This window comes from Streptomyces sp. NBC_01508, from assembly GCF_045040315.1.
GTDB lineage: Bacteria > Actinomycetota > Actinomycetes > Streptomycetales > Streptomycetaceae > Streptomyces.
The window spans coordinates 4,853,422-4,968,764 of record NZ_CP109419.1 but is presented as its reverse complement, the minus strand read 5'-3'; the positions used below and the strand labels follow the sequence as shown (position 1 = coordinate 4,968,764).

92 protein-coding genes and 4 pseudogenes (2 of these 96 only partly in view) are annotated in these 115,343 nt (G+C 71.2%); 53 read left to right on the top strand and 43 right to left on the bottom strand.

All coding sequences use genetic code 11. From position 1 onward, the window contains the following. On the bottom strand, positions 1 to 526 hold the 5' portion of the coding sequence (locus tag OG700_RS23165) for a trypsin-like serine peptidase (RefSeq protein ID WP_405616539.1). The gene continues 395 nt to the left of window position 1, outside the view; the window shows 526 of its 921 coding nt (coding positions 1-526); the start codon lies at positions 524 to 526; its stop codon lies off the left edge, out of view. A gap of 356 nt (positions 527 to 882) precedes the next feature. On the opposite strand from OG700_RS23165, the gene OG700_RS23160 reads away from it, so the two are divergent. From OG700_RS23160 to OG700_RS23145, 4 genes are all read left to right on the top strand, one after another. Continuing rightward, on the top strand, positions 883 to 1,341 hold the full coding sequence (locus OG700_RS23160) for a hypothetical protein (RefSeq protein ID WP_405616537.1): 459 nt from the start codon (positions 883 to 885) through the stop codon (positions 1,339 to 1,341). Then, positions 1,338 to 2,126, top strand: coding sequence for a hypothetical protein (locus OG700_RS23155; RefSeq protein ID WP_405616535.1), 789 nt, complete (start codon positions 1,338 to 1,340; stop codon positions 2,124 to 2,126). The genes OG700_RS23160 and OG700_RS23155 overlap by 4 nt, the downstream gene beginning before the upstream one ends. Beyond that, positions 2,123 to 5,785, top strand: coding sequence for a hypothetical protein (locus OG700_RS23150; RefSeq protein WP_405616533.1), 3,663 nt, complete (start codon positions 2,123 to 2,125; stop codon positions 5,783 to 5,785). Before OG700_RS23155 ends, OG700_RS23150 begins: the two co-directional genes overlap by 4 nt. A gap of 245 nt (positions 5,786 to 6,030) precedes the next feature. Continuing rightward, positions 6,031 to 8,049 (top strand): serine/threonine protein kinase, encoded by a 2,019-nt coding sequence (locus OG700_RS23145; RefSeq protein ID WP_405616531.1) that lies wholly within the window; start codon positions 6,031 to 6,033, stop codon positions 8,047 to 8,049. 39 nt (positions 8,050 to 8,088) lie between these two features. On the opposite strand, the gene OG700_RS23140 is transcribed toward OG700_RS23145, so the two are convergent. After that, a complete protein-coding gene (locus OG700_RS23140) occupies positions 8,089 to 9,462 on the bottom strand; it encodes a DUF2716 domain-containing protein (RefSeq protein ID WP_405616529.1) in 1,374 nt (457 codons plus the stop codon). Between the two features lie 357 nt (positions 9,463 to 9,819). Here OG700_RS23140 and OG700_RS23135 point away from each other — a divergent pair, with 357 nt between their 5' ends. The 3 genes from OG700_RS23135 (at position 9,820) to OG700_RS23125 (ending at position 12,934) form a co-directional block, all read left to right on the top strand. Beyond that, positions 9,820 to 10,329 (top strand): hypothetical protein, encoded by a 510-nt coding sequence (locus OG700_RS23135; RefSeq protein ID WP_405616527.1) that lies wholly within the window; start codon positions 9,820 to 9,822, stop codon positions 10,327 to 10,329. A gap of 168 nt (positions 10,330 to 10,497) precedes the next feature. After that, positions 10,498 to 11,409 (top strand): MerR family transcriptional regulator, encoded by a 912-nt coding sequence (locus OG700_RS23130; protein ID WP_405616525.1) that lies wholly within the window; start codon positions 10,498 to 10,500, stop codon positions 11,407 to 11,409. 319 nt (positions 11,410 to 11,728) lie between these two features. Then, the gene (locus OG700_RS23125; protein ID WP_405616523.1) at positions 11,729 to 12,934 is read left to right on the top strand and encodes a methyltransferase domain-containing protein; all 1,206 of its coding nucleotides are present in this window, start codon (positions 11,729 to 11,731) and stop codon (positions 12,932 to 12,934) included. Positions 12,935 to 13,158: 224 nt separating this feature from the next. On the opposite strand, the gene OG700_RS23120 is transcribed toward OG700_RS23125, so the two are convergent. The 3 genes from OG700_RS23120 to OG700_RS23110 form a co-directional block, all read right to left on the bottom strand. Beyond that, a complete protein-coding gene (locus tag OG700_RS23120; protein WP_405616521.1) occupies positions 13,159 to 13,548 on the bottom strand; it encodes a hypothetical protein in 390 nt (129 codons plus the stop codon). A gap of 198 nt (positions 13,549 to 13,746) precedes the next feature. Next, a complete protein-coding gene (locus OG700_RS23115; RefSeq protein ID WP_405616519.1) occupies positions 13,747 to 14,229 on the bottom strand; it encodes a DUF6415 family natural product biosynthesis protein in 483 nt (160 codons plus the stop codon). Further along, a complete protein-coding gene (locus tag OG700_RS23110; protein WP_405616517.1) occupies positions 14,226 to 14,669 on the bottom strand; it encodes an ATP-binding protein in 444 nt (147 codons plus the stop codon). The genes OG700_RS23115 and OG700_RS23110 overlap by 4 nt, the downstream gene beginning before the upstream one ends. Positions 14,670 to 14,932: 263 nt before the next feature. On the opposite strand from OG700_RS23110, the gene OG700_RS23105 reads away from it, so the two are divergent. The 5 genes from OG700_RS23105 to OG700_RS23085 all read left to right on the top strand — a co-directional run bounded on the left by OG700_RS23105 (position 14,933) and on the right by OG700_RS23085 (position 17,287). Continuing rightward, positions 14,933 to 15,811, top strand: a complete 879-nt coding sequence (locus tag OG700_RS23105) for a helix-turn-helix domain-containing protein (RefSeq protein ID WP_405616514.1) — start codon at positions 14,933 to 14,935, stop codon at positions 15,809 to 15,811. 5 nt (positions 15,812 to 15,816) lie between these two features. Then, entirely contained in the window at positions 15,817 to 16,029 is a 213-nt protein-coding gene (locus tag OG700_RS23100) for a DUF397 domain-containing protein (RefSeq protein ID WP_405616512.1), read from the top strand. After that, positions 16,026 to 16,196, top strand: coding sequence for a hypothetical protein (locus OG700_RS23095; protein WP_405616510.1), 171 nt, complete (start codon positions 16,026 to 16,028; stop codon positions 16,194 to 16,196). Before OG700_RS23100 ends, OG700_RS23095 begins: the two co-directional genes overlap by 4 nt. A 420-nt stretch (positions 16,197 to 16,616) precedes the next feature. Then, entirely contained in the window at positions 16,617 to 16,814 is a 198-nt protein-coding gene (locus OG700_RS23090; RefSeq protein ID WP_405616508.1) for a hypothetical protein, read from the top strand. Between the two features lie 95 nt (positions 16,815 to 16,909). Continuing rightward, the gene (locus tag OG700_RS23085) at positions 16,910 to 17,287 is read left to right on the top strand and encodes a hypothetical protein (protein ID WP_405616506.1); all 378 of its coding nucleotides are present in this window, start codon (positions 16,910 to 16,912) and stop codon (positions 17,285 to 17,287) included. Positions 17,288 to 17,694: 407 nt separating this feature from the next. On the opposite strand, the pseudogene OG700_RS23080 reads toward OG700_RS23085, so the two are convergent. From OG700_RS23080 to OG700_RS23070, 3 genes and pseudogenes are all read right to left on the bottom strand, one after another. Beyond that, positions 17,695 to 18,029: pseudogene (locus tag OG700_RS23080) on the bottom strand (DUF6879 family protein); the annotation flags it as partial. A gap of 107 nt (positions 18,030 to 18,136) precedes the next feature. Continuing rightward, on the bottom strand, positions 18,137 to 18,529 hold the full coding sequence (locus OG700_RS23075) for a VOC family protein (RefSeq protein WP_405616504.1): 393 nt from the start codon (positions 18,527 to 18,529) through the stop codon (positions 18,137 to 18,139). A gap of 38 nt (positions 18,530 to 18,567) precedes the next feature. Continuing rightward, positions 18,568 to 19,569, bottom strand: a complete 1,002-nt coding sequence (locus tag OG700_RS23070; protein ID WP_405616502.1) for a hypothetical protein — start codon at positions 19,567 to 19,569, stop codon at positions 18,568 to 18,570. Positions 19,570 to 19,631: 62 nt separating this feature from the next. Here OG700_RS23070 and OG700_RS23065 point away from each other — a divergent pair, with 62 nt between their 5' ends. From OG700_RS23065 to OG700_RS23045, 5 genes are all read left to right on the top strand, one after another. Next, positions 19,632 to 20,936, top strand: a complete 1,305-nt coding sequence (locus OG700_RS23065) for a CapA family protein (protein ID WP_405616500.1) — start codon at positions 19,632 to 19,634, stop codon at positions 20,934 to 20,936. 287 nt (positions 20,937 to 21,223) lie between these two features. Further along, complete coding sequence (locus OG700_RS23060; protein ID WP_405616498.1) at positions 21,224 to 23,647, top strand: HAMP domain-containing protein; 2,424 nt, start codon at positions 21,224 to 21,226, stop codon at positions 23,645 to 23,647. 6 nt (positions 23,648 to 23,653) lie between these two features. Continuing rightward, entirely contained in the window at positions 23,654 to 25,348 is a 1,695-nt protein-coding gene (pgsB, locus tag OG700_RS23055) for a poly-gamma-glutamate synthase PgsB (RefSeq protein ID WP_405616496.1), read from the top strand. Then, positions 25,345 to 25,827, top strand: coding sequence for a poly-gamma-glutamate biosynthesis protein PgsC/CapC (locus OG700_RS23050; protein ID WP_354607488.1), 483 nt, complete (start codon positions 25,345 to 25,347; stop codon positions 25,825 to 25,827). The genes pgsB and OG700_RS23050 overlap by 4 nt, the downstream gene beginning before the upstream one ends. Before the next feature lie 62 nt (positions 25,828 to 25,889). Then, on the top strand, positions 25,890 to 26,975 hold the full coding sequence (locus tag OG700_RS23045) for a C40 family peptidase (protein ID WP_405616493.1): 1,086 nt from the start codon (positions 25,890 to 25,892) through the stop codon (positions 26,973 to 26,975). Between the two features lie 89 nt (positions 26,976 to 27,064). Here the strand turns inward: OG700_RS23045 and OG700_RS23040 are convergent, their stop codons facing one another. Together OG700_RS23040 and OG700_RS23035 are read right to left on the bottom strand one after the other, a co-directional pair. Further along, positions 27,065 to 28,918 carry an MFS transporter gene (locus OG700_RS23040; RefSeq protein ID WP_405616491.1) on the bottom strand — a complete coding sequence of 618 codons (1,854 nt, stop codon included), beginning with the start codon at positions 28,916 to 28,918 and terminating at the stop codon, positions 27,065 to 27,067. Positions 28,919 to 29,096: 178 nt separating this feature from the next. Continuing rightward, on the bottom strand, positions 29,097 to 31,913 hold the full coding sequence (locus OG700_RS23035; RefSeq protein WP_405616489.1) for a hypothetical protein: 2,817 nt from the start codon (positions 31,911 to 31,913) through the stop codon (positions 29,097 to 29,099). Positions 31,914 to 32,114: 201 nt separating this feature from the next. Here OG700_RS23035 and OG700_RS23030 point away from each other — a divergent pair, with 201 nt between their 5' ends. The 4 genes and pseudogenes from OG700_RS23030 to OG700_RS23015 all read left to right on the top strand — a co-directional run. After that, the gene (locus OG700_RS23030) at positions 32,115 to 32,834 is read left to right on the top strand and encodes a GPP34 family phosphoprotein (RefSeq protein ID WP_384314319.1); all 720 of its coding nucleotides are present in this window, start codon (positions 32,115 to 32,117) and stop codon (positions 32,832 to 32,834) included. Between the two features lie 372 nt (positions 32,835 to 33,206). Further along, complete coding sequence (locus OG700_RS23025; protein ID WP_405616485.1) at positions 33,207 to 34,064, top strand: helix-turn-helix domain-containing protein; 858 nt, start codon at positions 33,207 to 33,209, stop codon at positions 34,062 to 34,064. A gap of 184 nt (positions 34,065 to 34,248) precedes the next feature. After that, complete coding sequence (locus OG700_RS23020) at positions 34,249 to 34,458, top strand: DUF397 domain-containing protein (RefSeq protein WP_405616483.1); 210 nt, start codon at positions 34,249 to 34,251, stop codon at positions 34,456 to 34,458. Positions 34,459 to 34,876: 418 nt separating this feature from the next. Continuing rightward, positions 34,877 to 35,752, top strand: a pseudogene (locus OG700_RS23015) (sodium:solute symporter family transporter); the annotation flags it as partial. 73 nt (positions 35,753 to 35,825) lie between these two features. Here the strand turns inward: OG700_RS23015 and OG700_RS23010 are convergent. Both OG700_RS23010 and OG700_RS23005 read right to left on the bottom strand, forming a co-directional pair. Further along, positions 35,826 to 36,962, bottom strand: a complete 1,137-nt coding sequence (locus OG700_RS23010) for an ADP-ribosylglycohydrolase family protein (RefSeq protein ID WP_405616481.1) — start codon at positions 36,960 to 36,962, stop codon at positions 35,826 to 35,828. Positions 36,963 to 37,173: 211 nt separating this feature from the next. After that, on the bottom strand, positions 37,174 to 39,777 hold the full coding sequence (locus tag OG700_RS23005; RefSeq protein ID WP_405616479.1) for a bifunctional FO biosynthesis protein CofGH: 2,604 nt from the start codon (positions 39,775 to 39,777) through the stop codon (positions 37,174 to 37,176). Positions 39,778 to 39,873: 96 nt separating this feature from the next. Between OG700_RS23005 and OG700_RS23000 the strand changes: the two genes are divergently transcribed. Then, positions 39,874 to 40,602 (top strand): hypothetical protein, encoded by a 729-nt coding sequence (locus OG700_RS23000; RefSeq protein ID WP_405616477.1) that lies wholly within the window; start codon positions 39,874 to 39,876, stop codon positions 40,600 to 40,602. Between the two features lie 193 nt (positions 40,603 to 40,795). Here the strand turns inward: OG700_RS23000 and OG700_RS22995 are convergent, their stop codons facing one another. Further along, positions 40,796 to 41,299 (bottom strand): GNAT family N-acetyltransferase, encoded by a 504-nt coding sequence (locus OG700_RS22995; RefSeq protein WP_405616475.1) that lies wholly within the window; start codon positions 41,297 to 41,299, stop codon positions 40,796 to 40,798. Continuing rightward, on the bottom strand, positions 41,299 to 42,546 hold the full coding sequence (locus OG700_RS22990; protein ID WP_405616474.1) for an XRE family transcriptional regulator: 1,248 nt from the start codon (positions 42,544 to 42,546) through the stop codon (positions 41,299 to 41,301). Before OG700_RS22990 ends, OG700_RS22995 begins: the two co-directional genes overlap by 1 nt. 239 nt (positions 42,547 to 42,785) lie before the next feature. Here OG700_RS22990 and OG700_RS22985 point away from each other — a divergent pair, with 239 nt between their 5' ends. The 5 genes from OG700_RS22985 (at position 42,786) to OG700_RS22965 (ending at position 50,224) form a co-directional block, all read left to right on the top strand. Then, positions 42,786 to 43,028: a DUF397 domain-containing protein gene (locus OG700_RS22985; protein ID WP_405616472.1), complete on the top strand. Its 243-nt coding sequence runs from the start codon at positions 42,786 to 42,788 to the stop codon at positions 43,026 to 43,028. Positions 43,029 to 43,222: 194 nt separating this feature from the next. Further along, positions 43,223 to 43,618 carry a hypothetical protein gene (locus tag OG700_RS22980; protein WP_405616470.1) on the top strand — a complete coding sequence of 132 codons (396 nt, stop codon included), beginning with the start codon at positions 43,223 to 43,225 and terminating at the stop codon, positions 43,616 to 43,618. Positions 43,619 to 43,638: 20 nt separating this feature from the next. Beyond that, positions 43,639 to 44,553, top strand: a complete 915-nt coding sequence (locus OG700_RS22975) for a JmjC domain-containing protein (protein WP_405616468.1) — start codon at positions 43,639 to 43,641, stop codon at positions 44,551 to 44,553. Positions 44,554 to 44,658: 105 nt separating this feature from the next. Next, positions 44,659 to 49,929: a DUF6531 domain-containing protein gene (locus tag OG700_RS22970; RefSeq protein WP_405616466.1), complete on the top strand. Its 5,271-nt coding sequence runs from the start codon at positions 44,659 to 44,661 to the stop codon at positions 49,927 to 49,929. Between the two features lie 109 nt (positions 49,930 to 50,038). Then, a complete protein-coding gene (locus OG700_RS22965) occupies positions 50,039 to 50,224 on the top strand; it encodes a hypothetical protein (protein WP_405616464.1) in 186 nt (61 codons plus the stop codon). Positions 50,225 to 51,526: 1,302 nt separating this feature from the next. Here the strand turns inward: OG700_RS22965 and OG700_RS22960 are convergent. Next, the gene (locus OG700_RS22960; protein ID WP_405616462.1) at positions 51,527 to 52,480 is read right to left on the bottom strand and encodes a hypothetical protein; all 954 of its coding nucleotides are present in this window, start codon (positions 52,478 to 52,480) and stop codon (positions 51,527 to 51,529) included. A gap of 173 nt (positions 52,481 to 52,653) precedes the next feature. Between OG700_RS22960 and OG700_RS22955 the strand changes: the two genes are divergently transcribed. After that, positions 52,654 to 55,764: a hypothetical protein gene (locus OG700_RS22955; protein ID WP_405616460.1), complete on the top strand. Its 3,111-nt coding sequence runs from the start codon at positions 52,654 to 52,656 to the stop codon at positions 55,762 to 55,764. 116 nt (positions 55,765 to 55,880) lie between these two features. After that, entirely contained in the window at positions 55,881 to 56,429 is a 549-nt protein-coding gene (locus OG700_RS22950; protein WP_405616458.1) for a DinB family protein, read from the top strand. 12 nt (positions 56,430 to 56,441) lie between these two features. Here OG700_RS22950 and murJ read toward each other — a convergent pair whose 3' ends face one another. Beyond that, positions 56,442 to 58,193 (bottom strand): murein biosynthesis integral membrane protein MurJ, encoded by a 1,752-nt coding sequence (gene murJ / locus OG700_RS22945; RefSeq protein WP_405616456.1) that lies wholly within the window; start codon positions 58,191 to 58,193, stop codon positions 56,442 to 56,444. 58 nt (positions 58,194 to 58,251) lie between these two features. On the opposite strand from murJ, the gene OG700_RS22940 reads away from it, so the two are divergent. After that, a complete protein-coding gene (locus OG700_RS22940) occupies positions 58,252 to 58,515 on the top strand; it encodes a hypothetical protein (RefSeq protein WP_405616454.1) in 264 nt (87 codons plus the stop codon). A gap of 44 nt (positions 58,516 to 58,559) precedes the next feature. Here OG700_RS22940 and OG700_RS22935 read toward each other — a convergent pair whose 3' ends face one another. After that, on the bottom strand, positions 58,560 to 59,387 hold the full coding sequence (locus OG700_RS22935) for an LLM class F420-dependent oxidoreductase (protein ID WP_405616452.1): 828 nt from the start codon (positions 59,385 to 59,387) through the stop codon (positions 58,560 to 58,562). 246 nt (positions 59,388 to 59,633) lie between these two features. Here OG700_RS22935 and OG700_RS22930 point away from each other — a divergent pair, with 246 nt between their 5' ends. The 3 genes from OG700_RS22930 (at position 59,634) to OG700_RS22920 (ending at position 65,080) form a co-directional block, all read left to right on the top strand. Next, a complete protein-coding gene (locus OG700_RS22930) occupies positions 59,634 to 61,187 on the top strand; it encodes a CehA/McbA family metallohydrolase (RefSeq protein WP_405616450.1) in 1,554 nt (517 codons plus the stop codon). Positions 61,188 to 61,523: 336 nt separating this feature from the next. Beyond that, positions 61,524 to 64,601, top strand: a complete 3,078-nt coding sequence (locus tag OG700_RS22925; protein ID WP_405616448.1) for an AfsR/SARP family transcriptional regulator — start codon at positions 61,524 to 61,526, stop codon at positions 64,599 to 64,601. 305 nt (positions 64,602 to 64,906) lie between these two features. Further along, positions 64,907 to 65,080 carry a sigma-like protein gene (locus OG700_RS22920; protein ID WP_405616445.1) on the top strand — a complete coding sequence of 58 codons (174 nt, stop codon included), beginning with the start codon at positions 64,907 to 64,909 and terminating at the stop codon, positions 65,078 to 65,080. 218 nt (positions 65,081 to 65,298) lie between these two features. On the opposite strand, the gene OG700_RS22915 is transcribed toward OG700_RS22920, so the two are convergent. Then, positions 65,299 to 65,781: a hypothetical protein gene (locus OG700_RS22915; RefSeq protein WP_405616443.1), complete on the bottom strand. Its 483-nt coding sequence runs from the start codon at positions 65,779 to 65,781 to the stop codon at positions 65,299 to 65,301. Between the two features lie 181 nt (positions 65,782 to 65,962). Here OG700_RS22915 and OG700_RS22910 point away from each other — a divergent pair, with 181 nt between their 5' ends. Continuing rightward, on the top strand, positions 65,963 to 66,652 hold the full coding sequence (locus OG700_RS22910; protein WP_405616441.1) for a hypothetical protein: 690 nt from the start codon (positions 65,963 to 65,965) through the stop codon (positions 66,650 to 66,652). 51 nt (positions 66,653 to 66,703) lie between these two features. Here OG700_RS22910 and OG700_RS22905 read toward each other — a convergent pair whose 3' ends face one another. Beyond that, on the bottom strand, positions 66,704 to 69,190 hold the full coding sequence (locus tag OG700_RS22905; RefSeq protein WP_405616439.1) for a serine/threonine-protein kinase: 2,487 nt from the start codon (positions 69,188 to 69,190) through the stop codon (positions 66,704 to 66,706). Positions 69,191 to 69,414: 224 nt separating this feature from the next. Beyond that, positions 69,415 to 70,200, bottom strand: coding sequence for a VOC family protein (locus tag OG700_RS22900; RefSeq protein ID WP_405616437.1), 786 nt, complete (start codon positions 70,198 to 70,200; stop codon positions 69,415 to 69,417). A gap of 343 nt (positions 70,201 to 70,543) precedes the next feature. On the opposite strand from OG700_RS22900, the gene OG700_RS22895 reads away from it, so the two are divergent. After that, positions 70,544 to 71,191 (top strand): TetR family transcriptional regulator, encoded by a 648-nt coding sequence (locus OG700_RS22895; protein ID WP_405616435.1) that lies wholly within the window; start codon positions 70,544 to 70,546, stop codon positions 71,189 to 71,191. Positions 71,192 to 71,317: 126 nt separating this feature from the next. On the opposite strand, the gene OG700_RS22890 is transcribed toward OG700_RS22895, so the two are convergent. Further along, complete coding sequence (locus tag OG700_RS22890; RefSeq protein ID WP_405616433.1) at positions 71,318 to 71,896, bottom strand: TetR/AcrR family transcriptional regulator; 579 nt, start codon at positions 71,894 to 71,896, stop codon at positions 71,318 to 71,320. A gap of 129 nt (positions 71,897 to 72,025) precedes the next feature. Here OG700_RS22890 and OG700_RS22885 point away from each other — a divergent pair, with 129 nt between their 5' ends. The 5 genes and pseudogenes from OG700_RS22885 to OG700_RS22865 all read left to right on the top strand — a co-directional run bounded on the left by OG700_RS22885 (position 72,026) and on the right by OG700_RS22865 (position 77,837). Continuing rightward, a complete protein-coding gene (locus tag OG700_RS22885; protein ID WP_405616431.1) occupies positions 72,026 to 73,099 on the top strand; it encodes a hypothetical protein in 1,074 nt (357 codons plus the stop codon). 40 nt (positions 73,100 to 73,139) lie between these two features. After that, positions 73,140 to 73,895, top strand: coding sequence for a pyridoxal 5'-phosphate synthase (locus OG700_RS22880; RefSeq protein ID WP_405616429.1), 756 nt, complete (start codon positions 73,140 to 73,142; stop codon positions 73,893 to 73,895). A gap of 66 nt (positions 73,896 to 73,961) precedes the next feature. After that, positions 73,962 to 74,087: pseudogene (locus tag OG700_RS22875) on the top strand (RidA family protein); the annotation flags it as partial. A gap of 25 nt (positions 74,088 to 74,112) precedes the next feature. Continuing rightward, entirely contained in the window at positions 74,113 to 74,394 is a 282-nt protein-coding gene (locus OG700_RS22870; RefSeq protein WP_405616427.1) for a hypothetical protein, read from the top strand. Next, entirely contained in the window at positions 74,391 to 77,837 is a 3,447-nt protein-coding gene (locus tag OG700_RS22865; RefSeq protein ID WP_405616424.1) for an ATP-binding protein, read from the top strand. The genes OG700_RS22870 and OG700_RS22865 overlap by 4 nt, the downstream gene beginning before the upstream one ends. Positions 77,838 to 77,998: 161 nt before the next feature. Here OG700_RS22865 and OG700_RS22860 read toward each other — a convergent pair whose 3' ends face one another. Both OG700_RS22860 and OG700_RS22855 read right to left on the bottom strand, forming a co-directional pair. Further along, on the bottom strand, positions 77,999 to 78,796 hold the full coding sequence (locus OG700_RS22860) for an ABC transporter permease (RefSeq protein WP_405616422.1): 798 nt from the start codon (positions 78,794 to 78,796) through the stop codon (positions 77,999 to 78,001). Next, positions 78,793 to 79,863, bottom strand: a complete 1,071-nt coding sequence (locus OG700_RS22855) for an ATP-binding cassette domain-containing protein (RefSeq protein ID WP_405616420.1) — start codon at positions 79,861 to 79,863, stop codon at positions 78,793 to 78,795. The genes OG700_RS22860 and OG700_RS22855 overlap by 4 nt, the downstream gene beginning before the upstream one ends. A 149-nt stretch (positions 79,864 to 80,012) precedes the next feature. On the opposite strand from OG700_RS22855, the gene OG700_RS22850 reads away from it, so the two are divergent. Then, the gene (locus OG700_RS22850) at positions 80,013 to 81,173 is read left to right on the top strand and encodes a flavin-containing monooxygenase (protein ID WP_405616418.1); all 1,161 of its coding nucleotides are present in this window, start codon (positions 80,013 to 80,015) and stop codon (positions 81,171 to 81,173) included. 7 nt (positions 81,174 to 81,180) lie between these two features. Here OG700_RS22850 and OG700_RS22845 read toward each other — a convergent pair whose 3' ends face one another. Then, a complete protein-coding gene (locus OG700_RS22845; protein ID WP_405616416.1) occupies positions 81,181 to 82,551 on the bottom strand; it encodes an MFS transporter in 1,371 nt (456 codons plus the stop codon). A gap of 46 nt (positions 82,552 to 82,597) precedes the next feature. Next, a complete protein-coding gene (locus tag OG700_RS22840; RefSeq protein WP_405616414.1) occupies positions 82,598 to 83,962 on the bottom strand; it encodes an MFS transporter in 1,365 nt (454 codons plus the stop codon). 85 nt (positions 83,963 to 84,047) lie between these two features. Between OG700_RS22840 and OG700_RS22835 the strand changes: the two genes are divergently transcribed. After that, positions 84,048 to 85,094, top strand: coding sequence for a GlxA family transcriptional regulator (locus tag OG700_RS22835; RefSeq protein WP_405621894.1), 1,047 nt, complete (start codon positions 84,048 to 84,050; stop codon positions 85,092 to 85,094). A gap of 217 nt (positions 85,095 to 85,311) precedes the next feature. Here the strand turns inward: OG700_RS22835 and OG700_RS22830 are convergent. From OG700_RS22830 to OG700_RS22820, 3 genes and pseudogenes are all read right to left on the bottom strand, one after another. Continuing rightward, positions 85,312 to 85,731, bottom strand: a pseudogene (locus OG700_RS22830) (ATP-binding protein); the annotation flags it as partial. Between the two features lie 487 nt (positions 85,732 to 86,218). Further along, complete coding sequence (locus OG700_RS22825; RefSeq protein ID WP_405616412.1) at positions 86,219 to 86,731, bottom strand: EF-hand domain-containing protein; 513 nt, start codon at positions 86,729 to 86,731, stop codon at positions 86,219 to 86,221. A gap of 90 nt (positions 86,732 to 86,821) precedes the next feature. Continuing rightward, entirely contained in the window at positions 86,822 to 87,196 is a 375-nt protein-coding gene (locus tag OG700_RS22820; protein ID WP_405616410.1) for an STAS domain-containing protein, read from the bottom strand. Between the two features lie 302 nt (positions 87,197 to 87,498). On the opposite strand from OG700_RS22820, the gene OG700_RS22815 reads away from it, so the two are divergent. Together OG700_RS22815 and OG700_RS22810 are read left to right on the top strand one after the other, a co-directional pair. Next, a complete protein-coding gene (locus tag OG700_RS22815; RefSeq protein ID WP_405616408.1) occupies positions 87,499 to 88,080 on the top strand; it encodes a sigma-70 family RNA polymerase sigma factor in 582 nt (193 codons plus the stop codon). After that, on the top strand, positions 88,077 to 89,558 hold the full coding sequence (locus OG700_RS22810; protein ID WP_405616406.1) for a maleylpyruvate isomerase N-terminal domain-containing protein: 1,482 nt from the start codon (positions 88,077 to 88,079) through the stop codon (positions 89,556 to 89,558). Before OG700_RS22815 ends, OG700_RS22810 begins: the two co-directional genes overlap by 4 nt. A gap of 71 nt (positions 89,559 to 89,629) precedes the next feature. On the opposite strand, the gene OG700_RS22805 is transcribed toward OG700_RS22810, so the two are convergent. The 3 genes from OG700_RS22805 to OG700_RS22795 all read right to left on the bottom strand — a co-directional run bounded on the left by OG700_RS22805 (position 89,630) and on the right by OG700_RS22795 (position 91,651). After that, positions 89,630 to 89,890 carry a hypothetical protein gene (locus OG700_RS22805; RefSeq protein ID WP_405616404.1) on the bottom strand — a complete coding sequence of 87 codons (261 nt, stop codon included), beginning with the start codon at positions 89,888 to 89,890 and terminating at the stop codon, positions 89,630 to 89,632. A gap of 226 nt (positions 89,891 to 90,116) precedes the next feature. Continuing rightward, positions 90,117 to 91,013 carry a formyltetrahydrofolate deformylase gene (gene purU / locus OG700_RS22800; RefSeq protein ID WP_405616402.1) on the bottom strand — a complete coding sequence of 299 codons (897 nt, stop codon included), beginning with the start codon at positions 91,011 to 91,013 and terminating at the stop codon, positions 90,117 to 90,119. Between the two features lie 104 nt (positions 91,014 to 91,117). After that, on the bottom strand, positions 91,118 to 91,651 hold the full coding sequence (locus OG700_RS22795) for a hypothetical protein (RefSeq protein ID WP_405616400.1): 534 nt from the start codon (positions 91,649 to 91,651) through the stop codon (positions 91,118 to 91,120). An 87-nt stretch (positions 91,652 to 91,738) separates the two neighbouring features. Here OG700_RS22795 and OG700_RS22790 point away from each other — a divergent pair, with 87 nt between their 5' ends. Then, a complete protein-coding gene (locus OG700_RS22790) occupies positions 91,739 to 93,043 on the top strand; it encodes an ABC transporter substrate-binding protein (RefSeq protein WP_405616398.1) in 1,305 nt (434 codons plus the stop codon). 86 nt (positions 93,044 to 93,129) lie between these two features. Here OG700_RS22790 and OG700_RS22785 read toward each other — a convergent pair whose 3' ends face one another. From OG700_RS22785 to OG700_RS22775, 3 genes are all read right to left on the bottom strand, one after another. Next, positions 93,130 to 94,101, bottom strand: coding sequence for a threonine/serine dehydratase (locus tag OG700_RS22785; protein WP_405616397.1), 972 nt, complete (start codon positions 94,099 to 94,101; stop codon positions 93,130 to 93,132). Positions 94,102 to 94,115: 14 nt separating this feature from the next. Beyond that, on the bottom strand, positions 94,116 to 95,852 hold the full coding sequence (locus tag OG700_RS22780; RefSeq protein ID WP_405616395.1) for a hypothetical protein: 1,737 nt from the start codon (positions 95,850 to 95,852) through the stop codon (positions 94,116 to 94,118). Positions 95,853 to 96,136: 284 nt separating this feature from the next. Continuing rightward, complete coding sequence (locus tag OG700_RS22775) at positions 96,137 to 97,519, bottom strand: transcriptional regulator (RefSeq protein WP_405616393.1); 1,383 nt, start codon at positions 97,517 to 97,519, stop codon at positions 96,137 to 96,139. Positions 97,520 to 97,835: 316 nt separating this feature from the next. Between OG700_RS22775 and OG700_RS22770 the strand changes: the two genes are divergently transcribed. The 3 genes from OG700_RS22770 (at position 97,836) to OG700_RS22760 (ending at position 101,171) form a co-directional block, all read left to right on the top strand. Beyond that, on the top strand, positions 97,836 to 98,534 hold the full coding sequence (locus tag OG700_RS22770; protein ID WP_405616391.1) for a bifunctional DNA primase/polymerase: 699 nt from the start codon (positions 97,836 to 97,838) through the stop codon (positions 98,532 to 98,534). Between the two features lie 73 nt (positions 98,535 to 98,607). Next, positions 98,608 to 99,507: an ABC transporter ATP-binding protein gene (locus OG700_RS22765; protein ID WP_405616389.1), complete on the top strand. Its 900-nt coding sequence runs from the start codon at positions 98,608 to 98,610 to the stop codon at positions 99,505 to 99,507. Continuing rightward, complete coding sequence (locus OG700_RS22760) at positions 99,504 to 101,171, top strand: transporter (protein WP_405616387.1); 1,668 nt, start codon at positions 99,504 to 99,506, stop codon at positions 101,169 to 101,171. The genes OG700_RS22765 and OG700_RS22760 overlap by 4 nt, the downstream gene beginning before the upstream one ends. A 57-nt stretch (positions 101,172 to 101,228) precedes the next feature. Here OG700_RS22760 and OG700_RS22755 read toward each other — a convergent pair whose 3' ends face one another. Further along, entirely contained in the window at positions 101,229 to 102,992 is a 1,764-nt protein-coding gene (locus OG700_RS22755; RefSeq protein ID WP_405616385.1) for a protein kinase domain-containing protein, read from the bottom strand. Positions 102,993 to 103,217: 225 nt separating this feature from the next. Between OG700_RS22755 and OG700_RS22750 the strand changes: the two genes are divergently transcribed. Then, entirely contained in the window at positions 103,218 to 103,835 is a 618-nt protein-coding gene (locus tag OG700_RS22750; RefSeq protein ID WP_405616383.1) for a hypothetical protein, read from the top strand. A gap of 91 nt (positions 103,836 to 103,926) precedes the next feature. On the opposite strand, the gene OG700_RS22745 is transcribed toward OG700_RS22750, so the two are convergent. The 4 genes from OG700_RS22745 to OG700_RS22730 are packed head-to-tail and all read right to left on the bottom strand — an operon-like array spanning position 103,927 to position 107,418. After that, positions 103,927 to 105,141 carry an ABC transporter permease gene (locus OG700_RS22745; RefSeq protein ID WP_405616381.1) on the bottom strand — a complete coding sequence of 405 codons (1,215 nt, stop codon included), beginning with the start codon at positions 105,139 to 105,141 and terminating at the stop codon, positions 103,927 to 103,929. Beyond that, positions 105,138 to 105,860 carry an ABC transporter ATP-binding protein gene (locus tag OG700_RS22740; protein ID WP_405616379.1) on the bottom strand — a complete coding sequence of 241 codons (723 nt, stop codon included), beginning with the start codon at positions 105,858 to 105,860 and terminating at the stop codon, positions 105,138 to 105,140. Before OG700_RS22740 ends, OG700_RS22745 begins: the two co-directional genes overlap by 4 nt. Continuing rightward, on the bottom strand, positions 105,857 to 106,915 hold the full coding sequence (locus OG700_RS22735) for a peptidoglycan-binding protein (RefSeq protein WP_405616377.1): 1,059 nt from the start codon (positions 106,913 to 106,915) through the stop codon (positions 105,857 to 105,859). Before OG700_RS22735 ends, OG700_RS22740 begins: the two co-directional genes overlap by 4 nt. After that, positions 106,912 to 107,418, bottom strand: a complete 507-nt coding sequence (locus tag OG700_RS22730; protein ID WP_405616375.1) for a hypothetical protein — start codon at positions 107,416 to 107,418, stop codon at positions 106,912 to 106,914. The genes OG700_RS22735 and OG700_RS22730 overlap by 4 nt, the downstream gene beginning before the upstream one ends. A gap of 130 nt (positions 107,419 to 107,548) precedes the next feature. Between OG700_RS22730 and OG700_RS22725 the strand changes: the two genes are divergently transcribed. Genes OG700_RS22725 through OG700_RS22715 form a run of 3 tightly spaced genes read left to right on the top strand, consistent with a single transcriptional unit; the run spans position 107,549 to position 109,948 of the window. Next, complete coding sequence (locus OG700_RS22725) at positions 107,549 to 108,319, top strand: response regulator transcription factor (RefSeq protein ID WP_405616373.1); 771 nt, start codon at positions 107,549 to 107,551, stop codon at positions 108,317 to 108,319. Beyond that, complete coding sequence (locus OG700_RS22720; protein WP_405616371.1) at positions 108,316 to 109,527, top strand: ATP-binding protein; 1,212 nt, start codon at positions 108,316 to 108,318, stop codon at positions 109,525 to 109,527. The genes OG700_RS22725 and OG700_RS22720 overlap by 4 nt, the downstream gene beginning before the upstream one ends. Before the next feature lie 10 nt (positions 109,528 to 109,537). Further along, complete coding sequence (locus OG700_RS22715) at positions 109,538 to 109,948, top strand: PPOX class F420-dependent oxidoreductase (RefSeq protein WP_405616369.1); 411 nt, start codon at positions 109,538 to 109,540, stop codon at positions 109,946 to 109,948. Positions 109,949 to 110,044: 96 nt separating this feature from the next. Here OG700_RS22715 and OG700_RS22710 read toward each other — a convergent pair whose 3' ends face one another. Further along, positions 110,045 to 110,908: an alpha/beta fold hydrolase gene (locus OG700_RS22710; protein ID WP_405616367.1), complete on the bottom strand. Its 864-nt coding sequence runs from the start codon at positions 110,906 to 110,908 to the stop codon at positions 110,045 to 110,047. A gap of 673 nt (positions 110,909 to 111,581) precedes the next feature. Continuing rightward, complete coding sequence (locus OG700_RS22705; RefSeq protein ID WP_405616365.1) at positions 111,582 to 112,277, bottom strand: metal-dependent transcriptional regulator; 696 nt, start codon at positions 112,275 to 112,277, stop codon at positions 111,582 to 111,584. A gap of 245 nt (positions 112,278 to 112,522) precedes the next feature. Between OG700_RS22705 and OG700_RS22700 the strand changes: the two genes are divergently transcribed. Then, the gene (locus OG700_RS22700) at positions 112,523 to 113,284 is read left to right on the top strand and encodes an SIS domain-containing protein (protein ID WP_405616363.1); all 762 of its coding nucleotides are present in this window, start codon (positions 112,523 to 112,525) and stop codon (positions 113,282 to 113,284) included. A gap of 33 nt (positions 113,285 to 113,317) precedes the next feature. Here the strand turns inward: OG700_RS22700 and OG700_RS22695 are convergent, their stop codons facing one another. Together OG700_RS22695 and pdxH are read right to left on the bottom strand one after the other, a co-directional pair. Continuing rightward, on the bottom strand, positions 113,318 to 114,763 hold the full coding sequence (locus OG700_RS22695) for a PAS domain-containing protein (RefSeq protein WP_405616361.1): 1,446 nt from the start codon (positions 114,761 to 114,763) through the stop codon (positions 113,318 to 113,320). Between the two features lie 356 nt (positions 114,764 to 115,119). Beyond that, on the bottom strand, positions 115,120 to 115,343 hold the 3' portion of the coding sequence (gene pdxH, locus OG700_RS22690) for a pyridoxamine 5'-phosphate oxidase (RefSeq protein ID WP_405616359.1). It continues 460 nt past the right edge of the window; only the last 224 of its 684 coding nucleotides appear in the window; its start codon lies off the right edge, out of view — the gene reads right to left on this strand; the stop codon is at positions 115,120 to 115,122.

Here is a 115,343-nt window from a genome sequence, read left to right as displayed (position 1 = left end):
CGTTCTCCCAGCTGCGCGGGGTGGCGGCGCTGCGGACCGCGAAGGCGCCGTGCGGCTGCTTGCCCTTGTGGTAGCCGGGGACGAACACCATGTCGGTGTTGGTGTTGTAGGGGGAGGAGCCCCGGCGCACGCAGTGGGCCGCGGTCGTCACGACGGACTTGTTGGCGCTCTTCACGGCGGTGCCCGTGCACCAGGTGTCGGCGCCGTCGGCGTTGACGAAGAAGAGCCTTCCCACGGTCTTGAGGGAGGTGCCTCGCCAGGGCTTGGCGTTCGGTCCGGTCGGGCCGAGGTCCACGGACTTGCCGGTGGCCTTGATGCGGGCGGGTGTCCAATAGGCGAGGGCCGTCTTACGCTCCTGGGCGGTGTACGACAGGACGGAGACCGGGTCGGCCGCCGCGACGGCGGCCCGGGCGGGCGTGGCCGTCGCCGCGGCCGGGGCGGCGAGGGCGAGGACCGTACCGGCCACGGCGAGTCCTGCGACCCGGCCACGGAGGCGCCGGATCACGGAAGTTGAGGTCTCGGGCATGGCAGATGTCTCCTCGGCTGATTCGGCTGATGCGGGTGAGGCGGCTGATGCGGCTGATGCGGTCGGCGGATGGGCGGTCCGTTCGTACTACGGGAGCGAGGAACCCGCCTGCCCGGTTGTCGCTGTCGACGTCCTGTGACACGCACGTGCGGATACGCGAACACACGCCCGCGAGAACCGCTCCCGGTCCGGGGCCTGTTCCTCGGTGACGCTGTCGGATTCCCCGAACAGACGGGGATGTTGTGGGCATCATGGAAGTGCGGAGACGCGGCGGCGGTCGGGTGCGGCGAGTACCGGCTTCGGCACGTCAGCGTGTGGGTCACGACGGAATCGCCCAACGACGGACAGGTGGGTCAATGCTGACGTGGATCGAGGCCGCGGCGTGTGGTGCGGGTGGCGGGCTGATCGCTGAGGCGGTCGTGACCCTCGGCCGTCTTCGTGAGTGGCAGCAGGCACGGCACGCGGCGCGGGCCGACGGCGAGGCGCTTCCCGACGTCGGCCGGTTCGTGGATCCACTCGCGGACTCCCTCGCGGCGCTCCTCCGCGTGGCGCTGGGAGGCGCGGCCGGATGGCTCCTCCATACGGAGGTGACCGGCATGTACGCGGCCGTCATGGTCGGCGCCTCCGCGCCCGCGCTCCTCGCCCAGGTGGGCAGGGCGGCCACCCCCGCCGAGGCCCTTCGCGGCCGGCCGGGGGGCGACGAGCCGAGGGGCGCCGCGTCCGAACCGGGTGCAGCGGCACCTACGGGACCTACGGGTGCCGCGAGTTCGCCGGGGCTCTCCGCGGTCGCCGGTGACGGTGAGGCGGCATCATGAGCGCGGCTGTGTTCGCCGGGCGCTGGTGGCGGTCGTTCACCGGCGGGCGGGCGCCTCAGCCGCCGCGCACGCCCGGGCGTGGCCGGGAGGGCAACAGCCTGCGGCTGCGGATCTGGGCCTCGTTCGTCGGCCGGGACCTCCCCCCGTCGCGGCGCGGTACGGAACCAGCGACGGAACCAGCGACGGAACCGGCGTACGAGACTCCGGCCGGCCTGTCGCGACCGGTTCCGCCGCGGGACGAGCCCCGGAACCGGCAGCACGCGAGCCCGCTCGCCCCTGGGTGGTTCGCGCTTCCCCCGCTCCTGACGGGGGGCGGTCTGACCGCCTCGGGATCGGACGCGGTGGTCCTCGAAACGTCGGCCCCGGACGGCCGGTCCAGGTTCCTGGTGCGCCGCCGCGACAGCCCGCCGTCCGACCTGCGGCCCGGTGTACGCGCCGAGTACAGCCTGGAGTTGGTGCTGCGCGGTGTCGACGCCCAACGGCCGATGGTGACCACCGTCGAGTACGCCACGGCGGACGGCGCCGGGCAGGTGCTGCTCGTGCCGGTGGCCCGGGGAAGGGTCGGCCCGCCCGCCTCCTACGTCCGCCTCCCGGGCTTCTCCGCCGGGACGGCGTGGACGGCGTGTGCTCCCGCTCCGGTGACGTCGGGCACCGCCTGGGATGCCGCGACGGTCGCGGGCTCGGTCCGCGCGGCGCTCAACGAGGCGACCCGCGACGCCTGGCGGCAGGTGGCGGAGCTCGTCGGTGACGACCTGCGCGGCGTCATCGAAGGCGAGTTGGCGTGACGGCCGTTGGCGGTCAGCACGGCCCCGAAGGGCCGGGCAGCGGGAGTGAGCCGGGCGCTTCGAGGGCGCGCCGGCTGTTACGGCGCCGACCGCTTCGGCGCCAACCGCTTCGGCGCCGGGCGCGTGCCGGGCCGGGCCTCCTCCCGGCGCGGGCGGCACTCGACGACGTACTCACAGGCGCGACGAGCCCTCAGGCCGCCGCCCAAGAGCTGCTCGGTGAGCGGCAGTTGTGGTGGAAGTGCTGCGGCGAGGCCTTCTGTGCCGATCCCTCCTGGCTGTTCGACGGACGCGGAGAGGATCTGCGCGCCTGGCTCGACGCAACCGCGCCGGACCACACCGCGCCGGACCACACCACGCCAGACCACACCACGCCGGATCTCTCGGCCGGCTCCGTCATCACACCCGCCGAGCACGCGTGGCTGCTGAGCCGGGCCCTGAGCGAGCCGCCGGACCGGCGCGGGAGACCCGACGGGGAACACGACGGGACGACGGCCCGGTTGTCCCAGGCGTGGGGGCACAGCGGACTGATCTCGACGGACGCCACCGCCGGGCTCGCGCACCCGTCCGGCCATGCGCTCGACGGACTCTCCCCGCGCGTCGCGGCCGGGCTGCGGGCCGTCGTGGATCGGATTCGGGAGCTGCCTCCCACCGAGGGGTCGAACGGCCCGAGGAACATGCTCGTGATCGCCGCCCTGCTGATGGCGGGTGCGGAACCGCGGCGGCGGCCCGTCATCCGCGTACCGGTGGTGTTCGGGCGCTCCGCCGAACCCGTGGGACAGACCGCCCCGGAGGGCGCCACCGGCGTTCTGGAACTACGCGAACTCCCCTCAGGACCAACCGGGTTGTACCCCGATCCACGCACGATGGCGGGAGTACGCAGCCCCAACGGACAGTTCGCCGCCTCGCTGGGCCACGCCTGGAAGGCGGCCGGACCCCGCCGCGAGGGGCGCTGCGTGTTGTGGCGCCTCGTCCTGTCCGACGAGCCCACACCCCCCGCGTGGATCGACGGCCCCTCACTCGGCGCGGCCTTCGCGCTCGGCCTGCGTGAGCTCGTACGCCGTCCGCCGTCCCACCGGCCCAGCCTGGCCGCGATCCGCGGTGTCTTCTACGGATTACGCCCGCGAACCGCGGTCACCGGCGCGCTCGACGGCGGCGAAGACCTGTTGAGGGTCGCCGACATGGAGGCCAAGCTGCTGGCCGCGCGCCGCAAGGGCTTACGGCTCGTCGCGCCGGACGAGAACCGGCTCGACGTCGCCGCGGCTCCCGAGCCCGGCGAGGTGAGATTCGCCGCGAACCTGAGACAGGCCGACCGGTACGCCCGAAGACTGCGCACCGGCCGCCTGGCCGTGGCCGCGCTCGTGATCGCGGCGTCCGCGACCGGGATGTTCGCCCTCCAGCAGCACGACTCGGCACGTGCCGAACAGCGGGCGGCCGAACGCCAGCGTGGCCTGGTCCTGTACAACCAGACCCTCGCCACCGCCGACCGGCTGCGCGGCACCGACGTGTCCACGGCGGCCCAACTCGCCCTGGCCGCGCACCGGATGAACCCGACCGGCGACACCTACTCGCGTCTGGCCACCGCCGCGAACAGCCCCCTGTCGACGCCCGCCGCCACCGCTCACCGTGACAGGATCTGCGCCCTGGCGGTCAGCGCGGACGGCCGCACCCTGGCCACCGGGAGCGTCGACAACACCGTGCGGCTGTGGGACATGTCGAATCCCTCCCGGCCGGTACCCCGGGGCGAGCCCCTCCGATTCGGCGGCGCGATGTGCTCGCTGGCGTTCAGCCCGGACAACCGCACCCTGGCCACCGGCGGCTACAACCGCGCGGTGCGGCTGTGGAACGTCGCGGACCCGGACCGGCCCAAGCCGTTCGGCCCGCCCCTGCCCGGCTACGCCAAGACCACGATGGCCGTGCGTGCCCTGGCCTTCAGCCCGGACGGCCGCACCCTGGCCACGGGGAGTTCCCCCAGCAGCGGGGTGGCGCCCATCACCGATCCGGGGCTCCGGCTGTGGGACGTCTCCGACCCCGCCAGACCCGGACTCCTGAGCCGGACCATGAACGGCGCCATGCACGTCGAACACCTGGCATTCAGCCCGGACGGGCGCACTTTGCTGACCGGTCCGTCGAGTACGTCCTACTTCCGGCTGTGGAACCTGTCGGACCCGAAGCGCCCCAGAGCCCTGGGCGCGGGCTCGACCGGCCACAACGGACAGGTGCGCGCGGTGGTGAGCAGCCCGGACGGCCGCACTGTGGTCACCGGCGGCGACGACCAGACGCTGCGGGTGTGGGACGCCTCGGACCCGAGCAGGGTCAAGCCCGTCGGCCGGCCCGTCTCCGGCCTGACGGGCGGCGTGAAGTCACTGGCGTTCAGTACGGACGGACACACCCTGGCCGTTGGCGGCGGTGACTCCATGATCCGGCTGTGGAACATGTCGGACCGCAGCGCTCCCGCGTCCCTCGGCTCGCCGTTGGCCGGCCATCCCTCCGTTGTCGACGCGCTCGCGTTCACCCCGGACGGCCGCACGCTGGTCGGCGCCGACCAGGGCACGGCGATACGGCTCTGGGACCTCCCCGCCCGTCTCCTCACCGGCCGCACCCTGGGCTACTCCGTGCCCAACATCGTCAACGCCCTCGCGTTCAGCCCCGACGGCCGTACGCTCGTCAGCGGCCACTTCGACAAGTCGATACGGTGGTGGAACGTCGGGGATCCGGCCCGGCCGACTTCGCTGCGCCCGCCCGTGACCCGGCACACGTACACCGTGTGCGCGCTGGCCTTCAGCCCCGACGGTCGTACGCTCGCCAGCGGCAGCCACGACCGGACGGTCCTGCTCTGGGACGTCTCGGACCCGAAACACCCCAAGGCTCTGAGAAAGCTGACCGGCCACGAAGGTGCCGCCTGCACGCTGGACTTCAGCCCGGACGGCCGCACACTGGCCACCGCCGGCGAGGGTGCCGTGTTCCTGTGGGACGTGTCGGACCCTGCCCGGACCAAGGTGCTGGGGCAGCCCCTGGGCGAGGCCACCGACGAGGTCGACGCGCTTGACTTCAGCCCGCCCGGAAGCCCGCCCGGAAGCCCCCTCGGACCCACCCTGGCCACGGCCGGCGACGACGGACGGACGCGGATGTGGGACGTCTCCGGACACGGCCGGGGTGGCCCCGGCCCCCCGGACGAACCGCTGAGTGAACGCGCCGCACGTGTCGGCTCGTTGGCCTTCAGTCCGGACGGACGCACCCTGGCCACCGCCGGCTCGGACGCGGTTCGGCTCTGGGAGGTCTCCGACCCGAAGCGGCCCAGGGCGCTGAAGACGCTGACCGGCCCCACGGACTCCGTCGGCGGGCTGGTCTTCAGCCCGGACGGGCGGACACTGGCGGCCCGCGAGGGCAGGACGGTGCGGCTGTGGGACGTCTTCGACCCGAAGCGGGCGGCACCCCGGGGCGAACCGCTGGAAGGCCACTCCAGCAGCCTCTACACCCTCGCGTTCAGCCCGGACGGCCGAACGCTGGCCAGCGGCGGCAACGACCAGATGATCCGGCTCTGGAACATGAACCTGAAGCAGGACATCGAACGGATCTGCGCCGTCACCAGAAACGCCCCGGCGGCCGACGCGTGGAGCCGCCACATCAGCGGCGGCAGACCCTTTCCCGAGCCTTGCTGACGGACCGTCAGGACGCGCTCGTGGCAGGCGCTTCTCCACGCGCGGTGCGCGCAGCCGGACGGCCATGGCCGCGCCGACGCCGCGCCGACGCCCGCGCCGCGCCCGCGCTCTCGCCCGCCACGTGGACTGCCCCAACTTCTCGTCTCGTAGGGCGGTTCCACCACATAATCGCTCAAGGCCCATACCACACAGGGCACTTGCGGACATCAGCACCGACGGGGGACGCACATGGGGAGTGACGCCGCATGTCCGGAATGAAGCTCTACTCACTCGAATCCAACGATCCGCGGCAGCTCGGCCCCTACCGATTGCTGCGGCGGATCGCCACGGGCGGGATGGGCCGCATCTATCTCGCGCGGCGGGAGGCGGAGGCGGCGAGTGCCGCCGGCCCCACCGGAACCGTGGTGCGCCATCCGCTGGTCGCGGTGAAGACGCTCCTCGCCGAGGGCTTCGTCAGCGGGCCGGACCGGGACCGGTTCGCCCGCGAGGTGGAGCTGGCCGGACGCGTCGAGAGCGCGTCCACGGCCAAGGTTCTGGACTCCGACGCGACGGCGAGGCGCCCGTGGCTGGCCATCGAGTTCATTCCGGCACCCAGCCTGGCCGAACTCGTCTACGAGGCAGGGACGTTGCCTGTTGACGCGGTGCGCTGGGTCGCGGCCGAGGCGGCCCGTTCGCTGGTCGAACTGCATGGCGTGGGCATCGTCCACCGGGACGTGAAACCCCAGAACGTCCTGCTCACCGGGGACGGCCCCCGCCTCATCGACTTCGGTATCTCGCACGCCCACGACCAGACCAGCTCCGCGACGACGATCGGCAGCTTCCCCTTCACGTCCCCGGAGCAGGCATCCGGCAGGAAGTCCACCACCGCGTCCGACATGTACTCGCTGGGCGCGACGCTCTTCTTCCTCGCGGTCGGCCGCCCTCCGTACGAGCAGACCGACCACTCCATCGGACTGCTGGCCCTCGTCCAGCGCGCCGAGCTGGACACGGAAGGGCTGCCTCCGGAACTGGAGCCGCTGATCCTCCCGTTACTGGGAGCCGAGCCCGGGGAGCGGCCCGCACCCGCCGACGTACTGCGGGACTGCCTGCGCGACCTCGGAGCGCCGGCCGCGACCCGGCAGTCCGCACGGTGGCTGCCGCCGGAATGGACCGCGCTCATCGAGGAGTACGCGGAGCAGGGGCGCCAACTCCAGGACGGCACGATCGACTTCGACGCGGCCGACGCCCGGACGCGGGTGGGGCGGAGCCCGGAAGAGGAGCGCGAGCTTCAGGAGCAGGCGCGCGAGGCGGCGGAACGGGCGGAGAAGGAACGGGCGGAGAAGGAACGGAGAAAACGGAAGGAGCAGAAGAAGCGGAAGGAGCGCAGGGAGCGGGAGGAACGCGAACGCGTATCGCGGGCGCGGCCTCAGCCCCCCACCCACGGCGCCACCTCGACGCCTAAGCCCACGAGGCCGACGACGTCCACCACCCCGGCCACGTCCTCCGCCTCGCAGGTGTCGAACGGCTCCGGTGGCTGGGGCGGCGGCCTGTTCGTGGCCGTGGCCATCATCGGGCTGCTGCTCTGGCAGCCCTGGGGCGACAAGGACGACAGCGGTCCGGAGAGCAGCCCCCGGCCGACATACAGCTCCGGTCTGGACACCACGTCCGGCTCCGACGGTGACGCCAACTCGTCGAGCGGCGCCTCGGACGACTACGAACCAGAACCCGCGCCCGAGCCGGAACCAGAACCGGAACCGGAACCGGAGCCCAGCTCGCCGGAGCCCGACCCCACCGAGGACGCCTTCAAGGCCGTCTCGGTCGGGGACTGCCTGGATGTCTTCGACACCGGGTACGGAGGCAAGGAGAACTACGACTGGAGCGAGGAAGAGCCCAACACGACCTCGTGCGGCAACGCACGCGTGCGCGTCTACGGCACCACCGGATCCTGCACCAACACCCAGGACCAGGCGACCTGGTCGTACTACTCCAGCAGCAGCGGGAAGCGGACCGCGCTCTGCCTCGAAGGCCAGTACGACAACGGCGACTGCCTGCTCGCCGACAACAGCGGGGGCTCCGCCACCATCGCGCTGCTGTCATCCGTGAACTGCACGGACAGGGAAGTCCCCAACGCGTACAACGACATCTTCGTCATCACGGCCATCTACCGGGCGACGGCGAGCACCACCACCGCCGACTGCCGCGCCGGGCAGTACGACACGAACACCTACTGGTCCCAGAAGGTCGACGACGGCGCCACGCTGCTGTGCATGAAGGCGTACGACTGAGCCGTGATGCCGACATCACGGCATCACGGCATGCCGGCATCACGGCTCGTGGCCGGTCGGCACGACGCGGGAATCGAAGGTCCAGACGTTGCCTTCGTTACGGCCGCCCCGGCGCATGACCGTGCCCAGCAGGTCGGTGAGTTCGTCCGCCACCTCGGCCAGCAGCTCGGCGCCGAAGACACAGAGGGATTCCTCCCAGGGGTGCCCGAATGTGCCCAGCCGCAGGTCGGATGTGAGGTAGAGCGCGTAGTCGCCCTCCCGGTAGGCGACGCCCGGCCACCGGGGGCGGCCCGGTCCGTCGACGCGGCGGGGGTCGAAGCGGTAGCCCTGGTGGTAGGGGTCGTCGTAGTAGAGCTGTTCGCCCGGCCGGGCGCAGGCGCGGAGGCCGCGGTGGATGATCCGGTCGAGTTCGGGGCGGTGCCGGGCGGCCGGGGTTCCGGTGGTGCTCCCGACGTGCCAGGTGACGGAGGCGGGTGGCTCGGTGATGCCCGGGTAGTGGCTGATGCTGGGCCTGAGGTCGAAGCGGGCGTCGAACCGGCCGTGTATGTCGTCGTACTCGGGACCGAGCAGCAGCATCCGCACCGGGCGGGTGGTGGCGGGGGTTCCCTCCGGTGTCCAGTGGAAGGACCGTACGGTGGTGATCTGCCGGAAGCCGATCGCGAGGAGCGCGTCGCGCAGGGCACCGTCCGCCTCGGCGACCAAGTAGCGCCGCTCGGCGCCGCGGCCCCCGAAGCCGCCGGAGCTGCCGGAGCGGTTCCTGGCCCAGGCCGCCCAGACCGGTACCAACTCCGTGTGCGTGCCGGTCATTCCGCCGATCGCGACGAACTCGGAGTCGTCGACGAGACAGGCCCATCCCGCGCCCAGGACCGCCCCGTCCCTTCTCAGGACATCGACGTTGAAGTCCCGGTGCGGCAGCAGGCCGTCCGCCTCCAGCTCCGTCAGCGGTGTGTGATGGGGTCCGGATACGGCCGCCGTGCGGCGTACCTCGTCCCAGAGCCGTTCGTCGCCGTACCCCAAGGTACGCACTCCGGTCCCGGGTGCCCCGTGCACCGGGCGGGGTATCGCTTCCAGCTCCGCGACCAGCACGGCGCGCTCCCAGCCCGCCGTGAAGCCCGCGGCCGTCAGCCTCTCGGCAAGGCTCGGCCCCGGATCGTGGGCGTAGACCTTCCACTCGACGGGCTCGAACCGCGCCGCGAATGAGGCCTGTTGGCGGTCGATCAGATCACTTGCCACATCTCCCGCCAGGGCATCGGGCCGGTGGCCGATCGTTCCGTGCGTGCCGTAGTGCGTCCGCACCAACCGGCCGTCGTGTTCGATCACGGCGCCGATCGGCGCTCGCGCGGGAGCCCTGCCTCTCAGTTGCTCATCGTGGATCACCAGCAACTCGTCCACACTTCTGGGCGCCTTGCCCACCCCCTTGTCCTCCGGTGAAACTCTAAGCCCTGTCCGGTGGCGGGGGCACAAATAGTGACGCGGTCGGTGCGGGCCGCCCCCGACGATCACGGACCCCGGTCTCGGGGTCCGCACGCGCCCCGCACAACTGACACCACGCCATGACACGACGGCACGAAAGTCGCCAAGCGACGTTTGCGGGCAATTCGGTCGCGCTCCGGGCACTCCGTGAATCCGGACGAGCACGGTACGGCGCGGCGTCGATCAGCTCCTCCGGGCCTACGAGCCGAGGACCCCGGGAGCTGGAGTCGGCGGTTTCCCCACGACGGTAGATTGACACGCCCGTTGACCCGGCACCGCACACCAGGGAAGGCCACATTGCCCAGGCTCCATGTCGTCACCGGTGCTCCCGCAGCCGGAAAGTCCACGCTCCTGCCACACCTGGCGGCATACCCGTTCGCCACTGTCGACTTCGATGAGCTGCCGGAGCGGGACGGCATGCTGCTGGGCATCGACATCACCTCGCCTTCGGCGAGCCCGGTGTGGCCCGCCTACAACAAGCTCTGGGTGAAGATCGCGACCATGCTGCTCCGGGCCGGCAGACCCGTCCTGATCCTGTGCCCGCTGACCCCGGCCGAATGGCTGGACGCGTCCGCGCACACCACGGGCGGCCCGCCGCACACCGCCTGGGCGCGCCTCGACTGCGCCGACACGGACAGACACGACCGCCTTGCCGCCCGCGGGTGGGAGCCCGGCCAGATCGAGGAAGCGATCGAGGACGCGGCAGAACTCCGGGGCGTGGTGGACAGGGAGTTCACCACCACCGGCCGCGGTCCCGCCGAGACCGCCGCGGCCCTGGCCCACTGGATCACCGGCGGCGCGCGATAGGGACGGCCCTGCGGTCATCGCGGAAGAAGGGCGTGTTTCCTGGCATTGGCGCGGGGCGGTGTGTGCGGGGTTGCACCTTCCGTAGCGGCATGTGGTCCGGTGGACTTACGTCCCGGTCCCTTGACCAGTGGACTTACGTCCCGGTCCCTTGAGGAGAGGTCCCCGCTCATGCATTCGTCCTTCATGCCACCCCGCCAGGTCAAGATCGGTGACGCGGCGGCCTTCGCCGGCAGCACGCCGCGGGCGATTCGCCATTACCACGAGATCGGCCTGCTCCCCGAGCCTGAGCGGGGCGGCGACGACCGCCGCCGCTACGGGTACGAGGACATGATCCGCCTGCTGTGGATTCGCAAGATGGCCGACGCCGGGATCGCCCTGGACGACATCCGTGACGCCTTCGCCACCGCCACGGCTCCCGCCGGTGCGGACAGCGGAGACGGTATGGCGGGCATCCTGGAGCGGTTGGAGGAAACCCTCGCCGAGCAGGAGGCGGAATCGCGGCGGCAGCGGACCGCCGTGCGGCGGATGCGCACCGAAGGCAGCCGGATGGGCCTGCTCTCCGACTTCGTCACCGACCGCCTCAAGAGCCTGCCCAAGGGCTCCCTGCGTCAGGCGGACCTGGACAGTCTGCTGGTCACCGAGCGGATCTTCGGCCCGCTCGGCGCGGCCGTCCAGGCCACCCGCTTCGTCGTCCTGGCCACGCATCCCACGCTGCGGGAGGACTCCGACCGCATCGATGACGCCGAGGAGGCACTCGATGACGGCGTCGCCGTCGATGATCCACGGGTGGCTCAAGTGGCCGTCGAGCGGCACGCCTTCGAAAGCGCCCTGCATGCCGTCATCGAGGAGTCCGGCCTGGACAAGGACGACGATGCCCTCTTCGACGCCTGGGACACTCTGCACCCCGCTACCGCCGATGACGACGAGGCCGAGGCCGACCTCAGCTCTGACAGTCGGGAGTCTGGCTCCATGAGCGCCTTCGAAGCCATCGGCAAGATGCCCTACGACTTCTCCCCGGCCCGCCTGCGCTGTATGGAACTGGCCGAAGAACTCTCCGCCCAGGACTCATCCGGTACCTGAAACACGGCCTGGCCCTCGGTGGCCTGGTGGAATCCCGGGCGGAGAGCGGTCGTTGAACGGTGCGGTGGCGAGAGGACGCCAATGCTTCATGGCGGCGGTCGCGGACTGTTTCACTGACAGAACGAGATGACATATCTGTCGGACATTCGGCACCGTTGGAAGCCGCGAGGGAGACGCCGATGAGAGTTGGGCCGATGTGCTTGGACAGGGACAACGGGGAGGACGAGAAGAAGGACAATCTGCCGGGTCAGCCCTGGGCGCCGCCACCCCCGCCGCCTCCAGATGGTGGATCGCCGGAGGGTGACGGGAAGCACCGCAAGTGACGCTCGGGTCTGACGGGGAAGGCCGCGCCGGCGATGAACTGGCGCGGTATCTCCTCGACATGGGAGTCCTGACGCCCGAGTGGGCGGAAGCGCTCAGGGCCGTACCGCGATCGCGGTTCCTGCCGGATCTCTTCTGGGCGTACGACATGGCGACCGGTCGCAGTCACTCCTTGTCCAGAAGCGACAACCCCGGCGGCTGGGAACGGGCCGCGTACAGGGATGTCCCGTTGGTCACCCAGTGGGACGACGGGCAGCACACCGGCACGGGGCCGGGGACCGTGGGGACCAGTTCCGCGAGCATGCCGTCGGTCGTCGTATCCATGCTGCGGGATCTGAACGTGAGCGACGGTACGCGGGTACTCGAAGTGGGCACCGGCACCGGCTGGAACGCCGGACTTCTCGCCCACCGGCTCGGCGGCGACAACGTGGTCAGCGTCGAGATCGACGCCGCGGTCGCGGCGCGGGCCTCGGACGCGTTGGCCAGTGCCGGGTTCAGCCCACGAGTGGTTGTGGGGGAGGGGGCCGACGGCTGGCCGACCGGGGCACAGTACGACCGTGTGATCGTCACGGCAGGTGTACGACGCCTGCCGGCCGCGTGGCTGGAGCAGACGCGGCCGGGCGGGATCATCCTCGCCCCCTGGGGCACCCACTACAGCAACCAGGACGCACTGGTTCGGCTGACCGTGGGCGAGGACGGCCGGGCCGTCGGGCCGTTCCTGCGCATGGTCGAATTCATGAAGCTGCGGGATCAACGCCTCGACTGGGACCTGTTCCGTGAGCACGTCCAGGAGTTCCCCGGCGATGCCCAGGTGTCCCGAACTTCGTTCACCTTGGCGGATCTTGGAGATCGCTACGACACGCCGTACTTCGTCACGGGCCTCTGCGTGCCCGACTGCGCCCATGTCGTCAACACAGGGGCATCGGACGAAGCGGGTGACGCCAAGGCATGGTTCTTCGACTTCCTCAGCCGCTCGTGGGCGGCCGTCGTCTTCAGCGCCGATACGCCGGACGCCACCGTGTACCAGTCGGGCCCGCGCCGCCTCTGGAACGAGGTGGAGCGAGCCCTCACTTGGTGGATCGAGTACGGAAGGCCCGACTTCGACCGGTTCGGCCTGACTGTGGACCGGGACGGGAGCACCCGCCCGTGGCTGGACGATCCGTCGGGCTTCCTGCCGTTCAGCAACGGCGCCACAGCGCCATGACGATCGAGCCGCCGACAGCGGTGATCGAGATGACAGGCTCTAGCCGGCGGGCATGTGCAGGAGTTTCGATGCCAGGTTTCGGACAGGTGCCACGAGTTCGGGGTGATCACCGAGTTCCGCACGGTGCAGCAGGCGGGCGGCGACGTAGAGCTGTGCGCGGCGTCCATCGGGAGTGTCGAGCACAGGGAAGCGGTGACGCACCTTCGCGGCGAGTTCGGGGGCGGTCAGGCTGTAGCAGTAGAGCGTGGCGGCGTCCGTACCGGCAGGGCCACAGCCCCATAGTTCCCAGTCCAGGATGGCCAGGGGGTAAGGAGATTGGCCCAGTGCAGATCGCCGTGCACGGTCTCCCAACGCTGAATCCCGGTTTCGGCATCAGTGCCGAAGGCGGCCTGGACGCGCCGGTCGACTTTGATCTGATCGATACTTACGCGCTCGGTGGGGGTGGCGGCGAGGACACGGAGAGCCTCGTTGAGGCCCTGCCACCAGTCCTCGGACGGGTCGAGGCCCGGCTGTGCGGTGTCGGTGGGCGAGCACGGTGTGCCGGGCACGAGCGTCATCACCTCGGCGCGCTGGCGGCGCCATTCACCTTCAGCCCACTCGTGCACGTCGAGCACGCGCGGTTTCGGCACCCCGTGTACGTCATTGGCGTCGACGTCTCCCGTCCAGCCGTGGCCCTGTGCCCACTGGGTGGCTCGATCGCGGAGCAATTGTGTTCGGCCGCAGCAGTCAGCAGCCGCGCCACAGCGCCATGACGATCGAACCGCCGACAGCGGTGACCGAAATGAGGTAGAGAGCTTGGGCCTTGGCGTTGCTCACTCGTCCGATTCCTTTGCGGCTTGGGCTTGTTGGCGCTCCTCGTGGAGGTCGGCGAACGAGCGGGTGGTCTCGGCCAGAGCGCGCATCAGCTCGTACGCGTGCAGGAACGGGGCCGTCGCGTCGAAGCTGTCGCACAGGGCGAGCAGCCGGTAGGCGTCCCCGTGGAGGGTGCGGGCCGGCGGGGCGTCGGCGTCCCCGTCGAACTCACTCAGCAGGAGTTGCAGATGGCCCCGGAGCTTGAGTGTGGTCATGTCCACCCAGGCGCGCTCGGGCAGCGGGAGTTGAAAGGCGAGAGCTTCGGTGACCGTGCGGGAGATGGCCGCGGAGTCGAGCGGGGCGGCGGGCACCTGTCGGCACGGCTCCTCGGCGTGGTGACGGTTGAGGGCGGCGAGGAGACGGCGCAGCGTCTCCGAGTCCTGGGCGAACCTCAGCGGCCGTTGCCGCCAATGGGTGCCGGGCGTACGGCGGTTGGCCGTCATGAGGCGGGCACCTCCCGCCTGTCGACCGTGCACCACGTGCAGGTACCGCGCCGCCCCCAGGTGTGCGCGAGCGCGGCGACGAGCAGCAGTCCCCGGCCGGTCTCGTCGTCGGCTGCCGGATTACGGACCTCGACCCGCGCGGGGCAGCCGTCATCCACCTCGATCAGCACATCGCCGCTCCGGTCGTACGAGAGCGAGAACCGGACACGGTCGGTGCGGCCGTGCACCACGGCGTTGCCGACGATCTCGCTGACGAGGAGCTGCGCGGTCTCGACCGCGTCCTGACCGATACCGCCCTCCAGCAGGAGCGCGCCGGCGATACGGCGCAGATTCGCGACGCGGCGGGTGTGGGGGCGGAACGAGATGCTGAGGCGGACGGCGTCGTGTATGTCGACTGCGGTGGGTGGGGCGGGAGTTGCGCTACGCGTGATGGGGGGCATCGGGAGTCCTTGTCGTCGAATCTCCATGCTCACGCAATGCGTTGAATTAACTGCGCTGAGTGAGCTGCGTGTATAGCCTCGCACCAGATGCATCACGGATGGGACTTCGCAGCCGAATTCTGCGTGCGGGAATCTCCGTGAATCAGCCGCCACGCAGGGGGTTTTCACGCCGGGGAGCAGCGGCTCCCGCTATTGCGCAGAAAGTTCCTTGCGGGGGTGGAAGCAACGTCGACACACTGGAAAACGCTCCGAGAGGACAGCAGATGATCACGGACATCGAGTCGGCAGCCCCGGCCCTGTGCCGCTTGCACCTGGGCAACGAACTACGGCACCTCAGGCAGAAGGCCGGGCTGACATCAACTCAGGTTGTCAGGCAGCTCTATTGGAGTCCGTCGAAGCTCACCCGGCTGGAGACGGGAGAGAACTCGGTCGTTGAACCGGTCGATGTCATGGCGCTCTGCCAGATCTTCGGGGCGGACGAGGAGACAAGGGAGCAGCTGAAAGGGTACGCGGCCGTCACCAAGCGAAAGCGCGACTGGTGGCAGTCGACGGAGTACCGACCGGTCATCTCCCCCGGATTCAGGGCGTTCTTGGGTCTGGAGGCCACGGCCGTCGCGCTGCACAACTACGAGTCCGAGTTCGTCCCCGGTCTGCTCCAGACCGAGGCGTACATGCGCGCGACCCATCAGAGCGCGCACCAAGGTCTCAGCGAAGAGGAGATCGCCCGCATGGTGGCCGTGCGAATGACACGGCAGGAGGCGCTACGCCGGGAGGCGCCGCTGAAATTCGCGGCGATCATGAGCGAGGCCGTGCTACACCGGCAGGTGGGAGGCCCGGAGGTCATGCGAGCGCAGCTCACGCATATTGTTGACGTGGCTGCGCTCCCCAATGTCAGGGTCCAGGTGGTGCCCTTCAAGGCAGGTGCCCACCCGGGGATGAACGGGGCTTTCCACACACTTCAGTTCCATGACCGTGACGCTCTCAAGCCAATCATCTACTTCGAGAACCTGGCCGATGCCTGGGTGTGTCGACGCCAGTCGGATGTAGAGCTGCACGAGGAAGCGTTCAGCGAGCTGCAAGCCATCGCTCTCGGGCCGCAGGAGTCCCTGAGCATGATCAAGAAGGCGATGAAGGAGCATTGATACCGATGACGACCACGGCTGGCATGCTGTCCGGCGCCGACTGGTTCAAGTCGAGCTACAGCAACGACCACGGCGGAGCCTGCGTCGAAGGCGCCCAACTCCCCGGCCCCGCCATGGCCGTACGCGACTCCAAGAACCCCCACGGCCCCGCCTTCGTCCTCACCGCCACCGCCTGGACCACCTTCGTCCACGCCCTCGCCGACGGCGAGTTCCCGTGACGGACGATGAGCTGGTGGCGTTCCTGCGGGCGCAGTGGGTGGAGGAACGGCGCGTCGCCCAGGAGAACGCGCTGCGCGCCCTTGCCGCCGTCTACACGAAGCCGGTACCGCCCGCCGAGGCGTATGCGGGCGAGCCACCGCCGGGCGCAGTTCGCCGATCGGTGTGAGCGGCGAGTCCGGCCGGAGTTGGGGGGCAACTGCGTCGGTGTTGGTTCCCGTGATGCTCAACGAGCGTGCTGGCGGCAGAGGTTTATGCCCAGGCCGAGCGCGGTGCGGCCGGCCCGCTGTTCGCGGGCTGTGCGGCTCATCTCGAAGGGCACATCCTCATTGGGCAGAACGAGAAGGAGCGAGCGAGCAAGGTACTCGCGTACGCGGACGGCGAGTCCCCATCCGGCCAGAGGCGGTGACAAGGGGCCGCACCCTTGGGTCGCCGTGCGGTTCGGCGAGTTGCTGGCGAGTGACCCATGGCTGGATCTCGTCTACGATCAGATAGAGAACAGCGGTGTGAGCGAGGGCGACGTGATCCGGCCCTTCGAGTCCGCCCGCACCAGCGGGAGGTCAGCACTCCCGCTCTCGCCGACATCTGCTTGTTCCTGTTCCCCGCGACGTTCGAACCCGTACACGCGGGTCTGGAGCGGCTGAAGGCCTGGAGCGACGAACGATACGAGCGCGGTCGCAGGCTGGTCCTCACGCTGCACGAACATGTCGAGGACACCCGCGACGACGAACGTACTCAGGGATTGGCGGACCTGCGGGCGAAGCTCGACCTGCCCAAGCCCAGGTAGCAGCGGAATGACACGCTGAGGAGGCCGGGAGCGCCGGGAGGGACCGGACAATAGTTCCTGGAATTGCCACGAGGCGAGTGGGCGGGAGAGAAGAAGTGAAGGCAGCGGACCTGACGGTGGAGCAGTGGTGGATCGTGGCCCTGGTCACTCCCGCGCTGTTCGTCGCAGCGGTCTATTTCTGCGTAAGGAACAAGAGAGCCGCACTGTATTCGCTGATCGCCCCCGCCCTCGGAGCCATATCCGTCATCGGGCACAGCCGTATACGAGGCCATGTGGAGACAGAGGCTCTCGTCATCTTCTCGACCTGCATGCTCTCCTTGGCTCTCCTGCTCGTCGCCATGAGGCCGGAGGTACGGAAGATCGCGGAGAAGGCCCGGCTCGGCGAGGAGTACGAGATCCCGAAGTGGAAGATCAACCTCTACGCGGTGCTGGTGTTGACCTTTGCGACCGTCGTTGTGTTCCTGCTCCTGTAGGTCCAACTCTGCGATGACGCCGCCTCGGGCATTAACGAGGAGTTCCAGCATCGGCCCTGTGGGCTGCTTCCCTCCCGGAAGCAGCCGACACCCATGTACCGCGAGAAGCCGTCTGCCGTTCCCGTGTGCGTGAACCCCGTCTTCAGCAGAACCCTGCCGGAGGCTCCGTTCTCCGCCCGGTGCTTGGCGCGCACGGTGGACGGGGACAGCGCGCCGAAGGTGCGCTGGAGGCGTGATTGGTCCGCCGGTCGGCCGCCGTCGCTGCGGCAATGTACGCCGCTGCCGCATCGGCGCCCATCGGGCCACGACTATGGGCGTCGGCTGCCGCTCTCGAAGCGGGAGCACTTCGATTCATGCCAGTCGGCTTGCCGGGCCAACCCCCGCGCGGTGAGTCCGGCGTTCTTGCCGGTCGCGTGACGACGTGAGAGCCAATGGACCTTCTCTCCGGCGGAGATGTTCAGTCCTTCCGTCACCTCGTACTCGAAGCGGATGTATTCGCTGACGGGTTCCGAAACGATGCGCGCCCGGCGTACCGCCACCCCCGGCCGGTCGCTTCGGACACCAACTCGTGCCACTCGGGCCAGCGTTCTGCCGGGTCGATGCGCCGGCCGGCGTGCCAGTCGATGAAGACGGGATCCGACTTCATGTATCCGTCGCGCATCTCCAGATGTACTGCCGAACTTCGGCAATTCCGGAACAGCTCGTCAAACGTCGGTGCCTTGCCGAGTCTGCGCAGGGCCATGATGTCCACCTCCGGTGCGAGTGACGTTCCGTACGGCCAGTGTTGCCGTGCGTCCGCAGCGGAGGCCAGGTGCTTGCCCGAACGTGCCAACCCGGCAGCCCCTCAGCTCAGCTCATCGCAGCCGCGGCCGCCGCGCGTTCGGCCTTGCTGCGCTCCACGCAGAACTCGTTGCCCTCGATGTCCGCCAGCGTCGCCCAGCCCCGGCCGTCGGGGACCCGGTGGTCCTCGACCAGGGTGGCGCCCAGGGCCAGGAGCCGTTCGACCTCTTCCTCGCGGGTGCCGTTCTGGGGTTCGAGGTCGACGTGGACGCGGTTCTTGATCGTTTTGGCCTCCGGGACCTCCACGAACAGGAGCGTGATGCCGTCGGCGACCACCAGCACCTCGTCGTCACCCGGTTTGTCGTCGTCCGCCACCGTCGTGCCGAGCACATCGGCCCAGAAGGTTCCGAGCCGGAAGGCGTCGGTGCTGTCGATGGTCACATGTCCTACGCGAGAAGTCATGGCGGTCACTCTGCATCAGGCGATGACGTGTCCGCAGCTCAATTCGCGCCGGGCGACGACTCGTCGGGCTCGCCCCACTCCCGTACCGCCGTCGCCATCGCCGCGACCGCCCGCGCGGTGCGTGCCGCGTCGTCGCGGACGGTGCGGCTGACCTCGACGTGCAGGAACGGCACGCCCTCGGCGGCGGCGAGCCTGCCCTGGGTGTTGTTACGGCCTTCGAGCGGGCACTCGTCCTCCCAGGCCCGGCAGACCCGGAACCCGTCGTCGCCCAACGCGCCCGCGAGCGTGCGCCCTTGGGGGCGGGCGCGGGTGCCCGCGCCGGTGGAGACCACGAGGTCGCGGCCGGGGACGCTGCGGTCGGCGTAGCCGTGGACCTGGATGGCGGGCAGGCCACGGGCGACGAGTTCGCCGGTGACCGCGTGGAAGACGGTGTCCCGGCGGTGGGCGACATCGGCCGCGTTCCCCTCGCCCGCCCGGCGGTGGGCGCCCGCGATGACCAGGACCCCGCCGGGAGCGGCGCGCAGGACGCCCGCGCCGAGCCGGTCGGTGTAGGCGTCGGCGACCGGGTGCGGGACCTGGACGCTGTAGCGCGGCGCGGTGTCCAGGTCGATGTAGACCCGGCCCCAGCCGCGCCGGGTCTCGTCCGTACGGTCGGCGATCTCCGCGTAACGGCGGCCGGGTCCGTCTCTGCCCCCGTCCACTTCGCGCGGCGCGTCCCGCACGATCCGTACGCCGAAGTCGACCTCGGCCAGCCGGCGCGCGGCCCGCGCGTGCTCGCCGTCCACGTACAGCGCGACGCCCTCGGCCAGGGTCTCGCGCTCGGCGCGGTCCGGGGGCCGGTAGCGGGCGTCGGCGACGACCTCGGTGGCGTACGTGGCGAGCCGGCGCTCCAGGCCGGCCAGGCCGGCCAGGCCGGACGGGGCGCCGTCGGTCGGGCCGGGGCCGGGGGCCGGGGCGTCGGTGCGGGGCCGGTCGAGCGCCGGGACGACCACGGCTACCGCCGCCACGAGGAGCGCGACGAACAGGGCGGTTCGCGCCACGTTTGTCGGCACCGTTATCTTTTTGGTCGGATCGGGGCTCATGTTCGAGAGAAAATATCAGGGTGACACCACACATACAGACCTCCTCCCGAGGCCGCCGCCTGCCCCGGAGCACCGTCGCACTCGTGCTCGCGCTCCTCGCGACGACCGCCGCCGGCTGCTCCCTCGTCGGCGGCGACAGCGACGCCGCGGAGCCGAAGGGGGACCCGGCGTTCACCGTCGCCGCGGCGGGCGACATCCTCATCCACCCCCAGCTGACCGAGCAGGCGTACCGGGACGCGGGTGTCACCGAGGTCCCCGAGGCGGTCGGCAAGAAGGTCGGCGCCGATGTCGCCGACCCCGACTTCGGGCCGATCATGGCGGGGGTGAAGCCCGTCGTCAGCAAGGCGGATCTGGCCATCTGCCATTTCGAGCCGGTGGTGGCAGGGCCGAAGGGCCCGTTCCGGAGCTTCCCCGACTTCCTGGTGCCGCCGCAGATCACCACCGCGATCAAGGAGACGGGGTACGACACCTGCTCGACCGCCTCCAACCACACGCTGGACGACGGCGTCGGCGGCGTGAACCGCACCCTGGGCGCCCTGGACGCGGCCGGGCTGAAGCACACCGGCTCCGCGCGCAGCGCGGCCGAGGGGGCGAAGCCGCTGATCGTGGACGTGAAGGGGGTACGGGTCGCGCAGCTGTCGTACGCCTTCGGGTTCAACGGGCGCGAGATACCGGCCGACAAGCCCTGGATCACCAACCCGAACTCCTTCGACGCGATCGCCTCCGCCGAGAAGGCCGCGCGGAAGGCGGGGGCGGAGGCGGTGATCCTGAGCATCCACTGGGGGCGCGAGCACCACCCCGACCCCAGCGCCTCGCAGCTCAAACTGGGCCGGCGGATCGCGAAGGAGACCGGGATCGACCTGGTCATCGGCCACCACGCGCATGTGGTGCAGCCGATGGAGAAGGTGGCCGGCACCTGGATCGCGTACGGCCTCGGGAACCAGCTCGCGCGGCACGACGTGCCGTCCGGGCTGACCGAGGAAGGCGTCATCGGCTGGTTCGAGTTCCACAAGAAGTCCGGGGGCGGGGGCGGCTGGGACGTGGAGGCGCGGTACGTGCCGACCTTCGTCACCATCCCGCCGGAGGACCAGGAGGACCAGGGCGGCGAGGGCGGTACGGGCGGTACGGGGAGCGACGCCGGTGACGCGGGCGCGGCGACGGACCACCGGCTGCTGGACATCGCGGGCGCGCTGCGCGCGGACAAGGATCTGTCGGTCGAGGAGCGCGCCCAGTACCGGCTCGCCTTCGAACGGACCCGGGGCACGATGCTGAACCGGGGCGCCTCGAAGGACGGGCTGCGGCCGTTGAACGACCTGCCGGACTGACGAGCGAACCGCCGGACCGAACGAGCGCCGGACCGAACGAGCGCCGGACCGAATGAGCGCCGGACGGAGCAGGCGCCGTTCGGCGGACCGGGTCCACCCGACCGCGCTTGCGCGCGTTGACGGAATCACCCGGTCCAAACGTCGCGTAGATCACACCCGTCACTCTTCGTGCAACCTTCCCCAAGGCATGCGAGTCGGACCCTTCCAGCTGGGGTTGTTCTCCGCGCGCCCCCACGCACGCACAGCGCCGGCCGAACACGAACACGAACACCCGAAAGGGAACGCTCATGGCCGCTTCGCCCGCGAAGCGACGGCACAAGGTCCGCAGGCGTGCCGACATGTCCCTCCTGGGCGGTATCCGCCCACCCATCGCGATCCTGTCCGCGCTGCTGCTCTCGCTCGCCGGAATCACCGCCCTCGGCTTCGGCCGCGCCGGCGAGGATTCCGTACCGAAGGCCGTCATGACCTCGCAGCGGCACTTCGCCGAGGACGGCGCGGTCGCCATGCGCGCCTCCATCGACGAGAGCGCCGCCGACCTGGCCAGAACCGCCGGACTCTTCAACGCGGGAGACCCGGCCCAGCCGGACGCCGTGGTCGACAAGATCGGCAGCGTCTACCAGAAGTGGGTGGGCACCGCCGTCGTCGAGATCTCCTCGGGCCGGATGCTCGCGGCACGCGGCGAGAACGTGCCCGTCGCCGCGATCGACACCGCCAAGCTCTCCGAGAAGGGCGGGCTCAGCCCCCGTATGGTGCGCCTCGCCAACGGCGAGACCCGGCTCCTCTCCCTCCAGCTGCTGTCCTGGGAAGGACAGCCCCAGCAACTGCTCATCGCCTCCAGCAGCCTGCGCTTCCCCGGCATCAGCCTCGGCAAGTTCCGCTCCATCGCCGTCATCGACAGCACGGGGCGCATCCTCAGCAGTGACGGCATCCCGGAGACGGAGCAGGTACTCACCGAGGACCAGCGCACCGGCGTCGAGCGCTCGAAGAAGCAGCTCAAGGCGTTCGCGAAGGTCGCCGCCAAGCGGGCCGACGAGCACCCCCTGAAGGCCAACGAGCCCGGCGCGGGCGGCTACTTGGGGGTCAGCGGCAGTCTGCGCGGCGACACCTTCCAGGGTGACCGCGCCATCGCCGGTTACGCGGCCCTCACCGGCCCGGAGCCCGGCAAGGGCACCGTCGCCACGTCCCTCGGACTGACCGTCGTGGCCATGGTGGACGTGGCCGAGGACCCGACCCGGGTGACCGACCCGCTGTTCGGGCTGCTCGCCGCCGGGGCGCTGCTGCTGATCGGCGCGCTCGCGGTCGGTGTCCTGCTCGGTACGGTCCAACGGCCGCTGCTGCGGCTGTTCCTGGAGAGCCGGCGGCTCACCCGGGGCGATCTCACCCGGCCGGTGCGGGTGCCGCGCCACGGCGAGGCCGCCCGGATCGGGCAGGCGCTGGAGCGGCTGCGCCGCCAGCTCCTCGGGGAGCGTTCCGACCCGGACGAGGCCGGGGCGGGCACGTCCGGCGGTGGTACGGCACCACGCACCGGCCGCCGGGGCCGGATCGGCGCCCGCGCCCTGCTCGCCGTCTGCGGCATCCTGCTGCTCGTCTGGTCGGCCCCGATGCTGCTCCTGGTCAACCGGGCCGACGCCACCGCCGTCGTACCGGAACAGATAACCAACGACCAGCGCGAACGCACCGACACCCTCTCCGACCGGGTGCGCCGCTCGCTCAACGAGGGCCACGCGGACCTGGTGTCCGTCGCCGGTCTGCTCGGCGAGCGCACCTCGCCCGAGGACATGACGAAGGTGCTCGACCGCACCCGTACCGACCACACGCGCTACCGCTCCCTGTACGTACGCGCCGCCGACGGGGAGATCCTGGCCCGGTCCGGCGAGTCCCCCCGACTCCCCGAGGACGAGCAGGGCGAGCAAGGCGCCGGCAAGGACGGCAGGCCGTTCACCGACGCCATCACCGTCCTCAACGACTCCGGCACGGAACCCGTCATCGCGAGCTACGCCGAGCTGCCCGGACGCGACGGCAGCACGGTCGTCGGCGAGTTCCGGATCGACTTCATCAACTCCCTCCTCAAGCGGCCGGGGCTCGGCGAGATCCGTGTCGTCGACGCCGAACGCCGTGTCCTCGGCGGCAATTCGGGCTATCTGGCCTTCGAGGACCTGCCCTCGGCACGGCTGACGGAGCTGGCCGCAGGCACCAGCCAGAAGACCGGCATCAGCGCCCGGGCCGGCGCGGTCGTCTACCGCGACGGCGGCGGCGTCCAGGTCGCGGGCGCGGCCCCGTTCGTCGGCGGCGGCGCGGCCAAGTCGCTCAACTGGATGGTGGTGAGCTGGCAGCCGGCCGCCGGACTCGCGATCCCCGAGTACAGCCTCCAGAACCGCACCATCCTGGCGGGCCTGCTCGGCGTCACCGCCGCCGCCGCGTGCCTGGGCTGGCTGCACATCGTCGTCGTACGGCCGCTGCGCGACGTCGCGAAGCAGGCCGAGTCGCTGGCGGGCGGCGACCGCCGCACCGTGCTCTACCCGCGCCACCACGACGAGGTCGGCGCCATCGCCCGCTCCCTGGAACTGCTGCGCCAGCAGGTGCTCGAACAACGCAAACGGGACGGTGCGGGGGCGACGGCCCCCACCGCCGCCCCCGCGCACACCTCTGAGCACACCTCTGCGCACACCTCAGCGCACACACCCGCGCACACACCCGCCGGAAGGAACTGACCGACCGTGCTCTTCCTCTACACCGTGCTGCTGGTGTGCTGCGCGTTCCTGCTGGTCGCCGGCGTCGTCGAGCAGCGCCGCCACTTCACCAACCTGAACCGCATCCCCACCCGCGTACTGGTCAACGGCATCCGCGGCAAGTCCTCCATCACCCGGCTCTGCGCGGGCGCGCTGCGCGGCGGCGACCTGACCACCGTCGCCAAGACCACCGGCACGGCCGCCCGCTTCATCCACCCCGACGCCACCGAGGAGCCGGTGTACCGGAAGTTCGGCATCGCCAACGTGGTGGAGCAGATCGGGATCGTCCGGCGCGCCGCGTCGTACAACCCGGACGCGCTGGTCATCGAGTGCATGGCCGTCATGCCGGCGCTCCAGGAGATCAACCAGTCCAAGCTGATCCGCTCCACGATCGGCGTGCTGTGCAACGTCCGTGAGGACCATCTGGCCGAGATGGGGCCGACGTTGGACGACGTGGCGCGCTCGCTGTCGCGCTCGATGCCGGAGGACGGCATCTGCGTCACGGCGGAGAAGGACCGCTTCGACATCCTCCAGGAGGAGGCGGACGCGCGGAACTGCCAGTTGATCTACGCCGATCCGGAGACGGTCAGCGACGAGGAGCTGCGCGGCTTCAGCTGGTTCACCTTCAAGGAGAACGTGTCCATCGCGCTGAAGGTGGCCGAACTGCTGGGCGTGGAGCGCGAGACGGCGCTCCAGGGCATGTACGACGCCCCGCCGGACCCGGGTGTGCTGTCGGTCGAGCGGTATCTCACGCCGGACGGGAAGCGGCTGCGGTTCGCGAACGTCTTCGCGGCGAACGACCCCGAGTCGACGCTGATGAACATCAACCAGCTGCTCGACCTGGGCGCGATCGCCCGCCCGCTGAACGTCGTCATCAACTGCCGTCCCGACCGCGTCGAGCGCAACGGCCAGATGGGCGAGATCGTCCCCGGCCTCCAGCCGGACCAGGTGTTCGTCATCGGCCACCCGGCGAAGAGCGCGATCGACGCGATTCCGGCGGAGTGGCGCTCGCGGGCGGTGGACCTGGGCGGTGACAAGCGCGATCCGGAGGAGTTCATGCGGGAGCTGCTGTCGCGGCTCGGGCCGGACTCGTCGCTGGTCGCGATCGGCAACATCCACGGTCAGGGAGAGCTGCTGCTGGAACAGCTGGCGGAGCTGCCGGCGGACGAGACGCCGGACCCCGACCCCGGCCCCGCCCCGGATCCGGACCTGAAGTCGGCTCCGTCGACGGCGGTCGCGGTGCCGGACGCGGCTGGTGAACGTGCCGCGACGGCGGCGATGACCGCGACGGCGGCGATTCCGGTGGTCGTAGCGGCGCAGCCCGCCCGGCGCGCGATCGAACCGGCCGCCGAACTGGTGGCCCGGCTGACCGCCCAACCACCGGCGCCGGCCTCACCGGCGTCGCCGGCCTCCCCCAACCCCGGTCAACACCCGCGCCACGAAGAGACGTTGACGCTCCACCGCTACTCGCCGCACATCGACCCCTACCAGCCCTACCCCGAGGCGTACGAGCAGCGTTACCAGCGCCCGGCGGGTGAGCAGCAGCAGCCGGGCCGGCCGCGCGGCCCCTTCGAGCCCGTACGGATGCCGACCACCGCCGGGGACGAGCCCACACCCGAACAGCAGCCCCACCACCCCCACCGGTACGGCCACTCCCCGCAGAATCCTGGAGAACCCCGTTGATCCCCGCAGTCCTCACGCCCGAGATCGCCGCGATAGGCATCGGCCTGGGCCTGATGTTCTCCCTGATCTGCTACCTGACGACCAACCTCTCCCCCGGCGGCATGATCACCCCGGGCTGGCTGGCGCTGACCCTCGTCGAAGATCTTCAGCGCGCCGCCATGGTCGTCGGCGTGACCGTGCTGACGTACGTGAGCACACTCCTCGTCCAGCGCTTCGTGATCCTCTACGGCAAGCGGCTGTTCTCCGCCGTCGTCCTCATCGGCGTGCTCCTCCAGGCGACCGTGATGTTCGTGCTCTCGCTGGAATTCCCCCTGCTCTACGCGAACCAGACGCTCGGCTTCATCGTGCCCGGCCTGATCGCGTACCAGCTCGTCCGCCAGCCCAAGGGCGCGACCATCCTCGCGACCGGCACGGTCACGCTCATGGCGTACGTCGTCCTCACCGCCGGCATCCTGCTCGGCGCCCTGCCCACCACGTGACCGGCCGGCCGACCGGCCGCCCACATACCCCACATTCCTGGACCCTCCGGAGCTGACCTCTCATGAGTGCCAAGGCAAAGAAGCGCGGCGGACGCCCTGTCCTGCACGCGGCCACCGTCCTCGCGCTGCTCGCCGGCAGCGCGTACCTCACCGTCGAACTCCGCAAGGACGAGCAGGCGAAGGCGCCCGCCGTCCAGGCGATCACGGACACCCCGGACCTGACGTCCGCCGGGGACGTGAAGTCCGGCGAGCAGAAGTGGGAGCGGCTGAAGAACCCCGCCCGCTCCGTGCTGCGCTCCGACAGCGGGGCGGTGCTGGCCACGTTCACTGACGGCGCGCGCACGGCGACCCTGACCGGGCCGAGCCGTACCTTCTCCGAGCCGACGAGCACCAAGTCCCGGGTGGTGACGGAGAACTGGGTGCGGCTGATGCCCGAGCCGTGGATCAAGGAAGGGCAGAAGGAGAAGTGGTTCAAGGACTGGTTCGAGGAGTTCTTCGGCAGCGAGGAGGACGACCTGTTCGCGTACTCCTTCCAGTACGCCGAGGGCGCCCCGGTCAAGGAGGACGGCGAGGGCACCCCGTACGCCGGTGACGCCGATTTCGGCCCGATCAACCCCGACGGCAGAGAGGGCGCGGACTACCGGCTCGAACAGTCGGACTTCTACGACTACCTGGGCATCCCGTACACCTTCCGCGACGGCACCACCATCCAGCCGGAGGAGCACCGCTACCGCTCCATGGACTGCTCGGGCTTCATCAGGACGGTCTTCGGCTACCGGGGCCGGTTCCCGCTGATGGCCAACGACAAGAGCGGTGACGGCCTGCCGCGTACCGCCAACGGGATGGCCCGCTCGAAGACCGGCGCGGACATCATCAAGCTGTCCGGGGGCGCGCCGCCGTACGAGCGGCCGAAGTCGATCAGCGTCCTCCAGCCGGGCGACCTGGTCTTCTTCAAGCTCGACGCGCGCACCAAGGAGCGGCTGGACCATGTCGGGATCTACATGGGCGTGGACACCGACGGGCACCAGATGTTCGTCTCCAGCCGCGAGGAGGTCAACGGCCCGACGATCGGCGACAAGGGCGGGACGTCACGGCTGGACGGCAACGGCTACTACGCGAAGACGTTGCGCAGCGCGAAGCGCCTCTGAGCGGGACTCGGACGCGGACGGAGACACGGTCGCGGACGCGGTCGCGGACGGGACGCGGACCGGGACTGACGGGCTGCGATTGCGGCCCGTCAGTCCTCCTCGCGCAGTTCCTCCGGGCAGGGCGTGCCCGGACGGATCTGGTACGGGGCCGAGATGCGGTACGTACCCGGACGCGGGGCGAGCAGTTCCGTCCACTCGTCGCCGTCCGCGTTCTTCTCCGCCCGGAACACGCAGCCGTTCGGGTTGGTGAACCTCTTGGGTCCGTCCTCGTCCGCCTTGGACGCGGCCGTCTCCTCCGGGCGGTCCATGCTCTCGCCCTCCTCGTCGACGACGGCGAGCCAGGGCGAGTACGGAACGCGGATCAGCACCTTCCCGGCGGTCTTCACCTCTATCGTCAGCTCGTTGGCCGACGCCCGCCGCACGACGGCCGGCGGGTCGGCCAGCGGCATCGGGTCCTGGACCTCGTAGAGCTGCCAATTGGCGTCGCCCCACAGGTGGTTCAGATACGGCAGGCCTCGCTCCACCAGCTCCGCCTCCAGGCCCGCGCCGTTGTCCGGCCTGCCCTTGGGCAGCACCACGTAGCTGACGGCCCAACGGTCCAGCCAGGCGCGGTAGCTGTCGTCGGTGAGGCTGTCGTCGTAGAAGAGGGGGTTGCGCTCCATGTCGGCCTGCCGGTTCCAGCCGCGGGCCAGATTGACGTACGGCGCGAGCGCCGACGCCTCGCGGTGGCTGCTGGCCGGAACGACCTCGACCCGGCCGCGCTCGGCGCCGACCTCCTGCAACTCGTTGACCAGCGGCGCCAGTTCACGGGTCCAGGACGCGGTGGGCGCGGTGCGGATGATGTCGTCGACGCCCTTGAACCCGATCCAGAAGTTGAACGCGACGAACGCCAGCACCAGCGCGTACCACTTGCGTGAGCGCGGCACCGCGTACGGCAGCGCGGCGAGCAGCACCACACCGCCGACGATCATCGCGAGCCGCGACACGTTGGAGCCGATCTGCGAGTCGATCACCCAGGTCAGCACGGTCCCGATGCCGTAGACGGCGGCGGCGGTGCGGACCGTGCGCCAGTCACGCGGCACGAGGAAGAAGGTGACGACGCAGAGGAGGAAGGGCAGCGACGCCGTCCCGAGCGACATCGGCTGGGTGCCGGAGAACGGGAACAGCCACGCGGAGAGCGCGACGACCGCGACCGGGGCGAGCCCGATCGCGTACGCCCCTGGACGCCGCTTGTTGAGGAACAGCGCGGCGGCGACGACCCCGAGGAACAGCCCGGCCACCGGGCTCGCGGCGGTCGCGAGCCCGGCGAGCGGCGCGGCGACCACGGCCTTGGCCCAGCGCTTGTAGCGCCAGCGGTGCGGCCAGCAGAAGACGGCGGCGACGGCGGCGAGCGCGAACATCGCGCCGAGGCCGAATGTCACGCGGCCGGAGAGCGCGTTGCAGAGGAAGGCGAAGACCCCGGCGAACGAGCAGGCCAGCGGGTTCCGGACGGCCTTGACGCGGTACAGGATCAGCGAGGTCAGGGCGGCCGAGACCGTCCCGACGATCATCATCGTCGTACGGACGCCGAGCACCGACATCAGATACGGCGACACGACGCTGTACGAGACGGGGTGCATCCCGCCGTACCAGGCGAGGTTGTACGCGGAGTCCGGGTGGCGGCCGACGAACTCGGCCCAGGCGTCCTGCGCGGCGATGTCGCCGCCGCTGTTCGCGAAGAAGAAGAACCAGAGGATGTGCACGATCCCGGCGACCGTGCCCGTGAGCAGGACGGGGTGCCGCAGCAGGCGGCTGCGCAGATCCTTGGCGCGCTCGGGGGCGGGCGGCGGCCCGTCGGCCGTTCCAACGGCCGTTCCACCGGTCGTAGGGACCTCGTCGGTCCCCGCCGTCCCCGCGGTTCCTGCTGCTCTGCCGTCGGCGCGCTTCGGCTCAGCGGTGGTCAATGCGACTCTCCCCGTCTCACCGTCAGCCCGGTGTGCCGGCCCCCTGCGGCCCGTCCGGACCCGGAGGAAGTAAGGACGCCGTCCCCGCGTCCTGAGTTGCCTGGCGGCGCTGATCTCGGACGCTAGCACGCGGCCGGGGGCGGGGAGGACGGGGTTTCCGGCGCCCTCCCCCGCCCGGTCAGCCGACCCGCGTCAGCTTGTCGCCGAACGTGGGCTCGGCCAGATCGCCCTGGAGCGCGACGGCCACCTTCACCTGGCTCTTCCCCTCACCCACGGAGAGGGTGCCGACGTGCGTCCCGGCGGCGGCCGACTGCGGTACGGCCTCGCCGTCGTCGGTCAGTTCGAGCTTGACGGTGAGGCCCGACCAGCCGACAGCCTTCACGTCCTGGGTGGCGACGACCGGCACCGTCGTCCCCATCCCGTTGTCGACCTCACCGACGACCGTGCCCTTCTTCACTATCGTCGCGCTCTCCAGCTCGTCCCGCGTCGCGAGCATGACGTCCTTGCTCACCGCGTTGACGGTGTCGATGATCGGCGACTTGTGCTGGCCGAGAACGGCGCCGACGACCAACTGGTCGGTTTCGCCGACCATCTTGTGCGCGGCGAAGAGAAGATTGCCGCCCGCCTTGGTGGTGGAGCCGGTCTTGATACCGAGCGCGCCGTCGTACGGGACGAGGGTGTTGTAGTTCCGCCAGACCTTGCCGGACGGGTCCGTCCACTCGGGGAGCTTGGTGATGTCCATCAACGCCTCGATCTCCACCAGCTCCTGACCGAGCTTCACCTGGTCCTCGGCGGAGCTGACGGTCGTCGCGTCGAGCCCGGACGGGTCGGTGTACTTGGTGTTCTTCATGCCCAGCTCTTCGGCGGTGTCGTTCATCTTCTTGACGAACGCCTCCTCGGACCCGTTCGCGTCCCAACGGGCCAGCAGCCGCGCGATGTTGTTCGCGGACGGGATCATGAGGGCGGCCAGCGCGTCCTGTTGCGTGAGCTTGTCGCCCTCCTTCACGGTGTTGAGCGTCGACTCGCCCTGCGCGTCGAGCCCGCCGTCCTCCTCGGCCTTGGCGTCGACCGTGATGGACGGCCCCTCGGCGCCCTTCTTCAGCGGATGGTCCTTGAGGACCACGTACGCCGTCATCGCCTTGGCCACACTGCCGATCGGTACGGCCTTCTGCTCACCGAACGAGTCGACGGTGCCGAGGCCGGTCGCCGCCATGAAGCCCTGGCCCTCGCCGGGCCACGGCAGCGCGGGCTGGTCACCCTCGAAGGTGTACGCCGACTTCGCCGTCAGGCTCAACGACGACTCCGGAAGCGGGCGCACGGCCTGTGCGACAGCAAAGATGATCAGTACGAGTACGAGCAGCGGCGTCCAGATCTTGACCCGCCGGACGACCGTCCGGGTCGGGGTCTCGGGCGGCGCCGGCTTGTTCGTCAACTCCGCGAGCAGATCGAGCGGCGGCAGCGGCGGCATCGGCTGCTGCCGGGTCCGCTCGGCCTCGGCGACACCCGCACCGGCGGGGCTGCCCGGGGCGGCGGCCCGTACCTCGTCCGCCCGAAGGGGCACGAATTTGCTGGTGCGTTCGGCGGGAAGCTCGGGCTGAGCGGGCGCCGGGGGCTGCGGCGGCAACTTGAGCATGGCGGTCGGCTGATCAACCCCGGGCCGCTTGAGCGCCTTGAAAACGGCGGTCTGCCGATCAACCCCGACCTCACCGGCGCCACCGTCGGCCGCGGGCTGGGCTGCCGGCCTGGTTCCCGGCTCCGCCGGGGTGGCGTTGGCCTCCGGCCGGGAGGGGGCGGCATCGAGCTGCGGCTCGGACGCCCTTCCCGGCTCCGCCGGGTCGGCGTCGGCCTCCGGCCGGGAGGGGGTGCCGTCAGGCGCGGGCGCGCTCCCCCGCTTCGCCGGGATGACACCGGCCTCCGGCCGAGCGAGCTCAGACTCCGCGTCCAGCGCCGAACCCGCCGCAGAGGCAGCGCCGGGCCTGGACCCGGGCGCGGCTGTCGGCTTCGCCGGGGTGGCGTCCGCCTTCGCCCCGGAGGGGGCGTGGCCGGGGGTGCCGTCAGGCGCGGGCGCCCTCTCCGGCTTCGCCGGGATGGCATCGGCCTCCGACCGGGCGAGTTCAGACTCCGCACCCGCCGCAGGGGCGGCGTCACGCTTCAACCCGGATGTCCCTTCCGGCTCCGCCGGGGCGGCTTCCGCATCCGCGCCGGAGGCGGTCTGCCCACTCACCGACCGGGCGGACGCGGCGTCGAGCCTCGGCTCGGGCGCGGATGTCGGCTTCGCCGGGGCGAGTTCGGACTCCGCGTCCGGCACGGCGGGCGCCGCGTCGAGCCTCGGCTCGGCCGTCGCTCCCGGCTTCGCCGGGGTGACACCGGCCTCCGCGCCGGAGGCGGTCTGGTCGGCCATGGGCCGGCCAGGCCCGGACTCCGCGTCCGGCGACGCCGCCACCGCAGGCTCGGCCACCGGCCCGGAGGGCGAAGCGTCGAGCTTCCGCTCAGAAGTTGGGGCGGCAGCTTCCGCATCGGACCGGCCAGGCCTGGACTCCGCGTCCGGCGACGCCGCGGATTCCGGCTTCGGCGGGGTGACCTCGGGGTCGGACTTCGGTTCGGTCGTGGATTCCAGTTCGGGCTCCGGTTCGGGCTCGGCCGATTCCTCGGTGGTGACCGGCTCGGGCCTGGCAGGCCGTACCGCGTCGGCGTCCACTCCGGCTTCCGCTTCCGCTTCGGACTCCGCTTCCGGCTCGGCCGTCGAAGATGCCTCAGCAGCCGCCACAGGCGCCTCTGCGGCCTCAGGAGCCTCAGAGCCGTCCCTTGCCCCCCGGACCGTGAAAACGGCCGTCGAGCGGTCGGCTGAGCCCTCCGGGCCGGCCGAGGAACCGGCGGGCGCCGCGTCGGCGGCCTCGCGGAAGACCGCGAACCTCGGGTCCTGTTCCGGAGGCGCCTCCGGAACAGGACCCGACGACTTCCGCTGCTCCGACTTGTCGGGGGACTCGCCCGCCACCGTGCCTCCTCATGCGTGTGCGACGTATCGCGCGCTCCGCCGCACTCTCCGAACCGATTATCAGTGTCCTGTGCGAAACCACAGCCCACGTGCCAGACGAGAACGACATACATAACGGTTCCCGTACAAAGCGACCAGGCACTCTCGACAGACCAATGTGAGAGGGGTCACCCTGTCATTCATCCACGCGGGGAGGCATGGATGGGCAGGAGCCGCAGAACAATTCCGGAGGAGCTTCTGTTGCTCGCTCTGGACCCGGCCACGGGTACCACAGCGCAGCCGCAGTCGCTCGACCTCGGCCTCGCCGGAGCACAGCTAGTAGAGCTGGCTCTGGCAGGACGGATAGCCCCTGATGGGGATCGTATCGCCGTGGTGATGCCACGGCCGACCGGAGATCCGACTCTGGACTCCGCGCTGGAACTGCTGCGCAGACGCGGCAGCCCGGTTCGCGCAGTTCACTGGATCGGCGGGCCCCGACTGGGGCTCCGCCAGATTTACCTCTCGCATCTGGAGCGATGCGGCATGGTCCATGCCGTCGCGGGCCAGATGTGCGGAGTGCTGCCGACGACTCGCTACCAGGCGACGGAGACGGCGATCAGCCGTGACATCAGGTCACGGCTGGACAGTGCGATCCGCACCGGCGTACCGCCGGACCCGCGGACCGCGGCGCTCGCCGCGCTGGCCCACGCGGTCGGTCTGGGCAAGCACCTCTACCCCGGTAACGAGGGGCGTTCATCGCGCTCCCGGCTCCGGGATCTGATCAGACACGACCCCATGGGCGGTCTCGTGGCGCATGCCGTGATGGACGTCCAGAACGGTGTGGCGGCACAGCCACGCCGCAATCCCGCACCGGGAGGCCGACCGCCGGCCGTACCGATGCAACCGCAGCGCGGAAGCATGGCCCGCGTCGCGGCGCACTGAGAGCCGCACCGAGAGAGCCGCACCGAGAGAACACGAACACGCGGAGACAGGACCGCACGCGGGCACCGGAATCCGCCGCGCCGACGTCCCCAGAGACCCGGTTCGGGAGCCGCAAGAGACGCGCGGGGCCAGCCGTACGACCGGCTGCCCCGCGCGTCGCGTCTCGCGTTGCGCACGTCGCGTTTCGCACGTCGCGTTTCGCACGTCGCGTTTCGCGCGCACCAATACCGGACCGGGCCGCGGTCTGTCCACTTACCGCCCGCGCATTCCCCTCTGTCGTCGTTTTCCAGCGCGGTCGGGGCCATCGGTGGCAGTCTGCTGAGACGTAGACACACAGCGCTACGCAGTTACTCAGCAGGAGGTGCAGTTTCCGTGGCGTCCAACGTCAACCCCACCGTCAGGCGACGCCGATTGGGCCAGGAGTTGCGCCGGCTCCGCGAGGTCAAAGGCATGACGGCCGAGGAGGTGGCGGAGCGCCTGCTGGTCTCCCAGTCGAAGATCAGCCGTCTTGAGAACGGTCGCCGTTCCATCAGCCAGCGCGATGTCCGCGACCTCTGCGGTGTGTACGAGGTCGAGGACAACCGCATTGTCGAGTCGCTGATGCAAATGGCCAAGGACTCGCGCCAGCAGGGCTGGTGGCACGCCTTCGGCGACATCCCGTACAGCGTCTACATCGGCCTGGAGACGGACGCGGCCTCGCTGCGCGTGTACGAGCCGCAGGTCGTGCCCGGTCTGCTCCAGACCCGGGGGTACGCGGAGGCGCTGATCACCGGCGCGCTCCCGGAGACCTCGCCGACGGACGTCGAGAAGCGCGTCAGCGTACGGGTCCGCCGTCAGGAGCGGGTCAACACTCCCGAACAGCCGCTGCGCCTGTGGGCCGTGATCGACGAGTCGGCGCTGCGCCGGGTGGTCGGCGGCAAGCAACTGATGCGGGAGCAGCTGGAGTTCCTGGTCGAGCTGTCGCAGCTCCCCCATGTCACGGTGCAGGTACTGCCGTTCGAAATGGGCGCCCATCCGGGCATCAGCGGGCATTACGCCATTCTCGAATTCCCGGACGCCACGGATTCGAGCGTGGTCTACATCGAGGGCGTCACAAGTGATCTTTATCTGGAGAAGGCGAACGACGTCCAGAAGTACAGCGTGATGTACGAACACCTTCGCGCGCAGGCCCTGAATGTGGAGCAGACCCGCGAGTTCATCTCGGACATCGCCAAGGGATACGCCCGCTAAGGCAGTTCAGGAAGGGCGAGGCGGCAGAATACACCCGGTGGACTCGTACGGGAAGAGTTCACCGGGATATCCCATCCGGTCGAGTGAACGCCCGCCCCACGCATCGATCCTGACTAGTACCGTCGATCTTGCCAGCAAGAAGTTGGCGCATTGACACCACTTGCTGAATCGGAGCGAACCGAACATGGCAATTCTTCAGGGCGCTACGGACACCTGGACCAAGTCCTCGTACTCCGGCGGAAACGGCGCATGCGTCGAGGTCAAGTCTCCCGTCGTACGGGCAATTGACGTACGGGACTCGAAGGCCCCGGAAGGTCCGTCGATCACCTTTGTCCCCGGATCGTGGACCACTTTCGTGCGGGAGATGAACGAGGGCGCTTTCGACCTCGGCTGACGCCCCTCCCTCGCACCGCCTGTACAGCGCCACCCCGTACCAACCCGCACCATGCACCACGCACATCACAGCACGGAATGAGCCCTCTCGACCCGTTTCGCCGTCCTGGCCGAGGGGGCTCGGCCATGCCCTCAGCTCACCCAACCAGTTCGCCCAACCAGCTCCCCCAACTCCCTCCGGCCGCACGGGACCCGCATCCCGTGCGGTCGTTACTGTCGCGCCTGACGAAGTGCCCGCCCATCGTGTGTTTCCCGTCGCGTGCACGACAACGCCTCACAAGGTCAGGACCACGCAGAATCGTTCGGCTTTCCGATCGTCGTTCACACCCTTAACCGTACGGGCTCTTGACCCGCTGCCGCGAGTAGCGGTTCAATCCCCGCAGTCCCCGCTCCCGCACGGGGCACCGCCGATGATGGTCTTCCTCATCGCGTATCTGTTCATCAAGACCTTCGAGTACAACGGCGGCATGTGGAACCAGGCGCAGCGCTACATGGCGACCGACTCCGCGAAGTCCGCGACGCGTTCGGGCGCCCTGTCGGCCGTGCTGTGGCTGCTCTGGCCGCTCGTGCTGTTCTTCCCGATGTGGGTCGCGCCGGTCCTCATCGACACGGACGTACCGGCCGACAGCTATGCGCTGATGGCCGAACAGCTCCTGCCGCACGGCCTGTTGGGCCTGGTGATCGTCGGATTCTTCTCACACACGATGGCCATGTGCTCGTCGGACGCGAACGCCATCGCGGCGGTCGTGACCCGCGACATCATGCCCGCGCTGTCCCGTAAGGCACGCGAGTGGGACACCCGGGTGGGGCTGTTGGCCGCGCGCTGGACGACACTGCTCTTCCTCGGGCTGTCGATGGCCATCGCGACACAGGTCAACTCGCCCTTCTTCGGCGACATCATCACCGTCGTCATCAAGTGGGTCGCCGGACTCATGGGGCCGATCGCGATCCCGCTGATGCTGGGTCTGCTGCCCTGGTTCCGCAAGAGCGGTCCCACGGCGGCGCTGATCAGCTGGGGTACCGGTCTGGTGACCTTCTGGCTGGTCAACTACCCGATCAGCTGGAACGTGGACGGCGGAGTGCCGCTCCAGTACCAGGTGTCGATCCCGCTCGCCGTCTCGCTGGTGCTGTACGTCGTGATCGGCTTCGTCAAGCCGGAGGACACGCCGGAACGGGACGCCGTACTGGAGAAGATCAACAACGACGACGACGGTTCGGGCGCGGTGGCGTCCGTGCCGGTGCCGTCGGAGCCGGGCGACGCGAAGCAGCCCGGCCGCGAGGGCGCTTCCGGCTGACGGGCCGGCGTCTTCGGCAGGGGGCCGGGCCCGGTGGCGCGAATCCGGGTCCGGCCGGTGGGCCGGTTCGTCCTCAATCGCCGGACAGGGCCTGGCCGCCCCGCGGATATCGCGTCAGCCACGCCGATGACGTCACCGCCGGGCCATGGAGCGCGGGACCCTGCGTCATCTCCATCGCGAAGTCGTCCGCGATCTCCAGGATCGTCGCGCGGCCCTCCAACTCGGCCAGCCACGCCGGCGGCAGCGCCGTCTCCCCGTGCATCGCGCCGAGCAGGGACCCGCAGAGCGCCCCGGTCGCCGAGGACGGCCCGTCGTGGTTCACGGACAGCCGCAGGCCGTGGCGTACGTCCTCGCCGACCAGCGCGCAGTACACGGCCACCGCCAGCGAGTCCTCCGCCGCCCCGCCCTCCCCGAGCACCGCGACCCGCCCCGGGGTCGGGATCCCCTGCCGTACGGCTCCGAGCGCCTGCCCCAGCGCGTCGGTGACCGGCTGGTGGCCGGGGCGCTGGGTCAGCAGCGCCAGGGCCCGCTGTACGGCCGCGTCGACGCTGTCGCCCCGCGCGACGCCGTGCACGATCACGGCGTACGCGCCGGCCGACAGATACGCGGTGGGGTGGCCGTGCGTCTGCGCCGCGCACTCCACGGCGAGCTGGCAGACCAACTGCGGCTCCCAGCCCACGAGCAGCCCGAACGGAGCCGACCGCACGACCGCGCCCGCGTCGCGCGCCGTGGGGTTCTTGGGCTTCTCCACCGTGCCCATCAGTTCGTCGCCCAGCCCGGTCAGACAGGACCGCGCGGGGTCGCGGCGCGCGTACAGCCACTCCTCCCGCGCGAGCCAGCCGTTGTCCTTGCGGCGTTCGTCGGGGCCCCAGTCGCGCTGGGTGGCGGCCCAGCGCAGATACGCGCGGTGCACGTCGGTCGGCGGATGCCAGGCGCCGGTGTCGCGCCGGACCTGGGCGCGGATGAGGCCGTCGACGGTGAAGAGGGTCAGCTGGGTGGCGGCGGCGACCGCGCCGCGCCGGCCGTAGGCGGGGGCGAAGTCGGTGACGCCGTCGGCGCCGTGCGCGGTGCGGGTCTCGTCGAGGGTGAGCGTGTCGACCCCCGCTCCCAGCGCGTCGCCGATGGCTCCCCCGAGAAGGCACCCACGCACGCGGCTGCGGAAGTCCTGCTGCTCCGCCCGGCCCCATATGGCGGTAGCTGGTCTGCTCACGCGTTCCCCCCTCCCGTGTCGCGCAACGCACGCCTGGCGCAGCACTGTAATCGAACGGGAACGGGCGGTTGAGCACGGGCGCGTACGGGTCGATCGCGTACGGGTTGACGCGGGCGGGTTGACGAGGGCGGGTCCCCGGTCGCCGGGCGGTTCGTCCCGGTCGCCGCACGCGCCACCTGGGCGGCCCGTCGGGCGACCGGGGACCGGCGGCCTACTCCGGCAGCAGCGGCAGCAGTTCGGGCAGGTGCCCGTCGGACGCCGCCGCCGCCCGTACGCGCTCCTCGGGCACCTCGCCGTACAGGGTGGTCCGCGGCCTGGCCGGCCGGCCGGCGGCCTCGGCGATCGCGACGAGGTCCTTGACCGAGCGGTACGAGCCGTAACTGGATCCCGCCATCCGGGAGATGGTCTCCTCCATCAGCGTCCCGCCGAGATCGTTCGCGCCGGAGCGCAGCATCTCGGCGGCGCCCTCCGTGCCGAGTTTCACCCAACTGGTCTGGATGTTGGTGATGTACGGGTGGAGGAGGAGCCGGGCCATCGCCATCACCGCGCGGTTGTCGCGGGTGGTGGGTCCTGGACGGGCGATGCCGGCCAGGTAGACGGGTGCGTTGGTGTGGATGAAGGGCAGCGTGACGAATTCGGTGAAGCCCTCGCGGCCCGCCTCAAGTGCCTTGCGCTGCATGCCGGCCAGGGTACGGAAGTGGCCCAGCCAGTGCCGGGGCTGGTCCACATGGCCGTACATCATCGTGGAGCTGGAGCGGATGCCCAGGGAGTGCGCGGTCTCCACGACCTCGATCCATGTCGCCGTCGGCAGCTTGCCCTTGGTGAGGATCCAGCGCACCTCGTCGTCCAGGATCTCGGCGGCGGTGCCGGGGATCGAGTCGAGCCCGGCCTCCTTCGCGGCCGTGAGCCATTCGCGGATCGACATCCCGGTGCGGGAGGCGCCGTTGACGACCTCCATCGGGGAGAAGGCGTGCACATGCATGCCGGGGACGCGTTCCTTGACGGCGCGGGCGATGTCGAAGTACGCCGTGCCGGGCAGGTCGGGGTGGATGCCGCCCTGCATGCAGACCTCGACGGCGCCGACGTCCCACGCCTGCGCGGCGCGGTCGGCGACCTGGTCGAGGGAGAGGGTGTAGGCGTCGGCGTCCGTACGGCGCTGGGCGAAGGCGCAGAAACGGCAGCCGGTGTAGCAGACGTTGGTGAAGTTGATGTTGCGCGTGACGATGTACGTGACGTCGTCGCCGACCACCTCGCGGCGCAGTTCGTCGGCGATCCGGGTCAGCGCGTCGAGCGCCGGGCCGTCCGCGTGCAGCAGCGCGAGAGCCTCGTCGTCGGTGAGCTTCGTCGGGTCGGCCGCGGCCTGGGTCAGCGCCTGCTTGACGTCGGTGTCGATGCGCTGGGGCACCATGCCGGGCGCCGCTGCCTCGCGCAGCGCGTCCCAGTCGCCGTAGACGTGGTCGAAGTCGTCGCGGCGGTCGCCGGTGCGGCCCTCGGTGTCGATGGTGCGGTGCAGGTCGGTACGGCCGGTGGCGGTGAACCCCTCGTCGGGTTCCTGCCACGGCAGCCCGGCCGGTGTGACGCCGGTGCGGGCGAGGCCGGTGGCCGGGTCGGCGAGCGCGCGCACGTGCGGCATCACGCGCGGGTCGAGCCAGGGCTCGCCGCGCTGGATGAACTCCGGGTAGATCGTGAGGCGTTCGCGCAGTTCGAAGCCTGCGGCGGCGGTGCGTTCGGCGAGCTGGTCGATGTGCGGCCAGGGGCGCTCGGGGTTGACGTGGTCGGGGGTGAGCGGCGAGACGCCGCCCCAGTCGTCGATGCCGGCGCCGATGAGGAGCGCGTACTCCTCGTCCACGAGGTTGGGCGGGGCCTGGATGCGGGCGGCGGGGCCGAGGAGGTGCCGGGCGACGGCGATGGTCGCGGCCAGCTCCTCCAACTCGGCGTCGGGCATGGCGCGCATCGCGGTGTCGGGCTTGGCGCGGAAGTTCTGGACGATGACTTCCTGGATGCCGTGGTAGGCGCGGGCGGTGCGGCGCAGCTCGAAGAGGGAGTCGGCGCGCTCCTCGTAGTCCTCGCCGATGCCGATCAGGATGCCGGTGGTGAAGGGGACGTTGGACCGGCCGGCGTCTTCGAGCACCCGCAGCCGTACGGCGGGCTCCTTGTCGGGCGAGCCGTGGTGCGGGCCACCGGGCTCGGACCACAGGCGGGTGGCGGTGGTCTCCAGCATCATGCCCATGCTGGGCGCGACGGGCTTGAGCCGCTGGAAGTCGGTCCAGCTCAGCACGCCGGGGTTGAGGTGCGGGAGGAGTCCGGTCTCCTCCAGGACGCGGATGGACATGGCCCGTACGTACGCGAGTGTGTCGTCGTACCCCTCGGCCTCCAGCCACTCCTTCGCCTCGGGCCAGCGGTCCTCGGGCCGGTCGCCGAGGGTGAACAGCGCTTCCTTGCAGCCCATTCGGGCGCCTTCGCGGGCGATGTCGAGGACTTCGTCGGGCGACAGATACATGCCGTGCCCGGCGCGGCGGAGCTTGCCGGGGACGGTGACGAAGGTGCAGTAGTGGCACTTGTCGCGGCAGAGGCGGGTGAGCGGGATGAAGACCTTGCGGGAGTACGTGATGATCCCGGGGCGCCCGACGGCTTCGAGCCCGGCGTCACGCACCCGCGCGGCGGAGGCGGCGAGATCCTTGAGGTCGTCGCCGCGGGCCTGGAGCAGGACCGCGGCCTCTCCGGCGTCGAGCGCGACACCGTCCCTGGCACGTTTGAGGGCGCGGCGCATGGCGTTGGCGGTCGGGGCTGAGGGGGCCGTGGCGCTCGTCGTCATATGTCCGAGCATACGAGCGGGGCGGGCGGTTCCTGCGGCGAGATGAGTAGGTGAGCGGATGCCCACATTCGGGGATACGGGAATAACTTCGATCACATGAACGACGCGAAGAACGACGTGACCGGACCGACCGGCGCCGACCGGGGCGGTGGTGTGGGCGCGCTGCGGGGCGTGGGGATCGGCTGTGGGCTGCTGGTCGCCGTACCGGTACTCGTCGCCCTCGGCTTCCTGACCACGTTCGCGGTACAGCGCGGGACACCGGAGGACTACGAGCGTGTCGACCCGCAGGCGATGATGACCCGGATCGGGGACGTGTCGCAGGAGGCGTACGAGGTGCTGGGCTTCGAGCGGACCGTGCCGCCGGGCTGGGTCGATCCGGCGGACCCGAGCGCGTCCGAGACGGGGTCCAACACGGCGGATTCCGCGCTCTGTTACCCGGACGGCCTGGAGAGCATGGCCGACGAACCGGTGGACGGCGCGTACAGCCTGTCGCACAAGTGGTCCTTGGGCGGTGTGGCGGAGTCCGAGGCGTCGTCCGCGCTGAAGCGGCTGCACGGGCATCTGAAGGAGGAGGGCTGGGACATCGACTCGTACGAGAACGGGCCGGAAGCCGCGTCCGGGTTGGGGCTGCGCGCCTCGCGGAACGGCCCGTCCGACGACGGCGGCGACATCCGGCTCGTCTTCGACTGGCGGGACCACCAGGAGGTGTTCGAGGGCGGCGTCCACGCCCCGTGCGCGTACGCCCCCGAGGCGAAGCCGGGCACGGACGTGGCCACGGAGGCCGGGGAGACGGTGGAGCCGGCGGAGTTGCGGCCGGCGGGGTGAGCCCGGAGGGGGCGGACCCGATGAGCGGTCGCGGTGTGCGACTGCCCATATGCTGCCGGGGTGCACAGGCCGCCGTACCGTACCGACGCTGGTGATGCTCGTCGCTGGGCGCCGATGCCAGTAACCCCCTGCGCGCCCACTTTGCACGGTGTCGACTCCCGTTCCGAGGACAACGGATGTATTCGCGACCTGCCTACAGCTTTCGGACCATGACCGCATACGACGGGGAGTCGTGGGAGGGCTTCGCCTCGCCTGCCTTGCTGTAGTCCCAACGCTCGTACAGGGCCTGAACTCTGGGGTGCTCAGCGTCCACCAGGAGCGTCACGGTGTCGGCCGACACCGAACCGAGCAGGGCGTCGTGGATCTGCCGTGCACGTCCAGTGCCGCGCCAGGCGGGAAGCAACATGAGTTCGGACAAGGCGAACACGGAGCCTCTGATGCGGGAGGGACGCCGGTGCCCCTTCCACCAGCCACCCGGCTTGAACATGGAGCCGTACGCGTAGCCGACAGGGCCGCCCTCCTCCCAACCAGAAACGCACTGCCAGTCCTGCCGTGAGGACCAGAGGTCGACGAAGTAGGAGAAGCGCTCGCGCGAGTGGAACGGGTCCGGATCAGTGGCGTACACCTCATCGTGGACGTCCAGCAGCAGAGGACGCACGTCCCGTGCGTCCGCGTGCGTGTGGCGCATCAGGTCCATCAGGCGAACTCCTTGATCCACTCGACGACTTCGGGAGCCTTCGAGCCCGAGGCCACGAGCACCTCGCGCGTGGCGGCCAAGGTGTTGACCGTGCGCCGGGATCCGAACGGCGAGGGAAGCATCATGTGCACCCGCCGGCCCGTCGCGCAGGCAAGCTCCAACTCCTCCTGTCTTGCCTGGGCGAGGGACAAGTGCGCGGTATACAAGGCTCGGTTACGAACCATGCCGTCCGGGATGGCCGCGAGGGCGCGGTGCAGGCAGCGTTCGGCCCTTCCCTGATCCCCGAGTGCCGACCATACGAACGAAGACAGAGCCTCAGCCTCGCTGCTGTCGTAGAACCTGATCCACTCGGGGCGCTGCTGGTCGCTGATGCGTGCAAACGCCCGCTCGGCGTCGTTCAGGGCACGCAGAGCCTCGGACTGCCGCCGCAGGCGGGCCAGTCCGTTGGCGTTGCGCATATGTCCGAGAGAGGCATACAGCGGGTCCCGCCGCGCGATTGACGAGCGCTTCATGACCTCCGCTCCTGCGACGGCTTCAGCGTGGTTCTCCCGCTGACTCGACGTCAAGGTCAGGTAGTTCCAGACGTGATACGTCGCCTCACTGTCCCGGGCGAGACCGGCGAAGGTCAGGGCCTTGTCGAGATGCACACGTGCCTGATGCGGCGCGCTGGCATCGATCGCCGCGAAGGCAGCCGAGCTGATGACCTCAGCAGCGAGCCGATGAAGCATGTCCCGTACGCGCGTCGAGGCCGTGGACAACGCCAGAGCGGACTGGATCCGAGACGCCAATTCCACCGCGAGATTCTCCACCTTCGGTGAGCCCCCACCCGCGTCGTCATGCCGAAGGATGGCCACATACTCCTGATGGAAGCGCCGGACATCATTGACGCCGATTCGTTCATGGCCGCTGGTGCCCGAGGCCCCAACGGCCAGGACCGGCCCACTCGCTGCGGCGAGGAGCGCACGTCGGTGGACGGGATCCTCCTCCGGTCGTACGGTGCTCTTCTCGCGCGGCACGAACCCTAGATCCTCGGCACGAGCGGAGAGAACCCGCTCCAGACAGAGCCTGATGCGTTCCTGCGGCCACTTTGTCGCGCCGCGTACCCATCGGCGTACGTCCGCATCGGTGACGTTGCCCGTCTTCCCCGTCAGAAGCTCGATCTCGGCATTGATCCGACGTGCTAACTCAGCCTGCCGGAAGCCGAGGAGAGCAATCCGGTCTGCGAGCTTCCGGTTCACCTGTGGCATGTCTGCACGGTAGCTCTGAGCGACCTCATGGAACACGGGCAAAGGCAAAATTCACCGCTCCACGCGATGGCGCTCTTCCCTGTCTCACCTGTTCGCGATGCCACAGGCGCCGTTGACTGGTGCTGTGCAAGGGCAACGGCGGGACCAGACGGCCGCAGTTCCGGTGTCCCGCTGACACCGCCCCAACTTGGACGAGCGCGGAGTACGACCCTCCGCGCGACAGAGCAGCAGGAGGAAATATGACCAGCAAGCCCGTGGACCTCTACGAGCTGTCGACGGACGAGGCCGAGTTCACGGCCTACTGCGGGGGCAACTTGGGCGGCGAGAACGAGACGTGCGTGGAGGTCGCCGCCATCCCCGGCGCGGTTGACGCCTTCGCCGTCCGCGACAGCAAGGCCACCGGCGGTGACCTGCGGTTCACCGGCTCCGAGATGGACACGTGGGCCGTCGAGTGGGCCCGGACGCGTCGCCTGCCGGTCTAGGCCCTCAGACAGCATCACGACCGCCCTCCAGAGGTCTTGGGGCCGGTCCCTGGCCCCTGAGGAGATCAATCATGAGTTGGCCTGGCGGCACACCAGGACACTGGCACGGCTACGGGCCGTGGACCGGCTCCCCGAAGGTGTACTCACAAGAGGGCAACCGGCGACCCGCCCATCCCAACGGTCCTCCTGTGCCCATGTCTTCCGAGGACAAGAGCACTCAACGGGTCCTTGATCGATATCGCGAGGCTGCCGCAGAATTCCAGGACGGCACCCTGCCACCCTTGATGACCGGTCATTGGCTGATGAAGCAGAGCCGTGCCGCTGCCGATCACACCTGGACTGACGTGAGCGATGCGGTTGTGTGGTTGAGCGAGCACTACTCAGAGAATCCACCGTTCGAACGGGAGGACGGCAAGCGAGCGTACTGCGGATTGGATATCAAGAGTAAGTACGCCCGCGAAGTTCTGCCGCTTGGCGTGGACGTGAGTTGGGTGTACTACACCCAGTCTCAGAATCTGTTCTCCATGCAGGCAATTTGCTGCCCGAACCAGTTCCACCCGGAGCTTCCTTGCCCGCTCCCTCCCGGATGACAGAAGTGAAGGAGCCTGCCATGTCGCTGAGCTACTTGCTGCCCGTGGACGGAGTCACTGAACTTCTGGGCTCGTGGCCGGACGAACCCCGCCTGTACGAGCGCGGGACGACACAGCTGGACCAATACGTTGACGAAGGGTTCTTCGAGACCTGGGCCTTCAGCGGCTGTGCCCCGGCGACTGAGATCGCCGTGATGAACCACGGCGCCAACCCGCCGCTGGCGAGTGTCAACCCCGCCGGCTTCATGACCAACGGGCGGACGGACGGTGACAAGCTTCGGGAGTACTACAGGCGGGGCTACACCCTCCGCATCGGCAACCTTCAGAGGGTTGTCCCCTTCTTGAGCGGCGTCTCCCGCCACATCCAGCAAGACACCGGCTACTCGAACTACTCGCACGCTTTCCTGACCCCTCCCGGGGGTCAGGGCCTCCGCCACCACTGGGACCAACAGATGGCCGTCATCGTGCAGATTTCCGGCACGAAGACATGGGAACTCTGGGAACCCAAGTTCAAAGATCCTATGCGGCTGCATCTGGAGTCTCCCCGGGTCTGGCAAGAGCGATGGCGAGAGGAGTGGGAGGCGAAGGGGCCGGATCAGATATACGAGTTGCAGCCCGGAAAGTCGCTTCTACTTCCTCGGGGATGGATTCACAACCCTCACGCCAGGGGCGCGACCGAGGACAGTATCCATCTGACCTTCGCCATCCGAGAACGCACGCCCTTCTGGCTCGCTGAAAAGCTCACGGCAGGCGCGATCGAGGGCGAGGAGTTCCGAAGGGTCATCTTCCCTGACCACATTCATGGTGATGGGCTCACAGGGGAATTGAACGAAGCTCGAAGGGCACTCATCCGGTACCTGGAAGGGCTCAATCCGGAGGAACTGACCTCCATGATTCGGGATGCCGCTCTGACGGAGTTGGAGTACACGACGTAGACCGTTGTGCGGCCCTGTACGCGACCCCGGGCCCGGATCCTGTTGACACGTCAACCCCACCCCTCTAGGTTCAGTTCACTAAAGCAAATCTACGGGGTGGGGTTTGTGGCGTTCTGGATGGCTGCCGCGTCGTTGTGGTGCGTTCTGCAACTGCTGTTGATGTCGTGGCCCGCGCGGACGGTCGGCTGGCCGACCGTGCTGCTGGCCTTCGGGGTGGGCGCGTACGGCTGCGGAGTCTTCTCGGTTCTGATCGAGACCGTCGTCACCCGCCAACTCGCCGCCGCCGACGAGACGTCGATGCGCACCGTCCTGGACACCGCCATGTGGACGACGGCGCCGGCCATCGAGGAACTGCTCAAGATCGCCCCGCTCGCGCTCGCCGCCTGGGCGCTGCGCGGCCGGGTCCAGTGGGGCCTGACGGACTTCGTCGTGCTGGGCGGCGCGGTGGGTGCGGGGTTCGGGCTGCTGGAATCGGTACTGCAATTCGCATTCGCACCGGATGTCCACGTTCGCCCCATCGAGTCGGCGGGCGGCTGGTCGGTCGCGACGCGGCTCTTCGAGGCGCCGTTCGTCTCGGGCTTTCCCGAGTTGCTGGGGCACTGGCTCCCCGGCGCCGTGGGCACCCTGGAGTTGGGGTCCGCCACGGTGACCGTGCCGGTGGACAACCACGTCGTGTGGTCGGCCCTCGGTGGCCTCTCCGTGGGGCTGGTCGTCTGCGGACACCGCTGGTGGGTACGGGTCGCGGGGCTGCTCCCGCTGCTCGCGGCCATCGGTCTGCACACCGCGGTCAACTACATCGCCGCGCTGCCCAGCGCCCACGGCGCGCCGCGTGAGTGGTACGACCGGATCATCGCGAGCGGGCTCTGGCTCGTGCTGGGCTGCCTGGTGGCGGCCGTGGTGTGGGACGTCCGTACGCGGCGGGCCGGCCGGTCCCGCGAGCCGGGCGTGTGGCTGGCCGCCGAGCGGGAGAGCGGTGGCGGGGCCGCGCTGCTCAACTACGCACTGCTGCGCGCCCCGTGGACCACCCTGATCGCCCTGCGCCACGCACGACAGCGCCGCGCCCTCTTCCACGTCACCACCCACCCCCGCGCCCGCCCGGCGCACGTCGCCGCGCTGCGGGACGAACTGACCGCCCGTACCGCCGAGTTGGACGCCACCTCGGACCCGGAAGCCTGGCGCGGCACCTCGCTCCGCGAGGCGTGGCGGCGGGTGCGCGCACGCGGTGGCGGCCGGCTGCCGTGGTGGGAGAAGGCCGTCCTGGTCCTCGGCCTGGTGCTGCTGATCCCCTCCTGCCTCCTCGCGGCGACCTTCGCCTTCGAGGACACGGACGGGCTGGAAGAGTTCTTCACCGAGGGCCAGGGCTGGCAACTCCTCATCGGCTGCGGCCTGGCGGGCCTGCTGCTGGCCGCGTTCCGTCTCGTACTGACCTGGCGCTCCCTGCCCCGCACCCGCGCCCTGCCACCGGCCGAGCCCTACGCCGCCGCGCTGCTGCGGCTGGCGGTGGTCACCGGGGGCCTGTGCGCCGGGGCGCTCCTGCTGTCCCGCGCGGGCACCATCGCCGAGTACGACTCGCTCGTGCCCGACCACTTGATCGTGTCCTTCGTCCTGGAGAAGTTCCTGGACGTGGCCCCCGCGCTCATCCTCACACTGCTGATGTTCGCCCTCCCGTACGCGCTGCCGCTCGGCCTGGCCACGGGCGGACTCGGCGCCCTGGCAACGGAGTTGCTGGCGATGGCGGCGGGCCGCGTGCTGGCCCCGGTGGCCGCCCGCGCGGCGGCCCAGATCGGCGCGCGACTCGCGGGCCGGGGCGCGCTGGCGTGGGCGCGGAACGCGCTGCGGACCGGCCGGGGCCGGTTCACCCGGCGTTCCGACGAGGTCAGGCACGGCAGGACGGACCCGGTGGATGTGGCGACCGGCCGGATGTTCCTGCCGTTGACGGATGCCGAACTGCCGGGCGTGCTGCCTCTGTTGTTCTCGCGACGGGTGGACTCCGGTTACCGGGGCGGCCGTTGGTTCGGCCCGTCGTGGGCATCGACGGCGGACCAGCGGCTGGAGTTCGACGAGCGGGGCGCGGTGTTCTTCACGGAGGACGGCCTGCTGCTGGCGTATCCGCACCCGGTGCCGGGCGGGGACGCCGTCCCGCCGGAGGAGACCGCCGGGCGCGCCCGGTGGCCGCTGGCACGGGCCGCCGACGGCTCGTACACCGTCACCGACCCGGACGCCGGGCAGGTGCGCACGTTCACCGCGCATGGGGACAGTGGTACGGCCCTGCTGCGTACGGTCACCGACCGGCACGGCAACCGGATCACGTTCACGTACGACACGCACGGCGCGCCGGTCGAGATCGCGCACAGCGGCGGCTACGTGCTGCGCCTGACGACGCGGGACGGGCGGATCACCGGCCTGTGGCTGGGCGGCGAGCACGGTGACGGGCGCGATGACGAGCGCGGTGGCGAGCACGGTGGCGTACGCGTGACGGCGTACGGCTACGACACCGAAGGACGGCTCACGCACACGTACAACTCGTCGGGCCTGCCCCTGCGTTACGCGTACGACGAGGCGGGCCGGGTGACGTCGTGGACGGACACCAACAACCGCTCCTACGCGTACGAGTACGGCGGCCCCGACGACGACCGGGTGGTCGCGGAGGGCGGCGAGGGTGGCCACTACAGCTTCCGGTTCGCGTACGACGGGGCGGACCCGGCGTACCCCGGTCTGGCCGTGACCTCGCTCGTCGCCCCGGACGGGGCCACCACCCGCTACCTGATCGACGACCGCCATCTGGTCGTCGGCGAGATCGACGCGAACGGCGCCGTGACGCGCACCGCCTACGACGCGGCCGGCCGCGTCACCGCCGAGACGGACGAGCTGGGCCGCACCACCCGGTTCACGTACGACGAACGCGGCCACCTCACCGGTGTCGTCCGCGCGGACGGCAGCACGATCGGCGCGGCCCTCGACGCCGAGGGCAGGCCGGTACGGATCACCGACCCGGCCGGGCAGGTGTGGCGGCAGACGTTCGACGCGGCGGGCAACCCCACGTCGGTCACGGACCCGACAGGCGCCACGACGCGCCGGCTGTACGACAGCCGGGGCGCCCTGCTCGCGGTCACGGACCCGCTGGGCGCGACCACGCGCGTACGGTGCGACGCCGCGGGCCTGCCGGTCGAGACGACGGACCCGCTGGGCGCGACGACGCGGCTGGCACGGGACGCCTTCGGCCGGGTCGTGTCCGTCACCGACCCACTGGGCGCGGTCTCGTCCTTCGAGTGGTCCACGGAAGGCCTGCCGCTGCGCCGGACGGCCCCGGACGGCACGGCGGAGTCGTGGACGTACGACGGCGAGGGCAACGCCGTCACGTACACCGACGCCAACGGCGGCGTCACCCACCACGAGTACACCCACTTCGACCTGCTGACGGCCCGCACCGACCCGGACGGCGCGCGCTACTCCTTCACGCACGACGCGGCGACCCGGCTGACCCAGGTGACCAACGCGCAGGGCCTGAACTGGAACTACGCCTACGACGCGGCCGGACGTCTCATAGCGGAGACGGACTTCGACGGTCGCACGGTGACGTACGAACTCGACGCGGCGGCCCAACTACTGTGTCGGGTCGACCCGTTGGGCATCCGCACCGACCACCGCTACGACGCGCTGGGCCAACTCGTCGCGCAGGAGGCGGGCGGCGAGGTCACCACGTTCGGCTGGACGGCGGGCGGCGACCTGGAGCATGCGACGGGGCGGCCCGGCACCGGGCTGCTGCGTACGTACGACCCGGCCGGGCGCCTGCTGACCGAGACGGTGGACGGGCGCGAGCTGCGGCTGTCGTACGACGCGGCGGGGCGGCTGTCCGGCCGGCGGACCCCGGCGGGCGCGGTCACGACGTACGCGTACGACGCGGCGGGCAACCGCACCGAACTCCACGCGTCGGGGCGGGCGTTGACGGTGACACGCGACGCGGCGGGCCGCGAGACCCGGGTCGGCTGGGGCGACGCGCTGTCCCTGACGCAGACATGGGACCCGGCGGGGCGCCCGCTGTCCCGCTCGTACACCGGCGCGGCCGTCCCCGCCCGTACGTACACCTGGCGCCCCGACGGCCACCTCCTCACCGCCGGCGACACGCGCTACACGCTCGACCCGGCGGGCCGGGTCACCGGGGTCCGGGCGGCGCGGTGGTCGGAGTCGTACGCCTACGACCCCGCCGGCAACCAGACCCACGCCGCCTGGCCCACCGACCACGCGTACCCCGAGACGACCGGCGCCCGCACCTACACGGGCACCCGCGTGGGAACGGCGGGCACGGTCCGCTACGCGTACGACGCGGCGGGCCGCACCACCCTGCGCCAGAAACCCCGCCTGTCGCGGAAGCCGGACAACTGGCGCTACACCTGGAACACGCGGGACCAGCTCACCGCGGTCACCACACCGGACGGCACGACGTGGCACTACGCGTACGACGCACTGGGCCGCCGCACATCCAAACGCCGCCTGGCGCCGGACGGTTCGGCCGCCGCCGCCGAGGAGACCCGCTTCACCTACCAGGGCCCCACCCTGATCGAGGAAACCTCGACCTCCACCGACTGGCCGGGCACCCGGACACTCACCTGGGACCACGACGAATCAACCCTGATCCCACTCGCCCAGACGACCCGCTACACCCCCGAGTCCGGCACGGACACCGACACCGACACCCGCTTCCACGCGATCATCACGGACCTCGTCGGCACCCCGACCCACCTGATCGACGAATCGGGCACCACCGCCTGGCACGCCCACCGCACACTCTGGGGCACCACAACCTGGCCCCCGGACTCAACGGCGTACACCCCCCTGCGCTTCCCGGGCCAATACCACGACCTGGAAACGGGCCACCACTACAACCTCCACCGCCACTACGACCCGGAATCCGCCCACTACCTGACCCCGGACCCACTGGGCCTGGCCCCGTCCCCGAACCCGACGGCGTATGTACACAACCCACTGACGTGGTGCGACCCGCTGGGGCTGGCGCCTCCCTGCGTTGGCTCGGGCAATGCCTACTCCATCGCGTATGAGACCCACGTCTCCAGCCAGTTCTATCCTGGCCGTTCACGGGGGAAGCACTTCCAGGAATCAAACCGTGCACTTGTCGATGCCATGGACAGTGATCGAGAATTTGCCAAGATGATGGACGACCTGATACCCGGAATACGTGACGAGCTGGTCGGGCCACGTGGTGGAATATCACGCCAGCCGCCGACCGACTGGACATGGCATCATGCAGCAGGCCCCGGCCAGATGCAGCTCGTGCCACACATCCAGCACACAGCACCAGGAAACCTTCAAAAACTGTTTCACCCAGGAGGTATAGGTGGATATTCGATATGGGGATAGCATTTCGATGCATCAACTACTCGAATCGATCGACCAGTTGGACCCAGAAGCCATCGTTTACACATGGAACACGTCGAGTTCATTGAGCCCAAGCAGTTCCCTCGTTCTCATGGAGGACGAGGAGTACGCGCCAAGCGGGTCGAGCTACCTCCTTGAGGTACACCTCATCAAAGATGTGATCACCGTGTGGAGCGAATGGCGGGACGGCCGCGCACCATCACTGGACGAGAAGTGTGCAGCAGTGGCCCACTACGCGACTCACGATGCGTATATCCCTACAGACAAGCCCGGTTGAGACCGCGAAGAACGCGCAGGCGCCAGACAGGCGATACCCCGGCATGGAAGGTGACGAGGACACGCCACACCTCGCGCGTTTGATCAGCAGACTGCCACGTGGCCCCAGGCCGGTCCCGGGCGCGTCGAATGAATGCCGCACAGACGCGGTGGGGCAGGCCGTGAAGGCCTCCGCGTGAGGACCGGATTCTGCTGGTGGCGGCCTACTGGCACGCGCGAACTTGACGCTGCGGCAGCTCGCGCCTGTGTCTGCGTCTCCAAGTCGGCTCGCCCTGGCGGCCTGGCCGCATCGACGAGTTGCTCCGAGACATCGCCGACAACAAGGCGAGCGGGAGTCCTCAACACCGACACCCGGACGCAGCGCGATCGGTATGCCGTCTGGCTTTCCGGTCATCCGTCGGGTCTCTGACACGCTCGGATCACCACCCCAATCAGAATGGTCTCCACAGCGAGTACCGGGTTGAAAGGCTCCACAAGTTCCTTGGTGGCGACGGCCACGAGGCGCACAGGTGGCTCTCCGTCCAGCAAACGAGCTCACGTACTCGGTGGCCTCCGCAGGCGAGAGCGCGGACAGCCTCTGGCGCACCTGCATGCGTCCGCGCGTAGCGGCGACTTCCCGTAGCGCGTGAGCGAGGTGGTCCAGGTGACGTCTTCGGCGGATCGATTCATGACGCGAGACGAGCGGCGACACAGCTCATCGCGACAGGATGGCGGGGCACGCGGGTAGAGGTCTCCCTCGTCGCACATCACGGATCGCAGAGATGAACAGCCCGGCGGATAGGCGCAATCGCGCCGAGATCGGGCGCGTCGTCTCCGGAACAGGAGACTTCGCGGGCGACTGGATGGCCGCCGGTGCCGGGAAGGTCGTCGTGCCGTTGCCCGCCCATCGGGGGCCGGGCCCCGTGGTCGCGGCGCGGGCCGTGGCCGGGGCACGGGAGGGGGGAGCCGCAGGGGTGTGGGTCGCGTCGTTCGACGTGGGAAGAGCTGACGAAAGCGTCGGTCAATCGGTCCTCGACGCGGAGCAGTTGTGGACACTCGCCTGCCAGGACAGCGCGGACACCGCCCCGCTCCTCGTCGCCGGCAACCTGCTCGGCTGCGTGCTGTCACGGCCTGGATACGCACTCGTCGCGGGACCGGTGCGATCGCTGGTTTGTCGTCGGGGTCACCTCGGATCACGAGTATCCGAGCATCGACCTGGACAGCGGGCGCCACGGGAGGTGTTACGACAGCCACCTTGAGGTGCACGGCCTCGTCGGTGAGAGCCGCCAGATCGCCGCTTCCTTGCCTGCGAGGGTGCGTACCTCTACTGGCTCAGGGCGGATTTCGCTGATCTCGGTGACGCGTACGACGCGTGAAGTCCTGCGGTCACGCCGTCTCGGGGACGGGGGACCTGCTCCGCCGATTCCGCCCTCTCCTGGCGGCAGGCCGGGCAGCTGGTCTCCTCCGCCAGGGGGCGGAACAGCAGGGGCTGGATGTGGCGTTCGCCCTCGCACTCGCGCATGCGGGCCACTCGGGGTTCGGGGGCGGGCGTGGGGACGGGTACGGCCCGTGGGTCACGCAGGATGTAGCGGACCAGGCCGCCGGGGCTGTGGATGTGCTGGGGCGCGGCGGGCGGGTCGCGGTGGATCTCCTCCCGTACGCCCTCGGCCGTGTGGCCGCACGCGAGCCACTGGGCCGCGAGCGCGGCCAGTTGCGGCAGCATGCCGCGCGGGACGCGCAGGCGGGGGTCGAGGAGGTGGAGGTCTGCGACGGCCTCGCGCGCCTGTGGCGGGTGCGGCTGCGACTGCGGCTCGGGCGGAGTCAACTCGGCGGCCCGGCGCGGATGGTTGGAGGTGTTCCCCTTCGGGGTGTTTTCTGGATGACGACCGGCGGCCCGACCCGTCGGTCGACCGGCGGCCGGACAAGGCACCGTCGGAGCCGCGACCGGGGCTCGCCCGTCTTTCAGGGCCGCCGCCTCGGGCGCCGACAGCGGGACGCTCGATACGAGTTGGACGGTGGACCACAGGCCGCGTACGCCCTGCTCACGCCACTCGTGGACGTAACCCTCCGCCTTCAGCTGCCCCTTGGCGCGGAGGAAGGCGCCCTTCTTGATCCCGGCGCGTGTCGCGCTTCGCGAGAGTGATTCCTCGGCGTCGAGCGGGAGCGAGAGCTGCCAGGTCAGCAGCCGTACGGCGTCCGAGGACAGGCGCGGATGGCGAATGATGTCGTTCGATACCTGCGAGAAGAAACGGGCAGGCGGGATACCATGCCGAAGCATTTACGGGTGCTCCTTACGCACTCGTGATGTAGGCCCTCGTCGCTGGGGCGAACCGGCGATGGGGGCCGCTTTGCGCTCACGGTACAGCAGCACGCGGGCACACAGAGTCACTTCGCGCGAGGGCGTCCAGGGTCCCCAGCCGTTGTCAGACCCCCCCTCCTAAGATCGTCGCCATGAATCTACGGGGACGCATTGTCGTGCTGTACGGCGACTTCGACACCATCGGGAAGAACGAGGCGGTGCGCCAACTCCGCTCGCTCGGTGCGCAATTGACGGACGAGGTGACCGATGAGACCGACCTCATCTTCCTCTCCGGCTTTGAACGGGGGCCCATCCCCCGCACCGAAAAAATGCTCGCCACGCCCTTTTTCAACGAGGACGCGCTGGCAGCCATGCTGGAACGCACCCAGCGCACCCAGCGCACGCAAGGCACCCAGCACACAGCGCACACGGACACTGGCGAGGACTCGCCACCGTTCCTGTCCCCGGCGGCCCTCGCCGACGCGGCCGACCCGGCTGCCCTGGCCGCCCTCCTGGACGGCGCCGACTGGTCCGCCTTCGCACCGGAACGTGATCTGCCGCCGCTGCGTGCCCGCCTCACCGAGCTGGAGCGCACCGACGGCGTCACCGACGCCCACCGCGCGGCCACCCGGCGCGTGCGCGACTCGGACGAGGCGACGCTGCTCCACCCGTACGGCCACGAAGGGGAGATCGTCGGCCACGCGTTGAGTCCGGACGGCCGCTATCTCGCCACCGGCAGTTGGGTGTCCGACGACTACGACGAGGGAGGTGCCCTCCAGATCTGGGAGGTCGCCACCGGACGGTGCGTCAACACCGTGCGCTGGATCGACGGCGGCATCGGCTGGCCCGACTACAGCCGCACGATTCAGTGGTCCGCCGACTCCACCCGGCTCGCCATGGCTTACCGCACCAACTCGGTGGGGGTCTGGAACCCCGCCGGGGGCGACAGTGAACCGATCGCGTCGATCGACGTGTCGGACGGCAATTCCCGCCCGTCGGAATTCGCGCTCGCCCCCGACGGCCGGGACGTCTACTCCCACAGCACCACGAACGGCGAGGGTGGACTCCAGGGGTGCCTTGTCCCGCTCGATCGTGGTGAGTTGTTCTGGCTGCCCAACCACGTGGAGACCGACCACCCGTACACCTTGACCCAAGAACTCCCCGAGGTGGTGCGCGAGAAGTTCGAGTCGATCGCGGAACGCGACTACCGCGACTGCGAGGTCGGGCAGTGGATCAATGGTCCGGTCTGGTCGCCCGACGGCAGTCGTCTGTACGGCACCAACGCCATCGCCGTGGACGCCGAGACCCGCCGGGTGATCTGGTACGCGCCCGCCAGGATCGCCCGGTTCAGCCCGGACGGCGACCGCGTCGCCACCGTCACCTCCCGCGGTCTGTTCCTCCGCGACGCGGCCGACGGCCGGATACGGTGCGGCCCCTTCGCCCTGGGCAAGCCGTGCTCCCTGCACTGGGCCACCGGGCCGGGGAACCGGCTGGCCGTCCTCACGCCCGGCTCGGACACCGCCCCGCCCGCGGTCCACATCTTCGACGGCGACCTTCATGTCGGCACCACCGCGATCTCGCATCCGGAGTGGGCGGACGGCCAGCGGTGGACCGGTGACCGCAACGCCTGGGCCTGGTCCCCCGGAGGGGACCGCGCCGCCGTTCTGACCAGCGAGGCCACCAGCGAGGCCACCAGCGAGGCCACCGGCGAGGCCGGCGGCGAGGCCACCGTCGAAGTCTGGTCCTTCGCCGACCCCGCCCGCGCCCGGCGGCTGTGGACCCTGCCCGCCGCCGAGGACCACGCGGTGCACTGGGGCGCGGACGACACCCTCGTGCTGATCGGCGACACCAGGGTCCGGTTCGTCGCGGCCGGCACCGCCGAGCCCGTGGGTGACTTCATCTTCCAGCGCGTACCGGAGGGGCCACGCCCGGTCGAGGGCGAGGTCGCCGCGGAGTACGTCGGCGAGACCGAGCTGGGCAAGCAGGTCTTCGCCCTCGACGACCGCACCTGGGCGATGACGCTGAATCCGGGCACCGTCATCGCGCCGCCCGGCAGCGAGGACGCCCTGGCCGCCGTCCTCAGCTGGGCGGTCGGCCGCCGCCACGCCTGGCCCGTGCGGTGGGGCGAACTCCAGCTGCTGCCGGACGCGTTGACCGCCGCCGATCGCCTCGACTCCGAGGACGGCCAGATACTCCGTGACTACCGCGAGGACTTGGCGGAGCAGGCCGCCGCCGGCGAGCCCGCGCCGTGGCCGCCGCCGAACACCGCGGGTATCGACGACCTGTACAGGGCGGCGCGCCATACGGTCGCCCATCTCGACAGCGACCGCTGGGGATTCGCCATCGGTCCGTACTACCGGGCCGCCGCCCGGCTGCGCGCCCGGCACGGCTCGGCCGAGGCGGCGTTGGCGCTGGTCGATGACATACCCGACGTGCCCGACCGGCTCGCGGGGGCGTCCGACATCGCCGTGATCCTGGCCCGCGCCGGGCAGTCGGAGACGGCCCGCCGGGCGTTCGACCACGCCGAACGCCTGGTGGCCGCGGTCGGCGGGAAGGAGATGAACGCCGACACGCTCTCCTCGTTCGCCGCCGCCTGCCAGGCCCTGGGCGACCAGGCCCGCGCCGAGGACTGGTTCCGGCGCGCCCGCGCGGCCATCACCGTCGAGCCCAACGCGTGGCAGGACCATGTGGCGGTCCTGCACGCGATGGTGGAGTGCGGGCGCGAGGACCTGGCGCGCGAGGTACTGGCCGACCGGCAGAGCCATCCGCACGCCGGCTACGTCTCCGAGGCGGAGTGGCTGGTGTATCTGGTGCGCACCGGGCGCCTCGACCTGGCCCGCGAATTCCAGGCGCTGCCCGGCTGGGAAGTCCCCTACGAGGTACTGACCGCGCTCGCCGAGGCCGGCCGGCCGGACCTGCTGGAGGAGTGGGGAGACCACAACTGGTCGGTCGGCGAAGACGTGTTGGCGCGGGCCGACGTGGCCGCCGCCGCCGGCACCCCACCGGTCCGGCCGCTGACACCGAGCGCCGGGGACATCGAGGAGTTGGCGGAGGCGTACGCGGAGATACAGCGCACCCCGCACGCCCACCGGCAGCACCCCATCGAGCTGCTGGTCCGGCGCGCCGCCGCGTGCGGGCATCTCTCGGCCGTACTGGACCTGCTCGAACTGCTCCCGGAGAACGGCGAGTTCCACGGCCGCCCCAGCTCCGCGTTCGAGGCGCTGTGGCTGGCCCTCACGGGGTTCAGCCGCCCGCCGTGGTGACCGACGGCGCCTGAGCGCCAGCCCCCGTCGTCGGCCCCCGTCGTCTGCGACCGGCCGGCGACGGGGGAAGATCCATGGCTCGGCTCTGATCCGGTCCTTCGCGAAGGATGACAAGCATGACGCACAGCGACGAGCAACACGGCGAGCACACCATCGCGGACGACCGCGTGAGTCCTCCCCACCTCGGCACCGAGCGCGAGACCCTGCGCGCCTTCCTCGACCACCACCGTGCGACCCTCGCCATGAAGTGCGCCGGACTGAGCGACGACGAGCTGCGGCGGCAGTCGACGGCGCCCTCGGCGCTGTCCCTGCTCGGGCTCGTACGGCACCTGGCCGAGGTCGAACGGGCCTGGTTCCGGCGGGTGTTCGAGGAGAACGACGCGCCGATGCTGTGGTCGCCCCCGGGCGTGATCGACTTCCAGGCGGCGTACGACGCGAGCGCGTCGACCCGGTCCGAGGCCTTCACCGCGTGGGAGGCCGAGGTCGAGAACTCGCGGCGCGTCGAACGGGCCGCCGAATCGCTGGATCTGACGGGCCGTCAGCCCCGGTGGGACGAGGACGTGTCGCTGCGGATGGCGATGGTGCACGTACTGCTGGAGTACGGCCGCCACAGCGGCCACGCGGACCTGCTGCGCGAGGGCATCGACGGGAGCGTGGGTGCGTAGCGGCGATCCGGATCAGCGGCCCAGCCGCCCCCGCACCATGCCCGTCAGCGCGGTCAGTTCCGGCAGCCGCAACAGGCGCGCCACGGCCAGGAAGACGCACAGCAGTACCGTCCCGCCCGCCGCCAGCGACAGCAGCGAGGCGACCGCGCCACTGCCCAGTGCGCGGGTGAGCGCGTACGCCACCGCGCCCGCCGCGAGGGCCGCCGGGGCCGAGGCCGTGATCAGGCGGGCGTAGGTGCGCAGCACGCGGGCGCCGTCCAGGTCGTCGCCGAGGCGCTTGCGCAGGCGGCGCCAGGCGATGCCGACCCCGAAGGCGTAGCCGAGGCCGTACGACGCGGCCATGCCGACCACCGCCCAGCGCGGCGGGAGGACGGCGAAGCAGAGCGCGGAGGCGGCGGCGTTGACCAGGGCGACAACGAGGGTGTTGTAGAAGGGGGTTCGGGTGTCCTCGTACGCGTAGAAGCCGCGCAGCACCACGTACTGCACCGAGTACGGGATGAGGCCGAGCCCGAAGGCCATCAGCGCGTAGCCGATACCCCGCGCGCCCTCGGCGCCGGACCCCGCGTAGAGCAGCGTGGCCATCGGAACCCCCAGCGCCAGGAAGGCGAACGCGCACGGCACGATCGCGACGGCCGACGTCCGCAGGCCGTACGAGATGTCGTCGCGCACCGCCGCCGTGTCGCCGTCGACGGCGGAGCGGGAGATCCGCGGGAGGACGGCCGTCATGACGGAGACGGTGATGATGGCCTGCGGCATCTGCCACAGCAGCAGGGCGTAGTTGTACGCGGTGATACCGGTCCCGGTGAACCCGGCGCGCTCGGCCGCCGCGCCCGCCTTGGTGGCGAGCTGGGTGACGACGACCATGCCGAGCTGGTTGGCGAGCACGAACAGCAGCGTCCACTTGGCGAGGCCCATGGCCTTGCCGAGCCCGTGGCCCCGGAAGTCGAAGCGCGGGCGGAGGCGGAAGCCGGCGTCGCGCAGATACGGCAGCATGGCGAGCGCCTGCACGGCGAGCCCGAGCAACGTACCGATACCGAGGAGCCGGACGCCTTCGGGGGTGACGGTGGCGGGGGTCACGCCGGAGCCGGTGAAACCGCCGAAGGCCCAGATGAAACCGCCGAACGCCGCGATGATGACTACGTTGTTGAGGACCGGGGTCCACATCATGGCGCCGAAGCGTCCGCGTGCGTTGAGGATCTGGCCGAGGACGACGTGGGCGCCCATGAAGAAGAGGGTCGGCAGGCAGTAGCGGGCGAAGGCCACGGTGACGGCCATACGTTGCGGGTCGTCCGCGATCTCCGGGGACAACAGGTTCACCAGGAGCGGCGCGGCGACGATACAGAGCGCGGTGACGGCGCCGAGGGCCACCATCACGAGGGTGAGCAGGCGGTTGGCGTACGCCTCGCCCCCGTCGTCGTCCCGCTTCATGGCGCGCACGAGCTGCGGCACGAAGACGGCGTTGAGCGCGCCGCCGCCGACGAGGACGTAGATCATGGTGGGCAGGACGTTGGCGACCTGGTACGAGTCGTTGAGGGTCCCGACGCCGATGGCGGCGGCCATGACAAGGGTGCGGGCGAAGCCGGTGACACGCGAGACGATGGTGCCGGCGGCCATGAGCGCGCTGGACTTGCCGAGACCGGCGGACCCGGCGGGCGCGCCGGGCGCCGACCCGCCGGCCGCGGGGGTGGACGCGGGCGGAGCCTGGTGGGGAGCCCCGGACGGCAGTCTCAAGGTCACGGTGTCGTTGTCGTGCGGCGCGCTCATCCGCACACTCTTTCACCTGCGCGGGATCGGGAGTTACGGAGTTCGGGGGGATGGAACGGTGGACGAGAGCCTTCAGGACGGGCCCCGCCCCGTCGTACGGATCGGGGACACCGTCCACCGGCCGGTGCAGCCCTGGACCCCCGCCGTGCCCACGCTGCTGCGTCATCTGGAGGCGGTCGCGCGACTGGACACCAGCGCCCTGGTACGCCAACTCGCCGTCCGGGGACTGGAACCGCGGGCCACCTGGGTCGCCGAAGGGCATCTGACGGAACTGGCCGACCGGGTCGAGTGGTGCCGGGCGCACCGGCGTCTCTTCAAGTGACCCGGGGCCGAGCCCGGCGGCGGCCGGTGGCCCCGAGCAGCCCGTCACACGTACCGCGCGTACTCGTCCAGCGCCCCCAGTACCTCCGCCGCGCCGCCCGAAGGGAGTTGGAGCACCGCCTCCGTCACGCCCAGGTCCGCGTAGTGGGTCAGTTTGCCCGGGGAGGGGCGGACGGCGTACGGGACGATCTGGAGTGATTCCGGTGAACGGCCCGCGCTCGCCCAGGACTTGCGCAGAGCCGGGATCGACTCCGCGAGGCCCCGGCCGCCGATCGGGAGCCAGCCGTCCGCCTGTTCGGCGATCCGGGCGAAGAGTCTGGGGCCCGCCGCGCCGCCGACCAGGGTGCGTGGGGCGCCGTTCGCGGGCTTCGGGTGGGCCTCGCTCGGGCGTACGGAGGCGAACTCGCCCTCGTACGCGGTTGGTTCGGGCGCCCACAGCGCGCGCATCAGGGCCAGCCGGTCCCAGCCGAGGGTGCGCCGGGTGGTCCACTCGACGCCGTGGTCCGCCGCCTCCTCCTTGTTCCAGCCGAAGCCGAGCCCGAGGGTGAACCGGCCGCCCGACAGATGGTCGAGCGTCGCGATCTGCTTGGCGAGGTCGATCGGGTCGTGCTGGGCGATGAGGGTGATGCCGGTGGCGAGCCCGAGGCGGTCGGTGACCGCCGCCGCCTGGGCGAGCGCGACGAAGGGGTCGAGGGTACGGCCGTACTCGCGCGGCAGGTCGCCGCCCGCCGGGTACGGGGTGGCCCGCTCGACCGGGATGTGGGTGTGCTCGGGCAGGTAGAGCCCGGCGAAGCCACGCTCCTCAAGCTCCCGTGCGAGCCGCACGGGTGTGATCGTCTCGTCCGTGAGGAAGATGGTCGTCGCGATCCGCATGCGGGGTTCTCTTTTCGACTCGGGAGGGGTCGGGAGGGGTGGGGTTGGCGGCGGGCGGCGTTCAAACCTATGCCCGGGCCGGCCGGACTGATGCGGATCGGTCCCGAAGCGTGTCGGGCGGCGCATCCACCGGCAATGTGCGCACCACCTGTCGGCCCCCTTCCCTTGCGCGGCCGTTCACGGCTCAATACCAGGGTTCGAGTGCACCACTCCTGTCCCTCTCGACACTCCTGGGGAGCCGCCGGCATGTGCAACGACCACACGGAACACGCGATGGGCAGACGCGGTCTGCTCGTGACCGGGGCCGCCGCCGCCCTTACGTTGGGCAGCGTGAGCTTCGCGAGCGCCGCGCCCAGCGGTGGCCAAGAGGGCCAAGAAGGCCAAAAGACCAGAACCGTACGGGGCACCCTGCCCACCGGCTCGCCCGACTTCGTCTACCTCCCGGTCGAGGTGCCGCGCGGCGTGCGGGAGATCCGCGTCGCGTACAGCTACGAGCGGCCCACCGTCCCGGCCGGCACCCAGGGCAACGCTCTCGACATCGGCGTCTTCGACGAGCGCGGCACCGAGCTGGGCGGGGACGGGTTCCGGGGCTGGTCGGGCGGCGCGCGTACGGAGTTCTTCATCCGCGCCGACGAGGCGACCCCCGGCTATCTGGCGGGCCCGGTGCGGTCCGGGACGTGGCACATCGCGCTGGGCCCGTACACCGTCGCGCCCGAGGGGCTGGCGTACGAGGTCACGATCACCCTCACGTACGGTTCCCCCGGCCGCACCCCGCGCCCGGTCCACCCGCCCGAGCGGGCCAAGGGGCGCGGGCGCGCCTGGTACCGGGGCGACTGTCATCTGCACTCCGTGCACTCCGACGGCAGGCGCACCCCCGCCGAGATCGCGGCGGGCGCGCGGGCCGCCGGGCTGGACTTCATCAACACCAGCGAGCACAACACCTCCTCCGCGCACGGCGCGTGGGAGGGGCTGTGGGGCGACGACCTGCTCATCCTCACCGGCGAGGAGATCACCACCCGTAACGGCCATGTCGTCGCCATCGGTATGGACGCGGGCACGTTCGTCGACTGGCGCTACCGGGCCCGTGACAACCGCTTCGGGCACTACGCACGCGAGGTGCGGCGCGCGGGCGGTCTTGTCGTGCCCGCGCATCCGCACGCCACCTGCATCGGCTGCAACTGGAAGTTCGGCTTCGGGGACGCCGACGCGGTCGAGGTGTGGAACGGTCCCTTCACCCCGGAGGACGAGGTGGCCCTGGCCTCCTGGGACAACACCCTTGTCTCGGCGGCTCGTTCGGGACGGCCGTGGACCCCGGCGATGGGCAGCAGCGACGCGCACCGCGACCCCGACCCGATCGGCACCCCGCAGACGGTCGTCCTCGCCGACGAGCTGTCCCGCGAGGCGATCCTGGCGGGCATCCGGGCGGGCCGCAGCTATGTCGCGGAGTCGGCGGCGGTGTCCCTGACCTTCGGCGCGTCGGGCGGTCGCGGCCTGCACGCGGGCATCGGCGAGCGGCTGAAGGTGGCCGACGACGACCCGGTGACGGTATGGCTGGAGGTTACCGGCGCCCCGGCGGGCAGCTCGGTGCGCATCGTCACCGACCAGGGGACGCTGCACACGGCCGCGCTCCCGGAGTCGGGCACGGGCACGGTTCAGTGGCGTACGACGGCCGAGTACGCGACGTACGTACGCGCGGAGGTACGCCGCCCGCCGGCGGTCCCGGGCGTGCCCGGCCTGCCGGGGCCGTTCGTCGCGCTCACCAACCCGGTCTTCCTCGGGCGGGCCGAGCGGGGTTCGTGACGTAGGGCGGCGCGGGCGACTCCCGCGCCGCCACCACCCGCACGACCGCACGCCCGCCCGCGGGGACGTCGGCCGCCACCGGCGTCCCCGCCCCATGTCAACATGACCCGCCCCTGAGGGACCGGAACTTGGCGGCAGCTCCCGGTACTCCCGGTGGTCCCGGCCGGCCGCCCGGTAGCCCTTTCCATCCAGCCGCCGCCAGCGGATTTACCCGGAGGGGTCGCGTCCTTTACCGTGTCGAGGGCTTGTGCAGACCCCCGCCCGAGGCTGACGCCGCCACTCCGGACAAGGCAGACTGTCGGGGGCGATACCGGCAGTTCGGGGGCAGGGGGAGCTATGGACCGTGACAGCGGGCCGCGCGTACCGGAGCAGCGAGCTCCGGCCACACCGGACAAGACACCGAACAAGACACTGGGCAGCATCACACCGAGCACCACACGGAGCAGCGCGCCGAACACCGCACCGAACATCCCGCCCGACGCCGCGCAGGCCGACGCCGCCCCGCCCGGCGCCCCGGACCTCTCCGGCGCGCTGCGCTTCAGTGTGCTCGGGCCGGTGCGGACCTGGCGTGGCGGCGAGTTGCTGCCGTCCGGTTCGCCGCAGCAGCGCGCGCTGCTCGCCGCCCTGCTCCTGCGTGACGGCCGTACCGCCACCGCCGGGGAGCTGATCGACGGCATCTGGGGCGAGACGCCGCCGCCGCAGGCGCTCGCCACCGTACGGACGTACGCCTCCCGGCTGCGCAAGGCCCTCTCCCCCGGTGTCCTGGTCAGCGAGTCCGGCGGCTACGCGCTGCACACCCGGCCCGACGCCCTGGATCTGAGCATGGCGCGGGAGTTGGCCGCCGTCGCGGAGAAGGAGCGGGCGGCGGGGAACCGGCAGCAGGCCCGCCTACTGATCAACAAGGCGCTGGGTCTCTGGGACGGGGAGCCGCTGGCGTCCGTGCCGGGTCCGTACGCGGAGAACGAGCGCGCCCGGCTCGACGAGTGGCGCCTCCAGCTCGTCGAGGGCCGGCTGGACATCGACCTGGAGCTGGGCCGGCACGCGGAGGCCGTCTCCGAACTCACCGCGCTGACCGCCGAGCACCCGCTGCGCGAGCGGCTGCGCGAACAGCTGATGCTGGCCCTCTACCGCAGCGGCCGGCAGGCCGAGGCGCTGGCCGTGTACGCGGACACGCACCGCCTCCTCGCCGACGAGCTGGGCGTGGACCCGCGTCCCGAACTCGCCAGGCTCCAGCACCGCATCCTCCAGGCGGACGCCGAGCTGGCCCGCCCTGCGGAGGAGACCGCACCGGTCGCCACCTTCACCCGGCCCGCCCAACTGCCCGCCACCGTACCGGACTTCACCGGACGGGCGCTGTTCGTCGGGCAGTTGGGGCGCCGGCTCGCCAGCGCCGAGGGGTCGGTGATGGCGGTCTCCGCGCTCGCCGGTATCGGCGGCGTCGGCAAGACGACGCTCGCCGTGCATGTCGCGCACGCGGCCCGACCGCGCTTCCCCGACGGCCAGTTGTACGTGGACCTCCAGGGCGCCGGTGCGCGCTACGCCGAACCGGAGGCGGTGCTCGGCTCGTTCCTGCGGGCGCTCGGTACGCCCGACTCGGCGATCCCGGACTCGCTGGACGACCGCTCCGCGCTGTACCGCTCGGCGCTGGACGGCCGCCGCGTGCTGATCCTGCTCGACAACGCCCGCGACGCCGCGCAGGTACGCCCGCTGCTGCCCGGTACGGAGGGCTGCGCCGCGCTCGTCACGAGCCGGGTCCGGATGGTCGATCTGGAGGGCGCCCATCTGGTCGACCTGGACGTGATGTCGCCGGAGGAAGCGCTCCAGCTGTTCACCCGTATCGTCGGCCAGGAGCGCGTCACCTCCGAGCGCGAGGCGGCGCTGGACGTGGTCGCCGCCTGCGGTTTCCTGCCGCTCGCCATCCGGATCGCCGCCTCCCGGCTGGCCTCGCGCCGCACCTGGACGGTCTCGGTGCTGGCGGCGAAGCTCGCCGACGAGCGCCGGCGGCTGGACGAACTCCAGGCGGGCGACCTGGCGGTGAAGGCGACCTTCGAGCTGGGTTACGGCCAGTTGGAGCCCGCCCAGGCCCGCGCGTTCCGGCTGCTGGGGCTGGCGGACGGTCCGGACATCTCGCTGGCGGCGGCCGCCGCCGTACTCGATCTGCCGCCGCACGACACCGAGGATCTGCTGGAGTCCCTGGTGGACACCTCCCTGGTCGAGTCGGCGGCGCCCGGCCGCTACCGCTACCACGACCTCGTACGGCTCTACGCGCGTGCCTGCGCCGACCGCGACGAACAGCCGCGCACCGGGATCGACGCGGCGCTCTCCCGGCTGCTGGACTTCTATCTGGCGACGGCGGCGCGGGTGTACACGATCGAGCGGCCGGGCGACCGCCTCCAGGACCATCTGGAGCCGACGGAGTACGAGGGCCTGGTCTTCACCGACCGGCACGAGGCGCAGGACTGGCTGTACGCGGAGGCCGACTGCCTGCTGGCGTGCGCCCGGCAGGCGGCGGGCGGGTCGCGGCTGCGGGGCGCCGTCGATCTGCTGTGGGCCGCGCAGGACCTGGCGGAGTCGGGCGCCAACTCCAAGTCGTACGAGGCGGCGGCCCGTTCGGCGCTCGCGGCGGCACGCGCGGCCGGCGACGCCCGTACGGAGGGCCGCGCCCGGACCTCGATGACCAACGTCCATCTGGTGGCGGGCCGTTACGAGGAGGCGGACGACGAGGCCCGGCAGGCGGCGGCGCTGGCCCAGTCCGTACGGGACCCGGCGCCGGTCTACTGGTCGGACAACGACCGGGGCATCATCGCCCTCGGCCAGGGACGCTTCAAGGACGCCGAGGCGCATCTGCTGAAGGCGAGGGAGGGCTCCCGCGCGGACGGCAACCGCCCCGGCGAGGCGAGCGCCCTGTGCAACCTCTCGCGTATCCAGCACTCCCTGGGCCGTACGTCCCAGGCCATAGCGCTGGCCGAACAGGGCGTCGAGGTCTACGACAGCATCGGGCACACGCTGCGGCTGTCCAACGCCCGCTTCGCGCTGGGGATCGCGCTCACGCACGCCGGGCGGCACCGGGAGGCGCTGGAGCAACTGGCCCAGGCGCTTGAGGGGTTCGAGACGAACCGGCAGCGACTGTGGGAGGGCACGACCCACTTCCGTATCTCACAGGCCCATCTCGCGGCCCGCCGCGCCGCGTCGGCCGCGCAGCACGCCGAGCAGGCGCTCGCGATCGGCTGCATCGGCGGCGACCGGACCCGGGCCAACGTCCTGATCACCCTCGGCAAGGCGCTGGACAGCCTGGGGCAGGCGGACCGCGCCCGGGCGTGCTGGCGCGAGGCGCTGTCGCTGCACGAGGGGTCGGGCGCGGCGGAGGCCGAGGAGGTACGGGAACTGCTCGACGCCCCGCTCAGCGCGGCGTAGGGGCGGACCCCAGGGGTACGCGCAGGGGCAGACGTAGGGGTACGCGTAGAGGTGAGGGAGCCGGAGCGCGAGTGGGGCGTGGGGCGCCCGGGGTGCCCGGCCTGGGCGTTCATCGAATGTTTATGCTCTTTCGGCATGCTCCAGTGCATTCGGTCCGTCGCCTCGGGGGGCAGACGGGTCGCTTGGGACCAGATCGCCTCAGCGGGGGTGAGCGGTCCCCCAGGCCTTCTGCCCGGCGACTTCGGGGGAGTATCCGGGCAGAAGGCCGCCTTCGGTCCGAGTAGGGCAATCCCAAGGGGGAGTAGATGAACAGCAGCGAGAAGAAGAACCCGGAAGAGATCACCACGCAGGGCGACCACCACGCGCCCGCGCCTCCGAAGGGCAACGCCACCACCCAGGGCGACCACCACGCACCGGCGCCGCCGAAGGGCAACGCCACGACGCAGGGCGACCACCACGCGCCCGCGCCGCCCAAGTAGTACCGGGCGCAGGCCCGCAAGGACCGGGCGGCGGTCGCGGCGGCGGGGGAGGGGAGCTGCCGCGACCGCGCTCCACGGGGGTACGGGGGCGGGGTACGGGGGAACAGAGGGACGACGGCGGTCGGGACCGTTCAGGGGGCCCCGCCTGCCGTCGTCTCGCTGTGTGCTGGGTGTTCTCCGCGTGTGCGCCGCGCCGCCGCAGCCGGGGTCAGCCGGAGTCAGACGGTCGTACGGGTCGCGTCGACGACCTCGCACTGGCCGCCGGCGTCGCCACCGTCTCCGGCGGTGTCCGCGGCGGTGACGTTGACGGACTCGGTGGAGCCCGCCGTGATGTCGGAGAGGCTGCCGGGGCCGCTCGCGAGCGTGATGCCCGAGGCGTCGGTGAATTCGACCGTGAAGGTGTAGTCGTAGGTCTCGCCGTCCGTGTTGGAGGCGGTGACCTCGGCGCTGAACCCGGCGGTCTCGTCGTACTCGCACGCCTCGATCGTCAGATCCCTGGCGGCGTCGGCCTTGCTGCCGCCCGTCACGGAGCCCCCGGTGGTGGAGGAGCCCGACGTGCCCGACGCGCCGCCGCTGTCCGAGTCGCTGCTGCTGGAGCTGGAGCTGGAGCTGGAGCAGCCGCCGCCGGAGCCGCGGGCGCCGGTCAGCGCGACGACGGCGATACCGAAGATGGCTATGGCACGAACATGTCGAATTTTCACTTCAACCCCCGTTGAAAATGGTGCGGTTGGTCACCGTTGATGCCCTTTTGTCGAGTGCATGTCACCCTAGCAGGCGCGAGGGGTGCTCGGTTACGGGACCAAATCTGGCGGCCCCCGGTTCCCCGGCGTAGCGTCGGAATTTGGAAGCTGTGCCCTGCGCGCTCATCCAAGGAGGCCGACGATGGTCCGCAACATCATCGGGTCGGTCCTCGCCGTCATCGGCGCCGCGGCGGCGGTGGCGAGCCCGTTCCAGGCCTGGTACGACGGCCGGCACGGCCGCGACTACCGCGTCGAGGACCTGTTCAACGGCATCACCGGCACCAGCTCCGACCTGTGGGTCTCACTCCTGCTCCCGCTGGCCTTCGCCGCCCTGGTCACCCTGATCGGACTGGTGCTGCGCTCGCGGCTGCTGGTGGCGCTGTCCGGTTTGATCGTGCTCGGCTTCACCGTCCTGTGGATGGTGCGCCAGGGGCAGGATGCCGGGGATCTCACACTCACCAGCGACGGGACCGGGCTCGGTCTCGGCGTCGCCTGCGCCTCCGGTGGCGGGGTGCTGCTGCTGATCGCGGCGGCGGTGATGAGCGGCCGCAGGCACCGCGGGCGTGGCAGAGGGGGCGGTGGTGGCCATCGGTACGCCGGAGACGGCCGGGAGCGGGAACGGGACCGGGAGCGGGACCACTCCACGTACGACCGCGACTACCGGTACGGCGACGAGCAGCCGCCCGTACAACCGCCGCCCGTACAACCGCCGGGGAGCGGCAGCACCGAGCAGCACGTCTGGAGGCCCGAGCCGCGGACCTGGGACACCAGGGAACAGCCGTCGGAACCGCCTCCGCCGGACGACACCACCCGCCGCCCGCACGGGACTTGACCGGGCGGGGCCTGGTTTGACGGGGGGACGGGGGGGACGGGGGCGGGCCGGTCAGCGGGCGCCGCGGCCGGTCGCCGTGCCCTTGATCGCGTCCAGCGCGTACACACAGCGGTCCTTGCTGCACGCGTACACCACTCCCCCGCGCGCCACCGGTGACCCCGTGATCTCGCCGCCCGTCGCCAGCTTCCAGCGGAGCTGTCCGCCGCCCGCGTCCAGCGTGTAGAGGACATGGTCGGCCGAGCCGAAGTGCAGCCTGCCGTCGGCCACGACGGGCGCGCCGACGACCTCGCCGCCCGCCGCGAAGCGCCACTTGGGCGTGCCGGCCACCGCGTCCAGCGTGTACAGCGCGCTGCCGCTGCCCACGTGCACGTTCCCGGCGGTGACCAGGACCGGTTCGAGGGACTGGCGGGCCTCGGTGGCGATGCGCCAGCGGTCCTTGCCGGTGGTGGCGTCCAGGGCGTACACCGTGCCGAGGTAGTCGGCGAGGTACACGCCGCCGCCGGTGACGGCCGGCCCCGGCGCGAAGGCGGGCGGTGAGAGGAAGACGGCGGGCGCCTCGAAGTGCCAGCGCACATGGCCGTTCGCGATGTCGATGGAGAGCACGCGGGTACCGGCCGAGACGTACACGTACCCGTCGGACGCGGGAACCAGCCGGATCGGCACGCCGCCGCAGGACGCGCCGTCGCCGATGGGATACGACCAGCGCTCGCTGCCGGTGCGCGCGTCGAGCGCCCTGAGCCGGGCGTTCTGCCACACGTACACCGTGCCGTCGAAGATCGCGGGTCCGGCCTCCGGTGTCTCGAAATCGGTCTGGGCGCCGCTGACTTCCCACAGCTTCTCGCCGTTGGACGCCTCCCACGCCTGAACGCCGCCGCCGCGCGTACCGGTGACGACGGTGCCCCGGTCGGTCTTGAGCGAGTACACCCAGGCGTCGGTCTGGAGCCGCCAGCGCTCGGAGCCGTCCGTGCCGTCGAGCGCGTAGAGCGTCGGACCGTCGGAGGCGTGGATACGGCCTCCGGAGACGGCCATCGCCCACGCCACGTCGCGGGTCTTGAACTGCCGCCGCCCGCTGCCCACATCCAGGGCGTGCACCTCGAACGACGTGACGTAGAGCAGATCGCCGTCGACGACGGGGGTGCCCCAGACGTCGTTCGACATGCGGAAGCGCCAGGGCCGCCAGCGGCCCGGCGCGCCGCCGTCGGGGACGGGGACGGGCGGCGGCGCGGGCATCGGCGGTACGGCGGGGGCCTGGACGGCGCCGACGGGCAGCACCGCGCCGTTCGGCCCGACCGGGGGCCGGATCCAGCCGGTGGCCGGTCCGGCGTCGACGGCGGCCGCCGCCGCGGCGCCGCGGCCGTCGGCGACGCGGGGGCCGGGGCCGATCGGCACCGGGGAGCCGGAGAGCCTGACCGGGCCGCCGGGGGCCGCCCCGTGCGGTGCGGGGACGGCGGGCACCCGGCCGCCACCCGGACCGGCGCCGGGACCGCCTTGGCCGCCCGGACCGGCCTGGCCGGCGCCCTGGCCTTCGCCGTCGCGGCGCCACGCGGCGTCCCAGTCGGGCGAGCGCGGGGGCTGCGGCGGGTGGTGCGAGGGCGGCGGCGGCACCGGCGGGCGGGCGGCGGCGGCAGCCGCCGCGTTGATACGCCCGCCGCCACGGCGTTCCTCGATCATCTCGGTCGCGGACGCGGGCAGCCAGGCCGAAGCCGTACCGCTGTCGTCACTGCCCGACGCGAACAGGTGCGGGGCGAGCTGCGACTGGAGGTCGGCGGGCGACGGGCGCTGGGCGGCGTCCATCTGCATGCACGACTCGATGAGCGTGCGCAGGTCGTCGGACAGCCCCTCCAGATTCGGCCCCTCACGCAGCAGCATGAAGACCGTCTCGACGGGGTTGGCGCCGTGGAAGGGCGCGTGCCCGGTGGCGGCGAAGACGAGGGTGGAGCCGAGCGAGAAGACATCGCTCGCGCCCGTGACGCTGCGGGAGTCGCGCGCCTGCTCGGGCGACATGTACGCGGGGGTGCCGACGGCCACATTGGTCATGGTCAGCCGGGTGTTGGAGACACCGGAGGCGATACCGAAGTCGATGACGCGCGGCCCGTCCTCCACCACCAGCACGTTCGACGGCTTGAGGTCCCGGTGGACCAGGCCCTCGCCGTGGATGGACTGGAGCGCCTCGGCGATACCGGCGGCCAGCCAGCGCACACCCTGGACCGGCATCGGCCCGCACCGGTTGACCATCTCTTCGAGCGAGGGCGCCGGCACGTAGGCGGTGGCCAGCCAGGGCACGGCGGCCCGGGGGTCGGCGTCCACCACGGCGGCCGTGTAGAAGCCGCTGACCGCGCGGGCGGCCTCCACCTCGCGCGTGAACCGGACGCGGAACAGCTGGTCCTCGGCGAGCTCGGTCCGCACCGTCTTGATCGCCACGCGCCGGCCCGAGGCCGAGCGCGCGAGATAGACGAGCCCCATACCGCCCGCTCCGAGGCGTCCGAGCACCTCGAAGGGCCCGATACGTCTCGGATCGTGCTGCGTCAGCTGCTCCACTTGCCTGCCACCTCCCCGTACGGGCCACAAAGGTACGGCCCCCTGCACCCTGATTCTTCCTGTCTGGCTCGATGGTTGCGAACCCGGGGGCGGATCGGGGTGTCTCACCCCGTTTCGGACAGGAAACGAGCGAACGACCTCGTACGGGGTGAGTTTCACGCCCGTACGAGTCTTGACGCGTACGGACCAACGGGGGTTGCCCAGCCACCGGAGCCGGACAGGATCTACGCGGCCTCCGGCTCCGCCAGGATCGCGAAGACCGCGCCCTGGTCGTCCGCGACGACGGCGATCCGGCCGTACGGGGTGTCGGCGGCGGACTCCCTGACCCGGCCGCCCAGCCGTACGGCCTCGGCGACCGTCTCGTCGCAGTCGGCCACGGAGAAGTAAACGAGGAAATGCCCCGGCATCTCCTTGGGAAATGCGTCGGTGATGACACTTCGCCCACCGATGGCGCTGTCACTCCCCGGCTCGGAACCCGCCGGGGACCAGGTGCGGTAATCGACCGGTTCGCCCGGCACGTCCTTGCCGACGAAGCCGAATACCGACTCGTAGAAGAGGTCGACGCTCTCCTCGTCCCTCGTATAGACCTCTGTCCAGCAGAAAGATCCGGGCTCGCCCTGCTTTTCGAAGCCGGAGTGCGCCCCGGGCTGCCAGAGGCCGAAGACCGCGCCGCCGGGATCGACTCCCTGCGCCATCGTGCCGTACGGCCCCACGGCTGTCGGATCCTTCACCATTCCGCCGCCGGCCTCCTTGATTCGGGCACTGAGCGCGGCGGCGTCCGATGTCGCGAAATAGACGCCCCAGGCGGTCGGCATACGCCCGTCCTGCTTCGCGGCGAGGGCGGCGACGCGCTTTCCGTCACTGAATGCATTCGTGTAGTGCCCGTATGCCGCACCGCCGTCCGCACCGAATGTCCAGCCGAACAGCTCGCCGTAGAAACGCTTGCCCGCCGGGACGTCGGGAAGCGACACATCCACCCAGCACGGGGCGCCTTCCGCGAATGCGGCCATGAGCCCGGATCCTTCCTCCATGTGCGCACCGCCCGAGCGGTGCCGCTTCCAGCCACGCTAATGGCGCATTTCGCCGGACGCAGGGCGGACAAATCGAACAACTGACCAATTGTCCCCCAGTGAGGACCTGTGCGCACTGGGTTGTCCACCAAAGTTGTCCACAGGCTGTTGATAACACTATTCCTGGCCACGACCGCCCTGAGATGCCTCTTCGGACCCTTGTGGACCTCTTACGACGCCTTACGACGCCTTACGTGGTCTTACGACCCCGGTGATCAGCGGCCGGTTCCCCATTTGCAGTCGGCCGAATCGCGCTCCGATCCCCCCTCGGTAAGCTGACGGCATGACAGGACAAGTACGTACCGTCGACGGCCGCGTGGCCGGTCGGCGCGGCCAGGCGACGCGGCAGAAGCTGCTCGACTGCCTCAGCGAGATGCTCAGCACCTCGCCGTATCGGGACGTCAAAGTCATCGACGTGGCCCGGAAGGCAGGCACTTCACCCGCGACCTTCTATCAGTACTTCCCGGACGTCGAGGGCGCTGTCCTTGAGATCGCCGAGGAAATGGCCAAGGAGGGCGCCGGATTGACCGAACTGGTCTCCGACCGCTCCTGGGCAGGTAAAGCAGGACGCCGGACGGCGGATGAACTCGTAGAGGGATTCCTCGACTTCTGGCGCAAGAACGACGCGATCCTCAGGGTCGTCGATCTCGGCGCGGCCGAGGGCGACAAGCGGTTCTACAAGATCCGCATGAAGATCCTGAGTTCGGTCACCCACTCCCTTACGGATTCCGTGAAGGAGCTCCAGTCCAAAGGCAGGGTCGACAAGGACGTCAACCCCGCCGCGATGGCCGGTTCGCTGGTCGTCATGCTCGCGGCGGTGGCCGCGCACCAGAAGGGCTTCCAGACCTGGGGTGTGAAGCAGGCCGAACTGAAGCCGAATCTGGCGCTGTTGGTCCATCTGGGCATCACGGGCAAGAAGCCGGCGAAGTAACGTTGCATCTCCCTCCGTCCTGTCACGCCGGCGGCGGATCAGTGAGCTGATCCACCGCCGGCGCTCCCGTCCCACGGGCGCCCCACGGGCACCTCACGGACGTCTCACCGACGTCTCACCGACGGCTCACGGACCGGACGGCAGCACCCGCTCCACCAGGACGCCGATCAGCCGCGCGGCCTCCTCCTCCGAGAAGACACCGGGCAGCGTGAGCCGCTCCACCACCAGCCAATTGGTCGCCAGATAGATCACCTTGACCGCGTCGGCGTCACCGGGCAGCCCGGACGCCAGATGCCCCACGACATTCGCCTCGACGTCCGCGCCGACCCGCGCGGTCAGTACGGCGCGCAGTTCGGGGCGCCGGGTGGCCTCAAGCCGCAGTTCGAGCAGCGCGAGAAAGCCCGCCCGGAACGTGGTGACGCGCTTCACCACCAGCCACACCAACTCCGCCGTCCGCTCACGGGTGTTGGGCCCGGCCAAAATGGTCGCGGCGGTGGCCTCGTCCGGCATCAGCCGCTCGTAGATCCGGTGGCCGACCTGATTGAGCAACTGGTCACGGCCGGCGAAGTAGTTGGACGCCGTACCGGTGGGCACGGCCGTCTCGACGTCGACGGCCCGGAACGTCAGCCCGCGGGCACCGTCGCGGGCGAGTACTTCGATGGCGGCGTCGACGAGCGCCGCGCGCCGGGCAGGATTCTGTCTCATAGGGGCAGTCGCGCCTTTCCATTGACACCACTTCAAGTGTAGTACTACGTCCCGGGCAGTACGGGGAATCCGGTGTCAGTGGCCCGTGCCATGCTCGCGCGAAACGTCTTCCGACGAGAGAGCGGCGACATGACCGATCACCCCCTGCTGGACTCCGGGCGGAGGCCCCTCCCGCTTCCCCCCGACGCACCGAGCCCGGTGCCGGCCGAGGTCGAGGCCGGGCTGGTGGCCTTCAGGGCGGGCGACGCCCCGGCGGCGCGGGCGCTGCTGACGACGATCGCCGGTACGGGGCGTACCAGCGTGTCCGGGCACGCGGCCATGGCGCTGGCGGGCATCGAACTCGGCGGGACCGGCGCGAACGGCGGGACCGGGCTCGGCGGCTCCTGCCGACAACGGCTGGAGCGGGTGGCCACCGGAGAGGACCCGTGGCTCGGCCCCCTGGCCGCCGTGATGCTCGCCCCGGACTTCGAGTCGTACACGTCCCTGGAACCCGGCCGACCGCTTCTGCGGAGCCTCGCCGCCCAGCTCACCGGCGACCCGGACACGGCCCGTGACGGATTCGAGCGGGCCGCCGACGTCTACAGGGACACGGAGACCGGAGACGTCGCCAACCTCCTTCTCGGCAACCTCCTGGTCCAGCACGGCGACAAGGCCACGGCTCTCAAGCCGCTCAGAGACGCACGGAAGATGTGCGACGGCGTGTTCGCGGGCCATGCCGGACACCTCGAAGGGCACATACTCTGGCAGGACGACACGGAGCGGGCGGGCAAGGTACTCAACTACGCGCACGGCGCGTCGCACCCGGCCCGTCACGGCAGCAAGGAGCTGCACACCTGGGTCGCCCTGCGGTACGGCGAGTTCCTGGCGGACAACGCGTTCGCCCTGGACCTTGTCCACGACCAGATCGAGAACAGCGGCGTGACCGAGGGCGACGTGGTGCGACAGCCGTTCGAGTCCGCCCTCGGCTCCAAGGAGGACGGCGGCCCCTCGCTCGTCGACATCGGCTTCAATCTCTTCCCTGCGGATTTCGGGCCGGTACGGACGGGTCTGGAGCGGCTGAAGACCTGGAGCGACGAACGGTACGAGCGCGGGCGCAGGCTGGTGCTCGCCCTCCACGAACTCGTCCATGACAGCCGCGACGAGCAGTGCACACGGGGGTTGGCGGAGCTGCGGGAGAAGCACGGCCTTCCCCGGCCCCACTGAGCGGACCTCCGTCGGAGAACCGGCGCGGTTGAATGGGCGCATGAGCGACGACGCATCCGACCTGTCCGACGCATCCGACCTGTCCGAGGTGTCTGAGGTGTCTGAGGTGCCCGACGCGTCCGGGGCGTCCGACGAACTGCGGGCGTTCCGCGCGGCCCTGCGGGAGCTGCGGGTCTGGGACACCGACCTGCCCGCCTTCGATCCGGCCGACGTACCGGACGTACCGCTGGCGCTGTTCCACCAGTGGTTCGGCGAGGCGGTGGCGGCCGGGCAGGCCGAGCCGCACGCCATGACGCTCGCGACCGCCGACGCCGAGGGGCGGCCGGACGTCCGCACGCTGCTGCTGCACGACGCCGACGAGCACGGCTGGCACTTCGCCTCGCACGCGACCAGCGCGAAGGGCCGCCAGCTGGCCGCCCGGCCGTGGGCCGCGCTCGGCTTCTACTGGCCTGCGCGGGGGCGGCAGATCCGGGTGCGTGGCGTGGTGGGCGCCGCCGCGCCCGAGGAGAGCCGGGCCGATCTGGGCGTCCGGTCCACCGGCGCGCTGGCCGCCGCGCTCACCGGGCGGCAGAGTGAAGTACTCGGCTCCACCGAGGAGTTGGCGCGCGCCTCGCAGGCCGCGTGGGAGCGGGCGGCGGCCGAGCCGGACGCGCCCGTGCCGACCTGGACGCGGTACGTGCTGGCCGCCGACGAGGTCGAGTTCTTCCAGGGCGACGCCCGGCGCCGCCATGTCCGGCTGCGTTACCGCCGTACGGCGCCGGGCGGCGGCTGGTCCCGCGAACTGCTCTGGCCGTAGCCGGCGCTGTGACCGGGAAGGTTCACCGGGTCCGCCCGGCGTCCGGTTCGTCCTCAATCGCCGGACGGGGCCGCTCGGGCCGCCGCGAAGCTGGGGATCACGCCCGTACCGCCGGGCACACTGATCGGTGTCGCGGCGCTGGACGTGCCCGAGCATCTGGTCGAGGTCGAGGCCACCGCGGTCCTGGATTGAACACGCGTCCAGCAGGAGGCGGCACATGGGCGACAACGGGAAAAGCGCTCTGGCACTTCACCATGTCGCCGGACGGTTTCGTCGCGGGGCCGGCCAGTTCCTCGAACGGAGGCTGATCGACGAGATCAACCTCCACATCGCACGGGTCCTGCCCGGCGACGGCATCCGGCTGTACGACAACCCCGGCGGTGTCCCGATCCGCCCGCACGGACTTGGCAAGGGCGACCCCGCGGCGGTGGTGAGCGCGCGATACCGCCCCGTCACGCCGCGAGGCCGCTGCCCCCCGCTGGGTAACCTGAACGGGTGACCACCGAGCTGCGACTCCTGTCCGAGGTGTCCTACCGGGGCCGGGAGATCACCGGCCCCCGGCTGCACGGCCTGCTCGCGCTCCTCGCCGACGACCCGCGCTCGGGACGCACCACCGCGCGCCTGGTGGGCGAACTCTGGCCGGAGCCGGAGCAGCGGCCCGAGCACCCGAAGAAGGCCCTCCAGGTCCTCGTCTCCCGTGCCCGCGCACAGCTGGGACCCGAGGTCGTCGTCAGTACCCCCACCGGCTACCGGCTCGCCCTCGGTGAGCAGCAGGTCGACAGCTCCGCCGTGCTGTTCAGCGCGGCCGAGAGCGCGCGGCATGCCCGCGCGGGCGACCACACCGCCGCGCTCCGCGACGCCGAGGCCGGTCTCGCGCAGTGGGACGGAGCCGTGGCGGACGGGACGGACGCGGCGGACCGGGTGAACGGGTCGGACGGGTCGGACGACGACCCTCTCACCGCGCTGCGCCGCCGACGCGCCCCCGCCCACCACGCGCTGGCGCGGGCGCGCGCCCTCGCGCTGTCCCGGCTGGGCCGCCGCACCGAGGCCGTCGACCCGCTCGCCGCCGTCCTCCGCGCACACCCGCGCGACGAAGAGGCGCTGCTGGAGCTGCTGCGCTGCGAGGAGACGACGGCGGGCCCGGCCCAGGCGCTGGCCACGTACGACACCTACCGCCGCGCGCTGCGCGAGGAGTTGGGCACCGACCCGGGAGCCCCGCTCCGCGCCGCGTACCAGGAACTGCTCCGTGCCCAGACCCCCGTCCTGCGGCACGGTGTCGTCCACGACCCCAACCCCCTGCTCGGCCGCGACGCCGACACCGTGGCCGTCGCCGAGCTGCTGCGCGCCTCGCGCGTCACCTCGATCGTCGGAGCCGGCGGCCTGGGCAAGACCCGGCTCGCCCACGCCGTGAGCCACCGCGCGGAGCAGCGGGTCGTGCACGTCGTCGCGCTCGCCGGGATCGGCACCGACGACGAGGTCGCGGCCGAGGTCGCCTCGGTCCTCGGCGCCCGCGAGGCGCGGCGCGGTGCCCGCGGCGGCCTCACCACCGCCCCGGCGGACGTACTCGGCCGGATCGTCGGCGCGCTGGGACCCGGCCCGGTCCTGCTGGTCCTCGACAACTGCGAGCACGTGGTGCGCGGCGTCGCCGAGATGGTGCGGGGGCTGGTGGCCATGGCCCGCGATCTGCGCGTACTGACCACCAGCCGCGCCCCGTTGGGCCTGTCGTCGGAATCGGTGTACCTGCTGCCGCAGCTCGATCCGCCCACGTCCGTCGAGCTGTTCGCGCGGCGTGCGCGGGCCGCGCGCCCGGACGCCGAACTCGCCCCGGACGCCGTGGCCGAGGTGTGCCGCCGGCTCGACGGGCTGCCCCTGGCCGTGGAACTCGCCGCCGCCCGCGTGCGCGTCATGTCGGTCACCGAGATCGCCCGGCTGCTGGGCGACCGCTTCGCCCTGCTGCGCGGCGGTGCGCGCGACGCGCCGCCCCGCCACCGCACGCTGCACGCCGTCGTCGAGTGGAGCTGGAACCTGCTGGACCCGGCGGGGCGGGCCGCGCTGCGCGCCCTCTCGGTCTTCCCGGACGGCTTCACGGCACAGGCGGCGCACGCGCTGCTGGCTCCCGCCGGACCCCAGGACACCCTGCGGGTCCTGGAGGACCTGGTCGACCAGTCGCTGCTCCGGGTGGTCGACACGCGGACGGGCGCGCGGTTCCGGATGCTGGAGACGGTACGGGAGTTCGGTACGGCCCGGCTGGAGGCGGCGGGTGAGACCGCACGCGTGACGGACGCCTTCCTCGCCTGGGCGTACGACTTCGGTACGGCCCACCACAGCGCGCTCTTCGGCGCCGATCCCGTCACGACCGGCGAACTGATCAAGGCCGAGCAGGACAATCTCCTGCGGGCGCTGCGGCTGGCGCTCGCGAAGGGGGACGGGGCGACGGGGGTCGGGGCAACGGGGGTCGGGGCGACGGTGGCGGCCACGACCGCCGTACTCGGGGGCCTGTGGTTCGTCGAGTCCGCGTACACGCGGCTGTCGGTGCTCAACGAGGAGACCGCCCGGACGCTGTCGCACTTCCGGCCGCGACCCGAGGCCGTCGACGTCACCAGGACGGCGCTCACGGTGAGCACCGCGTACGGCTACGTCACCCGGGGACCCGGTGCGAGCCGCACGCTGGTCGCCCTGCGCAGGCTGCCAACAGCCCCTCCGGACACCGTGATCCGGGCCACGGCCCTGGTCCTGGCCACCGCACCCGAGACACCGTGGGCGGACGGTCCGCCGCCGGCCCTCCGCGACGGCGGCGGACCGCTGCTGACCGGTGCCGTCAACGCCCTCGACAGCTTCGTCCGGGAGACCAAGGGCGACCTGGCGGGCGCCCTGGCCGCCGCCGACCGGATGCTCGACGCGTCCGAACCCGTGGCCGGCCCGTGGATCTGGCTCATGGCCCATGCCCGCGTCGGCGACCTGAGCAGGCAGTCGGGGCACAGTGAGCGGGCGCGGCACCACTACGAGGTGATGCTGCCGGTGGTCGAGAGGCTCAAGTCCTGGCCGGACGTGTTCGGGATCCGCTGGGCCCTGGCACTCACCGACCTTCAACTCGGCGACTTCGACGGCGCCGGGCGCCAGCTGGACCTGGCGATGGCGCGACCGGCGGACAGCGGGGCGGCGGACGGCGGGGCGCGGGGCGGCCCGGCGGGGGACGACGGGACCGCCATGACGTTCGGCCTCGGGGCGGACGAGGAGTCCACTCTCGCCCTCGCTCACGCGGTGCGCGGGGAGATCGCGCTCACGCGCGGTCAGATCGGGACCGGTCTGCGACTGTGGCGCGCGGCCGTCGACCAAGTGACGCACCTCAGCGGCCAGATGATGATCGCCGAGCACACGCTGGACGTCGGGGCCGTGGGCATCCGGACGGCCGCGGTGATGGCCCACGCGCGGCACGGCCGGCTGGACCTCGTCGCGGAGACCGCCGGTGAACTGCGGTACTCGCTGACGAAGCTGCTCGCCGCCCCACTCGTCAGGTCACCGCTGTCGCAGCTGGAACTCCCGGCCTGCGGGGCCCTGTTGCTCGCGGTGGCCACGGTCGACCTCGCGGACGACCAGGACCACCGGGACGACCAGGACGACCAGGACGACCAGGACGACCGGGACGACCGGGACGACCGGGACGACCAGGCAGCCGCGCGGCGGCGGGCGGCGGCCCGGCTGACCGCGCTCGCCGAACGCTTCTGCTTCCTCCGGGAGTTCCAGCCGACCATGTCCCCGGCCCGCGCCCGCCGCGCGGCGGAGCGGGCCGACGCGGTGGCGTACGCGCACGCGACGGCCGCGTACGCCACCCTGGACCACGGTGACCTGCGGGCGGCGGCCCTGGAGGTGCTACGGGAACGGGACGCGTACGCGCCGGGTCCGGTCGGCGGCCCGTTCGTCCTCGATCGCCGGACGGGCTGAGATCGGTCCGGCCGGTGGGTGGTGTCCTCAATCGCCGGACAGGCCGGAGATGCCCGCCGGGCGGGCTGCGATCGCAGCCCGCCCGGCGATTAAGGACAAGTGCGGCCCAGGAGCCGCGCAACCCTGCCGACACCACCGGCCATGCCACCGGGCCGCCCTGCTCAGCGCGGCGCGGGATCGCGGTCGTAGAGCTTCCTTGCCCAGAGGTACCCGAACAGGGCGATGCCCACGCTCCAGCCGGTGGCGAGCAGGGCGCTGTTGCCGATCTCCGTCCCCATCAGCAGCCCGCGCAGGGCCTCCGTCACCGGGGTGAACGGCTGGTACTCGGCGAACCAGCGCAGCCCGGTCGGCATCGAGTCCGTCGGGGCGAATCCGCTGCCCAGGAAGGGCAGCAGGAGCAGCGGCATGGGCAGGTTGCTCGCGGTCTCGACGCTCTTGCTGACCATGCCGAGCGCGACCGACAGCCAGATGAAGGCGAAGGTGATCATCGCCAGGATCCCGAAGGCGGCGAGCCATTCGACCGGCCCCGCGTCGGCGCGGAACCCGATGAGCAGCGCGACACCGACCACTGTCGCGATCGTGATCATGGCCTGGATGAAGCTGCCGACCACGTGCCCGGTCAGTACGGAGGCGCGGGAGATGGACATCGTGCGGAAGCGGGCGACGATGCCCTCGGTCATGTCCATCGCGACCGAGATGGCGGTCCCCTGGGCCACGGAGGCCACCGCCATGAGCAGAACCCCGGGTGTCACGTACGCGATGTAGTCGCTCCGGCCGCCGCCCGGCCCGTCGCCGAGGCCGGCGCCGAGTGTGCCGCCGAAAACGTAGACGAACAGCAGCAGGAAGATCACCGGCATCGCCGCCAGCATCACCGTCAGGGACGGGTAGCGCAGCATATGGCGCAGGTTGCGCCGCAGCATCGTCGCCGAGTCGGTCACGGCATGGGTCGGAGTGCTCATCGGGTGGCGGCCTTCTCGGTCAGGGGGTCGACGGCGGTCTCGGTGTCCCGGCTGGGCTTGGACTGTCCGGGCTTGGACTGTCCGGGCTTGGACTGTCCGGTGAGGGCGAGGAACACGTCGTCCAAGTCGGGTGTGTGGACGGACAGTTCCTCGGCGTCGATCGACTCCGCGTCCAGCAGGTACAGCAGCGCGCGCAGCGACCGCACCCGCCCGTCGCTCGGGACCTGGAGCGTGAGCGCGTCGTCGTCGCGCGGGATGTCGTCGAGGGTGCGGGACAGGGCTCGTACCGCCGTCTCGTACGCGGCCGTGGTGGCGAACCTCAACTGCGCGTGCCCGCCCGGGATCAGCCGCTTCAGCTCTTCGGCCGTGCCCTCGGCGACCAGCGACCCGTGGTCCAGCACCGCGATGCGGTCGGCGAGTTGGTCGGCCTCTTCGAGGTACTGGGTGGTGAGGAAGATGGTCACCCCGTCGTCGGCGACGAGGTCGCGGATGATCTGCCACATGGTGCGGCGGCTGCGCGGGTCGAGGCCGGTGGTCGGCTCGTCGAGGAAGATGACGCGCGGGTTCCCGACCAGCGTCATCGCGAGGTCGAGCCGGCGCCGCATCCCGCCGGAGTAGGTGGCCGCCAACTTCCCGGCCGCGTCGGAGAGATCGAACCGCTCCAGCAGTTCCGCCGTACGCCGCCTGCCTTCCGTACGGCCCAGATGACGCAGGTCCGCCATCAGGTTCAGATTCTCCGCGCCGGTCAACAGCCCGTCCACGGCGGAGAATTGACCGGTGACACCGATCGCGGCGCGTACGCCTTCGGGCTCGCGGGCCAGGTCGTGACCGGCGACGCGCACCTCGCCCGCGTCGGCGCCGATGAGTGTGGAGAGGATCTGGACGGCGGTCGTCTTGCCGGCGCCGTTGGGGCCGAGCAGCGCGAAGACCGTGCCTTCGGCGATGTCGAGGTCGATTCCGTCGAGGACGAGTTTGTCGCCGTACGACTTGCGCAGCGCCCGCGCGCTGATCGCGCTGATCGCACTGGGCACGCGTGGCGCCGCGGCCGCTGTGTGGTTCGTAGTCATGCCGGAAGCGTGCGGGGCGTCGGATTCACGCCGCTTTCACCGCGGTTTCAGCCGCCACTCGCGGGACTTACCCGTACGTGACCGATTCGCAATCGATTCCCATCTTGACCGAGACCCAACAAGTGCCCGCTCGATTACGCTCAGCTTCCATGGCCAGCGACATCGACCTCACCAACGACCGCCCCGTGTACGTCATCGGCGGCGGACCTGGCGGTCTCGCCGTCGCCGCCGCCCTGCGCGCGCAGGGCGTACGGGCCGTGGTGCTGGAGAAGTCCGAGGCCGTCGGGGCCTCTTGGCGCGGTCACTACGACCGGCTCCATCTGCACACCACCCGCAAGCTCTCCGCGCTGCCGGGTCTGCCGATGCCGCGGTCCTTCGGCCGCTGGGTCTCGCGGGATCACATGGTCCGCTATCTGGAGAAGTACGCGGACTTCCACGGCCTGGAGATCGTGACCCGCGTCGAGGTCACCGGCATCGAGCGGTCGGCGGACGGCGGGAGCTGGCTGCTGCACGCGACCGGTGGCCGGGAGCTGACCGGCAGCGCCGTCGTCGTCGCCACCGGCTACAACCACACGCCGCAGCTGCCGTCCTGGCCCGGGGCCGAGTCGTACGGCGGTGAACTGCTGCACGCGGGTACGTACCGCGGACCCCGCCCGTACGCGGGCAAGGACGTCCTGGTCGTCGGTGCCGGCAACACGGGCGCGGAGATCGCCGTCGACCTGCTGGAGGGCGGCGCGGCGCGGGTGCGTCTCGCGATCCGTACCGTCCCGCACATCGTGCGCCGCTCCACCGCGGGCTGGCCGGCGCAGCGCACCGCCATCCTGGTCCGGCGGCTGCCGACGCGGCTGGTCGACCGGGCGGGCGAGATCATGTGCAGGATCACGGTGCCCGATCTCACGGCCCAGGGGCTGCCGCGCCCCGACACCGGGCTGTACTCGCGGGTGCGCGAGGGCGCGATCCCGGTGCAGGACGTGGGGCTGATCGCGGCGGTACGCGAGGGGCGGATCGAACCGGTCGCGGCGGTCGAGTCGTTCGAGGACAACAAGGTGGTGCTGGCGGACGGTTCGCGGATCTCGCCCGACGTGGTGATCGCCGCGACCGGCTACCGCCGGGCCCTGGAGGGCCTGGTGGGGCACCTCGGCGTGCTGGACGAACGGGGGTGCCCGGTGGTGCGCGGCGCGCGGACGTCCGAGCGGGCGCCGGGGCTGTACTTCACGGGCTTCACGAATCCGATCAGCGGGATGCTGCGCGAGATGTCGAGGGACGCGGAGCGGATCGCGAAGGCACTCAAGTCGAAAGCGCTGAAGTAGCAAACTCTCAAGGCGCGTTGACCGTGTCGGTCGTACCGGCCGTGTCGGTCGTACCGGCCTTGGACCGGCCCCTGATCAGCAGCGCCATCAGCGCCGCCACCGCACACAGCGCGCCCGAGGCGTACCAGACCATGTCGTACGACCCGGTGACGTCCCGCACCATGCCGCCCGCGAACGCGACGACCCCCGCGCCGATCTGGTGCGAGGCGAGCACCCAGCCGAAGACGATCGCGCTGTCTGCGCCGTAGTACTCGCGGCACAGGGCGATCGTCGGCGGGACGGTCGCGACCCAGTCCAGACCGTAGAAGACGATGAAGAACAGCATCGGCGGCCGGACGTCCGGGCCGCCGGCCATGAGCAGCATCGGCAGGAAGAGCAGCGAGACGCCGCGCAGCGCGTAGTAGACGGCGAGCAGCCGGCGCGGGTCGAAGCGGTCGGTGAACCAGCCCGAGGCGATCGTGCCGATGATGTCGAAGACGCCGATGACCGCGAGGAGCGAGGCGGCGGTCGTGATCTGCATGCCGTGGTCGTGGGCGGCGGGGATGAAGTGGGTCTTGACCAGGCCGTTCGTGGAGGCGCCGCAGATCGCGAACGTCCCGGCGAGCAGCCAGAACGGCCCGGTGCGGGCGGCCTTGAACAGGACGGTGACGGCCCGCCGCGCCGCGCCGGTGACGGGCGGCGGCTTGGGCTTGAACTCCTCGGAGCCGTACGCCGGAAGCCCCACGTCCGCCGGGTGGTCGCGCAGCAGCAGCCAGACGAACGGGACGACGACCAGCGCGGACATCGCGACGGTGATCGAGGCGGGGCGCCAGCCGTGGTTCTCGACGAGCCAGGAGAGCAGCGGCAGGAACACGAGCTGCCCGGAGGCACCGGCCGCGGTGAGGATTCCGGTGACGAGACCGCGCCGGGCGACGAACCAGCGGTCGGTGACGGTGGCGGCGAAGGCCAGGGCCATCGAGCCGGTGCCGAGGCCGACGAGGACGCCCCAGTAGAGGACCATCTGCCAGGCGGCGGTCATGACGACGGTGAGCGCGGAGCCGGCCGCGATGACGGTCAGCGCGACGGCGACGACCCGGCGTATCCCGAACCGGTCCATGAGCGCGGCGGCGAACGGCGCGGTCAGCCCGTACAGCGCGAGATTGACGGAGACGGCGAACCCGATCTCGCCGCGCGACCAGTCGAACTCCTTGTGCAGCGGCTCGATGAGCAGTCCGGGCAGCGAGGCGAAGGCGGCGGCGCCGATGATCGTCACGAAGGTGACGGCGGCGACGAACCAGGCCCGGTGGATACGGGGCGGCCCGGGGCGCCGTCGCGGCGCGGGGGCCTTGGCGGGGGTTCCCGCGGGAGTCTCGGCTGTCTGTGTCACGTCAAGAAGCATCCGTGGCAGGGGCACGGCGCACGAGTGGCCCGAGGGCCAGTGGTCGCTAGGATCGGGCCACGTCGGATTCGACACCAGGTCCGGCACCAGGTCCGGCACCAGGGCTGGCCCCGGGTGGGACGTCGGGTCCGACCGCGGGTCCGGCCGCAGGTCCGGCCTCGACCGGACCGGGCTGCGGGCGGCCGACGCGTTTCAGCTCGCGGATCGGGCGCGCCGCGAACAGCGCCGCGCAGACCAGTACGTTCACCACCACCCCGCCCAGCAGCACCTCGCGTATCCCGACCGTCTCCGCCACCGGACCCGCCAGCGCGCGGCCGACGGCGAGCATGATCAGGGAGCCCGCCACGTCGTACGCGTGGAGTCGGTTCAGCGCCTCGGGCGGGATCATCGTCTGGATCGTCGTGGCCCACATCACCGCCCAGAACGCCAGGCCCACCCCGCTCACGAAGAACCCGGCCGCGAGCAGCGGCAGCGGGACGTCGTAGGCCAGCACCAGCAGGATCGCGACGACCCCGATCAGCGCGATCGTCCCCGCGAACAGCGGTCGCGCCGGACGCAGCCGCAGCGCCAGCAGCCCGCCCGCCACGTTGCCGGCCCCGTGGACGGTCATCATCAGGCCGAACATGACCGAGCTGTGCCGCTCGGTGACCACCACCGCTTCCAGCGGGACCAGCGGCCCGAGCACCGCGACGCCGTACACCGAGTAGATCGCGAGCACACCCCACAGCCAGGACCGGGCGCGGAACTCGCGCCAGCCGCCGATCAGTTCGCCGAGCATCGAGTCGCCGCGCACCGGTTTCATGGTCGGCATCCGGACCAGGAACAGACAGATCCCGCTGGCCCCGAACGTCGCGGCGTTGACCGCGAAGATCGTGCCGGGCCCGCCGAACCCGGCCAGCGCGCCGGCCGCCGCCGGCCCCGCCATCGTGGCCAGGGACTCGGCGACCCGCAGCACCGCGTTGCCGCGCTGCACGTCGGGCGACAGGACGGGCAGCATGCTGGCCACGCCGGGCTGGAAGAGCGCGGCGCCGAGCCCGTTGACCGCGCTCAGCGCGTACACGAGCCAGAGCAGCGGCGCTCCCCCGGCGAATGTGGCCACGAGGCCCGCCGTACAGACCAGCCGCATCACATCGGCGAGGATCATCATGCGGCGCGGCGTGAACCGGTCGGCGAGTACGCCGCCGAAGAGCACGAACCCGGCGAAGCAGACCATCCACGCGCCGAGCGCGAAACTGACGGACGACGCGCCGTGTCCGGCGTCGAGCAGCCCGGCGGCGAGCGCGACGGGCACCATGCCGTCGCCGAAGCGCGCGACGACCCTGGCGATGAAGAAGAGCCGGAAGTCACGGTTCCAGAGAGGTATCTCCGTCGGGTCGGGAATGGCGGGGTCCGTCGCACGCTTAGCAGTCACAGAGTCGACAGATATCAAGAACCGGTCTGGACCACCAGGGGATTTGCCCATGACGGTCAGCACAGCGGGACGGAAGGGCAGCGGGATGCCAGTGGTCAGCGCCGAACAACCACCGCGCCACCGCGTCGTGGTCCTCGCGCTCGACGGGGTCCTCCCCTTCGAACTCGGCATCCCCCAGCGGATCTTCGGCCTCGCCCGGACCACCGGGGGCGTCCGGCTGTACGACGTGATCACCTGCTCACTGCGCCCGCCGGGCCCGGTCCGTACGAACGCGGATTTCGACATCATGGTGGAGAACGGCCCCGAGGCCATCGCCACCGCCGACACCGTGCTGATCCCCGCCTCGTACGAACTCGGCCCGGTCTACGAGGAGGGCAGCCTCACCGGCGAACTCCGGTCCGCTCTCGCGCACTTGCGTCCCGGCACCCGGCTGGTCTCCATCTGCACCGGGGGTTACGTACTCGCCGCCGCCGGCTTCCTCGACGGCCGGCCCGCCTCCACCCACTGGTCGTCGGCCGCGCACTTCCAGCGGACGTTCCCCCGGATCAAGGTCGACGCGGACGTGCTCTTCATCGACGACGGCGACGTCCTGACCTCGGCAGGGGTCGCCGCCGGGATCGATCTCTGTCTGCACATCGTGCGCCGCGACCACGGCACGGCGATCGCCAACGACGTCGCGCGGCGTACGGTCGTCCCGCCGCACCGGGACGGCGGCCAGGCGCAGTACATCCAACGCCCCGTCCCCGAAGCCCAGTTGGCGACCACCACCACGGCCAGGGCCTGGGCGCTCGCCCGGCTCCACGAACCGATCCAGCTACGGGACATGGCGGACCAGGAATCGATGTCCGTACGGACGTTCACGCGCCGGTTCCGTGAGGAGGCCGGGATCAGCCCCGGCCAGTGGCTGGTCCAGCAGCGCGTCGAGCGGGCGCGGCATCTGCTGGAGGCGACGGACCTGTCCGTCGACCGGATCGCGCGGGACGCGGGGTTCGGTACGGCGCAGTCCATGCGCCAGCATCTCCAGGCGGCGCTGGGTGTCGCGCCGACGGTCTACCGGCGGACGTTCCGCGCGGTCGACGGCAAATGCAGCGGCAAAGGCAGCGACAAGGGCAGCGGCGTCAGGCTTGCGTGACGGCCTTCGACGCGCCGTCGGCCCCGGCGGGTCGGTCCCGCTCCCCGTCGCGGCCCCGCTCCCGGTCCGTGTCCCCGGAACGGCCGGCCACCGACAGATCCACCGTGTAGCGCCCGAGCCCGCCGTGCCGCCCCGGTGTCGCTGCCGGGGTCGTTGCTGGTGTCGTCGCCGGGATCGTCGCCGGGGTCGTCGCCCTTGCCGGGGCCGGCGGCTCGTACCGCGCCGCGTCCCCCGGTTCGCTCCGGTCCACCTCGCACCAGATCCGCTTGCCCGAGCCCTCCGGCTGCCAGCCCCACCGGTCAGCGAGCCCGTCGACCAGCTCCAGGCCCCGCCCGTTGGTGTCCTCGCCCTGCGCGTGCCGCGGACAGGGCGGACGCGCGCTGGTGTCGGCGACCTCGACCCGTACGGTCCCGGCCTCGGCGGCCCCGGAACCGAAGAGCATCCGCAGCACGGCCGGACAGCCGGTGTGCACCACGGCGTTGGTGACGAGCTCGGAGATCAGCAGGATCAGCGTCTCCGCCAGCGGCTCGTCATCGTTCATTCCGGAGCCGATGAGGCGCGACCGCGCCCATCGACGGGCCCGGCCGACCTCCGCCGGATCGGCCCCGACCTCCAACTGCATCTGAAGTACCTGCACCGCTCACACCATCCGAACCGGCGGGCACATCGCCTCGCGCCTCGACAAGGTCCACGACAAGGTCACAGAACGTGATTCCCTTGTGGGACAGCATGGTTGACGTACAGTCACCGCAACAAGCGCTTCGGGCATATTCCCTCGCGAAGGAGTACCCCTGAGGCATACTGTGCGACGCGCTCCGCGGGTAGTCGAACAAGGACGCGCCCGGCGCCTTCGTGCTGCGCGATCGGCGGGCATTCCCCGGTCCGGCGTCGCCGTACTGGCCACACCGGATCCATCGCGCCTCACCACCACTCGCACCCGAGGGAGCGTACCGGAGCCCGCCGACGACTCCGGCCCGTGACAGGTCACCCGTAGGACACAACCCGGTATCGACCTACGCGAACGCCGTCTCGTCACACACGGTAACGCTCTGCGGTACGGCTCCGCCCAGCCCGGCCGAACAGGTCCGGAGCCCCCGGTCCTCCTCGCGGATTCCGCTCGCGGTCTACGGCTCCGGCGTCACGTAGTAGGCGGCGAACGCCGTCAGGATCTCCTCCTCGGTGATCCGGCCGTCGCCGTCCGCGTCCAGCCCCCGGGCGGCCTGCGCGGCCACGCCCGGCTCCGTACCCAGCACGAGCAGCACGCGCTCGGCCGCCGGCGGCGTCACACCGCCGCCGTCCTCGTCCGCGATGGCGATCACCGCGTGCAGGAAGGGCCGGGCGATCTCGGCGAAGCGCTTGGGGCTGTCGCGCAGCCTCTTCGCGGCGCCGGTGATGAATTCCTGCCGGGTGACCCGCTGGTCACCGTCGACGTCCGCGATGCCCGCCATGCCCTGCCAGAAGGCCTCGGCCCCGTTGTAGAGGGCCTGCCCCTTGTCGCATCGTGCGGTGACGCCGAACTCCGCGAGCAGTGCCGCTGCCGCTCCGCTGAAGTCCTCACGGTCGATGTAGCCGTTGCCGTCCTGGTCGAAGGCGGCGAATCGGGAGGCGATCTTGCCCTCGTACTCTGCGCTGTCCATGACTGGCAGCGTACGACGCCCGGGGGCCGCCGTGTGAAGGCTTACAGGTCTGTCCGGCGGACACACGCTCAGGGCACCCTCAGGACACCCTCAGGCGGACAGGGGCTGCGCCTCCTCGTCGACGGCCTCGGAGACGTCCGAGTAGACCTCGAACAGGCGGCGCACGCCGAGAGCCGCGAGTACGCGGTTGACGTGCGAGCCCTCCTCCGCGCCGTGGGCGGGCAGGATGAGATGCAGGCGACCCTGGCATGAGCGCATCAACTTACGGGAGGCGATCAGGACGCCCACCCCGCTGGAATCGCAGAAGAACACCTCGGACAGATCGAGCACCAGCTCGCGCCGGCCGGCCGCGACCGCTTCGTGGACATGCTGGCGGACCACGGGCGAGGTCACGAGATCCAGTTCTCCGGTGATCCGCAGCACGGTCCACAGCCCGTGCTCGTGCTTGTCCACCTTGAGCGTCACGCCTGGACCTTCCCTCGTACCGACCCGGAGACCCGTGTAGCGGAGTTCCGGATTCCGGACCTTCACCGGAGATCGTCCCTCGTCATGGCGGCTGCCCTCCCGCTCCTTCGTGAAACACACCTCTTGCAACACACCTTGTGAAACACAACGGTCACGAGCCGGGGGAATTCCTTTACCACCGCGGACGGCCCCAGGGGGCGCACTTGACGCAAAGGGGCGCACTTCGATGACACTGGCCAGTACATTCGAAGCGGCGGGGTCAGGTCACGGAGCAGTCGGAGCAGTCACGGGCTGGGGGTCTCATGGCGAAGGACACACCGCCCCGCTGGGACCGCAGGATGCAGCAGCGGCTCGCGCGGGGTGAGGCCGCCGCGCTCGGCGAGCTGTACGACCGGTTCGCCTCGCTCGTGCACAGCCTCGCGCACCGCGTGCTCGACGACGACGAGGCCGCCGACCGGATCACCCGCGAGGTCTTCGGCTACGTGTGGGAGAACCCGGACGCCTTCGACCCCAAGCAGGGCTCGATGCGGTCCTGGATCGCCAAGCTCGCCCGCCTCCAGGCCGTGAACCGGCTGCGGCAGCTGGAGACGGCCGCCCACCAGGCCAGCGGAGAGGGCAGCGCGGAGGAGCTGGAACAGCGGATCCGCGAGGCGTCCGCCGCCGCACGCGCCGACTACATCGTCACCTCCATGCCCGCGCCGCTGCGCGCCGCGCTCGACCTGGCGTACTTCCAGCGCCGCGACTACCGGCAGGCCGCCGCCGACCTCGGGGTCACCGAGGACGAGGCACGGCGCCGGCTGCGGCTCGGTCTGCAACTGCTGTCGTCGGCGAACACCCGCTTTCTGGAAGGCTCTTCGCCGCCCGGAAACGGACGGTCGCTGTGACCGGGCCGCTCGACGGAGGCCGGAACGGAGACCGTGGCGGCCCGGACGAGCCCGAGGACGTACGCGGTGTCCCCCGCATACCGGGCCAGCGTGCCGCCGCCGACGACCTGGAGCCGCCGGCGACGGACGTACTGCACCGGGCCGTCGAGAGCGCCGCACGCGCCGCTCGGGCGGCGAAGGAGAGCCGCGAGCGGGAAGAGCCGGATGAGACTGACGATGTGGCGGGCGCGGGCAACGACTCCGGCATGGACTCCGGCATGGACTCCGGCGTGGACTGCGGCACGCCGCAGGAGCCGGCCGACCCGACCGACCCTCCCGACCCTCCCGACCCTCCCGAGGAGCGGTACGTGACCGGTGAGCGGCATCCGCACGATCCGCCGCCGCCCTCGCACTCCGTCCTGAAGTCCCTGCTCGGCGCCTGGGCCCTGGCGGCCTGCTCGTCCGAGGAGACCACGCACGTCGAGAACCACCTCACCGAGTGCGCGCCCTGCGCCGACGAGGCCCTCAAACTGCGTGACGCCGTAGGCCTGTTGCAGACCGACCGCAATCTGGACCTCCCGCCGCTGCTCCGTTCCCGCGTGCTGGAGAACTGCCTCGACCGCCGGGCCGCCCGTATCCCGGTGCCGGTGTGGGCCACCCCGTACGACGCCGAGACCGCCCGGCTCGACGCGCTGCTGCGCGACTTCGGCGACGCGGAGTGGCACGCGCCGCTCCAGCTCAAGTGGTTCGAGAAGGAGGAGTCCGCGGCGCGCAGGGCGACGGTGGCCGGGGTCATCGGGCATCTCATGACCGTCGACGGCCTGGTGACATCGTCGCTGGGACTCGACGACCCGCTGGGCGCGGCGGCGCCGCTGTCGCCGACCGACCGGACCGAGGCGTTCTGGCGTACGGCGCACCCGCCGCCCACCCGCACGATCCGCGAGCCGTGGCGCGACCAGAGCCACACGCTGATAAGGACGGTGTCCTTCGCGGGGCGCGGGGTGGCCGAACTCTCCGTCTCGTACGGCGAGTTCTCCCTGCCGTTGCGTGACGCGATGATCGACCGGGCCTTCGAGTGCTGGATCCACGGCTGGGACATCGCGGAGGCGGTGGACTACCCCTATCCGGCGCCGAGCGGCCCGCATCTGCGCGTCATGATCGACCTCGCCGCGCAGCTGATCCCGTCCGCCCTCGCGAACCGCCGCCGCGCGGGCCTGGCCTCGCCCGCCCGTCAGCTGGTCGTGCCGGGTTCGCCGGGGCGGTCGCTGCACCTGGAGGTCGAGGGCGCGGGCGGCGGGAACTGGTACATCGCGCTCGACTCACCGGCCGCGGTCGGCACGGCGGAGCGCACGGTGGCCCAGGTCGCACTGGACGGAGTCGAGTTCTGCCAGCTCGTGGCGGGGCACATCTCGCCGGAGGACGCGGCGGCCGGGCAGGACGGTGACCGCGAGGCGATCCGGGACGTACTGTTCACGGCGGCTTCGCTGAGCCGGCTGTAGGGCGTGACTGACGCCGTCGGCGCCGGACGGGCCTGAGCCCGTCCGGCGCCGGCGGCCGAATCCGGCTGCCGCTATCTCACGTACAGCTTGTAGTAGCCGGTGCCGCCCGGGGCGGCGTCGCAGCGGTAGTTGTTGAAGCCCTCACGCACATACTGCTGACCGGCGTCGATGCAGTAGGACCTGCTGGAGTACGTGCCGATGTACGTCCACGCCTCGGCCTGGGCCGGGGCGCCGACGGACGTTCCCGGAGCCGCCGCCTGGGCGGGGGCGCTGATTCCTGTGATCGCCAGAACGGCGATCCCCGCAGTCACAAGTGCCGCACGCTTACGCATCCTGATCTCCCCTGTGTCGCCGCCCGGTTGCGTACCGGACGGAAGTAAGCGGTTCCTCGGTGCACGATGATCCTGAACGAGGCGGCACGGAAGCGCAAGGAAAGCGACGGCGGCGCTTATTCCTGTCAGCCGGACTCCAGCCGGACACCAGCGTGGCTTCAGGGAGACTTCAGGAGGGACTTCAGGGGGACTTCAGGGGGGACTTCAGAGGCATTTCAGCGCGCGGCTATCCGAAGATCACCGTGCGCCGGCCGTTCAGCAGGATCCGGTGCTCCGCGTGCCACTTCACCGCGCGGGCCAGCGCCTGGCACTCCACGTCGCGGCCGATCGCCACCAGCTGTTCCGGGGTCACCTCGTGGCCGACGCGCTCGACCTCCTGCTCGATGATCGGTCCCTCGTCGAGGTCGGCCGTCACGTAGTGCGCGGTCGCGCCGATCAGCTTCACGCCCCGGGCGTGCGCCTGGTGGTACGGCTTCGCGCCCTTGAAGCTCGGCAGGAAGGAGTGGTGGATGTTGATGATCCGGCCGTTCAGCTGCTTGCACAGATCGTCGGAGATGACCTGCATGTAGCGCGCCAGCACGACCAGTTCGACGTCCTGCGCGCGGACCAGCTCCAGCAGCTCGGCCTCGGCCGCCGCCTTGGTGTCCTTGGTGACGGGGATGTGGTGGAAGGGGATGTCGTACGAGGCGACCAGCTCGGCGAAGTCCGTGTGGTTGGAGACGACGGCGGCGATGTCCACGGGCAGCGCGCCGGTCCTCGACCGGAAGAGCAGGTCGTTCAGACAGTGGCCGAACTTGCTGACCATCAGGACGATCCGCATCCGGTCCTCGGCGCGGTGGAGCTGCCAGTCCATCCGGAAGGAGTCCCCCACGGCCGCGAAGCTCGCCCGCAGCTTGTCCACGGTCACCGGCACCTCGGCCGAGAAGTGGACCCGCATGAAGAAGAGACCGGTGTCGCGGTCGCCGAACTGCTGGCTGTCCTCGATGTTGCACCCGGTCATGAACAGATAGCTGGACACGGCGTGCACGATGCCCTGCTTGTCCGGGCAGGACAGCGTCAGGACGTACTGGTCGGACAGGGCGGGCCGGTCGGCCTGGGCGGCGGGCTGCTGCGGGGCACTCATGACCCCAGAGGATCCCACACGGGACCCGCGCGGGCCGGTCGTGACCGTCAGGCGGACCGCACCGGGCGCGACGGCCCCCGCCGTGTCGGGCCGACCGCGTCAGGTCAGGCGGACCGCGTCAGGATCCGCAGCACGTCCAGCGAGCGCGGCACCGTGTCCGGGTCCTCGCCGTCGTTGACGGCCAGCCTGACATGCGCCTCGCGGGCCGCCCGTACCGCCTCCGCCCAGCCGTGATGCTCCAGATACACCGAGATCGGCGCGTCCGGCCCCACCTGGTGCATGATCCGCAGCACCCGCAGGACGGCGACGTCGACCAGCGCGGCCTCGCCGGAGTCACGGAAGATCGTTCCGACGTACTTCTCCGCGGACCAGTTGTCCAGCCAGGTGTCCTCGACCAGCCGGTACACGGCGTCGGTGACGTCGCCGTACCCCTCTCGGCCGGCCAGCCAGAACTCCTGGTGGAAGACGGGATCGGAAAGCATGTGCAGCGCCGAGCGCACATTGCTGCGCCAGCGCCACCAGGGAATGTCATTGAGCGGCATGCCGCCCATGGTGGAGGAGCGACGGCCGCGACGGGAAGAGTTCTCCGAACCTTGCTGCACAGCAGTTGATCGTACGGTCCTCCGGAAGGCGATCATGTGGCCCCCCGCAATTCACCGTGTGGTCATGCGCGGTTGGACAAGCGCCACCTGGCAGTTACCCATAGGCCGGAAGTGTGCGGATACATGACCGGTAGGCAGCAGCGCTCCTCCTCCCCCCGCCCCTTCCGCCGGAATCCGGCGGTCCGTGTCCTGTGCACGGTGACGGCCGGGGCGTCGGTGGTCACCGGATGTGGCGTATTCCCTGGAGGCCCGGGGGGCTCCAGGGAGCCCGTCACCGTGATGACGTGGGCGCCCGAGGGCACCGCCGCGACGAACATGCCGGGCATGCCGGCCATGGCCAAGGCGTACGCGCGCCAGGTCAACGCGGCAGGCGGGATCGACGGCCACGAGCTGCGCGTGCTCACCTGCAACGAGCGCAACACCTCGGCGGGCGCGGCCGACTGCGCGCGGCTGGCGGCCGAGAAGGACGTCACGGCCGTCGTCGGCTCGTACAGCCAGCACGGCGACGCCTTCCTCGCGCCGCTGGAGGCGGCCGGGATCCCCTACCTCGGCGGCTACGGCATCGCCGAGCGGGAGTTCTCCAGCTTCGTCTCGTACCCGGTCAACGGCGGCCAGGCGGCGCTCCTGGCCGGCAACGGCATGCAGCTGGCCGGGGAGTGCGGCCGGGTCTCCATCGTGCGGCCCGACACGATCACCGGCGACGCGATGCCGGAACTGCTCAACTCCGGTCTGAGCAAGGGCAAGGGCAAGGGCGACGGCAAGGGGGAGAAGGCGACGGACATCCGCGCGGCCGAGGACGCCACCGACTACACCGGCTCGGCGGAGCGGGCACGCGAGAACGCGGCCGGCGACGGCTGCGTCACGGCGGTGCTCGGCGACCGTACGGAGACGTTCTTCGACTCCTACCGGCGCCTGCCCGACACCGGCCGGCCCGTCCGCATCTCCTCGGTGCTCGGCAGCGTCGGCCAGCCCCTGGTGGACCGCACGGGCGGCTCGCAGGGCCTCTTCGAGGGCGCGTACGTCACCGGCTGGTACCCGCAGGCGAACGATCCGGCCTGGCAGCCGATGCGGGAGGTGATCCGCACGCACGCGTTCGACGACGACAGCATCGACCCGGCGGACCCCGGCGTGCAGACGACCTGGATCGCGTACACCGCCCTCCAGTCGGTCATCGAGTCGATCGACCGGGACACGATCTCCTCGGGCACGTTCTCGCACGCGCTGGACAAGGGCGCGAAGGTCGACACGGGCGGCCTCACCCCCACACTGCGCTGGCGCTACGAGGACATGCTGGGCTTCCCCGGCTTCCCGCGCATCGTGAACAGCGAGGTGACCTTCCAGGTGGTGCGCCACGGCCAGTTGGTGGCACTGCGGAACGGCTTCGTCGACGTACGCGGGACGCTGAGCGACGCGGGGTCCGGCGTGTAGGGGGCGCGCCAGTGTCCGGGAACGGTTGATCTCACCCGGCGGCGACAGCGACCCCCGCGCGCCAACCGGCCCTCTCCGGCTGATCGTTACCGGCCCCGGCCCTCGCCCCGGGTCCAGCGGTCGAAATCCGTCGGGGTCACGTTGCTCCCGCACAGGATTGTCGCGACGGTTCTGCCGTCGAACCGGCCGGCGGACTCCAGGATCGAGGCGACTCCCAGTGCCGCGGCCGGTTCGACCACCAGGCCCGCGTGGACGTGGATGAGGCGCATCGCCTCGATGATGGCGGCCTCGGTTACCAGGACCGCGTCGGCCGCGACCGACGCGAGGTCGTCGAGCACCTCCGGCAGGACGTAGCGGCCCGCGACTCCGTCGGCGATGGTGTGCGGGATTCCGACCTCGACCGGCCGGCCCGCCCGCAGTGCCAGTGTCATCGCCGGGGCGTTCTCGGGTTGGACGCAGATGGTCTCGGTGGCCCCGCGCAGACTCTTCAGGGCGAAGCCCACACCTGACGCCATCGCGCCGACGCCCAACGAGACCACTACCGCGTCGAGTTCGCCGGGCAGTTCCGCCAGCTCGACACCGATCGTCGCCGCTCCCTCACAGGTCGCGATGTCCTTGCTGTCCTCGACCAGGAACGCGCCGGTGTCCGTGGCGATCCGGGTGGCGGTGTCGAGGGCCGCCTCGATTTCCCCGTCGACCAGGACCACATCGGCGCCGAGCGATTTCATTCGCGCGATCTTCAGCGGGTTGGCCGCCGACGACGCGACGACCGTGACACCGATTCCACGCGACCGGCCGCCGAAGGCGAGCGCCTGGCCGAGGTTGCCCGCGCTCGCGCAGACGACGGCGTTCGCGGTACCTGTTTCCTGAAGACGGTTGAGTACGGTCTCCGTTCCTCGGCCCTTGAACGAGCGGACGGGGTTCAGGGTCTCCACCTTCAGGACGAGGCGGCAGCCCAGCGCCTCGCCCAGAGGCTCGCATTCGTACTGCGGTGTGTCCCGGAACAACGGATCGATCCGGGTGCGGGCGAGAAGGATTCTCGCGAGGTCCAGCCTCACCGCGAACCTCTCCCTCACAGCTCCGTCGGGGCGCGCGCCGTGAGGCCGTACTTGGACGCGATGCCGTTCCACAGGCCCGACGCCTTCTGCTTCGCCGCCGTCGCCTCGCCGCTCGCGTGGTTGCCCTCGGACGCCGCCTTCGTCGTACGGGCCTTGCCGCCCTTGCACCCCTTCTTCGTCTTCGCCTCGGCCGCCCATGTCGCGTAGTGGTCGTCCGCCGACGCGGACGCCTGCCACGCCTCGGTCAGCGAGGACGACAACTCGCCGTGCCGGGGCAGTTTGTCGAGGGTCAGGTCCTTGAGCCGGGAGACCAGGTCGCGGCGCTGTTCGGCCGCGCCCTGGAGGTCGGTGACGGCCTTGTCCAGGTTCGAACAGGTCTTGATGGACTCGACCGCGCTGATCACCGCCGCCCGGCTGTCGTTGCTCTCGGCGAGGAGCTTGTCCAGCTCCTCGGCCTGCGGCTTGGCGGGGTCGACGGGCTTCTCGTCGCCGCCCGGGCCCGACGGCGAACTCTCCGCCGACACCGTCTGGTTGTTGTCCTGCTTCTTCGAGTCGTCCCCGCTCATCAGCCAGCCCGCGCCGAGGCCGAGGACGGCGCAGCCGACGACGACCGCGGCGATCAGCGGGATCGGTGAGGACTTGCGGCGTCCGCCCGACCGGCTCGGTGGCTCCTGCGGGCCGCGTGGCGGCTGCGCGTACGGCGGCGGTGCGCCGCCCTGGCCGTGTCCCTGGCCGTACCCCTGCCCCTGCTGTGGCCCCTGTCGCGGGTGGCCCTGCTGTCCGTGGCCCTGCGGGCCGCCACGGCCCGGACCCGCGGCCGGGTCGAAGTGCGGCATCTGCTGCGTCTCGTCCGGCACGGGACCCGCGCCGGGGGCCTCCGTACGGAAGAGGCTGTCGAACTCGGCGGGCGGGCGGCGGTCCTCGGGGGCGCCGGGCCTGATGCCGAACGGCGCGCCGGGGGGCGCGGCCGGGATGTTGTCCGGGCCGCCCTGCGGGGGGACGGGCGCGATGAACTGCGTGGCGTCCGCGTCCGAGGTGGCCTGGGCGGGCGGGGGCGGCTGAGCCGCCTGGGGCTGCTGGGGCGGCTGATGCGCGCCCAGGTACTGGGTGGATTCGGGGGGAAGCTCGGGCGGCAGCCCGCCGGGGCTCTGGCCCTGCTGGTACTGCGGCACCGGCGGTATGTACTGCGTGGCGTCGGCCGCGCCGGCGGCGGGCACCGGCGGCAGATACTGCGTCGCGTCCGCGCTGCCGCCGGGTACGCCGTGTCCGCCCGGTACGCCCGGTCCGCCGGGGAGCGGTGTCTCGGCCGGCAGCGGCTGCGCACCGTACGACTGCGCGGGCGGCAGGGACTGCTGCCCCTGGTACTGCTGCTGCGGAGGCAGCTGGTGAGACGGCTGCTGCGGCAGCTGAGGCTGTTGCTGAGGCGGCTGGTACTGCTGCTGGGGCGGTTGCGGAGAGCCGTAACCGCCGCCTCCGTACGACCCGTACGCGCCCTGCTGAGGCGCCTGCGCGGGTGGCTGCGCCTGCGACGGGGGCAGTTGGTGCGGCGACGGCTGCTGCCCCTGCGGCTCCGGCTGTGGCGCCCCCGGACCCCACGGCTGCCCCCACGGCTGCCCGCCCGCCGGGGCGGACTGGTCGGCCGGGGCGCCGGGGATCAAGGGGGGACCGCCGTCGGCGGGCAGCACGATGCCTTCGTGCGCGGGCCGAGCGGCAGGCGACTGCGACTCGTCCCTTTGTCCGCTTTGCGTCACCGGGACTCCTAGTGTGGACCTACGGAATCGTCAGTTCACGCTACCGGGTGAATCAGGAGCCCTGCTACGCACCCGGAACCAGCCGCAACCCTCCACGTTCAGGACACTTGTCGGTGACCCCGATCACTCGGACCGGCCGCACCCCGCCCCACCGGCAACTCGCCGGTCCCGGCACACCGCACAACGGCCGTCCGGTGGCCGTACAACCGCCCTACGACCACCGCACGACGACCGCGCGACCACCGGACAGCCGTGCCCCCGGCGGAAGTTGTAGCAAAGCCGTGTCATGCGGCCTGCGTCTCCAGCCGGGCACTGAACTCCCGCACCGCGGGCTCCGTGCCGTACGGCTCCAATCGCTGCTGGAAATCGTCCAGATACTCCGCCCCCCTGCTGGACCGCAGCGAGCCGAGCAGCTCCGCCGCCCGCGTGCCCGTGAGGCACGCCTCCTCCACCTCGCGCTGCTGGACCTGCGCCGTGGCCAGCAGGACCAGCGCGATGGCCCGCCGTCGCGCCCGCGACTCCGGGTGTCCGGACAGCGAGTCGGACGCGTGCCGCGCCGCCGCGTCGGGCTGACCCAGATCGCGGTAGCAGTGCGCCAACTCGTCGGCCAGATACGCCTGGTCGTAGTGCGTGATCCACACCGGGTCGTCGTCGGCCTCCGGATCCGCGTGCTCCAGCGCGGTGAGCGCCCGGCCCGCGACGGCCTGGCACTGGCCCACGTCGCCCATCAGCGCGTGCCCCCGCGCCTCGGCGGCCAGGAACATGGCCTGCGCCCTCGGGGTGACCTGCCCGCGCGCCCCTTCCTGCGCGGCCCGCGCCAACTGGGCGATCTCGCGCGGGTTTCCGAGCTGGGCCGCGAGATGGCTCATGGACGCGGCGAGCACATACCCGCCGTAGCCGCGGTCCCCCGCGGCCTGCGCGAGCCGCAGCGCCTGGATGTAGTACCGCTGGGCGAGGCCCGGCTGGCCGGTGTCCACCGCCATGTACCCCGCCAGCTCGGTGAGCCGGGCGACGGCGGCGAAGAGTCTGCGGCCGACCGATTCTCGGTACGACCCCGAAAGCAGGCCCGACACCACGCTGTTCAGATAGTGCACGACGACCGGGCGGACATGGCCGCTGCCGAAGCGGTGGTCCAGCTCGACCAGGGCGGCCGTCATGGCGGCGACCGCCGCCACGTCCGAATCACCCACCCGGGCGCCGGTGCTGCGCGCCACCGAGGTGTCCGGGCCGGTGATCAGCCAGTCCCTGCTCGGCTCGACGAGGGCCGACGACGCGACCGCCGATCCGGACAGGAAGTCACGCCTGCCCACATCGCTGCGCCACAACTCGCAGACCTGCTCGATCGCGCCGACGACCGTCGGCGAGAACTGGAGGCCGACGCCCGAGGCGAGATTCTTGCCGTTGGCCATCCCCAACTCGTCGATCGTGACCGTGCGTCCAAGCTTGCGGCCCAGCGCCTCGGCGATGATCCCGGGGGCCCGGCCGCGCGGCTGCTGGCCGCGCAGCCAGCGGGCCACGGATGTCTTGTCGTAGCGCAGGTCGAGGCCGCGTTCGTTACCGACCATGTTGACCCGACGGGCGAGTCCGGCATTGGAACAGCCGGCTTCCTGGATGAGTGTTTGCAGCCGTTCGTTCGGCTGACGGGCGACGAGAGGCCTGGCTGCCAATGGATACCCCCTGTGGCCGCAGTGATCGACTGAGTGATCACTGCCCGGCGGAAACGCAGTAAATGCGTGCGATGGTCGAAATCAGCAATCTTCGGTAACTTTCGGGAAACGCCGCCCGCTTGGCACCGAGATATGTGTGATCCGCTCACGCCTCGCGCCTCCCCGTTGGCAACCCCCGGTCACCGGTTGTGGTTACCCACCGATACGCCGCAACCTGGCGCGCGCCCCCACCGATGCACCAGTGCGCCCCGCGTGCGGGATCGATGCGCCTTCGCAACGGGCCGCGGGCCCGTAACCGTAGGTGCGGGCGGGAGTTGTGTTCTTCGTGGACAAGACCATCGGAGTGACGGGCGTCACGGACGCCGCGCAGATCCCCAAGCAGCGAGGCGAGCTGCTGCTGGACAGCGCCGTACGGTACGCGGAGGAGCGGCACTGGGACGTGTTCCCCGGCAGCTGGCTGGAGGCGGTGGACGGCACGGAGCGGTGCTCGTGCGAGCGCGCCGACTGCCCGACCCCCGGGGCGCATCCGACGAGGCCGGACTGGGCGACGCAGGCGACGGGCAGCGGCGCCGCGGCGCGCAGGCTGTGGTCGAAGCAGCCCAGCTCCTCGATCCTGCTGCCGACGGGCCGCACGTTCGACGCCCTCGACGTGCCGGAGTCGGCGGGGTTCCTGGCGCTCGCGCGGATGGAGCGGATGGAGATGACGCTCGGCCCCGTCGCCCGCACCCCCGACCGCCGGATGCTCTTCTTCGTACTGGCGGGCGGCTCGCTCAAGGTGGACGGCCTCGTAAGGAAGTTGGGCTGGTCGGCGTCGGCGATCGATCTGGTGGCGCGCGGCGAGGGGCACTACGTGGCGGCTCCGCCGACCCGGGTCGGCGGAGCCGGCGCCGTGCAGTGGGCGCGGCGGCCCACCCCGGCGAACCGCTGGCTGCCGGAGGCCGAGGAGCTGATCCCCCCGCTGGCGTACGCCTGCGGCCGGGACGCGGCGGCGGCACGGGCCGACCGGCGGGCCTGAGGCGCGTGTAAGCCGCAGCCATATGGTGGGTTCCCTCGACATCTCGAAAAGGCCACCCGAAGGGCAGTGCGGCATGCCGGATCACGTACCGGACCGAGCGGCGGAGCAGACGGAGCGGGCGGCGGTGGCACCGGACCCGGCGGGCGGGACGGACCCGGCGGACCCGGCGGGCGCGGCGGACCCGGCGGGCGGGGCGAGTACGGCGGCTCCGCCCGCCGTCCGGGTCGAGGGGCTGTGGAAGCGCTTCGGCGAGCAGGTCGCCGTCGCCGGCATCGATCTCGATCTGCCCGCCGGCCAGTTCGTGGGTCTCGTCGGCCCGAACGGCGCGGGCAAGACCACCACGCTCTCCATGGTGACCGGCCTGCTGCGGCCCGACATGGGCCGCGTCCAGGTCGCCGGGCACGACGTCTGGGGCGATCCGGTCGCGGTCAAGGCCAGGATCGGCGTACTGCCCGAGGGGCTGCGCCTGTTCGAGCGGCTGTCCGGGCGCGAACTCCTCGGATACACCGGCCGGCTGCGGGGGCTGCCCGGTGACGAGGTCGACAAACGCGCCACGCAGCTCCTCGACGTACTGGACCTGGCGGGCTCGCAGCACAAGCTCGTCGTGGACTACTCGACCGGTATGCGCAAGAAGATCGGCCTGGCGTCGGCGCTGCTGCACAACCCCGAAGTCCTGTTCCTGGACGAGCCGTTCGAGGGCGTCGACCCGGTGTCGGCGCAGACGATCCGCGGTGTTCTGGAGCGCTACACCGATTCCGGCGCGACCGTCGTCTTCTCCAGTCATGTGATGGAGCTCGTGGAGTCGCTGTGCGACTGGGTCGCGGTGATGGCCGCGGGCCGTATCCGCGCGCAGGGGACGCTCGCGGAGGTACGGGGCGACGCGCCGTCGCTCCAGAGCGCGTTCCTCGAACTGGTCGGCGCTCAGGGCCGGGACACCGGCGAGTCCCTGGACTGGCTGGGCGGTGCCCGATGAGCGCGGGCCTGTCGGGGACGACGAGCACGGCCGGGCCTGTCGGATCGGGTACGACGCCCGTGGTCACCCTGGGCACCCGCGCCCTCGCGCCCGTCTTCGTACGGCTGAAGCTGTCGCTGCTGCGCAACGGGCTCCGCCAGTCCTCCGGCCGTACCGCCGCGTACGTCGTCTCCGTCGTCCTCGCCCTGCTCATCGCCGCCGGCCAGCTCCTGGGCCTGATCCTGCTGCGCGGGAACGCCGGCGCGGGCATCCTCGTCGTCGTACTGACCGCGCTCGTGGCCCTCGGCTGGGCGATGCTGCCGCTGTTCTTCCCCAGCGGCGACGAGACGCTCGACCCGAGCCGGCTGGTGATGCTGCCGCTGCGGCCCCGGGCGCTGATCGGTGCGCTGCTCGCCGCGTCCCTGGTCGGTATCGGGCCGCTGTTCACGCTCTGTCTGGTGCTGGGGTCCGCGATCGCCGTCGCGCACGGCGGCGCGGCGGTGGCGCTGTCGGTCGTCGTCGTACCGCTGGTCCTGCTGGTGTGCGTGGCGCTGTCGCGGGCCGTCGCCGCGGCGAACATCCGGCTGCTGACCTCGCGCAAGGGCCGGGACCTGGCCGTACTGAGCGGTCTGGTGATCGCTGTCGGCATCCAGTTCGTCAACTTCGGTGTGCAGAAGCTCAGCGAGGCGGGCGGGCTGTCGGCGCTCGCCCCGGTCGCGGACGTCGTACGGTGGCTGCCGCCCGCGTCGGCGATCGGCGCGGTGGACTCGGTGAGCGACGGCGCGTACGGGCGGGCCGCCCTGCAACTGCTGCTGTCGCTGGCCGCGTTGGCCGCGCTCATGTACTCGTGGCAGCGGTCGCTCGTGAAGCTGATGACCGCCCCGGACGGCTCGACGATCGCCGCCGCCGGACCGGCCGCCCGCAAGGAGTCCGCGTCCGGCCTGGGCCGGCTGCTGCCCGACGGGCGTACGGGCACGGTGATGCTGCGCAGCCTGCGGTACGTGTGGCGCGACCCCAAGACCAAGGCGGCGTGGATCACCTCGCTGGCGATCGGACTGATCGTGCCGCTGGTGAACGCCCTCCAGGGCAACGGCTCGATCTACCTCGCGTGCTTCGCGGCGGGGATGCTCGGTATCCAGATGTACAACCAGTTCGGGCAGGACACCTCCGCGTTCTGGATGGTGGCCCTGACGATCTCCTCCACGCGTGACGCGTATCTGGAGCTGCGGGCGCGGGCGTTCGCGCTGCTGGTGATCACGCTGCCGTACTCGGCGCTGGTGACGGTCGGGACGGCCGCGCTGCTCGGCGACTGGCGGGCACTGCCCGAAGCGCTCGGGCTGTCCTTCGCGCTGCTCGGCGCGATGATGGCGACGGGCGCGGTGGCGTCGGCGCGGTTCCCGTACTCGATCCCGCAGGACAGCGCGTACAAGAACGTGGCGCCGGGACAGGCCGGGCTCGCGTGGATCTCGATCCTCGGCGGCATGCTCGGCGGCGCGCTGCTGTGCGCGCCGGTGATCGGGCTGACGATCGGCCTGCATGTGTCGGGCGCGGACGGCCTGACATGGCTGGTGCTGCCGGTGGGCACGGCGTACGGCGCGCTGATCGCGTGGGCCGGGGTGCGGGTGGCGGCGCCGCAGACGGCGTCGAGGCTGCCGGAGATCCTGACGGCGGTGAGCAAGGGCTGAAGCGCGGCGTGGGGTGTGGGGCGGGTTGTGGGGGGAGCGATTGGCCCCCTGGCCACGTCACCCCGACGCGGCCGTAAAACGGGCGTGCTGGTGCCGTGTATGCAGGGTGTCGGGATGGTCGGGGCCGAGCACTCTGGTGCGGTCCCGGACCAATTCCGCGTACAACTTCGCCGCGCCCGCCGCATCACCCGCCTCGGCCATACAGAAAGCATGCCAATCCCGAGCACGAAGCGTCTCCGGATCATCAGCCCCCAACACCCGGGCACGATCCCGGACCAGATCCGCGTACAACTCCCGCGCGGCCGCCGAATCACCCGCCGTAACCGTGAACCGGGCATGCTGATGCTGCACATGCAAAGTATCAACATGGTCAGGACCAAACACCCGAATACGATCCCGGACCAAACCCGCGTACAACTCCACCGCGCCCGCCGCATCACCCGCCTCGGCCATACAGAAAGCATGCCAATCCCGAGCACGAAGCGTCTCCGGATCATCAGCCCCCAACACCCGGGCACGATCCCGGACCAGATCCGCGTACAACTCCCGCGCGGCCGCCGAATCACCCGCCGAAGCCGTGAACCGGGCATGCTGATGCTGCACATGCAAAGTATCAACATGGTCAGGACCAAACACCCGAATACGATCCCGGACCAAACCCGCGTACAACTTCGCCGCGCCCGCCGCATCACCCGCCTCGGCCATACAGAAAGCATGCCAATCCCGAGCATGTAGCGTCGCCGGATCATCAGCCCCCAGCACCCGGGCACGGTCCCGGACCAGATCGGCGTACAGATCCCGCGCGGCCGCCGAATTACCCGCCCCGGTCAGTGCCTGTGCCTCAAGGGTGCGATCTTGCAGGTCCGCTGTCAGGGGACGGGTCGCCGGTGGTGGTGGGACCGGGGCGGTCGGGGCCGCGGGTGCCGGGCTGCCGAAGCTATCGATCACCGCGAGTACCCCGGTGGGGAGCCAACTCGCGGCGACGTGGGGGGCGGCGGTCCGGTCCCGGATGTGCCTGAACTCCTCCAGCAGCTGGCTCAGGGTGGGCCGCGCCTCCGGCTCCTTGGACAGGCACCGCCCCACCACGTCGGCCAACTCACCGGGCAGGCCGGTCAGGTTCGGCGGCTGATACAGCGTCTGTGCCAGGACATCGCCCGCGCTCGGCCCCTCGAACGGTGCGTGCCCCGTTGCCGCGAACATCATCACCGCACCCAACGCGAACACGTCACTGGCCGGTTCGGCGGCTCCCCGGATGTGCTCCGGGGCCATGAACCCCGAAGTGCCCATCAAGTGCGTGGAAGCCGTACCCACCGCGTCCAGCGCCTTGGCGATCCCGAAATCGATCACTCGCGGTCCATCGGCGGTCACCAGCACATTCGCCGGTTTCAGGTCCCGGTGCACCAACTCCGCGCCATGGACCGAGAACAGGGCCTCCGCGATGCCGGCCGCGACCCACCACGCGCCGGCCGGTGGCAGTACCCCGGCCCGCTGGACGAGGACGTCGAGCGGCGGCGCGGCAACGAACGCGGCCGCCATCCAGAGCAGTTCCGCGTCCGGCGCGGACACCTCGACCACCGGCGCGGTGAACGCTCCGCTCACCGCCCGAGCCGCTGACGCCTCCCGCACGAAGCGGGCCCGGAACCCGTCCTCGTCCGCGAGATGCGGGCGGATCACCTTGACCGCGTACAACCGCGTACCGAGGCCACGAGCCAGGTAGACGCGGCCCATTCCGCCCTGCCCCAGTAACCGCAGTGCCGTGTACGGACCCACCATCGCCGGGTCCCGGCCGTCCAGCGGACTGCCCCACATCAGATCCGCCACGAAGCTCCCATCCGCGAACTGGCCCCCATGGCCCCTCGGACCATCATCCCCGAATCGGGGAGATCATCGCCACCGCCATGTGCGAGTTCGGGCGGACAAGTCCCGGCGGGTGCGCCGGCGCTCGGGTGCGTCGCTTCACTCCACGGAGTGGAGTTGGCCCCGCACAGGGGTGCTTCGGCCCCGCCGTGCTTCGGTGGCGTCCGGGTCCGCCTCAACGATGAGCGCATGTCACTCATCAGTCTGCGTTCGCTGGCCGGTCGCGTGGTTCCCGCGCTGCTGGTCGCCCAAGTCGCCTTCCTCCCCCTTCAGCCCGCCTCTGCCGCCGCGCACGTGGCGCACGTGGCGCACTCGTGCCGAGCGTCCGCCGGTTGCGGTTCGGTCGTCGTCGCGCCTGTCTCCCAGGCGGCCCCGGACCACGGTCCCTGCACCAGCGCCGAACCGGTCGTGTGTCTGATCCGCGGCGAGACTCCGCAGGAGCGTGAGGTCGCCCGTGATCAGCGGATGCGCTATCACGACCTCCTTGAGGACATGGAGCGCGAGGAGTGCGCCATGCGTGCCGAAGGACGTTCCGAGGAGGACATCGCCCGCACCCTGGTCCAGATGCGCAACGACGCCAAGGACGTCGTCCGCGCCGGCATGACCCGCGAACAGGTCGCGGAGCTGGAGGCACGCAACCAGAAGAAGTACGGCAACCCGCTCGGCCCGACGGCCGACCAGCTGTATCTGAAGTACGGCTCCTGGGAGAAGGTCACCGAAGCCGCCACGCGTTCGAGTGCGGCCGTGGACCACGAACTCGGCCTGGAATTCCGCCACTGCCCCTGTGAAGTGCTCCAGGCGGCATGAGGTCGGACCGGCTCAGGCCGGTCCCCGGTGGGGGCGGGGCCGACCAGGGTCCCGCCCCCACCGTCTCTCACGCCGCCTCTCACGCCGTCTCTCACGCCGCGTGCAGCGCCAGCGTCGGGGAGAGCCGGGACGCCCGCACCGCCGGGTAGAGGCCCGCGACCGTGCCGATGACCAGCGTGGCGCCGAAGCCGCCGCCCATCGCCCACAGGGGTACCACCCAGGGCAGCCCGCCGGATTGGGCGTACAGACCCGTCGCCGCCGTACCCAGAGCCACTCCGGCCAGCCCGCCCAGGCCGGACAGCATCAGCGACTCCGTGACGAACTGGATCCGGATCTGGCCCCGGGTGGCGCCGAGCGAGCGGCGCAGCCCGATCTCGTACCGCCGTTCCAGCACCGAGATGATCATGGTGTTGGCGACTCCGACCCCGCCGACGAGCAGCGCGATACCGCCGAGTCCGAGCAGCAGACTGCTGAACGCCCCCTCGGTCGCCGCCTTCGCCTGAAGCGCCGCCGACGGGTCGGTGACCTTCACGTTCTGCGGGCTGCGCGGGTTGACGGTCGCGGCCATGACCGCGCGTACGGTGTTCACCGACGCGTCCGTCGAGCGCTCGTACACCGACGTCGGGTGGCCGTCGAAGTCCAGCAGGCGCTTGGCCCCCGTCCAGCCGACCAGCGCGGACCGTTCGATCTCCGGGGCCAGCGGCAGCGGGTCGAGGATGCCGACGACCGTGAAGTACCGGTCGCCGATCCACACCTGCCGGCCGGGCGCGGTGATGCCGAGGCGCCGGGCGGAGACATGGCCGAGGACGACCGAGGGGTAGCGGCCGGTCGCGCTGTTGAGCCAGCCGCCGCTGCCGACCTTCCCACGCAGCACCTTCAGCAGATCGGCGGTGGTGGCCTTGACGGCGATGCCGCCGGTGTCACCCTTGTCGATCTTCTCGTTGCGGCGTACGGAGGCGTCCAGGTCGGCGGTCCCGCCGACCTCTTGTACGCCGTCGATGCGGCCGACCATCCCGACGGACTCCTCGGGCAGCCGCACGTCCTCGCCCGCGAACATCGATTCACCGGGTGCGGCGACCAGCAGGTTGGTGCCCAACTTGTCGAGTTCGCGCAGGAGTTGGGCCTGGCTGGAGGCGGAGATGCCGACCACCGAGATCATGGTGGCGATGCCGATCGCGATGCCAAGCGCGGACAGCACGACCCGCATCGGCCGGCTGCGCAGCCCCGAGGAGCCGACGTGCAGTACGTCCCGGGGGCGGAGCCGGGCCGCCGTCAGCCGCCGCGACCCCCGCCCCTGGGCCGTCACAGTCCCGCCCCGATCCCCGCGCCGTTGCGGATGTCCGCGACCACCTCGCCGTCCCGGATGCGTACCTCGCGCGGCAGCCGCCCGGCGATCTGCGTGTCGTGCGTGATGACCGCGATGGTGGCCCCCTCCTGGTTGAGGTCGTGCAGCAGTTCCAGCACCGCCGCCCCGGACGCCGAGTCCAGCGCCCCGGTCGGTTCGTCGGCCAGCAGCAGGGCGGGCTCGCCGACCACCGCCCGCGCGATGGCGACCCGCTGTTTCTGCCCGCCGGACAGCTGGTGCGGCCGGTGGTCGAGCCGGTCGGCGAGCCCGACCCGTGCCAACGCGTCCGCGGCCCGGCGGCGGCGTACCGCACGCGGCAGGCCGGAGTAGAGCAGGCCCTCCGCGACGTTGTCCCGGGCGCTGACGCCCGGCACCAGGTGGAACGCCTGGAAGACGAAGCCGATGTGCTGCGCGCGCAGGGCGGAGAGGCGACGGTCGGGGAGCGCCGCCACGTCGTGCCCCGCGATCCGCACCGAACCGGCGGTCGGCCGGTCCAGCGTGCCGATGATGTGCAGCAGGGTGGACTTGCCGGAACCGGACGGGCCGACGATGCCGAGGAGTTCGCCCTCCTCCACCGTGAGGTCCACCCCGCGCAGGGCACTCACCCCGCCCGGATACTCCTTGGTGACCCCGGTGAGGCCGACGACGGTATTCGCAGCGGTACTCGTAGCCGTACTCACAGGGCCGGCACCCCGACCTTCATGCCCGCGCGCAGTCCGCCGCCCGAGACCTCGACCCGGCCTTCGGCGAACATGCCCAGCTCCACCTTCACGTCCCGCGTGGTCCCCTTCTCCACGACCTGGAGGCCGAAGCCGCCGCCGGGCAGGGCGAGCAGCGCGTTCACGGGGACGCTGAGGACGTTCTCGCGTGTCTCGCCGGTCAGATCGACGGTGACCGGGGACTGGTCGAAGCCGCCGACCTTGTCCGGTTCGTCGAAGGAGACGGTCAGGGTGACCTTGGGCTCGGTGTCCTGCGGATCGTCGCCGGGCTTCGCCGTCCTGCCGACCGACGAGACGGTGCCGGGCGCATTCGTACCGTCCGGCAGACCGACCGTGACCTTGGTGCCCGCCTTGGCGATCCGGCTCTCGGCCACCTCCAGGGCGAACGTCACGACGCGCTCGGAACCGGTGGTCGTGAGGACCGGGGCGCCGGGCTGGGCCAGGTCGCCGACGGGTGTCGCGATGCTCTTGATCCGTACCTCGCCCGGCGCGAACGCGATGTCCCCCGGCCCCAGCTCACCCGTCCTCTCGCGGTCGTGGGCCTTCTGCCAGCGCTTGACGGCGGCGGCGGTGAGATCGGTGTACTCGTCGTCGGGGGTGAAGCCGGTGTAGCCGAGGACGGCGAGGTTACGTTCCAGCTGCTCGACGTCCCGGCCCCGGTCACCCGGCCGCACCGTCCGGTACATCGGCCCCGATCCGTACATCAGCCGCACCGCCCGCCCGTCGATCTCGTACAGCCGCTCGTCGCGTTCGACGGTCGAGCCGGTTCGCGGGGTCCAGGTCATGGTGCCGGCCACACCCCCGTTGACCTTGCGCTGCTTGTCGTAGCCGAGCTTTCCGTCGGCCTGGGCGCTGTCGCGCAGGTCGCCGCGCTCGACGGCGGCGGTGTCGGGCGGGAGTCCGGTGTTCTGGCGGGCGTCGGCCCGGTCGGAGCCGCCGAGCTGGGTGAGGGCGAGGGAACCGGCGGCGACGGCGAGCACCGCCGCTCCGGCGACCAGGACTCCGCCGCGCCTCATCGGCCGGCGCTTTCGCAGGTCTTGTTCGCCTTCTCGAACTTCTTCATGTCCTTCTCCTCCACCATGGGCGCGGCCTGCATCGCGCCGCCTTCGAACGTGGGGTCGGGCATGTCTATGCCGTTCTCGCGCATGCACCGGGCGAAGGCGAGCTGCTTGTCCTTCTCCGCCTGGGTGAGCTCCTTGGGCCCCCCGCCGACGGCCTTGTCCTGGCATGCCTTGAACGCCTTCTCCACCTCCGCTTCGCTGCCGCCGAGTTCGAGGGTCGTGCCCTCCCCGTCCGTCTTCGGCTCGGGGATGTCCAGGCCCTGCTCCCGCAGGCACTCGCGGTGCTCCAGCGCCTGGTCCTCCTCGGTCTTGACGGTGTCCCCACCGCCGGACCCCGCATCCTTGGCACCGCCGCCGGAGTCGCCCGAGCAGGCGACGAGTCCCAGGGCGAGGGAGGCGAAGAGGGCGGCGGCGGCAGCCGCGTTGCGGCTCGCTACGGGCTGCTTCAAGAAGGTCATGACGGACTCCTCGTCCACGGGGTGACAGACCTGATGACGAACGGTCCGAGCGTGCGCGAGGTCCCGGTTTCGTTTCTCTCAAGCCGAATGCTTATGCCGGCGAAACATCGTTGTCGGATATAGAGATCCCATGCGTGTGCTGGTGGTGGAGGACGAGGAATTCCTGGCCGAATTGATCGCCGAGGGGCTGCGGCGGGACGCGATAGCCGTCGATGTGGCCCTCGACGGCCATGCCGCCCTGGACCGGCTCCGGTTCGGCGCGTACGACGTGCTGATCCTCGACCGCGACCTGCCGGGCCTGCACGGCGACGAGGTGTGCCGGCAGGTGGTCCGCTCCCGGCTGCTCACCCGCGTCCTGATGCTGACGGCGTCCGGGACCGTACGGGACCGGGTGGCCGGTCTCGGGCTCGGTGCCGACGACTATCTGACCAAGCCGTTCGCGTACGACGAACTCCTCGCCCGGGTCCTGGCGCTCGGCCGGCGGGCCAGACCCGCGCTGCCGCCGGTGCTGGAACGGGCCGGGCTGACGCTGGACACCGCGCGCCGCCAGGTCTGCCGCGACGGCCGCTATCTGTCCCTGTCCCGGAAGGAGTTCGCCGTGCTGGAGACGCTGCTGCGGGCCGAGGGGGCGGTCGTCAGCGGTGACGATCTCATCGAGGAGGTGTGGGAGGAGGACACCAGCTACCGCACCAACGCGGTCCGCGTCACGCTCTCCAAGCTCCGCGCGAAGCTGGGCGCCCCGGCGGTCATCGAAACCGTCCCGGGGGCGGGCTACCGCATCAGCGACGGCAGGGGCGACGGCACCGGCGGCGGTTCCGGCGACGGTTCCGGCGACGGCAGGGGCGACGGCACCGGCGGCAGTGCCGGCGGCGGCTCCGGCGGCCTGCGGGACGCCCGGTGAACAGCGAGCGGGCGCGGCTGACCGGGCTGTACGGCGGACTGCTGGTGCTGGCGGGCGTCCTGCTGACGGGCGGGGTCTATCTGCTGGTCAGCGAGGGCATGTACGCCAATCTGCTGTCGGCGGTGTTCCCGACCGTCTCCACCGAACAACTGGATGCCGACTCCGTCCTCGGCACCCCGGCCGGGGTACAACTGACACAGACCATCGTCGCCGAACCCGGCCAGTTCGCGGTGGCGGAGAAGGTCAGCAGCGCGGCCGGGGACGCCGCCCTCAATCAGTTGCTCACGGTCTCCGGGATCGCCCTCGCCGCCTACTCGGCGCTGTCCGTCGCCCTGGCCTGGTGGATGGCGGGACGGGTACTGCGGCCGGTCGGTGTGATCACGGCCCGGGCTCGGCGACTGTCCGGCAGCAATCTGCACGAACGTCTCGCGCTGAACGCACCGCCCGGCGAACTCAAGGAGCTGGCCGACACCTTCGACGGAATGCTGGACCGGATCGAGGAGTTGGTCTCCTCCAGACAGCGGTTCGCCGCCAACGCCGCCCACGAGCTGCGCACCCCGCTCGCCGTACAGCGCGCCGCCGCCGAGATCGGGCTCGCCGACGACCCGACGCCGGAGAAGGTGGCCCGGATCCGGGCCAAGCTCATCGACTCGGCCGCCGGCAGCGAGCGGCTGATCGAGGGACTGCTGCTGCTCGCGGTCTCCGACGACGGCCTGCGCCGCCGGGAGCGGGTCGCGCTGGACGAGACCGGCGCGGCGGTGGTCGACGCGCTGGCGGCCGACGCGAAGGCCCGGTCCATCACAATCGAGTTGACGGCGCGGCCGGTGACGGTCGAGGGCGACGCCGTCCTGCTCGACCACCTCGTCCACAACCTGGTCTCCAACGCCCTGCGCCACAACCACCCCGGCGGCACGGTCCGGGTCCGGGTGGGGCCGGACGGGCTGAACGGGTCGGACGGGCCTGCGGACGGGCCTGCGGTCGGCCTGGAGGTCGTCAATACCGGGCCGGTGGTCGCGCCGGAGACCGTACCGCTGCTGTTCGAGCCGTTCCGCCGGGCACGGGCCCGGCAGCACGCGCCGGGTGAGGGCGCGGGCCTGGGGCTGTCCATCGTGGCGTCGGTCGCGCGGGCGCACGGCGGCGAGGCGAGCGCGGAGGCGAACCCCGGGGGCGGTCTGACCGCCCGGGTCGTGCTGCCGATGTGCCCGTAAACTCGCCGGTATGCCTGTCTCGTTGAGCGCCGCCGCCCGCAAGATCCTCGATGGCCGCAACCCCGCCGTCCTGTGCACGATCAGCCCGGACGGCAGCCCGCAGTCCTCGGTGGTCTGGGTCGGCGTGGACGGCGACGAACTGGTCGTCTCCTCGCAGGCGGGCCGGCGCAAGGTGACGAACCTGGCCGGCGAACCGAGGGTCAGCCTCAGCGTGTTCGACCTGACGGACCCGCAGCGGTACGTGGAGGTACGCGGCACGGCCACCGTCTCCGAGGACGTCGACCGGCGGACGGCCGTCACACTCGCCCAGAAGTACGTGGGACCCGGCGCCGGCCAGGAGTACGTGGCCCTGCCGCCCGAGGTCGTCCGCGTCACGATCCGGATCACCCCGGAACGGCTCACGGGCAACTCGGCGGTCTGAATGTGAGCCCGTCCGGCGCTTGAGGACACATCAAGCCCGTCCGGCACTTGAGGACAAGCGCGCCCACGAACCGCGCGCCCCGGTCGACGTCCCCGGCTACGGGGTCAACGCGCCGTCCAGGAACGGCTCTATCGCGGCGCGCCAGGCGTCCGGCTGGTCGTAGTGCATGAGATGGCCGGCGTCCGTCACCTCCGCGTACTGCCCGCGCGGCAGGACCCGCACCATCTCCTGCGCCTCCGCGCGGCCCAACTCGCCGTCCAGGCCCCGCACGACCAGCGTGGGGCAGCGGACCTGTGCCAGCTCCTCCCAGTGCGCGTCGTGCACCCAGGTCTCGCGGGTGGTGAGCATCTGACGGCGGGAGAACACCGGCCGCCAGCCGTCGGCGCGCTCGGCCATCACCTCGGCGAAGAACTCGCCGCGGCCCGGACTCGGCCGCTCCAGCCACGGGTCTTCCTCGCCGAACCACTTCCGTACGTCCGCGAGCGTCGCGAACGGGACCGGCCAGGTGCGGAACCAGTCGTCCCACTCCCGCTGCGAGGCCGCACCGAGCGCGGACGCCCGCATGTCGCAGATGATCAGCGCCCCGACCAGGTCGGGGCGCTTCGCCGCCAACTGCCAGGCGGTGAGCGCCCCCATGGCGTGGCCGACGAGGGTGACGGGCGCGAGGCCGAGCTGCTCGATCACCGACTCCGCGTCCGACACATAGGCCTCGCGGGTGTACGGCGCTTCGGACGGCTTGTCGCTGCGGCCGTGGCCCCGCTGGTCGAGCGCGACGGCCCGGTGGCGCCCGGACAGCCAGCGCGCGGTGGCCGCCCAGTGCGAGGCGCGGCCCATCAGTCCGTGGAGCAGCAGCACACCGGAGGTGCGCCCGGTCCCGCCCCGCTCCTCGGGCGGATCCGCGAACTCCCAGGCAGCGAGCCGCAGCCCGTCGAATCCGGTCACATCGATGCGCTGCACCATGTGTCCTGGCACCCCCTTCGGTCCTGAGTGGTCGAGTCCGATGGCACCGGCCCGATGCTGTGCCGTTCGGTCGTGCGGTTCCCCCAGACTATCGAACTCCCATTCGAAAACCCGGCTGTCGCGCGCAACACCGCTCGTTCGAGTGACCGTGGTCAAGGGTTGGCCGAAGCGCCCGAGGGGAGATCTTCTCCGGGAGGCGGACCACTCGGGGATGAGGGTCCGCGGGGACCGACCCTGGGAGCTCGGGGCTCCGGGTCGGAACAGGGGAGGACAGGCCCCGGCGCCGCACGGCGCCGGGGTCCTTACCGTCCGGGACGGGCCGGGCGGGAGCAGCGGGAGCGACGGTCGCGGCGGATGGGGCCGGCAGCACGGTCGGCATCGCAGCGGTCGGCACAGGCGCAGGCGCAGGCACAGCGACAAGTGTCAGGCGCACAGCCCCGCTCCCTCCTCGGCCGCGGGACGAGGTCCGCGACCGCTGCCCTCAGGTCATATGCCCCTGAACCAGCCTGGCACGCGAATCGCCCGGCCGCTGCCATTCCGCCGGGAAATCGCATTCTCCGTCGCCGGAGGAACACTCTCCGCAGCCGTCACCGGGCACGCCGAACCCACCCGCCAGGCAGCACGGCCCCGGTCCCGGACCGAGGACAGCGCGAGGTCCGGGTCCCCGGGGGTGTCAGCGCTTGGCGACGAAGACGTGCGAGGCGACCTCGGCGTTCAGCTCCGCGGCCTCCCCGCTGCTGCCCACGAGCACCCCGCCGACCGGCGACTCGGTCACGCTCACCACGGAGCCGGGCTGCACGCCCGCCCGTCGCAGCGTGTACATCAGCTGGGCGTCCGTCTGGATCGGCTCACCGATCCGCCGCACCACGACCGTCTTGCCCTCGGTGCCCGGGTCCAGATCGGCCAGGCTGACCATGCCCTCGTCGAGGAACGGGTCGGCACCCGCCTTCTCGCCCAGCTCCTCCAGGCCCGGGATCGGGTTGCCGTACGGCGACTCCGTCGGGTGTCGCAGCAGCTCCAGCACCCGCCGCTCCACCGCTTCGCTCATCACGTGCTCCCAGCGGCAGGCCTCCGCGTGCACCTGCTCCCACTCCAGGCCGATCACGTCGACCAGCAGACACTCGGCGAGGCGGTGCTTGCGCATCACGCGCGTCGCGAGTCTGCGTCCTTCCTCCGTCAGCTCCAGATGCCGGTCGCCCGCGACCTGCACCAAGCCGTCCCGCTCCATGCGGGCCACGGTCTGGCTGACCGTCGGCCCACTCTGATCCAGCCGCTCCGCGATCCGGGCGCGCATGGGGACCACACCTTCCTCTTCGAGTTCGAGGATGGTGCGGAGATACATCTCCGTGGTGTCAATCAGTCCGGACATTACGTGCCCCTCGATGCTGTGACATGAAAACAACCGTGCGCTGGCCCCTGGTCAATTCTGACGCATCGCACTGACAACCGTGCCGTGCGGGAAGCCGCCGGAGGCGAAGCCGTATTGACACGGTAAAGGTCCAGACCGCAACGTGATCCGCGGCACAGGCGTTTCCGCCCCTGTTCCGCCGTCCGTTCTGCCTTCTCCACCCTCTTCTTCACCCTCTTTCTCCGCCTCCTACGGAAGGGTCTCTCATGAGCGAGAGCACGCTGGCCGGTCAGTTCTTCGGCGCCGCGATCGGTCTGCTGGAGCGCGTACGCGACGAGGAGGCCGCGAACATCGAAGCGGCCGGCGAAGCGATCGCCGACACCGTTGCCTCCGGCGGCCGGGTCTTCGCCTTCGGTGCCGGGCACTCCTCGCTCGCCGCGCAGGACGTCGTCTACCGGGCGGGCGGTCTGGCCCTCATGAATCTCCTCAACGTGCCGGGCGTGATGGGCGTCGACGTCATGCCCGCGACGCTCGGCTCCGCGCTGGAGCGGGTCGACGGCCTCGCGAGCGCGGTGCTCGACTCCAGCCCGGCGAAGCCCGGCGACGTCCTGGTGATCATCTCGCTGTCCGGGCGCAACGCGCTTCCCGTGGAGATGGCGCTGAACGCGCGTGCGCTGGGCCTGAAGGTGATCGGGGTGACATCGGTGGCGTACGCGACGGAGACGAAGTCCCGGCACCTGTCGGGGACGTATCTGAAGGACCACTGCGACATCGTCCTCGACAGCAAGATCGCGGTGGGCGACGCGGAGCTGTCGGCGGACGGCGTCGAGGCGCCGTTCGCGCCCGCGTCGACCGTCGTGACGAGCGCGCTGATGCAGGCGATGGTGGCGACGGCGGCGGGCGGCCTGGCCGAGCGCGGCGTCGAACCGCCGATGCTGCGGTCGGGGAACGTGGACGGCGGGCACGAGTGGAACGGGCGCGTGATGGCGGAGTACGGAGACCGGATCTTCTACCGATACCGATACTGATACCGATACCGATACCGGTCGCGGGCCGGGGACTCAGGTCTCCGGCCGCGACTCCGTCTGAAGCAGGTCCAGCGAGGCCGCCATCCGGGCCGTCACGTCCTCCGCGTACACCGCGTCCTGGCGTTCGAACGACGGACGGCTGGCGCCCCGCAGGAAAGTGACCACGCCCAGCGTCCTGCCCCGGCTCCGCAGCACCGTACAGAGCGCGTGCACGGAGTCGGTGGGCCACTGGCGGGAGACCGACCAGGTCGGGGTGGTCGAGGCCCCCGAAGGGGCGCTCGCGCGCACCGAGCCCGTGCGGGTCACCGCCTGGAGGGCCGGGTGCCCGTCCCGATACCGCACGGGGATGCCGCCGGCCGCCACCGGCAGGCAGGGGCCGACCGAACCGCCCGGCGTCGCCGCCACCCGTACGAGCCGGGTGGGCGGCACATCGCCGGTCGACGTACCACCGCCCGGAGCCACCGGCGGCGGCTCGCCGTGCACGAGATCGATCAGCGCGTGGTCGGCGAAGCCCACGAGCGCGAAGTCCAGACAGACCGTCGCCGCCTCCATCGGGCTCTCGCACTCGCCCGCCGCCCGCCCGGCGCGATGCAGCTGACCGGCCCGGAAGCGCAGCTTGTCCGCCTCCTGCGCGGCGAGCCTCGCCTCCGTGACGTCCTGGAAGAGCCAGCCGACACCCAGCGGCACCGGCTCCTCGGCGAGCGGGGAGGCCAGCCGGAGAAAACCGCTGCGCCAGCAGCGCCGCCGCTCACCGCCGTCCGGCGTGCGCAGCGTCACCCACAGCTCGGCGAGCGCCCGCGGCGCGCCTTCCGCCAGTACGTGGTGAAGCGCACCCTCCAGCTCCTCCACGCCCTGGGTGACGGTCTCGCCCAGGGGCCGCCCGAGCAGGGCCGTACGGCCCGTGCCGAGCGCACGCGCGGCGTGCCCGTTCACGACGGTCGGCCGCAAATCCACGTCCACCAGGACCACGCCCCACAGCGCGTCGTCGAACAGCGCCTCGCTGAGCGCGATGGACCGCTCAAGATCGATCTGCGCGTGCACCTCGCTGAACGCGCAGTACACCCCGGCGGGCCCGCCGTCCGCACCGCGCACCCCGGCGGACTGGGTCCGTACGAGCACCCGGCTGCCGTCCTTGCGCAGCAGCGCGAACTCGTGCACCAGCCGTCCGGGCACGTTCATCGCCGACATCAGCCGTCCGCGCACCTCGTCGGCGTCGGCGCTGCGTACGGCCCAGCCGGCGAATCCGCGCCGGCCGACGGCCTCTCCGGCGGACCAGCCCAGTATCCGCTCGGCCTCGCGGTTCCAGTGCGTGATGACGCCGTCGGCGTCGAACGCGCAGAGCGCGGCGTCCATCCCGTCGAGCAGGGCGGCGAGCAGATCGGCCCCGGGGCCGCCGTCGGGGCCGGCCGGCCGGGCCGGGCCGGATTCCGGCTCGTCGGGGCCGGGCGGGCGAGTGGTCTCACTCCGGGAAGCACTCATCCTTGGCACCCCCTGCCGGCTGCTCGGTCACACCTACGATCATTCAACTCGAACGTGACCCAGCACACACCTTGTTCCCCGAAATCGTTGTGCGGTGGAAATCCAAATAATCGCTTGTGGGCCGCGGGACGGGTTCCTAGGGTGGTGAGCACACTAGAAGGGAGGTGGTTCGGAAGTGATTTCAATCCGGACAAGTGAGGTGACTGCGGGCTGACGCCCGTCGTCGCACACGTGCGGTGCCGGTGAACCACCGGCCCAATCCAAGCAGTCACCCGACCCGCGTGCTCGCCGGTAAGTCCGGCCGGCTCCTCCCCGGAGGAACCTGAGCACGCGGGTCGTCCGCGTGCCGTGACGTTCTACGGGCAGAGCCGCTCCACCCGCCAGCCCGGGGCCTCGCCCGCGGCCTCCCTCACGTACCGCAGCCGGTCGTGCAGCCGGTTCTCGTGCCCCTGCCAGAACTCGACCGTCTCCGGGACGACCCGGATACCGCCCCAGTGCGGCGGCACCGGGACGGGCTCGTCGTCCGGGTAGCGGGCGGCCAGCTCCTCGTACCGTTCGAGCAGTTCCGCGCGGGAGCCGA

Coding starts and splice junctions, on each gene's coding strand:
- OG700_RS22815 (WP_405616408.1), top strand. CDS start 87,499: ATGGCGAAGGACACACCGCCCCGCTGGGACCGCAGGATGCAGCAGCGG.
- OG700_RS22695 (WP_405616361.1), bottom strand. CDS start 114,763: ATGAGTGCTTCCCGGAGTGAGACCACTCGCCCGCCCGGCCCCGACGAG.
- OG700_RS22860 (WP_405616422.1), bottom strand. CDS start 78,796: ATGAGCACTCCGACCCATGCCGTGACCGACTCGGCGACGATGCTGCGG.
- OG700_RS23020 (WP_405616483.1), top strand. CDS start 34,249: ATGGCAATTCTTCAGGGCGCTACGGACACCTGGACCAAGTCCTCGTAC.
- OG700_RS23045 (WP_405616493.1), top strand. CDS start 25,890: ATGAGTGCCAAGGCAAAGAAGCGCGGCGGACGCCCTGTCCTGCACGCG.
- purU (WP_405616402.1), bottom strand. CDS start 91,013: ATGAGTGCCCCGCAGCAGCCCGCCGCCCAGGCCGACCGGCCCGCCCTG.
- OG700_RS22845 (WP_405616416.1), bottom strand. CDS start 82,551: ATGCTTCTTGACGTGACACAGACAGCCGAGACTCCCGCGGGAACCCCC.
- OG700_RS22805 (WP_405616404.1), bottom strand. CDS start 89,890: ATGCGTAAGCGTGCGGCACTTGTGACTGCGGGGATCGCCGTTCTGGCG.
- OG700_RS22995 (WP_405616475.1), bottom strand. CDS start 41,299: ATGGACCTGATGCGCCACACGCACGCGGACGCACGGGACGTGCGTCCT.
- OG700_RS22700 (WP_405616363.1), top strand. CDS start 112,523: ATGAGCGAGAGCACGCTGGCCGGTCAGTTCTTCGGCGCCGCGATCGGT.
- OG700_RS23060 (WP_405616498.1), top strand. CDS start 21,224: ATGGCCGCTTCGCCCGCGAAGCGACGGCACAAGGTCCGCAGGCGTGCC.
- OG700_RS22855 (WP_405616420.1), bottom strand. CDS start 79,863: ATGACTACGAACCACACAGCGGCCGCGGCGCCACGCGTGCCCAGTGCG.
- OG700_RS22760 (WP_405616387.1), top strand. CDS start 99,504: ATGAGCGCGGGCCTGTCGGGGACGACGAGCACGGCCGGGCCTGTCGGA.
- OG700_RS23110 (WP_405616517.1), bottom strand. CDS start 14,669: ATGCCCCCCATCACGCGTAGCGCAACTCCCGCCCCACCCACCGCAGTC.
- OG700_RS22895 (WP_405616435.1), top strand. CDS start 70,544: ATGACAGGACAAGTACGTACCGTCGACGGCCGCGTGGCCGGTCGGCGC.
- OG700_RS22885 (WP_405616431.1), top strand. CDS start 72,026: ATGACCGATCACCCCCTGCTGGACTCCGGGCGGAGGCCCCTCCCGCTT.
- OG700_RS22925 (WP_405616448.1), top strand. CDS start 61,524: ATGGACCGTGACAGCGGGCCGCGCGTACCGGAGCAGCGAGCTCCGGCC.
- OG700_RS22795 (WP_405616400.1), bottom strand. CDS start 91,651: ATGATCGCCTTCCGGAGGACCGTACGATCAACTGCTGTGCAGCAAGGT.
- OG700_RS22715 (WP_405616369.1), top strand. CDS start 109,538: ATGCCTGTCTCGTTGAGCGCCGCCGCCCGCAAGATCCTCGATGGCCGC.
- OG700_RS22835 (WP_405621894.1), top strand. CDS start 84,048: ATGCCAGTGGTCAGCGCCGAACAACCACCGCGCCACCGCGTCGTGGTC.
- OG700_RS22930 (WP_405616450.1), top strand. CDS start 59,634: ATGTGCAACGACCACACGGAACACGCGATGGGCAGACGCGGTCTGCTC.
- OG700_RS22975 (WP_405616468.1), top strand. CDS start 43,639: ATGTCGCTGAGCTACTTGCTGCCCGTGGACGGAGTCACTGAACTTCTG.
- OG700_RS22870 (WP_405616427.1), top strand. CDS start 74,113: ATGGGCGACAACGGGAAAAGCGCTCTGGCACTTCACCATGTCGCCGGA.
- OG700_RS22750 (WP_405616383.1), top strand. CDS start 103,218: ATGTCACTCATCAGTCTGCGTTCGCTGGCCGGTCGCGTGGTTCCCGCG.
- OG700_RS23155 (WP_405616535.1), top strand. CDS start 1,338: ATGAGCGCGGCTGTGTTCGCCGGGCGCTGGTGGCGGTCGTTCACCGGC.
- OG700_RS23105 (WP_405616514.1), top strand. CDS start 14,933: ATGATCACGGACATCGAGTCGGCAGCCCCGGCCCTGTGCCGCTTGCAC.
- OG700_RS23160 (WP_405616537.1), top strand. CDS start 883: ATGCTGACGTGGATCGAGGCCGCGGCGTGTGGTGCGGGTGGCGGGCTG.
- OG700_RS23075 (WP_405616504.1), bottom strand. CDS start 18,529: ATGACTTCTCGCGTAGGACATGTGACCATCGACAGCACCGACGCCTTC.
- OG700_RS23000 (WP_405616477.1), top strand. CDS start 39,874: ATGAACGACGCGAAGAACGACGTGACCGGACCGACCGGCGCCGACCGG.
- OG700_RS22765 (WP_405616389.1), top strand. CDS start 98,608: ATGCCGGATCACGTACCGGACCGAGCGGCGGAGCAGACGGAGCGGGCG.
- OG700_RS23145 (WP_405616531.1), top strand. CDS start 6,031: ATGTCCGGAATGAAGCTCTACTCACTCGAATCCAACGATCCGCGGCAG.
- OG700_RS22955 (WP_405616460.1), top strand. CDS start 52,654: ATGAATCTACGGGGACGCATTGTCGTGCTGTACGGCGACTTCGACACC.
- OG700_RS23100 (WP_405616512.1), top strand. CDS start 15,817: ATGACGACCACGGCTGGCATGCTGTCCGGCGCCGACTGGTTCAAGTCG.
- OG700_RS23130 (WP_405616525.1), top strand. CDS start 10,498: ATGCATTCGTCCTTCATGCCACCCCGCCAGGTCAAGATCGGTGACGCG.
- OG700_RS22950 (WP_405616458.1), top strand. CDS start 55,881: ATGACGCACAGCGACGAGCAACACGGCGAGCACACCATCGCGGACGAC.
- OG700_RS22960 (WP_405616462.1), bottom strand. CDS start 52,480: ATGCTTCGGCATGGTATCCCGCCTGCCCGTTTCTTCTCGCAGGTATCG.
- OG700_RS22890 (WP_405616433.1), bottom strand. CDS start 71,896: ATGAGACAGAATCCTGCCCGGCGCGCGGCGCTCGTCGACGCCGCCATC.
- OG700_RS22965 (WP_405616464.1), top strand. CDS start 50,039: ATGGAGGACGAGGAGTACGCGCCAAGCGGGTCGAGCTACCTCCTTGAG.
- OG700_RS22980 (WP_405616470.1), top strand. CDS start 43,223: ATGTCTTCCGAGGACAAGAGCACTCAACGGGTCCTTGATCGATATCGC.
- OG700_RS22910 (WP_405616441.1), top strand. CDS start 65,963: ATGGTCCGCAACATCATCGGGTCGGTCCTCGCCGTCATCGGCGCCGCG.
- OG700_RS23115 (WP_405616519.1), bottom strand. CDS start 14,229: ATGACGGCCAACCGCCGTACGCCCGGCACCCATTGGCGGCAACGGCCG.
- OG700_RS22920 (WP_405616445.1), top strand. CDS start 64,907: ATGAACAGCAGCGAGAAGAAGAACCCGGAAGAGATCACCACGCAGGGC.
- OG700_RS22935 (WP_405616452.1), bottom strand. CDS start 59,387: ATGCGGATCGCGACGACCATCTTCCTCACGGACGAGACGATCACACCC.
- OG700_RS22850 (WP_405616418.1), top strand. CDS start 80,013: ATGGCCAGCGACATCGACCTCACCAACGACCGCCCCGTGTACGTCATC.
- OG700_RS23030 (WP_384314319.1), top strand. CDS start 32,115: ATGGGCAGGAGCCGCAGAACAATTCCGGAGGAGCTTCTGTTGCTCGCT.
- OG700_RS22790 (WP_405616398.1), top strand. CDS start 91,739: ATGACCGGTAGGCAGCAGCGCTCCTCCTCCCCCCGCCCCTTCCGCCGG.
- OG700_RS22880 (WP_405616429.1), top strand. CDS start 73,140: ATGAGCGACGACGCATCCGACCTGTCCGACGCATCCGACCTGTCCGAG.
- OG700_RS22710 (WP_405616367.1), bottom strand. CDS start 110,908: ATGGTGCAGCGCATCGATGTGACCGGATTCGACGGGCTGCGGCTCGCT.
- OG700_RS22985 (WP_405616472.1), top strand. CDS start 42,786: ATGACCAGCAAGCCCGTGGACCTCTACGAGCTGTCGACGGACGAGGCC.
- OG700_RS23005 (WP_405616479.1), bottom strand. CDS start 39,777: ATGACGACGAGCGCCACGGCCCCCTCAGCCCCGACCGCCAACGCCATG.
- murJ (WP_405616456.1), bottom strand. CDS start 58,193: ATGAGCGCGCCGCACGACAACGACACCGTGACCTTGAGACTGCCGTCC.
- OG700_RS22990 (WP_405616474.1), bottom strand. CDS start 42,546: ATGCCACAGGTGAACCGGAAGCTCGCAGACCGGATTGCTCTCCTCGGC.
- OG700_RS22725 (WP_405616373.1), top strand. CDS start 107,549: ATGCGTGTGCTGGTGGTGGAGGACGAGGAATTCCTGGCCGAATTGATC.
- OG700_RS22825 (WP_405616412.1), bottom strand. CDS start 86,731: ATGGACAGCGCAGAGTACGAGGGCAAGATCGCCTCCCGATTCGCCGCC.
- OG700_RS22730 (WP_405616375.1), bottom strand. CDS start 107,418: ATGACCTTCTTGAAGCAGCCCGTAGCGAGCCGCAACGCGGCTGCCGCC.
- OG700_RS22705 (WP_405616365.1), bottom strand. CDS start 112,277: ATGTCCGGACTGATTGACACCACGGAGATGTATCTCCGCACCATCCTC.
- OG700_RS22735 (WP_405616377.1), bottom strand. CDS start 106,915: ATGAGGCGCGGCGGAGTCCTGGTCGCCGGAGCGGCGGTGCTCGCCGTC.
- OG700_RS22900 (WP_405616437.1), bottom strand. CDS start 70,200: ATGGCCGCATTCGCGGAAGGCGCCCCGTGCTGGGTGGATGTGTCGCTT.